The organism is Bradyrhizobium sp. Rc3b (assembly GCF_900114915.1).
Taxonomy (GTDB): Bacteria; Pseudomonadota; Alphaproteobacteria; order Rhizobiales; family Xanthobacteraceae; genus Bradyrhizobium.
The window spans coordinates 170,116-283,977 of the sequence record NZ_FOUS01000004.1; the positions used below are offsets into that span (position 1 = coordinate 170,116).

Genomic DNA, 113,862 nt, shown 5'->3' on the forward strand with positions numbered 1-113,862 from the left:
ACGACGGCCGACTCGTCTGGTCCGAGCCAGCAGGACGAAGACGAGCCGACGAAGCAGCGGTGATGATCGGGGCTCTGACGCCTCCACATCGTTATGGCCGGGCTTGACCCGGCCATCCACGTCTTACTTTGCCGAACAAAGAACGTGGATGCCCGGGACAAGCCCGGGCATGACGATCTTTCGTGGAATGCGCCGCTGCGGATGCGATGATGGGTTACAACGTCCCCGGGAACGCGCCGCCATCCAGGAGGATGTTCTGCCCCGTAATGAAGCCGGCCTTGGCGCCGCACAGGAAGGCGCAGGCATAGCCGAATTCGTCGGGCTGGCCGAAGCGGCCGGCGGGGTTGAGCTTGGCGCGCTCGGTCAGGATCTGCTCGGCCGAGACGCCGCGCTTGTCGGCCTCGGCCTTTGCGGTGCCGGTCAGGCGATCCGTCTCGAACGGGCCGGGCAGCAGGCCGTTGATGGTGACGTTGTTGATCACGGTCTTGCGCGACAGGCCGGCGATGAAGCCGGTGAGGCCGGCGCGCGCGCCGTTGGAGAGGCCGAGGATATCGATCGGCGCCTTCACCGCGGCCGAGGTGATGTTGACGATGCGGCCGAACTTGCGCGCCATCATGCCGTCCACGGTCGCCTTGATCAGCTCGATCGGCGTCAGCATGTTGGCGTCGATCGCCTTGATCCAGTCGTCGCGGGTCCAGTTGCGGAAATCGCCGGGCGGTGGACCGCCGGCATTGTTGATCAGGATGTCGGGCTCGGGGCAGGCCTTCAGCACGGCTTCGCGCCCGGCCGGCGTCGTGATGTCGCCGACGATCTCGGTGACCTTCACATCAGGATAGGCCTTCCGGATCTCGTCCGCCGTTTTCTTCAAAGCTTCCGCGCCGCGCGCGGTCAGCGTGACGTCAACGCCGGCATCAGCCAGCGAGATGGCGCAGGCGCGCCCGAGACCCTTGCTGGATGCGCAGACGATGGCGCGGCGACCTTTGATCCCAAGATCCACTGTTTCACTCCCGTAATGTCAGGCAGGTTTTGGATGCCGCTATTCTAGCCAACATCGGTGCCGCTGATAAGGCATGGGCTCGCATCAAAATGCATGGCGCGTCCGCGCGGCGATGCAAATGCGCAGGCATGATCCGGAAAAGTGCGTAGCGGTTTTCCGAAAAGTTCATGCCCAAACAACAAAGGCGCGATCTTCTCGCGCGTCAGATGCGCCGCTCCTGCTTGAGGCGGTCGATCGCGGAGCTCGCTTCCGGGGGCAGCGATTTGAAGCCCATCTGACCCGCCGTCGAGAACAGCGGCCGCAGATGCGAGCCGGCGAGAAACGGCGGCTGTTTGTTGGCCGGCACGATCTGGTCGAACACCAGGACCAGCGTGGTGGCGACGAGACCGACCCTGACGGCGCCGAGCGCGGCGCCGCCGAGCCGGTCGCCGATACCGGCGTCGCGGATGGTGTCGTTCAGCACCAGGCGGCCGATATAGCCGAACAGCATGCCGACCACCACGAAGATGCCGAACAGCCAGATCCAGTTCTGCAGCAGAGGCGCATTCGGATTGCCGGCGATTTGCGGCGCGATCAGCGGCATCAGCGCGACCGCGATCGGCGCAGCGAGGAGATAGGCGAGGATGGTCATGGCGCTGCGGAGCAGGCCGGTCCTGAAGCCGAAGCCGGCCGCGATGGCGAGCGCGGCATAGACGGCGAGATCGAAATTGTTCATGAGCAAGCCTGCCTCAATGGAACGAATGAACGCCGGACCGATCATTCCGGTTTCAGATCGCTAAAATCGTCTGTATTGATGGCTCCAAAAGCTCGAGGGTTACGCCAATGTCAGGCCTATTCGACGTCAGTAAAGAAACCATCCTCGTCACGGGCGCGAGCCAGGGGCTGGGGCGGCAATTTGCCCGGGTGCTCGCCGCCCACGGGGCGGCCGTCGCGCTCGCGGCGCGTCAGGCCGACAAGCTGAAGAGCCTGGAGGAGGAAATCCGCGGCAAAGGCGGCCGCGCCGCCGCGGTCGCGCTCGACGTCACCGACACGGCCTCGATCGCGCGGGCCGTCGATGCGGCAGAGGCTGCGCTCGGTCCCGTCACGGTGCTGATCAACAATGCCGGCATCGCCATCGAGAAGCTCGCCACCGAGCAGACCGAAGCGGATTGGGACGCGGTGATTGGCGCAAATCTCAAGGGCGCCTATTTCCTCGCGACGGAAGTCGCGCGGCGCATGATCGCGCGCAAGCAGTCAGGCAACATCGTCAACATCGCCTCCGTGCTCGGCACCGGCGTCCTGAAGGCGGTGTCGCCTTACGCGATCTCCAAGGCCGGCATCATCCAGGCCACCAAGGCGATGGCGCTGGAGCTCGCCGGTCAGAACATCCGCATCAACGCGCTCGCGCCCGGCTATATCGACACCGAGATGAACCACGCCTTCTGGTCGACCCCCGCAGGCGAGCGCCTGGCCAAGCGCATCCCGCAGCGCCGTGTCGGCGCCGAGTCCGATCTCGACGGCGCGATTCTGCTGCTGGCGTCACAGGCGTCGCGGTACATGACGGGGAGTGTGATTACCGTCGACGGTGGTTTCCTGTTGAACTAAGTCTCACTGGCGTCCCGGACAAGCGCGCCTCAAGCGCGCGCAGATCCGGGATACATAACCGCAGCGGCCGACTAACCCGCCCGGATCAGATCCGCCGCCTTCTCCCCGATCATGATGGTCGGCGCATTGGTGTTGCCGCCGATCAGCGTCGGCATGATCGAGGCGTCGACGACGCGCAAGGCCTCGACGCCGTGTACCTTCAGTGCCGGATCGACCACGGCCATCGCATCCGTCCCCATCTTGCAGGTGCCGACGGGGTGATAGACCGTGTCGACGCGATTGCGCAAAATGTTGCGGATGTCGTCGTCGGTTCTCACGTCGGACGTGAACATGTCCTTCTTCTGCAGCGCGCGCAGCGCCGGCGTCTCCATCAGCCGTCGCGTGGTCTTGAAGCCCGCGACCATCGTCTCGAGATCCTCCGCTTCGCCCAAAAAGTTCGGATCGATCATGGGCGCTGCGAGCGGATCGGCGCTCTTCAGCGACACGCTGCCGCGGCTCTTCGGCCGCAGCAGGCAGACGTGACACGAGAAGCCCGCCTCCTTGTGCTTCTTGCGGCCGTGGTCGTCGAGCATCGCGATGACGAAGTGGAGCTGGATGTCAGGTACGTCGAGGTCAGGCCGGGTTTTCAAAAAGCCGCCGCACTCGGCGAAATTGGTGGTCATCAGGCCGCGCCGTTCACGGCGATAGCGCTGGATGGCACGGAGCAGGGACGGCAACCGGCCGAGCGAGGCATGAACGAAGTGCGGATAGTCGGAGGCGTAGACGAACACGAAATCCGGGTGGTCCTGCAGATTGCGCCCGACGCCGGGCAGATGATGGAGCACGCCAATGCCGTGCGTTCGAAGCGCATCGCCATCGCCGATGCCCGACAGCATCAGCAATTGCGGTGACTGGAAGGCGCCGCCGGCAAGTATCACCTCGCGGCGCGCGCGCAGCTGCTTCGTCTGCTTGCCCTGCACATATTCGATGCCGACGGCGCGCGCCCCTTCGAACAGGATTTTCGTGGCGTGTGCCCCCGTCTCGACGCGCAGATTTGCGCGCTTGTCGATGTGGGGGTGCACATAGGCGCGCGCCGCGCTCCAGCGTTCGCCATTGTGCTGCGTCACCTGATAGCTGCCGAGCCCTTCGTGATCCTCACCATTGAAGTCCTCGCGAATGCGGAACTGCGCCTCGCGTGCGGCCTGATGGAAGACATCATGGATCGGATTGTCCGCGCGGAGCCGGTTGACATGCAGTGGGCCGCCCTTGCCGTGATACTCGCCGTCGAAATCGGAATTGTTCTCCGAGCGCTTGAAATAGGGCAGCACGTCCGCATACGACCAGCCGGCATTGCCGAGCGAAGCCCAGTGGTCGTAGTCCCATTTGTGGCCGCGAATGTAGACCATGGCGTTGATCGCCGAGGAGCCGCCAAGACCCTTGCCGCGCGGCTGATAGCCAATGCGGCCGTTCAATCCCTTCTGCGGCACCGTGTCGAAGGCCCAGTTGGCCGTTTTGTAGGGCAGGGCGAGCCCAAACGGTGTGGTGATGCGCCAATTGTCGTTCGTCCCGCCCGCATCGAGCAACGCCACGGACGTCGCCGCATCCTCCGACAGCCGCCCCGCAATTGTGCAGCCGCCGGAGCCCGCGCCCACGACGACGAAATCGAATGTGTCGGTCACTTGTTTCCCCCTATCGTCACTCCGGGTTCGCGCTTCGCGCCCCGGAACGACTGCCCCTACGACGTGAACCGCATCAACTTCTCCAACCGCGCGATCTTGCCGCCATAGGGCGGATAGAGATCGGCGAGGCGGTTGAACTTGGAGCGATAGAATACCGGCTTCAACTTGCTGAACGTGCGAAAGCCCCATTCGCCGTGATAGGCGCCGGTGCCGGATGCGCCGACGCCGCCCATCGGCTGGTTGATTTGCGTGAAGTGAAACAGGCAGTCGTTGATGGTGACGCCGCCGGAGATGGTGCGGGCCAGCACCTCGTCGCGCGCGGTGCCGTCCTTGCCGAACCAGTACAGCGCCAGCGGCCGGTCGCGATGGTTGATGAAGGCGATGGCGTCAGTGGGATCGCGATAGCCGAGAATCGGGAGCACCGGCCCAAAAATCTCCTCCTGCATCGCCGCCATCGCGTCGGTCGCCCCGACGATCAGCGTCGGCGGGAATTTGCGGTGCGCCTTCCAGTTCGGATCGTCCGCTTTCGCCGGCTGCAGGATTTTGGCGCCGCGCTCCGCCGCGTCCGCTACGAGGCCTTCGAGCCGGGTGTAATGCTGGTCCGAGATGATCGAGGTGTAGTCCTTGTTCGCCGGATCGGTGCCGAACATCCGCCGCATCTGGGCGCGCACGTTCTCGGCGAAGGCCTGCAACGAGCGCTCCGGCACCAGCACATAGTCCGGCGCGATGCAGGTCTGCCCTGCATTGAGCAACTTGCCGTAGGCGATGCGCTCGGCCGCTTCATCGAGGTCGGCCGAGGCGTCGATGATCGCAGGCGACTTGCCGCCGAGCTCGAGGGTAACCGGCGTCAGGTTACGCCCCGCGGCCTCCGCGACCAGCCGCCCGACCCGGGTCGAGCCGGTGAACACGAGGTGATCGAACGGCAGGCGCGCAAACGCCTCTGCGATCTCGCCCTCGATGCCGGTGACGAGCAGCTCGGTCGCATCGAATCGCGCGGCGACCGTCTCCTTCAGCAGGCCTGCGAAGTGCGGCGTGAGCTCGCTCGGCTTGATCAGGACGCGGTTGCCGGCGGCTAGCGCGCCGATCGCAGGCGCGAGCGTGAGCTGGAGCGGATAATTCCAGGGCGCGATGATGCCGACGACGCCGAGCGGCTGCGGCATCAGCCGGTTGCGCGCCGGCAGGAATTGCAGCGCGGTCGCGACGCGCTGCGGCGCCATCCAGCTCTTGAGGTACTTTGTGGCGTGCCGGATCTCGGAAAACAGCAACATCGTCTCGGCGATGGTGGTCTCGACAGCCGAGCGGTGGCCGAAATCGGCCGAGATCGCCTGCCGGAAGCGCTCCTCATTGTCGGCGATCACGGCGCGCAGCCGCGCCAGCCGGTCAAGCCGCTCGGCAAGGCCGGCCGGCGGCTCGTCCCGCGACGGCACGACCATGTTGTGGAAGGCCTCCTCCAGCGCTCCGACCGGGGCGCTCGTCAGGGATTTGTCCACGGCGATCCTCCCTCACCGGCGTTTCAGCCTTAATCTTGTTGCCGCAAGCTGGCCCTTTGTGGAACTTCTGGCAAGAGCACAGGGAACGCAGCCAAAATCGGTCGCTTCCCCTGTCATAAAGTCGAAAAAAACGTTCCCGCAGCCCTTTCCAAAGGCAGCTCGCCTTGATACATACGCCCCGCACCCGACGGGCTTTGCCCCGGGTTGCCTTCCAAGGAAGCCTTTGGGACGGACGAGAAAAGCCACGCGAACAGCGCAGGCCTCAACCGACCGTCCCCGGGATCCAACTGAAGGCAAAGCAAGTGTTTAACGCGGGGTGGAGCAGCCCGGTAGCTCGTCAGGCTCATAACCTGAAGGTCATAGGTTCAAATCCTATCCCCGCAACCAAATTCGGATTTCACCGGATCCGATACGAAAATGGCCCGCGAAAAGCGGGCCATTTTTGTTTTGGGCGACGGATCGTCGAACTGTCTCGGGCCGTCAGCGCAATGACGATTCATTCCAGGCTCATCGCGCTTTAGTCCCGGCTGCGCACTCCGCTCGGACTGTCGCCGAACCGAAGCCGGAACAGGCGGTTGAAATGCGACACGCTGGAGAATCCGACTTGCGCGGCGATCTCGGCGATGGGCCGGTTCGGAAACCGTGTGAGCAGCGCGAAGGCGCGCTTCAACCGCAGCTCGTTGACGCGCGCGACGAATGATGCGCCGGACTGCTCGAGCAATTCCTGCAGGTAGCGCGGCGAAATGTCCTGTTGGCGCGCGACGCTTGCGACCGAAAGCGCAGGATCGGCGAAGTGCTTGCCGATATGCTCGATGGCCGATGCAAGTCGCGCCGCGGCAACGGCGCCCTTGCCTTGCTCGAGCGTGCCGCGGTTCGCGCCGATGGCGAGCGCGGCAAGGTCGTGGATGTGATTGACGATCACCTGCTGCAAGGCAGGATCGGTCGGCTCCATATCGGCCTGGATCATCCGGAGGTAGCGCAGAAACAGCTGCAGCGCCTGCTGGCGGCCGGACACCGGCTTCATGAAAACGCTGCTCACATCATGCAGGCGCTCGGCGAGCGGCGTTCGCGGAAAGAGCAGCGCGAGGTGAGTTGTCCCGCACAGCCGGCCGGGCTCGTCCGGACGTACGAGTACCGCGTCGCCGAGGTTCAGCGTCACCTCGGTACCACGCTGAAACGCCAGTGCCGACGTACCGAGATTGACGATCATTCCGACGGAGTCGTCACTGGCCGCCGCCTGCGCGCGCGTCCGCTCGAGCGCCGCCGCTGTGCCGTCGCACAGCGCCATTCGCACGCCCGGCAATCTCTGCAACATGGCCTCGGCGCGGAACGGGACCTCCGGCGCCAACGGCGCAATATCGACACTGACGATGGTCCTGCCGAACTCCTCCCGCCAGCGGGTCAGCCTGTCACGTTCGGGAAGCTCGTCCGTCGTAAACCGCGTCGGCTTTGGGTCAATGTCATCGACATGCATGGCGATTGGCACCGGGAAATTTCGGCAACCGTAACCATTCGGCTTAAGTACGGCAACGTGCATAGCGACGGTGTTATGCTGCTTTTTTCGGCGCTGGCGCGGGGAAGTGTTCGCAAAAAGAAAAGAGCGAGTTCGCAATAGATCAACGACCAGCCATCGCGCCGAACGCCCGACTCCTCATGCGACGCGCGTGCACAAGCGTGGACATCCTCGTCTCATGCGTTGCAATGCTGTTGAAACGGCGCCGCCCGTCCCTCGCTGACTCGCAATTTGCAAAGCCTGCCGCGCCTTAGATCAAGCGTGCGGAAAGCGTTGTTGCGCCTCGACGACAGCCCACGCGCGCCAACCATGCCAGATTGTCCCGAGCGCTCGATTCAACGCCGAGCGCGCCGCTGGTTACGGGTTTGTCGGCAGCGCAGCACGCCGCGCTGACAGCAGGGAATGGGACGCCAATGCGTTTCCCTCGGAGGGGGTCATGAATTTCAGCACGTTGTTCGAGCGCAGGCGAAACGCATTGCTGGCCGGCGCGGCTCTCGGCTTGCTCCTGGCAAGCGGTCTCACGACGGCGGCCCATGCCGATGGCGGAACCGGCGGTGCGACCGGCCTGGCCGTAGGCGGCGCCGGCGGTATCGGTGATGCTGGCGCAGCGGGAGGTGATGGTACGGCCGCTATCGATTCCGCTACCGATGCGGGCAGTGGAGGAGGTGGTGGTGCGGGCGGAGGTGGAAGCGGAGGCACAGGCGGGGGTTTTAGTGCCGGCGCGGGTGGCGCGGGCGGAACGGCCGGCTCTCTAAACGGGGCAAATGGCGGCAACGGTAGCGGCAGCGGGGGCGGCGGAGGCGGCGGTGGGTTCAGCGGCGGCGTCATCGGCGGCAACGGCGGCAACGGAGGTAATCCTATAGATTCTGTACTCAACGCCCCTGCTGGAAACTTTGCTTCCCGCGGGTCGGGAGGTGGTGGTGGCGGCGGCGGCGGCTCTGGCCTCGGCACCGGCGGTTCGGGAGGTGCGGGCGGGGCGGGCGGCGCAGGAGAAGTAAATGCGTCGTCGAATGGCGCGGGGGATTCTGTCATTGCGCGCGCCGCTGGTGGCTACGGCGGAAACGGCGGCGATGGCGGGATCGGAAACCTGCAAGCCGGGTCCTTTACCTTCAATGCCAACAGCATCGGCGGAGCCGGCGGCGCGGGCGGGACCGGCGGCGACGGGATCGCTGTCGCGGCGGCCACCGGCGCGGGAGGACATGCGGCTGCGATCGGAACTGGCGGCAACGGCGGTAGCGGCGGCAGTGGTCGCGCCGCTTTTGAAGTGACCGGGTTCAATATCACCGTGGTCAATACGGCGATTGCCACAGGCGGCGCCGGTGGCGCAGGCGGAAACGGCGGATTCGGGTCGGGATTGGAAACGACCGATGGGACAACCGGCACATATCTTGTGTTCGGAACTGGTGGAAACGGCGGGAACGGAGGAACTGGCGGGGCCGGTGCGGTCTTTACCGGTTCCGCCGTCACCTTCATCAACTCAGGCTCGGTGATTGCCGGAGCCGGTGGTGCTGGAGGACTCTTGGGGGGAGCGGGTGGTGGGGGCAACGGCGGCCTCAGCGGGACAAGTGACATTCGAGTGGGACTCCCCGGTGCCGGCGGCACAGGCGGAACGGGCGTCCTGTTTCAAGGAGCAGATTCGATATTCAAAAATACTGGATCAGTGGCCGGCGGAACCGGCGGAGCGGGCGTCGCTGTCGGAATGAGCGGCGCAGGTGGTGCCGCTGTTCAGTTTGCCGCTTCGGGCGCAACCCTGATCAACGCCGGCCAGATCGTCGGTGGCAATAGTGGCGCTCCCGACCCTTCCGGCACTGCAGGCGCGGGCGGTGCCGGCGTCATTGGCTCCGGCCTCACGATCACCAACAGCGGCACGATCAGCGGCGGTCTCGACGGCGGCGGAACGGTCAGGCAATTTGCGATCGAGCTAACCGGTGGCTCCAATGCCATCAGTCCGGGCGGCGCCATCACCGGCGGAATCCAATTGCAGGCTGGTTCGCTGATGCCGGCGCTGCCCGGCTCGACGGTTGGCGCAACGCTGAACGTCAACGGTCCGATGTTCCTGGCGCCAGGTTCGGCCTACACCATCCGCCTCAGTGGCGCGGCCAACGATTCCATCACCGCAACCGGCGTAGCGACGGTGTCGGGCGCAACAGTGTCGGCGACGATCTCCGGCGGTTCGGGCAGTCCTCTCGGCCAGCACACCATCATCACGGCGAGCGCGATCAGCGGCACGTTTGCCTCGTTCTCCGCGTCATCGACGTCAGCCTTCTTGCAGGAATCGCTGTCGTACGATGCGACGCACGTCTACCTGAACATCACGGGCAATGGCGCTGGCGGTAATGTGGACTTCACGACGGTCACGCAGACGGTCAATCAGTTCAACGTCGCGTCCGCGCTGAACGCGGCGGGCAACGCCAATGGCTTCAGCGGACCGCTCTTCAACGCCCTTGTGGGCCTTTCCGCTGTGCAGGCGCGTGCCGCATTCACGTCCCTTGACGGCGAAGCGGCGACAGGGGCGCAGCGCGCCTCCTTCCGCTTCATGGACCAGTTTCTCAATTTAATGCTCAACCCCTTTGTCGACGGCCATTTCGGCGCCGCCACGGGCGGTGGTGTCACCGGCTTTGCGCCGGAGGAGCAGGCCAACCTGCCGCCGGACTTGGCGCAGGCCTACGCATCGGTGTTCAAGGCGCCGCCACCTGCAAGCTTCGCGCAGCGCTGGAGCCTGTGGAATGCTGCGTTCGGCGGCAGCGGCAAGACCAGCGGCGATCCCGTGATCGGTTCGACCGACACCAGGCTCAGCACCTATGGGGTCGCCGGCGGTATCGATTATCGCCTCTCGCCCTCGACGGTGATCGGCCTGGCTGCGGCCGGCGGCGGCACCAATTGGGGATTGTCGAACAGCCTCGGCAGCGGCCGCAGCGAGTCCGCGCAAATCGGCGCTTATGCGAGGACGGTGATCGGTCCGGCCTACATCGCCGAGTCGATCGCTTTTGCCAATCACTGGTTCACGACCGACCGAACCGCGCTCGGCGGCAATCTGCGCGCGACCTTCACCGGCCAGAGCATTGGCGCGCGCATCGAAGGAGGTTACCGTCTTGCCGTGACGCCCAACTTCGGGATCACGCCCTATGCGGCGGCGCAGGCGCAGGCATTTCGCTCCGGCGCCTACAGCGAGACCGACGTGAATAATCTGGGCTTCGGCCTGACCTACGCAGCCAAGCAAGCCACCGATGTCCGAACCGAGCTCGGTGCCCGTTTTGATCATCCGACACTGCTCGGTGGCACGCCGCTGATCGTGCGCGCGCGACTGGCCTGGGCACACGATTTCGTCGATACGCCTTGGCTCAATGCAGCGTTTCAGGCGTTGCCGCTCTCGAACTTCACCGTGTTCGGCGCACCGATTCCGCACGATTCCGGCCTCGCCTCGATTGGCGCCGATTGGTACCTGAACCAGAACTGGAAACTGCTTGCCAAATTCGATGGTGAATTTGCCAAGCGCTCGGACCTCTACGCCGGCACAGTGGCGCTGCGGTACTCTTGGTGATGGCCGCGCCCCGCGCAAGGGGGCGCCAGCGATCGAGGTCAATCCGCATCGAGCGATCGTGCACGGCCGAGGCCGCCGACTGCCATGAACAATTGCGACATGCCCGCGAAGCCGCGAGCACGCATGATCAATGACAACAGAAGCCTTCAGTAAGCGAGCTTTGGATACCAGTCGGTACCGCGCCCCTCTGGCGTGGTGTCTAAGATGGTCCAGAGCGGATCGAAGTCGGGCGCGCCGCGGGGATCCTGTTGGGGGTCAGCCATCGTGGCACCCATCTCGCCGGACCAGAAATGCCGGATCGTGCCGTTGCGCTGCGTGAACACGCTGTAGCCGGGCACGTCGGCGTCCTCGGCGCTGACGTAGTCGCGCGTGTAATCGCCGGAGAGGTCGGAGAAGATCTTGTGTCGTGTCCAGCCGCGCGCCTTCTTTGCCTCGATCAACCGCGCGATCGGCGATCGCGCGATGAAGACGAAGGCGATACGCTGCTCGATGTCGGGCAATTTATGTTCCCACGTGCTCATGAATGAGGTGCACATCGGGCAGGGCGTCTGCCGCTGCGGCCCGAACATGTAGCTGTAGATCGCGAGCGTCTGCTTGCCGTCAAACAAATCGGCGAAACTCGCTTTGCCGTTCTCGCCTTCGAACACGTAGTCCTTCTTCACCTCGCCCCCGGGCGGCAGGGACCGGCGCAGTTCAGCGACACGCTCGATATGACGACGCAGTTCGATCTCCTCGGCCAGGAGGCTTTGGCGGGTGCGGCGGTAGTCGGCGCTTTCGTTGGGAAAATGAGCTTTGTTCGTGCGAGCGAGCTCGGAAGCAGGCTTCAGTATGGAACTATTCATGGCGTGACCTCTGGTTGGGGCCTCTCCGTGAAGACGTCCGGCGGCCCCTCGTTCCGACACCTACGCTCACTTATTTGACATAGCCCGAACGACACGCCGTTACGGCCGGAACCCAATTTGGATCCGGGCGTCGATATGCAATTGCGGACTTGCTTGGTTCGCCGTCGCTCGGAAGGGCTGGTCCAATGAAGTTCGAGGATTTCGAGGCCGCCGATGTTCAGGCGGAGGAAGCGCGGATTTTCATCCGTCGGGCCGGTTCGGGACCGGCAATTCTCCTGCTGCACGGATTTCCCCAGACGCATCTGATGTGGCGAGACGTTGCGCCGTTGCTCGCGCAAGACTTCACCGTAATCTGCGCCGATCTTCGCGGATATGGTCGCAGCGCTTGTCCGCCCTCCAGCCCGGACCACGCGCCATATTCGAAACGGGCGATGGCAAAGGACATGGTGTCCGTCATGACGAAGCTTGGCTTCGATCGCTTCTCGGTTGCGGGCCATGATCGCGGTGGCCGTGTCGCTTACCGGCTCGCGCTCGACCATGGCGACCGCGTGGAGCGGCTCGCCGTCCTCGACGTCGTTCCGATCGCCGATGCCTGGGAGCGTGCCGACAAGGAACTGGCGGTCGGCTATTGGCCCTGGTCGTTGCTCGCGCAGCCTGAACCTCTCCCTGAGCGGCTATTGTCCGCGGCTCCCGATGCCGTCATCGACAATGCGCTCCATGGCTGGGGGTCGCGAGCAGACAGTTTCAGTCAGGCCGTCCGGACGTCCTATGTCGAGGCGTTGCGCGATGAGGCGCATGTTCACGCGATCTGCGAGGAATATCGAGCGGCGGCGACGATCGATCATGAGCACGATCTGGCGGATCGCAATTCCGGCCGCCGGATTGATTGCCCTGTCCTGATCCTCTGGAGCCGCCGCGGCCCGTTGAATTCCTGGTATGCGAGCGAGGGCGGCCCCTTAGGGCTATGGCGGACCTGGGCCGATGACGTGCAAGGAAAGCCGCTCGATGGAGGACATTTCTTTCCGGAGGATATTCCGCAGCAGACGGCCCTTGAGCTGAATCGGTTCTTCAGGAGCGATAGCTAGTTGCGCGTTCGCAACCTGCGAAGATGGCTCGCTCGCATCCGGCGCGATGCTCGCCACGATCTTGGTGCTGTCGGCATCCGACCGCCCCTCCGGCCAAAACTGGCCGACCACGATGGTGCCTTCGACCTCCAAGAGTCCAACGGGCATCGGCCGCTCCTCTCGAACCGGCGCGGTCGCTCCCTTGAGACGGCGACCCGCGCGCGGGACGGGCGCGACCCGCGCGCGGCCCCGGCAAACAAAACGCCCGCGCACCTCAAGTGCGCGGGCGACGATCGAAGCCGGTTGCGTCTGCAGATCAAGACCTGTGCGGACAGACCATCGTCAGATTCAGCAGCGTCGGCTTGTCCGAGCCCTTCTTGTATTCCCACTCCAACCGGATCTCGTGCCGATGGGCATAGGCATCGCTTGCCGCGTGGCTGATGATCTTCGTCTTCATCGGGATCGGCGGCTCCGAGTTGAAGCATTTCCGCACGCAGGCATCGAGCAGGTCACATCGTGTCAGCGGGATGACGCCGGGCTCGTCCTTGGAGAGCGGGACCGTGTTCGGCTGGGTGCTCAGGTCGACCCGAGCCCGGCCCTTCTCCTTGTGCCAGTACTTGGCGCTGCCCTGCGGCCATATCGACGGCGGGTTCAAGATCAAATGGTATTGGCCGTATTCCAGGGTCGGCAGGTCGATGTCATCGGATGCCTTGAGCTTGGCGACGCTCTTTTTCATGTTCGCGAGGGGATAGTAATTGGCGTTCATCAAGTCTCGAAATGCCTTGCCGCTATATACCAGTCCGGCCATCGCCTCTTTCCTCGATATGTCTGTTTGTCAAAAACCGTAGCGTCTGGCCGCAACTTCGCGTCACGCGGCGGCCGATCACACAATTTGTTGTGTGCAGGCACGCTACCATCCACGACTGCACTTCGTCCAGCGAGCTACCATCCGGTAAGGTCGCGTATCCCGCAAGCCTAATTGCCATGTAGTCCTCTATTGGTAATGTAAGCTGAAGGTCTCGCGGGCGCGGGTAGCGAAGACTGCTGAGGCAGTCGTTTGAAGGCGCTGGAATGCATTGCTTCGCGTGTCAGTCGGCGATCGGTCCGGGCGATAGCTGGTGCTCCAAATGCGGAGCGGCAGTCCGCGAGCGCGCTGAGCCCGACAGCGAACGGCGGTTCGTGACCATTTTGCGCGCCGACGTCGTCGATTCCACTGGACTTGTTGCCGAGCTGGAGCCGGAGGCGGCGGTGTCGCGCCTTGAGCCGGCTCTCGCGGCGATGAGAGGCGCGGTGCGCCAGTTTGGCGGCATCGTCAGCAAGGAGCTCGGGGACGGGCTGGCCGCGGTGTTCGGTGCCCCGATCGCCGACGACAACCACGCGCCGCTCGCCTGCCACGCAGCCATCGAGCTCGTTCGGCGTGTTGGCAGCCTGGGCGATCCCGGTCTTCAGGTCCGGGTCGGGCTCCACTCGGGGCATGTGGTCGCCTACATGGTCGCCAGCGAATTTTCCAAGGTTTATGAGATCGGCGGGGCCGCCCAGCATCTGGCCGCGCGGCTGGAAGCGGCGGCCGAGGCGAACCAGGTCTACGTCTCTGAGGCCTGTCAGAAGCTGGCGGACGGGCATGTCCGCTTCGAATTCCTGGGTCGCAAGACGCTCCGCGGTTTCGGCGAGCCGATGCCCGTGTACCGGGTCATGGGCGCGAGCGATCTTTCGAGCTGGCGGGTCCGGCGTGCGCGCAGTGTTTCCCGATTTGTCGACCGCACGACGGAGCGGGCCTTGCTGTGGCGTGCGGCCGAAAGGGTCAGCGCTAGCCGCCAGACCGTTCTGCTCATGGGTGACGCCGGCATCGGAAAGTCGCGGCTTGCGCACGAGTTCGCGCAGGATCTTCGCGCCAGCGGCTGGCGGCTGATCGATGCCGAGTGCAGCCCGAATCTCCAGGGCGCGCCGTACAGCGCCCTCAAGCGATTGTTGCTGTCGATCTTCGACTTGGCCGCAAGGGATCAGGTCAGGGCGGATGATCCCAGAGGGGCGTTGCCGGCCGTGCAGCAGCGAGCCATCGACGCGGTCCTGGACCTGCCGATCTCCGATCCGCAATGGGACGAACTGGAGCCGCACGCGCGCGGTCGCGCGATTTCAGATGCGAGCTGCGCGATCGTCGAGAGCATCGCCCGTCGTCAGCGCACGATCCTTCTGATCGAAGACCTGCATTGGATCGATCGGGCCAGCGATACGGTCATGGCCACTCTCTCCGCGCTGCAATGTCCCGATTTGCTCGTGCTGCTGACCACGCGGCCCAACGGGATGCCGGTGTGGATTGCGCGCTGTCACGCAGAGATCGTGGCCATGCGGCCCCTCGACGACGATTCGGGCCTGGCCATGCTCGCGGAAATGCTCGGCCCCGCCACCACCAACGCGGACCTGAAGAACCGGATCATCTCCCACACCGCAAACGTCCCGCTGTTCATCGAGGAAGTCTGCCGCAGTCTGAAGGATAGCGGCTTACTCCTCGGTCAGTGGGGCGACCTGTCTCTTGCGCGTCCCGTGGAAGAGCTCGGCATTCCCACCAGCATTCAAGGTGTGATCGCGGCGCGGCTCGATCGCGTGTCACGACAGGAACGGTCGCTCCTGCAGATCGCCGCGGCGTTTGGCCCCCGGACAAATCAGGCCCTGCTTCGGAAGATCGCGGCCTTGCCGGAAGGCGTGCTGCAGGATTGCCTCACCGCGCTCGACCGGGCCGAACTGCTCGTCAGGATCGATAGCGAGTTGGAGGACTCGCTCGAATTTCGGCACGAGATGGTCCGGCAGGTGACCTACGATTCCATGGTCGAAAAGGTGCGCGAAAGCATCCATGCCAGCATCCTCGCAGCGCTCGAGGACGACGAGGCATCGAACGACGGGCCGGACGCGCTCTGCTATCACGCGACGAGGGCGAAGGATTGGCAGAAGGCGTTTCACCATGGCAGAAGCGCCGCTCGAAAATGTCTGGTGCGCTCAGCCTATGCCGACGCGGTCGACTATTTCGAGATCGCGATGGGGTCTCTCGACAAGACCCCGGTGACGCAAGCGCGAGAAGCAGACGCTATCGATCTCCGGATGGAGGCGCGTTTGGCCTTTGCCGGATCGGGGCGCGTCGCCGAAGCCCTGGATCTGGGACGCGAAGCCGAACGGCGCGCCGATGCAATCGACGACATCGGGCGCAAGATCGCGGCCATGACCGTGAGAGCAGGCGCGCAGAACTTCTACGGAACGCCGGTCGAAGCTGTCGCGATCGGGGAAGAGGTCGTGCGTCTGGCGGAAAGCTCAGGCAATCCCGGCTGGCGTAATCTCGCACAATATGGTCTTGGGCAGGCCTATTTTCTCTGCGGCCGCTATCATAGCGCCGAGAAGATGCTGGCCGCGGCACGTGCCGGTCTCGTGGGCTCGGCATCGAGTGCCCCGATCGGCACGACTCCACGATCCTTGCTCCTCCTCTGCTGCATGATGAACGCCATCACTCACACCGTCATGGGCGAGCTCGACACCGCCGAGCAGCTTCAGCAACAAGCGGCTGCGATCGCGGAGGAGACCGGACGTCCCTACGACCGCGTCGCCGCCGCCTATAGCGGCGGCTGCCTGATGCTCGGCCGGGGCGACCCGGCGGCGGCCGCCGCCATTCTCGAAGACGGGTTTGTGCTGGCGCAGAAGCACGGCATCCGCCTGTTCGTGCCGGTGCTCGCCTGCCACCTCGGCATGGCCTATCTGGAGCAGGGGCTGTTCGACCGGGCGCGCGGCATGCTGACCGAGGCGCGCGAGGAGGCCAAGGCGGTCGGCTACACCTCGGCGGTGCTGCGCAGCTCGATCTACCTTGCGCTCGCGACCTGCCGCCTCGGCGATGTCAGGGCCGCGCAGAACATGCTGCGCGAGGCGCGCAACACCGCCCGCCAGCAGGGGTTTTCGGGCCTCGAGGCCGAGGCCCTGTTCGGCGAAGCCGTTGTGACGCCCGCCTCGAGTACCGAGAGCAGGGCGGCCATCCTTACCGCGCTGCGCGCCGCCATCGCGATCGCCTCCGAAAGCGGCGCGGGGCCGCTCCAGCGCAAGGCCGAGGCGATGCTGACCGAGGTGCTCGCCCAGGGCAGCGAGCTGATCTGACGCCGCGCCCGGCAAGGTCTGCGCCTCACCAAACCGCCGGCCCAAAATGCCGAACGAATCTCGTAGGCAGTACAAAGGGTTAGCTACTGTGCATGGGGTTGTTTTCGACATAATTGGTTGGGCGCCGCCTCCAGACGGCTGCGAGAGGCAGCCTCGCTCACCGCAGTGACGAACCCCTTGCACCGACGCCAAGGTGGGCTACCGTCGGTGACTAGCCGCAGGGCCAGGTGACTTTTGATCTCGATTTTTTAGCATCGCATTTTGCCGGCGCCGCCATGGCGCGACGCCTACCGGATGAGGCGGGGCCATGATCACACGGGACCAGTCAGCTTTGTTGGCGCCGGTCGAGCGCGACCTCAGGCTCGATCTCTTCCGCGGCATCGGCCTATGGATGATCTTCCTCGACCACATCCCGCACGACGTCGTGGCCTGGATGACGCTACGCAATTACGGCTTCAGCGATGCGGCCGAATTCTTCGTCTTCATCTCCGGCTATCTGGTCGGCTGGATCTACGGCCCGATCGTCGCCGGCGGCTGGTTTCTCGCCGCGATGAAGCGGCTGTGGCGGCGTGCGGCCGAGCTGTATGTCGCGCACATCATGCTGTTCCTTCTGTTCACCGCGCAGATCGCCCGCACCGCGCGCCGCTTCGACAATCCGATGTACCAGCATGAGTTCAACGTGTTCAACTTCCTGGCGCATCCGGACGAGCTGATCGGGCAGGCGATCGTGCTGAAATACAAGCCGGTCAATCTCGACGTGCTGCCGCTCTACATCACGCTGGTGCTTGCCTCACCTTTCATCGTCTGGTGCCTGGTGCGCCGGCCGAACCTGACGCTCGCCGCCTCGGTCGTGCTCTACGTGCTGGCGCGCTGGTTCAACTGGAACATCGCCTCCTACCCGCCCGGCACGACCTGGTACTTCAATCCGTTCTGCTGGCAGTTGATGTTCGTGTTCGCGGCCTGGTGCGGCGTCGGCCAGATCGACAAGGTCGCCAGATGGGTGTGGTCGAGGGCGGCGATGGGTCTGGCCGCGGCCTGGCTGGTGTTCGCACTGCTGATCGTGATGACCTGGCACGTTCCCGCGCTCGAGGCGCTGATCCCGAAATGGATGATCAAGGCGATCTACCCGATCGACAAGACCGACCTCGACATGCTGCGCTTCACGCATTTCCTGGCATTGGCAATCTGGGTCACCCACTTCCTCTCGCGCAAATGGCGCGCGCTGCATGGGGTCTGGCTGCGCCCCGTGATCCTCTGCGGCCAGCATTCGCTGCCGATCTTCTGTCTCGGTGTGTTCCTGTCGTTCTCGGCGCACTGGATCCTGACGCAATACACCAAGGGCGTCTGGGAGCAGTTCGCCGTCTCCATCGTCGGCATCGTCATCATGGTCGGCGCGGCCTGGCTGCTCAACCGCGCCGAGCGCGTGCCTAACCTGTTCGTGAAGGTGACGGAGGTCGAGGAGCCGGAGATGGTCGAGAGCGCGCAGGCCGCGACCGCCGGCGCGGCTCCCGCGAGCCGCTGAAGCATCGTCCGCATTTCCGGGAGAGCCCAATGTCCAAACGTTTGTTGACGATCGCCGGCACTCTCCTGTTTCTCGCCTGCGGTGCATCGGCACAGGCGCCGTCGCCGGAGGCGATGAGCGCGGCACGCAAGCTCGTCGTCACCTTGAAGATCGCCGATCAGTACCGCGCATTGCTGCCGCAGCTCCTGCTCAAGCTTCGGCCCGTGGTCGCGCAGGACAGGCCGGAGATCGAGCGCGACTACGATGCGGTGACGGCACCCGGCTCAGAGATCTATACTCCGTTCGTAGCGTCCATGATCGAGCAGATCGCGGCGTTCTATGCCCAGAGCTTCACGGTGGACGAGCTGCGCCAGATCGAGGCGTTCTATGCCCAGCCGGCCGGGAAGAAGTTTTTGGAGAAGTCGGATGCGCTGGCGCAGGCGAGTGCGCAAATCGGCCAGGACGTCAGCCAGAAGGCCGCCGACGAACTGAAGCAGCGCCTGATCGAGGCGCTGCGCCAGAAGGGGCACAAGCTGTAGAGTCGCGCGCTAAGCCAGGAATGCGCGGAACCGCCGCAGCGCGATCAGGAAGAAGATGCCGCCGATCACGGCGAGCGCGACCAGCTGCGGCCACACCGCCTCCAGGCCCGCGCCGCGGAACAGGATCGCCTGGGCGAGCATCACGAAATGCGTGTTGGGCGCGGCCAGCATGATGTCCTGGACGAATTGCGGCATGCTCTCCCGCGGCGTCATGCTGCCCGACAGGGTCTGCAGCGGCAGCAGGATCATGATCAGCAGCAGCCCGAACTGCGGCATCGAGCCGGCGACGGTGGCGAGGAAGATGCCCATGCTGGTGGTGGCAAACAGCTGCAGCGCGGCGCCGACGAGGAACAGCGCCAGCGAACCGTCGATCGTCACCTCCAGCCATCCCTTGACGACGAATGCGATCGACAGCCCAGAGGCGACCAGCACCACGGCCCCCATCGACCAGACCTTGCTCACCATGATCTCCAGCGGCGTGACCGGCATCACCAGGAGGTGCTCGATGGTGCCGTGCTCGCGCTCGCGGATCAGCGCCGCCCCCGTCAGGATGATCGAGAGCATCGTGATCGAGGTGATCACGTGGTCGATGGCGCCGAACCAGGATTTCTTCAGCTCCGGATTGAACCGCGCCCGCAGCGCCAGCTCGATCGGCGCGGCCTGGGCATCGCGCGTATGCGCCAAAAACTCTGCGACTTCCGCGCTGACGATCTGCTCGACATAGCCGCCGCCGTTGAACGCCTGCGAGATGCGTGTCGCATCGACGTTGAGCTGGATCGTGGGCGATTTGCGCGCCAGCAGGTCGCGTTGGAAGTCGGGCGGGATGTCGAGTGCGAAAGTGTCGAGGCCGGCGTCCATCCTCCGGTCCATCTCATATTGCGAGATCAGGCGCGGCGCGGAGAAATAGGGCGCGGTGAACGCCATCTCGATGCGCGTCGAGATCGGCGAATGGTCCTCGTCGACGACCGCGATCGCGGCGCGGTTCAACGTTTCCGGCAGCGCCTTTGCGCCGGCATAAACCGCCAGCGTGAAGGAATAGACGATGAGCACGAGCAGCGTGGGGTCACGCACCAGGCCGCGCAATTCCTTGATGCCGAGCTGGAATACGTTGTCGAAGCGCATGGTCAGCGGGCCTGTTTCTTCAGCAGCATCGCGCCGGCGATCACCAGGACGGGCACCATGACTGCGAGCGCCAGGAGATCGTTGTGGAGGGTGTCGAACGCCAGGCCCTTGGAGAAGGTGCCGCGCGAGATCGTGACGAAATAGGTGGCGGGATAGAGCCGTCCAATCAGCGCGCCGGCCCCCTGCAGCGACGACACCGGGTCGATCAGCCCGGAATACTGGATGGCCGGAATCAGCGTGATCAGCACCGTGCCGAACAGGGCCGCGATCTGGCTGTTCATGAAGGCCGAGATCACCAGCCCCATGCCGGTCGTCGCCGTGACGTAAAGCAGCGCGGCGAGCGCGTAGGTCGGAAAGCTCCCAGTGAAGGGCACGCGGAAGACGACGAGGGCAAAGCCGACCAGGAGGAGGAAGTTTCCGAACGCCAGCACGACATAGGGCAGCTGCGTGCCGAGCAGGAATTCCAGCCGCGTCACCGGCGTCACGTAGAAATTGACGATCGAGCCGAGCTCCTTCTCGCGCACGACGGCGAGCGCCGCGAGCACCGCCGGGATCATCACCAGCAGCAGCGGAATAATGCCCGGCGCCATGGCGACGACGCTGATGACATCGGGATTGTAGCGATAGCGCAGCTGGAGCTGATAGGAGCCGGCGATTGCCGCCTCGCCATAGAGCTCGCGGCCCTTCTGCGCGAGCCAGGTGGCGTGGATCGCCTGGGCATAGGAGCGCAGCGTTTCGGCCCTGGTCGGATTGGCGCCGTCGACCCAGGCGCCGATCTCGACATGGCGGCCGCGGCTGACGTCGCGGCCGAAGCCCGCCGGCAGCTCGATGGCGAGCCCGATCTCGCCGGCGCGCATGCGGCGGTCGAGATCGGCGTAATCGGTGATAGGGGATTTTTCGGTAAAATAGCGCGAGCCCGCGATCTGGAGGCTGTAGTCGCGGCTGATCGCGCTGTCGTCGCGGTCGAGCACGGCGAAGGTCAGGTTCTCGACGTCCATGCTGATGCCATAGCCCAGCACGAACAGCAGCAGCACGCTGCCGAGGATTGCGAGCGTGGCGCGGATCGGGTCGCGCCGCAGTTCGAGTGCCTCGCGCCGGGAATAGGCGAGCATGCGCGTCGGATTGAACGTCGCACCGCGCTTGCGCGGCGGCTCCGCTGTCGCGGCCGGTAGGGGCGATGCGATCGCAGGCTGGCCGGCCGGCTCCGCCGTATCCGCGATCGCCTCCTCCAGGCAGGCGATGAAGGCCTGCTCCAGCGTCGCGGTGCCGCGCGCGGCCACGATCGCGGCGGGGGTGTCCGACGTCAGCACCTTGCCCGCATGCATCAGCGAGACCCGGTCGCAGCGCTCGGCCTCGTTCATGAAATGGGTCGAGACGAAGATGGTGACGTTGTCCTTGCGGGAGAGCTCGGCGAGGATCTGCCAGAAGCGGTCGCGGGCGACCGGGTCCACGCCGGAGGTTGGCTCGTCGAGGATGAGGATGTCGGGCGCATGGATCATGGCCACCGCCAGCGACAATCGCTGCCGCAGTCCGAGCGGCAACGCATCGGGCAGGGCGTCGGCGACGTCGGCGAGGTCGAACCGGCCGATCATCTCTTTGATGCGCGCGGCGACGGTGTCCGCCGGCAGCCCGAACAGCCGCGCATGCAGGTCGAGATTTTGCGCGACCGTGAGCTCCGAATAGAGCGAAAAGCCCTGCGACATGTAGCCGATGCGCCGCCGCACCGACATGTCGCCGGCATCGATGGTCTTGCCGAACAGCCGCGCGGTGCCTTCGCTTACGGGCAGGAGGCCGGTGAGCATCTTCATGGTCGTGGTCTTGCCGCACCCGTTCGAGCCGAGGAAGCCGAAGATCTCGCCCTTCCTGATGCGGAAGCTGACGTCGTCGACGGCGACGAAGCCGTTGAACCGTCGGGTCAGGTGGTCGGCCTCGATCGCGATCTCGTCCTGGTCCTCGGCGCGCGGCGGGATGACGACATTGGTGTAGTTGCTGCGATCCGCCTCAGGCAAAAGACGAATGAAGGCGTCATCGAGCGTATCCGCTCCGGTCTGCCGCTTGAGCTCGGCAGGCGTTCCGGTCGCCAGCACGCGGCCGGCATTCATCGCGATCAGGACATCGAACTGCGCGGCCTCTTCCATGTAGGCGGTCGATACGATCACGCTCATGCCGGGCCGGCTGTCGCGGATCGAGCTGATTAATTCCCAGAACTGGCGGCGCGACAGCGGATCGACGCCGGTGGTCGGCTCGTCCAGGATCAAGAGCTCGGGATCGTGGATCAGCGCGCAGCACAGGCCGACCTTCTGCTTCATGCCGCCGGAGAGTTTTGCCGCCGGCCGGTCGGCGAAAGCCGTGAGCCCGGTGTCGCGCAGCAGGCCGGCGATCCGCCGGTGCCGCTCGGCCTTGTCATGTCCGAACAGGCGGCCGAAGAAGTCGATGTTCTCGAACACCGACAGCGTCGGATACAGATTCTTACCGAGGCCCTGCGGCATGTAGGCGATGTCGGGGCACACGTTGCGGCGATGGCGCGAACTCGCCATATCGCCGCCGAGGACGTTGATGCGCCCCTGCTGGATCGCGCGAGCGCTGGCGATCAGCGACAGCAGGCTCGATTTGCCGACGCCGTCGGGGCCGATCAGTCCGACCATGCAGCCGGACGGCAGGTCGAGCGTGATGGCATCGAGCGCCCGGGCCTTGCCATAGCTCAGGCCCACGCCTTCGAGATGCACCACGCTGCCGCGCCCGGCAGGCAGCTCGGCTGCGGCCGTCGTGCTCATCTCGTCAGCTTGATGTTGAGATTGCCGGGCCATTGCGCGGCCGGATCGAGCTGCACATAGGCCATGCCGGGCAGGCCGGTCTTCACATGCTCGATGTGCTGGCGCAGCAGCTCCGGCGCGATATGCGCCTTGATGCGGAACATCAGCTTCTGGCGTTCCTCCTCGGTCTCGACGGTCTTGGGCGTGAACTGTGCGACGTCGGCGACGAAGGTGGCCTTGGCGGGGATCACGTATTGCGGGATGGCGTCGAGCACGAGGCGAACCTCGGCGCCCATCGCGACGCGCCCGGCATCGGCCGTCGGCAGGAAGAACGTCATGTAGACGTCGCCGAGATCGACCATGTTGAGGACGCGGCCGCCGGCGGCGAGCACCTCGCCGGGCTGCGACACGCGATACTGCACGCGGCCGTCGCGCGGCGCCTTCAGCACGCTGTCGTTGAGGTCGGCATTGATGCTCTCGATCGCGGCCTTCGCGGCGTCGACCGAGGCGCCGGCGTCGATCACCATGGCGCGGGAGGAGCTGATCGCAGCCTCGGATGCGGCGACCTGAGCGTGGGACGCGGCGAGCGCCGCCTTGGCCGTGGCGTTGGCGGAGCGGTCGTCGTCCAGCACCTGCTGCGATACCGCACTGGTTCTGATCAGTTGCTCGGAACGATCGAGCTTGCGGCTCGTGGTGTCGAGCTGAGCGATGCGCTGGTCGACCACGGCCTCGGCGGCCTTGCGTTCGGCTTCGCGCTGGTTCACCAGGCTCTTCGCGGTCTCGACATTGATCGTCGCGCGCTTGAGCTGCGCCTCGGCCTGGCGGCGCTGGGCCTGCAATTGCTCGGTGTCCATGCGCGCCAGGACCTGGCCCGCGCGCACGAAGTCGCCTTCGTTGACCAGGATCTCGCGAATCCGGCCCGGCGTCTTGGTCGCGATGTCGATCTCGACCGCCTCGATGCGGCCGTTGCCGCGGGCGAAGCCTGCCGGCAGTGTGTTGGTATCGCGGTGCTGCCAATAGTAATAGCCGCCGCCAGCAACGAGCACGGCGATCGCGGCGATGACGCGACCCGGGGTGAAGTTCATCTGTTCAAAACGCCGTGAGGCGGCGCCCACTGTTGAGACACGAACGCCCGGCCGCCGAAGGTGCGGAAGGGCGAGCCCAACATTGCAGCGAATTTTGCATCGCAACTTGATGCAGATCAGACGGCGGCGCGCTGCACCCGTGCCTCATGTTTGGGCGGCGCGCCATCGTCGCCGCTCGTCCGCGCAGATTGCTCAGGCGGACGAGCGAGGCTTGCTGAACAGATGACCATCCGCGATCCGGGCCGCTTTACTTCACCAGCGGGCAACCGCCATCCTTCAGGGGCCGAAACGCCTGATCGGCGGGCACCTCGGCGAGCAGCTTGTAGTAATCCCACGGCCCCTTCGATTCCTCCGGCTTCTTCACCTGGAACAGATACATGCTGTGCACCATGCGGCCGTCCTCGCGCAGCACGCCGTTGTCGGTGAAGGCGTCCTTCACCGGCAGCTCGCGCATCTTCGCCATCACCGTCTTGGTGTCCCTGGTGCCGGCGGCCTGCACCGCCTTGAGGTAATGCAGCGTCGCGCTGTAGGTCGCCGCCTGGTTCATCGTCGGCATGCGCTTGACGCGCTCGAGGAAGCGCTTGCCGAAGGCACGGGTCTTGTCGTTGAGATCCCAGTAATAGGCCTCGGTGATGATCAGGCCTTGCGCGAGCTTCAAGCCCAGGCTGTGCACGTCGGAGATGAACATCACGATCGCGGCCAGGTTCTGGCCGCCGGCGACGATGCCGAACTCGCCGGCCTGCTTGATCGCGTTGATGGTGTCGCCGCCGCCGTTGGCGAGGCCGATAATCTTGGCCTTGGAAGCCTGGGCCTGGAGCAGGAACGAGGAGAAATCGGCGGTGTTGAGCGGATGCTTGACGCTGCCCAGCACCTTGCCGCCCGCGGCCTTCACGACATCGCCGGTGTCGCGCTCGACCGAATGGCCGAATACGTAGTCGGCGGTGAGGAAGAACCAGGTGTCGCCGCCGTTCTTGACGATGGCGCTGCCGACGGTGTGCGCGTTGGCATAGGTGTCGTAGGTCCAGTGCGCGGTGTAGGGCGAGCAGGATTTTCCCGTGATGTCGGAGCTGGCCGCATCCGTCACGATCATGATCTTCTCGTACTGCTTCGACAGCTCCATCACCGCGAGTGCGGTCGCCGAGGTCGGCAGGTCGATGATCATGTCGACGCCTTCGGTCTCCCACCATTTGCGGGCGATGGTGGAGGCGACGTCGGGCTTGTTGAGCACGTCGGCCGAGACCATGTCGATCGGCTTGCCGAACATCTGACCGCCGAAATCCTCGATCGCCATTTTGGTGGCCTCGACATTCCCCATGCCGCCGATGTCGGAATAGACGGAGGAGAAGTCGGAGAGCACGCCGATCTTGAGCGGCGGCTGCTGGGCCGAGGCAGGGGTGATCAGGGCAGCCGACAGTAAGCCGGCCGCAGACACGAGTGCTGCGATGGGTCTCATGGATACGTTTCCTCTTGAGCGGGACTATTCTGTCCCTTTGTCCGACAAAGCTAGAGCCGGGTTCCGGCGGAGTCAATTTCCTCCGCGGATGTTATGAATGATGTAGTTTGACGCACCTGACGTCAGTGCCTATAGTTTGTCGGACAATCGCCATTGGAGGCCGGTTTGCCCATCGCGCCGCTATTTCGACCGATCGATGTCGCGCCGGCCTATCAGAAGGTCGCCGACGCCATCGAACGCGAGATCGTCAATGGCCGCATCAAGCCCGGCGATCCCATCGGCACCGAGCACGACCTGGTCCGCCAGTTCGGCGTCAATCGCTCGACCATTCGCGAAGGCATTCGTGTGCTGGAGGAGGGCGGGCTGATCCGGCGCGATTCCTCGCGCCGCCTGCACGCCTGCCTGCCGCGCTACAGCAAGCTCGCAAGCCGTCTCAGCCGCGCGCTGGTGCTGCATGAGGTCACCTTCCGCGAGCTCTATGAAGCCTCGATGACGCTGGAGGTCGCCAGCATCGAGGGCGCCGTGGAGCGCGCGACGGACGAGAACCTCGCCGAGCTCGACGCCAATCTGCTGCGCAGCGAGGCCGTGGTCGGCGATCCCGCGATGCTGGCCGAATGCGATGCCGAATTCCACGTGCTGGTCGCAAAAGCCTCGCAGAACCGCGTGCTCCAGCTCGCGCGCGAGCCCGCGGCGCAATTGTTCTATCCGACCACCGAGATGATCGTGACCGGTGTCGCCGAAGGCGGTCCGCGTCTCGTCGCGGCGCACCGCCATCTCATCGACGCGATCCGCGACCGCGACCGCGAGGCCGGCGTGCTCTGGACGCGCCGGCATTTGCAGGACTGGCGCCGCGGCTTCGAGAAGATTGCTTCGCTCGATCGCTCGGTCGAGCACATGTACATGGAGCACGCGCAAGCGGCCCGACGAAGATAGCGCCGCATGATCCGGAAAAGTGTGAAGCGGTTTTCCGGCAAGATCATGCGCAAAAGAGAAGACGCAAGATCTCAAACAAGAAATCCAACAAACAAAGACATCACCCGGAGGGACACATGAGCGAGACCGCAGCCACCATCGCGAAGGCACGCGAACATTCCATCGGCGATCTCCTGCGCCGCTCGGCAGGTCGCGATCCGAACAAGCTCGCGGTGAGCTGCGGGGATGTGAGCTGGACCTTTGCCGAGATGGACGCGATCTGCAACCGGCTCGGCCGTGGTCTGCTCGGGCTCGGCGTGAAGAAGGGCGACCGCCTCGCGGTGCTGTCGCGCAATTCGCACGCGTTCGCCGCGCTGCGCTTCGCGGTGGCGCGGATTGGCGCGGTTCTGGTGCCGATCAACTTCATGCTCAATCCGGACGAGATCAATTTCATCCTGAAGAGCTCCGGGGCCAAATTGCTCGCGACCGGTCCCGATTTCGTCGAGCCGGCGAAGGCCGCCAGCGCGAAAGACTGTGCGGTCGAAAAAATGATCTGGCTGCCGGCCGAGGATCCCGCGTCGGCGCCGGCGGGCCTCACCACCTTCAACGATCTGCTAGATGCCGACGGCTCATTCCTGGAAGCCTCGGTCGATAGCCGCGATCTCGCGCAGATCGTCTACACCTCAGGCACCGAATCGCTGCCCAAGGGCGCGATGCTGACCCATGAAGCCGTGATGTGGCAGTATGTCAGCTGCATCATCGATGGCGGCATGAGCGTGGACGACAAGTTCCTGCACGCGCTGCCGCTCTATCACTGCGCCCAGTTGGACGTGTTCCTCGGGCCACAAGTCTATCTCGGTGCCTCCGGCGTCATCACGGGCAAGCCGACCGCCGACAACATCCTGGCGCTGATCCAGGCGCACAAGATCACGTCGTTCTTCGCGCCGCCGACGATCTGGATCGCGATGCTGCGCTCGCCGAATTTCGACAAGTCCGACCTGTCGTCCCTGCAAAAAGGCTATTACGGCGCCTCGATCATGCCTGTGGAAGTTTTGCTCGAGCTTCAGCGCCGCCTGCCCGCCGTAAAATTCTGGAATTTCTACGGCCAGACCGAGATCGCGCCGCTGGCGACCGTGCTGCGGCCGGAGGATCAGCTGCGCAAGGCAGGCTCGGCAGGCAAGCCGGTGCTCAATGTCGAGACGCGCGTCGTCAACACGTCAATGGAAGACGTTGAGGTCGGCGAGGTCGGCGAGATCGTGCATCGTTCGCCGCATCTGTTGTCCGGCTATTACAACGATCCCGTGAAGACTGCGGCAGCGTTTGCCGGCGGCTGGTTTCACTCCGGCGATCTCGCCACCGTCGACGAAGAGGGCCACATCACCGTGGTCGACCGGGTCAAGGATATGATCAAGACCGGCGGCGAGAATGTCGCCAGCCGCGAGGTCGAGGAGATGGTGTATCGTATCCCGGCGGTTTCCGAGGTCGCCGTGGTCGGCCTGCCCGATCCGCGCTGGATCGAGGCGGTCACCGCCATCGTCGTGGTCAAGAGCGGCGAAAAGCTGGACGAGGACGCCGTCATCAAGCACTGCGCCGGCCAGATGGCGCATTTCAAGGTGCCCAAGCGCGTCATCTTCGTGGATGCCTTGCCGAAGAATCCGAGCGGCAAGCTGCTCAAGCGCGAGCTGCGCCAGCGCTTCGTCGGCGGCGAGACGCTCGACAAGGCGATCCAGAAGAATTTTGGCGCGTAAGGCCGGGCGGCTACTGGCTGCGTCGTGATCGAGTTCGCTAGCCGGCGCCGCCGGCCAGCTTCCTGACGTCGTCCGGCGTCTGCCCGAACCGGCGGCGAAACGCGCGATGGAAGTAGGAGACGTCGTGGAAACCGGCGAGATGCGCGATCTCGATGATCTTGCGTGTGCGCAGGCTCGGATTTCGAAGGAGACGTTCGGCACGCAGCAGGCGCTGCTCCAGCACGAAGCCGCTATAGGTGATGCCGGCCTGCTCGAACAGCAGCTGGATCGTGCGCGGGCTGACCCGGTGCGCGGCTGAAAGGACGGTGAGCGACAGCGCGGGGCTGTCAAGCTGCGCCAGGATGTCGGACTTGAGGGTTTCGAGACGCGCTGCCGCCAGGCCGCGCATTCGAGCCTGCTCGGCGACATCGCCGCGCGCTCCGATCATCAGCACCGAAAGGTCGAACAGGTGCTGCGAGACCGCGTCAAGTTCCGCCGGGGCGAGTTTGTCGGCATAGGCATGCGCGAGATCGTAATATCGCAGGTACATCGACGTGATCGGATTGGCGCCGGGGATCGACCGCGCAATCAGGTCCTCGGCATTCGGGCAAACGCGTAGCAGCGCCTTGCGCGGCAGCAGCGCGGTCCGAAAATTGCCATTCCCGGTCTGAGTGATGTAGGCGCCTTTGATCGAGGGATCGCCAATTGTGACGTCCCCCGCCGCGATCTCCAGCGGGCGTTTTCCCATGGTCCCGCTCAATGCCGAATTGGGCGACGTCGTAATCACCAATTCGTCGTTCGTCCCCAACGACACGAAAGATATCGGCGAGCCGAACGAGGCCGAGAGCCTGATGCGGGGAAGAATGGCCGGCGCAATGGTCCGGTGGACTCGCCCTTCCCCGACCGGCACGAAATCGACGTTGGCCACCTGACGGCAAAACTGCTCGCGCCATCTTTCATAGGCCGGGCCATTCGGGTCGCCATCAAAGGAGAGTTGAGGCTGGATCATCGATCGGGAAGGGCAGGTCTGTTGGCGATTACGGCAGGTTGTATCCGCAACGGCAAAAGCGGGAAATTGCGTGATAAGCCACTTGCGATGACGCGCTGCGACCGCGACCAGGTGCCGCAGTCCGGTGTGCCCGGATCGCAACAGGCGCAGCCGCTGTCGCTGCGTTTCAGCTCAGTCCATTCGGTGGTTCGCGCCCTGCCACGAACGCGGATCGCTTCCCGCCTATCGTGGCCAGCGAGTGATCGACCGATTGGAAGGGAATGACCGGATGACACCTCGTGTGCGCGATCTGCTGCCGGCTCTGCTGGTGCTTGGCCTTGGCGCGGCTTGTGCCATTGATGCAACGGCTGCCGACATCGCGCTCAAGGCTCCGCCTGCGCCTCCGCCGGTCGGCTTCACCTGGACGGGGTTCTATGCGGGTGTTCACGCCGGCTATGGCACCGGCGATGGCAACGCCGCGAGGGTCGATCCCGGTGCGCTGCCGGCGCTGTTTCCCGGCGTGAACAATCTCACGTCGACGGCATCGGCGTCGTTCACGCTGGGGGTCGATCAGTCCGGCTGGCTGGGCGGACTGCAGGCAGGCTACAACTGGCAGAGCGGGCATCTGGTCGCCGGCGTCGAAGCCGATGTGAGCGCTGCCGGGTTCGGCGAGCGGGCATCGGGCTCATATGCGTTTCGTCCCGTTTTCCTGGTCGGCGATTTCGACAATTACACCGGCACCGTGAGGGTGACCCAGGACATCGATTATCTCGGTACGCTGCGCGGACGTATCGGCTATGCCAGCAACAACTGGCTGCTCTATGCCACGGGCGGTCTCGCCTGGGCCCACGTCAAGGCAAGCCTCGACAGTTCTCATGTCAGATTGACCAATAATTTCCCGATTCCCGGTTTTCCCGGCGCACTGGACGGTCATGCCTCCGCAAGCGGCTACAATATCGGCTATGCGGTCGGCGGCGGCGGCGAATGGGCGTTCGCGCCGCACTGGTCGTTCAAGGCGGAGTATCTGTATCTCAACCTTGGCCGCCAGCTCTCCTTGTCTATCCCTGCGAGCAGCATGCCCGCCGGCGACATCGAGCTTCACACCTTCAGGGTCGGCCTGAACCGGCAATTTACGCCGTGAGGTCGGCCACGGCGATGAAGCTCAATACTTCTTTACCGTCGACCCGAACGCGAACCACAGCGCCATCGATGCGAGGCCGAAGCCGCCGAGCAGCAGGAAGGTTGGCCCGTAGCCAATCCATTGCGCGATCCAGCCGCCGAGCGCGGGACTGAGGCTGGCGCCGATGCCCTGCACCGTAATCACGGCACCCTGGCCGAGATTGATGCGGCCGCTGCCGTTCAGCGCGCGCGCGACCATGCCGGGAACGGCGACCGTCTGCAGGCCGGTGCCGATACCGTCGAGCACCTGCATCGGTATGACGCCCCACCATCCCGTCACGAAGAAGGCCAGCACGCCGCGGATGGGCAGGAACATGAAGGACACCAGGATCACCGGCCAGTAGTTGCGCTTGCTCGCGGCCTTCATCGCGATCAGCGAGGTCACGATCATGACGCCTTGCGCGATCACCACGGTGGTCGCGACGAAGCTCGGGCCGTTGGCCTGTCCCTCGGCCACGGCCGCCAGCCCGTAGAGCGGTACAATGGCGGCATTGCCGAGGTGGAAGACCGCGAGCGCGAGTGCCAGCACGAGCAGAGCCTTGTGCTTGAGCAGCATCGTCATCGCATCCGGCGGAGCCTTGGAGTCGTCTTCCTTGCTGCCGCGTGCGGCACGGTCGTCGATCGCCTTGGCGGGGATCATCATCACACAGGCGATCGCGATGGCGCCGAACACGGCCGCCAGCACGAACACGGCGACATAGCCGAACCTGTAGCCGAGATAGCCAGACAATGCCGCGCCGACCATGTTGCCGGCGTGGTTGAACGCCTGGTTGCGGCCGTTCAGCGCGTTGAATCCCTTCTGCTTGGCGATGCCGAGCGTGATGCCCGTTACCGCCGGTACGATGGCGGCGCTCGCCAGCGATTGTGCCACTTGCGAGAACGTCACCGCCCAGAAGTTCTGCGAGATCAGGATGATCGCGGAGGCAAGAACGACGCAGATGCCGGGAATGACGACCCATAGCCGTTTGTTGCGGCTGGAATCGATGAAGCCGCCGATCGGAGTCGTGACCAGCATGCCCGCGACATTGCCGATCGTCATCGCGGTGCCGATCAACCCGGTCGCCCAGCCGCGCTCCTGGAGGAAGACCCCGACGAACGGCCCAATGCCCGACTGCATGTCGGCCATGAAGAAGTTGAGCGCGAACAGAGGCCAGATACGGGACGAGGAGGGAGGCCGCGATGTCATCGATACCCAAACATGCTCTTCGTGTGTCGCGATCCTCTTGACCAATCCTTCCGGCGTGGACCTGAACGTAACGGGCGCTCGCCGCGTTGGTTCCAGTCTGTCCTTGCGCTCATCGATCTTGCCGAAAGCGCGGTCGCAATGTCATCCTGCGATCTTCCCACGGAGCTCTGGTCATGCCTCTCTGGACCTGCGAAACCTGCGGTGCGCAATTCCCGAACGGCGGAAATCCGCCCGCCTCCTGCGTGATCTGCGAGGACGAGCGGCAGTTCGTGAACTGGAAAGGGCAGACCTTTCTCACGCGCGAGGAGCTCGCGCGGGGGCACCGACTGGTGGGACGCGACGATCTTGGCCTCACCGGGATCGCCCTGGAGCCGAGCTTCGCCATCGGACAGCGCGCGCTGCTGGTGCCTCAGGGCGACGGCTGCGTGATGTGGGATTGCATTCCGCTCGCAACCGATGAGGCCATCGAATACGTCGCAGCGCTCGGCGGGCTGAAGGCGATCGCGATCTCGCATCCGCATTACTACGGCGCGGTCGCCGACTGGAGCGATACCTTTGGCGGCGTGCCGGTCTATCTGCATGCCGACGATCGCGCTTTCGTCACGCGGCCGCATCCCTCGATCGTGCACTGGACCGGCGAGAGCCACCGTGTCTCAGACGACGTGCTGCTGCTACACACCGGCGGTCATTTCGCCGGCGCCACCATGCTGCATTGGCAACGCGGTGCCGATGGCAGGGGCGCGCTGCTCACCGGCGACATCGCCCAGGTGACGATGGACCGCCGCTTCGTCAGCTTCATGTATTCCTACCCCAACTACATGCCGCTCAACGCCGCCGCGGTGCGGCGGATCGCGGCCGCCGTCGAGCCGCTCGCCTTCGATCGCATCTATGGCGCCTGGTGGGGCCGCAACATCGCTAGCGGCGCCAAGGCCGCCTTCGCGGCGTCCGTGGAGCGCTACATCGCGGCCATCGGCTGAGCCGGCGAGCGGATCTGATTTATCTTGCCGGTCTCGAATAACTGTACTATACGTACAGTTATAAATCTGCTGCAATGACGCAGCTGCAGGCCGGGCATGATCGATGCATCGTGGAAGCCGCGGCGCTGTGCAGCCGCGTAAGCGGAGTTCGGCTCATGACGGCGTACTACGAGATCTTCGAGGCTGGCGACGTTGTCCTCCAGTCCGGGACCGTTTTTCCTTCGCTGAAGCTTGCCTACGAGACCTATGGCACGCTGAGCGCTGCAAAGGACAACGTCATCCTCTATCCGACCTCGTTCAGCGCGCAGCATTTTGACACCGAGTGGCTGATCGGGCCCGACGGCGTGCTCGATCCCACGCGCTACTTCATCATCATCCCGAACCTCCTGGGCAACGGCCTGTCGTCCTCGCCGTCGAATAGCGCAGCGCCGTTCCCCGCGGTGACCTATCACGATGCGATTGCGGTCCAGCATCGGCTGCTCGCCGAGCGCTTCGGCGTTTCAAAGCTGGCCCTCGTCTATGGGTGGTCGATGGGCGGCATGCAGGCCTATCACTGGGCGGCGCTGCAGCCTGATATGGTCGAGCGTGCAGCCGTCGTCTGCGGCAGTGCCCGCTGCGCGCCCTATAATTACGTTTTCCTGGAAAGCGTGAAGGCCGCGCTCACCGCAGATCCTGCCTTCCGTGACGGCCGCTTCGCCGAGAAACCCGTCGCCGGCTATCGCGCCATGGGGCGGGTCTATGCCGGCTGGGCGATGTCGCACGGCTTCTATCGCGACGAGCTCTGGCGCGAGGCCGGCTTCACCTCGCTGGAAGATTATCTTGTCCGCGTCTGGGACGCGACGTTCGCCCGGCGCGACGCCAATGATCTCTTGGCGCAGGTCGGCATCTGGCAGCGGGGCGACATCAGCCGCTGTGAGGCATTCGGCGGCGATCTCAATCGCGCTCTGGCGGCGATCAAGGCGCACATGCTGCTGATGCCGGGCGCGACCGACCGCTATTTCGACGTCCGCGACAACGAGGACGAGCTCGGCCGGCTGGTCAACGCGAAATCGGCCGTGCTGCATCCGATCCCGTCGCTGCATGGCCATCGCGCCGGCAATCCCGTTGGCAATCCGCGCGACCAGGCTTTTCTCAAGGCCGAGGTCGCGGCGCTTCTCGGCAAGTAAGGCAGGCATTTTGATCATGACCGACGCGACCGTTTCAGAGTCAAGCCATCGCCTGAAGCCGCTGACGCCGGCCATGCTGCGCGAATTGTCGGTCCGCTCCAATCTCAGAGGCGCGGCGCAGAGCCTTGGCCATTATGGCGTGATCGTGCTGGTGGAAGATCTCGTCGACGTGGCGCGTGCTCTGGGCGCTGCCGCTGATGGCGGTGCAGGGCTACGTTGTCGCCTTCCTGTTCATGGCGGTGCACGAGACCGCGCACAGGACCGCGTTCAAAAGCCGCAGCCTCAACCTCGTCGTCGGTTATCTCTCGGCCTTCCTCATCGGATTGCCTTACGAATATTACTGCCTGTTTCACTGGGACCATCACCGCTACACCCAGGATCCGGACAAGGATCCCGAGCTGATCGTCGGCGTGAAACCGACATCCGACACGCAGCTCGCGCTCGCCTATAGCGGCCTGCTCCAGGTCGCCGGTCGTCTCCGGCTGATGCTTTGCCATGCGGTCACCGGAAAGGTCACCGTGCCCTGGATCCCCGAAAACAAACGCGCCGTCATCGTGAGAGAGGCGCGTGCCTATGTCGCGGTCTATGTCCTGCTGCTCGCGCTCTCGCTGTGGTTCTCGTCAGCGCTGCTGCTCTGGGTCTGGCTCGTCCCGCTCGTCATCGGGCAGTTCTTCCTGCGGCCCTATCTCTATGCCGAGCATACCGGCTGCGAGCGGACCCGCAGCGCTTTTCAGAACACCCGCACCACCTATACCGCCACGGTGGTCAAATGGTTCGCGTGGAACATGCCCTACCATGTCGAGCACCACGCCTATCCCTCGATCCCGTTTCACGCGCTGCCGAAGCTGAATGAGATCGTCGACGGTGAGATCGTTCATCGCGGCCGCGGCTACATCAGAACGACGCGCGAGACCTGGGCCTGGTTTCGCCGGAATCTGAGGAGCCGTTAACCAAACGCAAAACTCCGGCCGCAGCGCGACCGGAGCTTTGTTTGGAAGGCGGGATATCAGTAGATCCCGTAGGCACAGACATTCACGACGCGGACGCGCATGCCGTGGCGGGTCTGAACGAGGCGCTCCTGGTAGCAGTTGCTGACGCCGGTGTTGACGTAGACGCCGCCGAAGCCCCAGCCCGGACCCCAGCCATGACCCCAATGGTGATGGTGGAAACCGCCAGCCGAGGCGGCGGTGGGCGCGAGAGCGGCAACGCCGAGCGAACCGGCGGCGATCAGACCGAGAGCAAGCTTACGAAACATCTTCATTCTCCAGTGTGGCGCTAAGGCCGTTGTTGTGTCCCTGCATCTCGGTCGGGCCGAGACGCGAATGCGTTCACCCGTGAGGAGGAGAATCGTGTTTCAGGAGTGTTTCGTGGGCTGCGGCGAAATACGCCGGCCTTGTGTTTTCCGCGCCGCGCGATAGCGCGCGGCCATCCCCTGCGTCAACTCCGCCATCTTGTCGCGGAGGTCGGCGGGCTCCAGCACCTCGGCCTCGGGGCCGAGCCGCAACAATTCGGCCGCGGCGTGCCAGGACGTCTTGCCGACAGGCACGCGCGCAATGCGCCAGCCGTCTGCATCGCTGGCCTCTTCAATCTCCGTACGCGCCTTGATGTAGGGCTGGCTCAGCGCATCGAGCAGCTTGACGCCGAACGGCGACAACCGGACGATCGCGACATTGGGATGCATCTCCGCCTCGAGACGCAGCGTCGCGGCCTGCCAATAGGCGGCAAGATCGAAATCGGCGGGACGATCGAAGCCGTCGTCGAGCGCCGTGCAGTCGAGCACGCGCGCGACGCGATAGGTGCGCACGCTGGCGTCGACCTGGCCGGCGAAATACCAGCTCCCGCCCTTCAGCACGAGACCTAGCGGCGCGAGGCGACGCCGCTTTTCCGCGCGCCAGCTCTGGTAGCGGATCTTGATCAGTGTCCCGCGCAGCACGGCGCCGGCAATCGTGCGCAGATGCTTCGGCTCTTCGGCCTCGCCGAACCAGCCCGGCGCGTCCAGATGAAAGCGTTCCTGCATCCGGCTGGCGTCCCGGCGCAGATGGACGGGCAGCGCCGCCATCAGCTTGTTCTGCGCGGCGATCATTGCCGCATCCAGCCCGAGCGCCGCCGCCGGGCCCGGTAAGCCCGCCAGGAACAGCGTCTCGGCCTCGCTCTGCGACAGGCCGTTCAGCCGCACGCGATAGCCGTCGAGCAGCCGATAGCCGCCCTCCGCGCCACGGTCGGCGTAAACCGGAACGCCTGATGCCGCGAGCGCGTCGATGTCGCGATAGATCGTGCGGACCGAGACCTCGCAGGCCTCCGCGAGCTCGGGCGCGGTGACTTGCCCCCTGGCCTGGAGGGTGGTGAGGATCGACAACATTCGGCTCGCGCGCATGATTGCTTAAACCATACCTGACACAGGATGTCAGGTATGGCCCGCTACAAGCTGCGCCACCGCCCGCTGGCCCGATGGAGACCTGCCATGACCGATCCGAACCGCATCACGCTGTATTACTCGCCGCAAAGCCGTGCCACCGGCACGCGGGTGCTGCTGGAGGAGCTGGGTGCCCCCTACGATCTGCACGTCCTCAACATGAAGGCCGGCGAGCAGCGTCAACCCGCCTACCTCGCCATCAACCCGCTCGGCAAGGTCCCGGCGATCCGCCACGGCGATGCCCTGGTGACCGAGCAGGTCGCGGTCACCATCTATCTCGCCGATCTCTTCCCGCAGGCCGGTTTGACGCCCGCGCTGAACGATCCGCTGCGCGGTCCTTATCTGCGCTGGATCGCCTATTACGGCTCATCCTTCGAGCCGGCGCTGATTGACAAGTTCATGCAGCGCGAGCCGGCGCCGATCACGCAGTCGCCCTATGCCGACTACGACACCATGTTAGGTGCGCTCGAAGCGCAACTGTCGAAGGGACCTTATCTGCTCGGCGAGCGGATGACGGCTGCCGACGTGTTGTGGGGCGTGGCGTTCAGCTGGACCATGATGTTCGGCATCGTGCCGAAGAAGGACGTCTTCGTTCGCTATGCCGAGCGCATGACCGCGCGGCCTGCGTTCCAGCGCATCAATGCGGCGGACGACGAGATGGCGGCGCTGCATGCGAAGGCGGCGGGAGTGTAGGTCAGCCCCACACTCGGTGTCGTCCCGGGACGACAGCGAGAGAAATTTCAAAACCTCGGCGCTCGCTTCTCCGCGAACGCCTTGATGCCTTCCTTGATCTCGTCGCCGCGCATGCTGTCGCGGTGGCGCTGGTCGGCGGCGCGGTCATCGAGCTCGCCGCGGGCGAATTCGTTGATCGCGCGCTTCATGCCGCGCATCGCCTGCGGCGCGTTGCCGGCGAGGGTTCCGGCGAGCTTGTCGACCTCCTCGTCGAGGAATTCCACCGGTACCATCGCAGTGAGATAGCCGATGCGCAGCATCTCCGGCGCGCTGATCTTCTGCGCCGTCAGGAACAGCTTCTTCGCGTTGTCGACGCCAAGCCGGGTGACGTAGCGTTTGATGCCGTTCCTGTAATAATGCAGCCCGAGCCGCGCCGCCGGCATGAACATCTCGGCGGTGTCGACGCCGATGCGGAAATCGCAGGCGAGCGCGAGGTCGGTCGAGCCGCCATAGACGCCGCCGTTGAGCCGGCAGATCGTCGGCACGCCCAGATCCTCCAGCCGGTTGACGACCACCTCAAATGCAGAGCCCGCGCTCTGCTGCTCGTTGGCGCTGACGGCGCGCTCGGCGACCGAATTGAGGTCATACCCGGCTGAGAAGGCGCGTCCGGTGCCGGTCAGCACCAGCACACGGATGGCTGGATCGGCTTCGACCAGATCGAACAGTCTGACGAGCTCGTCGAGGTCCTCGGCCTGGAGCCGGTTGAGATGCTTCGGCCGATTGAGGCGGATGGTGGCGCGGGCGCCGTCGCGTTCGAGCACGGGGCCGGTGGCTGCGTCGGTGATGTCCGACATCTTGTCTCCTTTTATCTGTTTTCGAGTGCGCGTCGTTTCGCCTCGGCGTCAATGGTCTCGGCGAGATCTGGATGTCGTGCCATCAACACGCGGAAGTCGACGAGGTCGAGCACCAGAAGCCGCGACACTTTCGTGGTCGAGACGTTGGCGCCGCGCATGTTGTTGCCGAGCAGCGCCATCTCGCCGAAGAAGGCGCCTTCGCCGAGCTGCACCTTCTTGCCGGGCAGCTCGACCTCGACCTCGCCGGCGGCGATGAAATACAGGCAGTCGCCCTGCGCGCCCTTGCGGATGATCATGGTGCGCGCCGGCAGCTCCATGGTCCGCAGCATGTGGGTGACGTCGGCAATCGCGGCGGGGCCGAGCGCCGCGAAGAACGGTACCTTGCTGACGGATTCCCAGGTCTTGAGGAAATTGTCGCGCCGCGTCTCGGCGGCAAATCCGGTCGCCAAAATACCGGTCCAGAGGCCGAACACGCCGAGGCCGGAGATCATCACCGCGGCCGCCACGATGCGGCCGAGCGGCGTAACCGGCACGACGTCGCCGTAGCCGGTGGTCGTGAGTGTGACGACGGCCCACCACAGCGCAGCGGGGACGCTGCCAAAAGTCTGCGGCTGCACGTCCCGCTCCAGGAAATATTCGGCGACGGAGGCGAGGAAGACCACCATCAGGAAGATCACGAGCACGCTGAGCAGCGGGCCCGATTCCAGCACCAGCACGCGGCGAAGCTGCCGAAGACCGGGGATGCCGGGGACCACCTTCAACACCCAGAGCACGCTGAGCAGCCAGGCCGTCTTCGGCTCGGCACCGAGGAGAAGCGCGACCGGCACCGCCAGCGCCCCTATCGCGTCGACCAGCCCGGCGGAGGAGGACATGTACAGCGAGAGCCGCCCCTGCTGCGTCATGTGGCGCAGCCGCACCAGCCATTCGAACACGAAATAGGCGAGGCAGGTCCAGAGCAGGGTGTTGATCCAGCCATGCGCCTCCTGGGCGCGCTTGTCCGACAGCAACACCATGCTGAGCACGCCGACGGTCACAGCCACATAGGCCGCCTTGGTCATGTTGCGGCCGGCCGTGGCGGCCGCGAACTGGGCCAGAGCGGAAATCAGCGGCTTGGACATGCGGGCAGGCGGCTCGGTGTTGAGACAAGTCTTCGGGTCCCGGCGGGACGCCGGCGCCAAAGTGCCCGCCTGGGCGAGGGCCGTCAACGACAGGCAGGCGGCGTGATCGGCGCTGCTGCGCCGGGCGGCCGGTCCGTGCCGCCATCGTTGGCGGAATGCCTTACCTGAAATGCGGCGGCTCGTCGTAGCCACGGCGGCTGCTGAAGAACAGCAGCACCATCAACCCGACGCCGACAATGACGGAAAACCCTGCGCCCAGTGCCAGCGCCACATAGCCTTCCGTCGGGATCGGCTCACCTTCGACCGCCATTGCGGAATAGGCGAAGTAGCCGGCCGCCGCCAGCATTCCCAGAAGGAGGATGATGAGGAGTGCACGCATGCTGCGGTCTCCGGTTGTAGTCGCGAACCAACGGTTGCAGGTGGGCTGGGTTCCAGACGGCCGGCCGTCACGATCTCCCTCTTGTGCCCCGGACGCAGCGCAGCACCGAGTGATGCGCTGCAGAGCCTGGGCCCATCCAGCAGCGCAAACTGCGGTTCCTGGGTCCCGGCTCGGCGCCGCAAACGCCTTCGGCATTGCGGCTTGTCCGGGACAAGAGATTGATGGGCGGCCCAATCGGGCGGCCGTCAGGCACTCTGGGCGGTCTTCACCACCACGACATTGCTGTCGTCGTGCTGGGCAGGGCCGCCGTCCTGCACCGTCTTCTCGGTTTCGCCGGCATGGCGTTTCAGATAGTCGCGACGCATGCCGATCTCGTCGCGGACGAATTCGTAGCCGAGCTTGAAGGTGTCGAGGCCGTCGGTGCTGATCGTGCCGTCTCTGAGCCCGATGACCGCCCCGCGTAAAATGCCCTCCAGTTCGTCCTGGAGACATTCGAGCTGATCCAGAGAGTGGGCGTGCTCGATCCGCTCGCCGATGTCGAGGATGGCGGTGGAGAGCTCGCTGGCCTTCTCCGGCGCGATCCGGGTGATCTTGGCGTAGATCGCCGCGAAGATCGAGCCGATGACGCTGAGCGCGGCGGCGCCCAGATACATCAAGTCGCTGTACTTATCCATGAACGACTTGGTGTCGTCATTGATGTAATCGGCCGCCCCCTGGTGCGCCATCACAAAGGCGTCCTTCTCGACGGAGGCCGGCTCGATCCTGCTGGCAAAGCCGTTGTCGAGGCCGAGCGCGGATTTGTTCTCGTAGATGGTGCGCGCCAGCTCGCCCGCCGTGGATGGCGACATCCTGGATTGCGCGACCAGCAGCCATTCGAGCCCGATCGTGTCGAGATCGTCATCGGGGATTTGCGGCGACGTCGACAGCGTGCCCGCCGTCAGCGTCTCGCTGGAAATGCCCGGGAGCTTGCGCGCCAGCGCCTTGGCCTCGTCGATCGTGTTGAGCGTGAAGCCGCCACGCTTGGCGACCTGCTCATAGGCTTTGTCGCGCACTGCCCTGGAGGCATGAACGATGGCGATCACCGCGCCAAAGCCGTTTGACGGCGCGAACAGCTTGTCGAGCGTCGTGCCCTGCGGCGCCATCTGGATCTTGGCCGCGTCCGGACCGTCGGGGATATCGAGGATGCTGCGGACGAAGGCGAGGGAGGATTCGTTCTCGGCGAGAACGGCGACCTTCTTTTTCTTCAGCTCGGCGATCGACTTGATCTTCTTGTTGCCGGGACCGAGCAGAAGCACGAGATCGTGCTCGAGGATCGCGAGCGTGCGCGCCCGCAGTGGCACCTTGGCGTCGGTGCGCAGCACGGCCAGATCGGCCTGCTTGCGGTCGAACTGGGCGAGCGCCTTGGCATTGTCTGCGTTGTTGACGATCTTGATCCGGAAGCGCGAGGCGTTGGTCTTAAGCACGGCAGCAAGCTTGGCCGCGAACAGCGCCTCGTCGCTGTTGGGAGCGCCGACGGCAAAGGTCAGCGTCTCCGAATTGTGCAGCATGGCACGGCCGCCCCAGACGGTGGCGAGCGACAGCAGCAGGGTCAGCACGACGTAGAGGAAGACCTGCTGCTGATTGGTCTTGATCACCTTCGGGCGCCGCGGCGGCGGCTCGATCGGGGATGTGGTGGGGCCTTCAGTACTCATGGCAGCACTCTGGCCTTATTCCCGGGTCACGGGCGGCTCGCGGACGTGATCGCGGCGGGCGCCCTGCAATTCCTAAACATCTGAAAAAAGAACGATATTCTGAACGGGCAATGATAACGCGCTGGGACCGGAAAGCAAATTTCGATCCGAGGGTAACCTTACTCGACGTGGCCGCGGCGAAAGGTCATCCTATCACCAGTTAGCCACACTTGGCGATTTTCCGGTTCCCCCCGGCTGCATTCCGCCGCGGGAGATGTCATAAATCGAAGGTCCCGGCGATTTGACCGGTCCAAGAAGAAGTTGCGCTGAACGCTCCAATTTTTCTTGTCACCTCAATGAGGGCGTCGGCTTTGTCGTTTCCACCCATGTCATCGGCGGTTCCGGTCGAAGCGCTCATTGGCTGGATGCTGCTGCTCACCTTCAAGCACATCATCGCCGATTTCGTTCTTCAGACCGCCTGGATGGCGCACGGCAAGGACCAGAAGCACGGCTGGGCCCTGCCGCTGCTGGTGCATTGCCTGATTCACCTTGCGGTTGCGCTACCGTTGATAATGATCGTCGCGCCGAAATTCTGGTTCGTCGCCTTCATCGACTTCGTGATCCACATCACCATCGACCGCGCCAAGGGGTTCGTCTCGGCCAATTTCGGCGTCGACCTTGCACATCCCTGGTTCTGGACCCTGATCGGCGTCGACCAGGCGCTGCACCATCTCACCGGCTTCGGTCTGTCCATCTTCATGGCGGCGAACTGAGGGCTGACGGCCCTCTGAGTGGGCAAGCCTTCATCGGCACTAAAGGTCGTCATGCCCGGGCTTGTCCCGGGCATCCACGTTCTTCCTGCGTCTTGGCCGTTCGTGGATGGCCGGGACAAGCCCGGCCATGACGCCGTGGAGGCGCTGCCGCCCGTTCTCCAGCCAGCGCGGTAATTCCCGGTCCCACCGCCACCTTCCGATTCGCCGCGAGCGCGCAAGCACCCCGGGTGACTACCGGGCAGCGTGGTTAACCTTTCATTAGAGAATTGCGCTGCATCTTCCGCACACGAGGGAGAACTGCAATGTTTTCAAGCCGCGATACTTTTGAAAGCGATTTCTGCCCGGTTCGCGACGAGCTCCTTGGCGAGATGTATCGCGCCAGCGAGAGTGGCCTGCCGCGGCTGGTTGAGAGTGTTTCCCCTGACGCGCGCGCCAGGCTGGCGCTGTTCTGCTATCGCCGCAGCCATCTGCACTCGCTGGCGGTCGCGATCGCAGCGAGCTGTAACGAGCGCGACCTGATCGAAAACGGCGGCCGCGTGGGCTCGACGCTCTATGCGCTGTCGCGCGAAGGCACGGCGAAATCCTCGCCGTCGCTGTCGGGCGGGCGCAAGCCGATCACGCTGTCGACCAAGCCGCTCTCGGTGCTCGCACCGCTGGACGACGAGATCGACGACGAAATCGGCGAAGCCGTTCCGGCCTAACTAGCTTCGATAGCCGGAAGCCCGAACTTCCGCCGCGCCATCGCGCATTCGGCGTCGCCCGGCATGCAGGTGCGACACACCTCCGGCCGTACCGCATAGATGCCGCACGCGGTCGCTCTTCCAATATCCCCCTGCAAGGCTGAGCAGCGGTCGCCCTCGCAACGCATGCCGGATTGGCGGTCGTTGACCAGCGCCTCCGGAATGGCGGCAAGCTCTTCGTCGCTCTCGACCGAGAAGCGCGGCCAGTTGGCCGAATAGCCGCAGCAGGCGCCGCAACTCTGGCAACAGCTCGACAGATCGACGGGGGAGCTCTCTTCCATCGTCCTCAAATGTCCTTGTCAGGTGTCTTTGGGCGGGCCCCAGACCAGGCTCTGCCGCCATCTCGCGCGCAGCACGTCGCGCCGCTCAGGATATCTCTCGTCGAGATAGTTGGCATCGACCACGCGGTCGGTGCGGAAGCTGCGGAAGTCGCCGCGTAGCTCGCACCAGGCTGCCAGCAGGCGCACGGCTTCGAGATAGCCGACCGAGATCGGCCAGATCATGCGCTCGCTGGCGCGGCCCTGCTCGTCGCGATAGCGCAGCATGATCTTCTTGCCTTCATGGATCTGGGTGCGCGTGCGCACCATGTCCAGGCGGTCCGGCTCCCTGTTCCAGCTCGGCCGTGCCCGGCTCGCGGGCTCCAGCACGAACGGACGCAGCCGCTCGGGCACGGTGTCCGCGATCTTGGCCATCAGATCCTCGGCCGCGCGCGCCAGTGCCGAATCGGCATGGCCGGCGACCCACTGTGCGCCCAGCACCGCCGCCTCGATCTCGTCGGGCGTCAGCATCAGCGGCGGAAGATCAAATCCCTTTTCCAGGATGTAGCCCATGCCGGCTTCACCGCGGATCGGCACGCGCTGGCCGATCAGCGTTGCGATGTCGCGATAGATCGTGCGCTTCGAGGTCTCGAGCTCGGCCGCGATGGCGTCCGCCGTCAGCGGCTTACGCGTGCGCCTCAGCACCTGGATGATTTGAAACAGCCGGTCGGCGCGTCTCATGACGGGTCTCTTGTTGTGGTCTTTTCAGAAAGCGGCGCGCGGCTGCTGACAGGATGTTGGCAGCAGGGGGGTTCTATACCGGGACAACACATCGACTGAAGAGGATTTGTCCATGATCATTCCGACCCATTTCGGCCCGGCTATTCCGATGTTGCGGGCGCAGGCGTGGTCCGCGTCGGCGTTCGGCCGCCTCGTTTCGCTCGATCTCATGGCCGTCGACCTCCGGTTTGCCCTCGCAAGCGTGGTGGCACGCCCGCTGATCCAGGCCGCGGACGCGCTGGTCCGCCATGTGATGGGCCGTGCCTGGCGGGGGGCCCGTTTCGCAGAAGATATCACGGCTGCTGCCACCATGGTGGCAGCAGCCCGGCACTAGGTTCCGTCAACTTTTTCGGTGGTTCAGGAGAAGCTTTCATGATCACGCTCTACGGATTTGGCACCGGCTTCGGCCTGCCGGAAATCAGCCCCTTCGTCACCAAGACGGAAGTGCAGCTCAAGATGGCGGGACTGCCCTACCGGAAGGAGCGGGCAATGCCGCCGGCCTCGCCCAAGGGCCAGCTGCCCTTCATTGACGATGGCGGCGAGGCGGTGGCCGATTCCACCTTCATTCGCGCCCATATCGAGCGCCGATACGGCTTTGATTTCGATGCCGGGCTGTCGCTGACCGACCGCGCGCAGGCCTGGGCGTTCGAACGGATGATCGAGCACCACATCTACTGGGGGCTGGTTGGCGCGCGCTGGGTCGATCCCGTCAATTTCGCCAAGGGGCCTGCGCATTTCTTCGACGGCGCGCCGGAGCACAACCGCGAGAAGCTGCGCGAGGACGCGCAATTCCGCGTCGCCGAGAACTATCTGCTCTCGGGCCTCGGCCGCCATGGTCCCGATGACGATGTCGAGCTCGCCGTGCGCTCGCTGTTCGCGCTCTCGGTGCAGCTCGGCGACAAGTCCTATCTGATGGGCAAAAAGCCCTGCGGCGTCGATGCCACCGCCTTCGGGATGCTCGCCGGCATTCTCTCGCCGTTCTTCGAATCGGCCCTGCGCGAGCGCGCCGAGGGCTTTCCGAACCTCACCGCCTATGTCGATCGCATGATGGACAATTACTATCCGGAGTTCGCCTGGACCCCGCTGCGGCAGGCGGCTTAGGGCCTGATGTGATGAATTTCCTCTCGTGCTCCGAAGGAGGTGCGTTCCCTCCCCCCTTGTGGGGGAGGGTTAGGGAGAGGGGTAGCCCAGCAAAAGGTGCTGCTTGGTGATGGTGCATGGAGGCCGGCGCACGACGGAAGGAATCCCCGTGTGGCACCCCCCTCCCTGCCCCTCCCCCACAAGGGGGGAGGGAACGGTGAGAGCGGTGTTGTTGGCCTGCGTACGATTTGATCTCCCGCTCGCGGCACTCGATCTCAAACGCCCAAACAAAAAGAGCCGGCCCATTGGGCCGGCTCTCGTCGTCTCTCAACTTTCGCCGCGCCTATTTCACCAGCGAGTACTTGCCGTTCTTCACCGTCAGCAGGATGCGCGAGCGGTCGTCGAGGCCGTAACGGTCCTTTTCGGTGAAGTTGTAGACGCCCTGGCTTGCCGCCAGTTCCTTCTCCGTCAGCAAGGCCTGGCGGATCGCTTCGCGGAATTCCGGCGTACCGGGTTTTGCGGTCTTCAGCGCGGTCGGGATGATGCGCTTGAGGATCTCAAAGGCGTCGTAGGAATGGCCAGCGAACTGGCTGCGGCTGTTCGGGCCGTACTTTGCCTCATACGCGGCGTTGAGCGCGAGACCCGGCTTCTTGGTGGCGGCTTCGTCCGGCTGGTCCTCGGGGTCCATCACCGGACCCGACGCCATCAGCACGCCCTCGGCCGCTTTGCCGGCGATGCGGATGAAGTCCATGCTGGCTGCGCCATGGGTCTGGTAGATCAGGCCCTGATAGCCGCGCTCGCGCAGCTCGGTCTGCGGCAGCGCGGCTGCGGTGCCGGACGCGCCGACCAGGACCGCGTCGGGATTGGCGGCAACGAGCTTCAGGACCTGTCCGGTCACCGACGTATCGGGACGGGCGAAGCGCTCCTCGTCGACGATGGTCATGCCCATCGGCACGGCCTGGGCTTTCAAATCGTTGAACCAGAGGTCGCCATAGGAGTCGGAATAGCCGATATAGCCGAGCGTCTTCACGCCCTTGCTCTTCATGTGCTCGTACAGCACCTTGCCCACGATCGGGATCGGCTGCGGCATCGCCACCGACCACTTCATGCGCTCGGGCGTGATCGGGAACGGTGCTAGGCCGAAATGCGGAATGCCGGCTTCATTGGCGACGTTGGAGACCGCGATCGTCGGCGGCGTCAGCGCCGAGCCCATGATGATGTCGGCCTTGGATTCGGTCACGAAGCGGCGGGCGTTGGTGGTTGCGGTGGTGGGATCGCCGCCGTCGTCGAGCACGATCACCTTCAGCGGCACGCCGCCGATTTCCTTCGGCACGAATTCCAGCGCGTTGCGCTCGGGAATGCCGAGCGCGGCGCCGGGGCCGGTCGTGGTGGTGGTGATGCCGATGGTGATTTCGCTGGTCTGGGCCAGCGCGGGCAGCGCCGGCAGGGCAAGCGTCGCCGCGGTGATGGCGGCGGTCAAGTAAAAGCGTTTCATCTATTCCTCCCTTTACGTGTTTCTTTGAAAGCAGAAATCGGGGGGTAATTCAGCCCCCTCTTTTGGCGATGCGGCGATTAGCTCCGGACTTAACTCCCCGTGAATTTGGCTACCATTTCCGCCGGGAACGGTGCCGATTTCAGCTTGTCGGGGTTAACGGGATCGCGACCGACGAGGACGCGGGTCTCAAAACCCTCGATCGCCAGCGCGTCACCCTTGTAGACGTTGTGCTTCACCTCGAAGCTCGAGCGCCTGATGCTCTCGATCTTCGTCTCGATGGTGATCCAGTCGCCATAGGTCGAGGGGATGTAGAACTTGGATCGCGTGTCGACCATGGGGATTCCCACCAGGCCGTATTTGCGGACCAGGTCCTGCTTGGAGAATCCGGCGACCTCGAACAGGGTCGAGGTCGAATCGTCGAACATCGCGAAATAGCGCGGGTAGTAGACGATGTTGGCGGGGTCGCAATCACCCCACTGGATCTGTACGTCGCGCCGGTTCACGAACATGTGTCGCGCGCCTTATTTCGGTGCCATGCGCAGCGAGCCGTCGAGGCGCACCACTTCGCCGTTCAGGTAGGAGTTCTCGACCATGTGCAGCGCGAGCGCGGCGAACTCGTCGGCGTGGCCGAGCCGGCGCGGGAAGGGGATGGCGGCGGCGAGCGAGTCCTGGGCTTCCTGCGGCAGGTTCGCGAGCAGCGGGGTCAGGAACAGGCCCGGCGCGATGGTCAGCACGCGGATGCCGAACTGCGCCAGTTCGCGCGCGATCGGCAGCGTCATGCCGACGATGCCGCCCTTGGAAGCCGAATAGGCTGATTGCCCGATCTGGCCATCATAAGCGGCAACGGAGGCCGTGTTGATGATGACGCCGCGCTCGCCGGTCGCCTGCGGCTCCAGCTTGGACATCTCGGTCGCGGCCAGGCGCAGCATGTTGAAGGTGCCGATCAGATTGACCTTGATCACCTTGTCGAAATCGGCGAGCGCCATCGGGCCGTCGCGGCCGACGACGCGCTTGGCCACGCCGATGCCGGCGCAATTGACCAGCACGCGCGGCGCGCCAAGAGCCTTGGTCGCCTGCGCGATCGCAGCTTCAGCGGAAGCGGCATCGGAGACGTCGCAGGTGATTGCCACGCCCTTGATCTCGGCGGCGACAGTCTCCGCGAGCTTGGCGTTGAGATCGCACACCGCGACCTTGGCGCCCTGCGCCGCCAGTTTTCGCGCGGTTGCAGCGCCCAGTCCCGATGCGCCGCCGGTGACGATGGCTGCCTGATCTTTCAACAACATGGCGTTCTCCTGTAGCTTATGTCCGGGTTAGCCGACCGATATCACACGGTCCGACGGATTGGCAGCGTAGAGCTCCTCGATCAATTCGGTGCGGTGCTCGAGCACGGCGCGCTGGTTGATCGAGCCCTTGTCGGTGACTTCGCCCTTGTCGATCGAGAGCGGCGCGTCCATCAGGATCGCGCGCGTGATCCGGGTCGAGGAACCCGTGGCTTGGCTGAGGAAACCGGCCAGGCGCTCGCGAAACGCCTCGCGCACCAGCCGGTCGCGTGTCGCGACGACGAGATCGTCGGTCGGCAGCGTCGGATTGATCAGCCGGCAACCGTCGAGGTCGAGCACAACCAGCGCCGAGACCTCGTCGCGATTGATGCCGGCAATAACGACGTCGCGCACCAGCGGGGCGCAGGCCGCCGTGAGGCGCGCGCGCAGCGGGCCGACGCTGACCCAGGTACCGCTGGCGAGCTTGAAGTCTTCACCGACACGGCCGTCGAAATCGAAGCCTGCGTTGAGATCATCGGGATCGGCGGGCTTGAGCGCATCCCCCATCTTGTAAAATCCCTCCTCGTCGAAGGATTTCGCGCTGATGTCGGGTTGGCGCCAGTAGCCGGGCATCACGTTCGGCCCCTTGGCGCGCACTTCCAGCTTGCCGTTGTTCGGCACCAGCTTGGCGTCGTTGCCTGACACGGGCAGACCGACATGGCCGGAGCGGCTGGTGCGCGGATTGACCGACATGAAGAACGGCGCGGTCTCGGTCGCACCGAGCCCGGTCAGCATCGGCACGCGGTAGCCCTTTTCCTTCACCGCGAGCTCGTCGAGGCTGTCCCAGATGAAGGGCGAGAGTGCCGCGCCGGAGAAGAACATCGCATGCAGCCGGTCGAAGAACTTTGCGCGCAGGCCCTGATCGTCACGCAAATAGGGCAGCAGCGATTCATAGCCCTTCGGCACGTTGAAATAGACCGTCGGAGAGATCTCCTGGAGATTGCGCACGGTCTCCTCGATGCCGCCGGGCATCGGCTTGCCGGCGTCCAGATACATCGAGCCGCCATTGTACAGCGTCAGGCCGATATTGTGGTTGCCGCCAAAGGTGTGATTCCAGGGCAGCCAGTCGATGATGACCGGCGGCTCGTCTTTCAGAAAGGCGAGCGTCTCGCGCAACATCACCTGGTTGGCGCAGATCATGCGCTGGGTGTTGATGACGGCCTTGGGATTGCCGGTCGAGCCCGACGTCAGCAGGAATTTCGCGATCGTGTCGGGGCCGATCTTGCCGTGGACCTCGTCGAGATCGCTGCGGATCGGCGTCGCCATGAGGTCGGCGAGCGTGGTGACGTCGCGGCCCGGCACCTGGCCGTAGGACGCGGCGATCTCGGTGCCGAGCGAGACGTTGGCGGCAAGCGCATCGGCGAACTTGTCGGCGTCCTCGGCGAAGACGAGGCCGGGCGTCAGCAGCTTCATCAGATAGGACAGCTTGCCGTAATCTTTCGACACCAGCGAATAGGCCGGCGACACCGGGCAGAACGGAATGCCGGCATAGAACGCGCCGAACGCGAGCAAGGCGTGGTCGATCGAATTGCCGGAGAGGATGACGACCGGCCGCTCCGCCGACAGGCCGCGCGCAATCAGGCCGGACGCAATGTGACGGCTGGCGACGAGCAACTCGGCGTAAGTGATCTTGCGCCAGCCGCGGCCGCCTTCGCGCTCGGCCATGAAGACGCGGTCCGGCGTCGTCGCCGCCCAATGATGCAGGCGATCGGTGATGCGGACCGGATAGTCGCCGAGCGGCTGCTTCGGCCTGAGGTAGATCGTGCCGTCGTCGCGGCGTTCGATGTCGACGACGGGATCGCCGAACGAAATGGGCCGCAGCGGGAAAGTGCTCGCGCCGCGCTCCATGCTGGAAGAGGACGGCTGCGCGCTCATGACTTGGGCTTTACCTTTGCGGTCTTGTGTTCGAGGAATTCGCGGATCCGGCGTTTTGCCTCTTTGTCGCTCTGCGCGACGGTCGCCATCAGCGATTCCATCAGCAGGCCGGTCTGCGGATTGGCCTCCGCGATCATCGGCAGCGCCTGGAGCACGGCGAAGTTCGTCAGCGGCGCGTTGGAGGCCACCTTGGTCGCGAGCTCCATCGCCTTGCCGAGCCCGTTGCCGGCCTCCGTGACATATTGCGCGAAGCCGTAGGAGGCGCCTTCGGTCGCGCTGTAGACGCGGCCCGTCAGCATCATGTCCATCATCCGGGCGACGCCGATCAACCGCGGCAGCCGGACCGAGCCGCCGCCGCCGACGAAGATGCCGCGCTGGCCCTCCGGAAGCGCGAAATAGGTCGAGGGCTCGGCGACGCGGATATGCGCCGAGCAGGCAAGCTCCAGCCCGCCGCCGATCACGGCGCCCTTCAGCGCCGCGATCACGGGGACGCGGCTGTATTGGATGCGGTCGAACACCCGGTGCCACATCTGGGAATGGAGCAGGCCGCCGGTCGCGTCATGCTCGGTCAGCTCGGAGAGGTCGAGGCCGCTGGAGAAATGATCGCCAATGCCGTGAATGACGACCGCGCCGATATCCGAGGGCAGGGACGCAAAACACTCGCCGATTTCCAGGATGATGCCATCGTTGAGCGCGTTGCGCTTGGCCGGCCGGTTCAGACCCACGGTCAGAACCCGGTCCGCCCTCTCGATCCGGAGTAGCCCGGAGGCACCCGCGTCAGCGGTCTCGGCGTTTCCCTGTGTCATTTGCGTCCTTGTCAGAATAGTTATGTTGTATAACGAATTTTGGGGGAGTCAAGCTTGGGCTGACGCGTGGAGTTAACCGGTTAGGGGCAAAATCCTTCCCCAAATTCGATGTCGTCCCTGCGAACGCAGGGACCCATAACCCCAGGGAGGAGTTTGGCGAAGACTTGCCGTTCGGTACTCCCACCGCCCGCAATCGATAGATTCCGCGGTATGGGTCCCTGCGTTCGCAGGGACGACAGCAGAGCGTATGGTCACATCACCTGATGCACGTCGATCACGACGCGGTCGGCGTGCCGCGCCGCTGAGCCGACGAAAATGTGCTCCATCAGCCAGCGATACTTGTCGTGCCCGGTCTCGAACCGCGGCACGGTGCGGAAATAGATCAGCTTGGGATCGACCGGTTCGCCGCGCTTGAGCTTCTGCAGCAGCTCGACCGGTCCGAAACGCATGCCCTTGTTCTCGACATAGACAATGGCGCCGTCGTCGGTCTCGAAGGCGTATTTCGCCTCCAGGTCGATCAGCTCGTTGGGTCGGATGGTCTGGAAGTCGGCGCCGAACGGCAGCACCTTGCCTGATATCGCACCCGTGACCTCACCGCCGATGATCGGGATGATGCGGCGGACACCGATGCCGGTCTCGCCGGCGGTGACGACGTCGCCGATGCGCGCGGTGATGGTGAAGACGTATTTCGTCTCGAGCGTCGGTGTCGTCATGCTTCACCCTGTCAATGCGCCATCATCCGCGTCGGCAGCCAGGTCGCGAGCAGCGGGAAGGCGATCAGGATCACGAGGCGGATCAGGTCGGTGACCACGAACGGAATCACGCCCTTGAAGATCGTGGAGAAGGAGACGTCCTTCACCACGCTCTTGATGACGAAGACGTTCATCCCGACCGGCGGGTGAATCAGGCCGAGCTCGACGGTCATGACAATGATGACGCCGAACCAGATCGGGTCGAAGCCGAGATGCGTGATCACGGGGAAGATGATCGGCACGGTGAGGATAATCATCGCCATGGCGTCCATCAGGCAGCCGAGCACGAGATACATCACCATGATCAGCGCCAGCACGCCATAGCTGCCGAGACCGAGGCCGGTGAGGAATTCGGTCACTTTCTGCGGCGTCTGCGTCACCGTGAGGAAATAGCCGAAGATCAGCGCGCCGATCAGCACCGTGAACACCGCCGCGGCGGTGCGCGTCGCCTGCAGCAGCGAGGCCAGCATCTTCTCGCGGTCGAGCCGGCCCGTCAGCACGCCGATGATGAACGCGCCGGCGGCGCCGACGCCGCCGGCTTCCGTCGGCGTGAAGCGCGGCAAATAGGGCAGGCCATAGAGGCCGCCGATCACGAACACGAACAGCAGCACCGGCGCCCAGATCTCCTTCAGGCCCGCAAAGCGCTCGCGCCACGGCGTCACCTTGCCCTTGGGCAGGAAGTCGGGGCGGAAATAACCGATCAGGAAGATCGTGATCATGTACATGCTCATCGCCAGCAGGCCCGGGATGATGCCGGCGATGAAGAGCTTTCCGATGTCCTGCTCGGTGATGATGCCGTAGACCGCGAGCACCGTGGAGGGCGGCAGCATCGCGCCCAGCGTGCCGCCGGCGGCGATCACGCCGGTGGCGAACGATTGCGGATAGCCGAAGCGGCGCATCTCCGGGTAAGCGACGGCGGAGAACGTCGCGGCGGTCGCGACAGAGGAGCCGCAGATCGCGGCAAAGCCGCCGCAGGCCCCGACGGTGGCGATGCCGAGGCCGCCGCGCAAATGTCCGACGAACCCGTTGGCGGCGCGGAACAGCTCGCGGCTCATGCCGGAATTGGACACGAACGAGCCCATCAGCAGGAACATCGGGATGACGCCGAAGGTGTAGTCGGTCACCGTGCGCATCGAGGTCTGGCCGACCAGCTTCAGGGCCGCCGTCCCGTTGACGAGATAGGCGAAGCCGGAGACGCCGACGAGGCCCATGGCCATGCCGACGGGCACGCGCAGCAGCATCAGGACAAACAGGGAGACGAAGCCGATTACGGCGACGGCATCGGTGCTCATGATTACTCCGTCGCCTTCAATTTGGGATCGTGCATGTCTTCGGGGTGGAAGATCAGGCGGTAGGTGCGGATCGCGATCAGCAGCACGGCGCAGACGTCACCGACCCAGGCGATCGCGAAGAACGGCCATGTCGGCATGTGCATGTCGAAGGTCAGGACATTGTCGTTGTAGGTGCCGCGTACCTTGTCGAACAGCGTCCAGGTCTGCACCGTCACGACGAACAGCAGCACCAGGGTTGCGAACACGTCGATCCAGCGCTGATGGCGCGGTCCGACATTGCCCCAGACGAGGTCCACGGTGATATGGGTGCCGCGATAGGAGGTCGCGGCGATGCCCCAGAAGATGAGGATGCCGAGCAACATGCGGCCGATGTCGAACGAATCGGGGATCGAATAATTCAGCGTGTTGCGCAGCAGCACCGACAGGAAGATGTCGAGCGCGACGATGCCGACGAAGCCGGCCGCGATCCATTCGATCGTGTCGATGATGCGGTCCATCCAGGAGCGCTTCATGGGGTGGTCCTGTTCAAGATGAGTGCGTTGCATCCACGACGGTGCTGGGCTCCCTCTCCCGCTTGCGGGGGAGGGGTGGGGGTGCCTCCACAGAGAGACTCCTCAAGGGGAGAGAGCCCTCACCTGGCGCGCGGGACGATGCTTCGCATCGCCCGGACGCGCCGACCTCTCCCGCAAGCGGGAGAGGCGGAGCGAGTGTGGGCCTCACTCCGCTAGCGCGTTGTACTTCTTCAGCGAGGCCTTGAGATCCGCGAGAGCGGCGTCCGGATCGGCTCCGGCCTTCTTGGCGCCCTCGGACCAGGTCTTCACCAGCGGCTCGGCGGCCTTCTTCCAGGCAGCGGTCTGCTCGGATGTCAGCTTGTAGACCTCGTGACCGGATTCCGCCTTCACCTTGTCGATGCCGGCATCCTCGAACTTGCCCCAGTGCTCGCCGACCATGCCCGCCATTTCGACCGAGCAGTTCTTGTCGATCGCGGCCTTCTGCTTGTCGGACATCGCGTTGTACTTGTCCTTGTTGATCACGAACACGAAGGTCGTGGTGTAGAGCGGCGCCTCCATGTCGTACTTGGTCACCTTGTCGATGCCGAACAGCACCAGCGACCCCCAGGGAAAGGTGACGCCGTCGGCGACGCCGCGCTCGATGATATCGCGGACCTCAGGCGCCGAGGACTGCACATTGGTGCCGCCGAGCGACGTCACGAAGTTCGCCATGGTGGCGTGCGCCGGGCGGATCTTCATGCCCTTCACATCTTCGGGCAGCACGATCTTCTTGGTCTTGGAATGGAAGGAGGAGGGTGAGTGGACGAAGGCGAGGCAGTATTTGACGTCCTTCATCTCCTTCTCGGCATATTTGCGATACCAGGCGTCCAGCCCCATCGAGCCGCCCTTGGCGTCCGAGATCAGGAACGGCAGTTCGCCGGCGCCGACGATCGGGAAGCGGCCGGGCTGGTAGCCGGGATTGACGTAGGTGACGTCGGCGATGCCGTCGCGCGCCATGTCGTAATGGTCGAACGCCTTGCCGAGTTGCTGGGCCGGAAACACTTTGCCTTTGATGGTGCCGCCGGAATCCTTCTCGACCGCGGCAGCCCAGTCTTCCAGCGACTTCTGCAGCGGATGCGAAGCCGGCACCCAGTGCGAGATCTTCAAATCGAAGGTCTTGTCCTGCGCGAAGGCAGGCGTCACGCTTGCGGCCAGCAGCAACGCCAGACAGGCTTTCCTCATCACACGTCTCTCCCTGTTTTCGACGGCGGGCTTCGATGGCCCGGTCTCGTTAATTAACATGTTATCTAATCGGCCAGCGCGTTCAAGCCGGAACTGGCGCGCACTTCGCCGCGCCGTCTGCGTCAGCCATGCTGCATGGATTTGTCGCTGCCCGGCGACGGCCCTCCCCTTTTGCCCAACCGTTATATGATATAATTATCGTGCGCGGAGCAACGCGACAAGCGAGCCACGAGCAAAGCCTACAGGATCGGAAGGAGCAAGTATTGCGGACAAAAGTCGCAATCATCGGGGCCGGACCGGCCGGATTGTTGCTTGGGCAACTGCTGCACGCATACGGCATCGACAATGTCATTCTGGAGCGGCAGAGCCCGGATTACGTGCTCGGTCGCATCCGCGCCGGTCTGCTCGAGGAGGGAACCGTCGCGCTGCTCGACCAGATCGGCGCCGGGGCGCGGGCGCATGCCGAAGGCCTGGTGCATGAAGGCATCGAGCTCGCCTTTTCCGGCCGCCGTCACCGCATTGACATGAAGGCGGCGACCGGCAAGACGGTCATGATCTACGGCCAGACCGAGGTCACGCTCGACCTGATGAATGCGCGGAAGGCCGCCGGTCTCGTCTCGGTCTATGAGGCCAGGGACGTGCAGCCGCATGATTTCGACGGCAGTCACCCGCGCGTAACCTGGGTCAAGGACGGCGTGACCCACACGCTCGATTGCGATTTCATCGCCGGCTGCGACGGCTTTCACGGCGTCAGCCGCGCCAGCGTCCCGGCCGGGGCGATTGAGGAGTTCGAGCGGGTCTATCCGTTCGGTTGGCTCGGCATCCTCTCGGAGACGCCGCCGGTCAGCCATGAGCTGATCTACTCCAACCACGCCCGCGGCTTTGCGCTTTGCACCATGCGCTCGACCAGACGCAGCCGCTACTATGTGCAGTGTTCGCTCGACGACCATGTCGACCAATGGCCGGACGAACGCTTCTGGGACGAATTGAAGCGCCGGCTCGACCAGGAGGCGGCCGACAGCCTCGTCACGGGCCCCTCGATCGAGAAGAGCATTGCGCCCCTGCGCAGCTTCGTCGCCGAGCCGATGCGCTTCGGCAAGCTGTTCCTGTGCGGTGACGCCGCCCACATCGTGCCGCCGACCGGCGCCAAGGGACTGAATCTCGCTGCCAGCGACGCACATTATCTGTCGGGCGCGCTGCGCGAATTCTACGACGAGAAATCCAGCGCCGGCATCGACGCCTATTCCACCACGGCCCTGGCGCGGGTCTGGAAGGCGGTGCGCTTCTCCTGGTGGATGACCTCGATGCTGCACAAATTCCCCGACACCGGCACCATCGGCGCGCGCATTCAGCTCGCCGAGCTCGACTACGTCACGCAGTCGCAGGCCGCGATGACGTCGCTGTCGGAGAATTATGTCGGGCTGCCGTTTTAAGACGGTGCCGTAGTGCGGGCAAAGGCGCTCTTGCGCCGTGCCCGCCACCTTCGCATAATTGCGAAAGCGCGTGGGCACGCTTCGCTTTGCCCACCCTACGGCTCGGTCATTGTGGCGCCACCCGTGTTTCAAACACGCGAGCAAATCCCGTTTAAAACTTTGTAATTGATGCAACCGTCATCGCCATCGCGTTCAATGCTGACGACACGGCAACGCGAGACAACCATGACCGCCACCGACATTCCCGCCGGCTTCGAGCCGCTCTTTCGCAAGAGCCCTCTCACCGAACCCTGGGAGCCGCTTTACTCCAAGAACACCGACAAGGCCGTCATCATCGGCCTCCGGCTGGCCAGACCCCACACCAACGGCCGCGGGCTGATCCATGGCGGCCTCATCGCGGCGCTCGCCGACAATGCCATGGGCTATAGTTGTGCGCTGGTGACCAACTGGACCACGTCGTTCGTGACGGTCTCGCTTTCGGTCGATTTTGCCGGCTCCGCCGAGATCGGCCAGTGGTGTTCGATCGAGAGCGACGTGATCAAGACCGGCAAGACGATCTGCTTTGCGCAGTGCCTTGTGAAGGCCGACGATGCCGTGATCGCGCGGGCGAGCGGCACGTTTCGGGTGGTGCCGAAGAAGGGGTGATCTCTCCGTGTCCCGGACGCGCTGCAGCGTGCAACGCTGCTGCGCAGAGCCGGGACCCATGTCTCGACATGGCACCCTGCCGCGTCCCGGCTCTGCGCCCGCTCCGCGGCGCGTCCGGGACACGTATCTACCCAAACCTCCACTCCGCAGTCTCCACCACGAGATCGACGAACGCGCGCACCTTGGCCGAGAGCAGTCGCGAGGTCGGGTAAATGACGTGGATCGGCAGCGCCGGCTGCTCGTACTTCGCCAGCACGATTTTCAGCCGTCCGCGTTTCAGCCCCTCGGCGGCCTGATAGGCCAGCACGCGCGTCACCCCGCCGCTGGCTTCCGCGTATTGCAGGGCGGCGTCGGCGCTGTTGCTGATGAAGCGGGGCGATGGCGTGACCTCGATGTCGCGGCCATCCTGCACGAAGTGCCAGCTGGCGGAGGGGCCGAACTGAATGGTCTGGTGTTCGAGCAACGCGTCCGGCGTCTTCGGCTCGCCGTGACGCTTCAGATAGCCCGGCGTCGCCACCACGATCCGCCGCATCTCGCCGACCTGGCGCGCCACCAGCGAGGAGTCGGAGAGATGACCGATCCGCACCGCGACATCGACGGCGTCCTCCACGAGATTGACGAGATGGTCGGACAAGCGCAATTCCCCGCCGACCTCGGGATAGCGCTTGAGATAGTCGGTCATCACCGGCCCGACATGCAGCCGGCCGAAGCCGACCGGCGCCGATACCACCAACCGTCCGCTCGGCCGGTTGCGCTCCTCCCGCGCGGAGCCGTCGGCCTCCTCGACATCGGCGAGGATGCGCCGCGCGCGCTCCAGATAGCGCGTGCCGACGTCGGTCAATCTCACCTGCCGGGTGGTCCGCTGCAACAGCCGGGCGCCGAGGTGCTGCTCCAGCGCCGCGATCAGCCGCGTTACCGCCGAGGGCGACAGGTGCAGCTTGCGCGCCGCCGGCGCGAAGCCGCTGAGATCGGCGACGGTGACGAAGGCGTGCATGGCTTCGAGGCGGTCCATGTCATTATTGCATATATCGCAATGATGAAGTGTCAAGCGCGTAGATTGTTTTAGCTGCCGTGAGGTCCACTTTAGTCGTCGAAAGACGCAGCAATGCGCGGGAATCTTCAGGAGATGTTCCGATGATTGCAGTTCACACCTATGCCAGCGATGTCGCGTTCTCGCCGGCGGTGAAGACGATCCAGGCCCGCAAGGGCTCGCGCGAGGGTTATGCCCACGCCGAGCAGCGTGGATGGCGCACTGAGGTCGACGAGAACCTCGCCGCATTCCTGGCTGACGCCACCAGCTTCTATTTTGCGACCGCCTCGGCCGATGGCCAGCCTTACATCCAACACCGCGGCGGCCCGAAGGGCTTCTTGAAGGTGCTGGACAAGCAGACGCTGGCTTTCACCGATTATGCCGGCAACCGGCAGTACATCACCCAGGGTAACCTGTCGGAGAATCCCAAGGCCTACATTTTCGTGATGGACTACGCCCATCGCCGCCGCGTGAAGATCTGGGGCGAGGCGCGCGTGGTCGAGGACGACGAGGCGTTGACGACGTCGCTGATGCCGAAGGGCTACCGCGCCCGGCCGGAGCAGGTGATCCTGTTCAAGATCGCAGCCTGGGACACCAACTGCCCACAGCACATTCCGCAGAAATTCGATGCGGGTGATGTAGCGGCCGCGCTGGCGGCGAGGGATGCGAGGATCGCGGAGCTGGAGGCGGAGGTCGCGATGCTGAAGGAGAAGGCGGGGTAGCTTCGTAAACGCGGCGCTTGCTTACCCTCCCCTGGAGGGGGAGGGTCGATCGCGTGGAGCGCGAGCGGGGTGGGGTGATCTCTCAACACGGGCAGTGTTCTACGCGGAGGGACCGTCATCCCACCCGCTTCGCACATCGCTACGCTCGTGGCGAAGCGACCCTCCCCCTCCAGGGGAGGGTAAGAGAAATCAGATCGCGCTCTCGCCTTCATGCTGGAAGCCAAGATAGCTCGCCGCAACCCGCTCGTTCGCGGCGATGTCGCTGGCCTTGCCGGAGAGCACGAACTCGCCGAGCTCCATCACATAGGCCTGGTCCGCGATCTTCAGCGCGGCCTGGGCGTTCTGCTCGACCAGCAGCACGGAGACGCCGCTGGCGCGGAGTTCGGTGACGATGCGGAAGATGTCGGCGACGATGATCGGCGCGAGGCCGAGGCTCGGCTCGTCCAGCATGAGGAGCTTCGGCTCGCCCATCAGCGCGCGGCCCATCGCGAGCATCTGCTGCTCGCCGCCGGAGAGCGTGCCGGCGAACTGCTTGCGCCGCTCCTTCAGCCGCGGGAACAGCGTGTAGACGCGCTCCATCGAGGCCTTCGCCTTGCTCCGCTCAATGCGGAACGCACCCAATTCGAGATTGTCCTCGACATTCATGGTCACGAACAATTCGCGGTGCTCCGGGACGAGGCCAAGCCCCATCGCGACACGGTCCTCGATGTCGAGCCGGGCGAGATCCTGGCCGGCAAAGGTGACGCGGCCTTTCAGCGGCAGGATGCCCATGATGGCGGACAGCAGCGTGGTCTTGCCGGCGCCGTTGGCGCCGACGATGGTGACGATCTCATTCGCGCCGACCTCGAGCGAGACCGAGCGCACCGCCTCGACCTTGCCATAGGCGACATGGGCGTCGGTGACGGACAACAGCGCGCTCATGCCGCCACTCCGAGATAGGCCTTGATCACTTCGGGATTGGTCTTGATCGTGGCGGGGGTGCCTTCGGCAATCTTGGTGCCGAAATCGAGCACCACGATGCGGTCGGCGAGGTTCATGACGAAGCCCATGTCGTGCTCGACCAGGAGGACGCTCATGCCGCCATCGCGCAAGTCACGCAGCAGCTTGGCGAGCTGCTGCTTCTCCATGTGGCGCAGGCCGGCGGCCGGTTCGTCGAGCAGCAGCAGCATCGGGTCGACGCAGAGCGCGCGGGCGATCTCGACGATGCGCTGCTGGCCGAGCGAAAGGCTGCCTGCGAGCTGATGCATCTGGTCGGCAAGGCCGACACGCTCGATCTGGCGGGCGGCCTCGGCGAGCAATTTGGCCTCGTCGGCGCGGTCGAGCCGCAGCATCGAGGCGATCGGGCCGGAATGGCCGCGCAGATGCGCGCCGATCGCGACGTTCTCCAGCACGGTCATGTCAGGGACCAGCTTCACATGCTGAAAGGTCCTGCTGATGCCGAGCTTGACGATCTCCTGCGGCGGCGCCTTGTCGACCTTCTTGCCGAGCACCGAGACCGAGCCTGACGTGGCCGACAGCACGCCGGTGATCAGGTTGAAGGTCGTGCTCTTGCCGGCGCCGTTCGGGCCGATCAGCGCGACGATCTCGCGAGCCTGGACGTCGAAGGAGACGTTGTTGACGGCGACCACGCCGCCGAACTGCTTTCGTGCCTTGTCGACCTGGAGCAGGATGCTGGAGTGGCCGGGCGCGCGGGGACGCTGTTCCAGCTTCAGCGAGGTGTCGGGCTTCTTGCCACCGGAGCGCTCGGGCAGGAAGGACATCAGCCAGGGCCAGAGGCCGCCGGGCGCGAGTTGCAGCAGCGCCACCAGCATGATGCCGAACACGATGGTCTCGACCTGTCCGGAGCCGGGCAGGATCAGCGGCAGATAGCTCTGCAGCACCTCTTTCAGCACCACGACGATCGCCGCGCCGAGCACGCCGCCCCAGACATAGCCGGCGCCGCCGACCACCGCGATGAAGAGATATTCGATGCCGGCCTGTGCGCCGAACGGCGTCGGGTTCACCGCGCGCTGGAGATGGGCGTAGAGCCAGCCCGAGAGGCCCGCGAGCACGGCGGCATGGATGAACACCAGCAGCTTGGCGCGCGGCGTGTGCACGCCGAACGCCTCGGCGGCGACATGGCCGCGCCGCAGCGCGCGGATGGCGCGGCCGGTGCGGGAATCCAGGAGGTTCATCGTGAGCAGGGCCGAGAGGATCACGGCGACCCAGATCGCGTAATAGATCGAGCCGGGCGAGAGCATCTTGAACGTGCCGATCGACAGCGGCGGGATCGCCGAGATGCCGTCGTTACGGCCGAGGAACTCCAGCTTGCTGAAGAGATAGAACAGCCCGAGCCCCCAGGCGAGCGTGCCCAGCGGCAGATAATGGCCGGAGAGGCGGACGGTGATCAGCCCGAGCAGCACTGCCAGCGATCCGCTGACCAATAGCGACAGCGGCAGCGTCAGCCAGGGCGACAGGCCGTAGGCCGTCGACAGCACCGCGGTGGTATAGGCGCCGAAGCCGACGAAGGCTGCCTGTCCGAACGAGGTCAGGCCGCCGACGCCGGTCAGCAGCACGAGGCCCATCGCGACGAGGGCGGCCAGGCCGATATTGTCGAGCAGCACGATCCAGAACGGAGGCATGCCGGGGACGAACGGGATCACGGCCATGACGGCTGCGAAGACGATGATGGGAAGGCGGCTCTGCATCTTAGCCTCAGTCCTTCTCTTCTTCGACGGCGGGCGCGGCGAGCGAGCGCAGCAGCAACACGGGGATCAGCAGCATGAAAACGATCACCTCCTTGTAGTTGGAGGCATAGAAGGACGAGAACGCCTCGACGAGGCCGACGACCAGCGCCGCGGCGGCGGTGAGGGGGTAGCTGACGAGGCCGCCGATGATCGCGGCGACGAAGCCCTTCAGGCCGATCAGGAAGCCGCTGTCATAGTAGAGCGTCGTGATCGGCACGATCATGATGCCCGACAGCGCGCCGATGACGGATGCCAGCAGGAAGGCGATCTGCCCCGACAGCGTGGTGCGGATGCCGACGAGCCGCGCCCCCAGCCGGTTCACGGCGGTCGCGCGCAGCGCCTTGCCGTAGAGGGTCAGGCCGAAGAACAGCCAGAGGGCGACGATGAAGGCGATGGTGATGCCGTAGACGGTGAGGCTCTGGCCGGTGAAGCGCAGCGAGCCCGCGGTGAACGCGCCGGACAGCACAGCAGGTCCGCGCTGGCCTTCGGCGCCGAAGAACAGCAGGCCGAGGCCCTGCAGTGCCAGATGGACGCCCACGGATGCGATCAGCAGCACCAGCACGGAGGTGTGTGCCAGCGGCTGGAATGCGACGCGGTAGAGATAGAGGCCGATCATCGCCACGATTACCAGCGACAGAGCGATCGAGACCGCGACCGGCGGCTTCTGCGCGGCGAAGTACACCGTCAGCGCCAGCACGATGGCCGGCAGCACGATATTGGTGAGGGCGCTGCGCACGATCAGGCGGCCGTGCAGCGCCTTGCGCGCGACGAACAGGTCGAAGGCGAAGGCGCCAATGCCGAGCGCCAGCGCGAGCTTGGCCGTGCCCGGCATCTGGCCCGCGGCCAGCGAGGCATAGGTCAACGCGCCGTAGGTGACGAATTCGCCCTGGGGAATGAGAATGACGCGGGTGACGGCGAACACCAGCACCAGCGCCAGGCCGAGCAGCGCATAGATCGCGCCATTGGTGATGCCGTCCTGCACCAGGAACAGCATGATGGTGGTATTCAAGACCGGACGCTCCCCCTTAAGATTACGGACCGGTCCCCTCGATCTCGGTGGACGGTCCGCTCACAGCCATTGAAAAACGCATGCGATATTTGATATGGTCCATAACAATTATCAAATATAACATCAAGGGCGGGAACGATCCCTCCCGAATTTAGCGGGATTACGAGCACGAGGCGATGACCGTTTCCAAAGCCGCTGAAAAGTCCGCCGAAAAGCCTGCCGACACGGCCAAGGGCCGCAAGGACGCGGCCGAGGTGCAAGGTCAGGGGGCTGGCGAAGCGCTCCAGCTCGGCGAGCTCTCGGAACAGCTCGGCTATGTGCTGAAGCGGGCGCAGCTCAAGGTGTTCGAGAACTTCCTGCGCTGCATGGCCTCGCTCCAGCTCACGCCGGCGCAGTTCTCCGTGCTGCTGCTGGTCGAGAAGAATCCGGGCCGTAACCAGACCGAGATCGCCTCCACCCTCGGCATCCTCAGGCCGAACTTCGTGGCCATGCTCGACAATCTCGAGAGCCGCGACCTTTGTGCGCGGATTCGCTCCACCAACGACCGCCGCTCGCACATCCTGGTGCTGACCGACAAGGGCAAGGCGGTGCTGGCCCGCGCCAAGAAGCTGGTCGCCACCAAGCACGAGGCCCGGCTGAACGAGCTGCTCGGGCAGGCCAATCGCGAAGCCCTGATCGCGATGCTCGCGAAGGTCGCGAGCGAGTTCTGAACTCGGCTGTCATCGCCCGGCTTGACCGGGCGATCCAGTATTCCAGAGACGGCACGGCTGGAATCGAGAAGCCGCGGCGTACTGGATTCCCCGCTATCGCGGGGAATGACACCGTTGCTGGGGGCAGGCGCCTCAATCCACCAAAATCACCCTGATGTCGTTCACGTTGGTCAGCGTCGGGCCCGGTAGCAGCAGGTCGCCGGTCGCCTCGAAGAACGTCGTGGCGTCGTTGTTGTCCAGGTACGCTTGCGGCTGAAGCCCCTGCGCCTTCATCTTTGCGAACGTCGTCGCGTCGATCAGCGCGCCGGCGGGGTCGGTGGGGTTGCCGGCGCCGCCGTCGGCGCCGTCGGTGTCGCCGGCCAGCGCCGAGATGTCAGGCGTGTCCTTGAGCAGGGCGGCAAGCGCCAGCGCGTATTCCTGGTTCGGCCCGCCGCGCCCATTGCCGCGCACGGTCACCGTGAGCTCGCCGCCGGAGAGAATCGCGAGGCGCTTGCCTTGCGCGCGCGCTTGCAGCGCCAGCCTGGCGTGAGCGGCCGCGACCTCGCGTGCCTCGCCTTCGAGATCGGCGCCGAGGTCGATGGTCTCGTAACCGGATTCGCGCGCGAGCTTCACCGCGGCGTCGAGCGACTGCTTGGGCCGCGCGATCAATTCGAAATGCGCGCGCGCGAAGGCGGCATCGCCGGGCTTGCAGCTTTCGTTGGCGGGATCGTCGAGCGCGCGGCGCACGGCATCGTCGATGTTGAGCTTGTATTTCGCGACGATGGCGCGCGCATCGGCCAGCGTGGTCGGATCAGGCACGGTCGGACCGGAGGCGATCGCGGAAGGATCGTCATGCGGTACGTCCGAGATCGCGAGCGTCACGATCTTGGCGGCATTCTTGCCGGCGCGTGCGAGACGGCCGCCCTTGATCCGCGACAGGTGTTTGCGCACGACGTTCATCTCGCCGATCGGCGCGCCCGAGCGCAGCAGCGCCTTGTTGACCGCCTGCTTCTGCGCAAAGCTGATACCGTTGCTGGGCGCGATCCAGTTCGCCGAGCCGCCGCCGGTGAGCAGCACCAGCAGCAGATCGTCCGGCCCGGCCTCGCCTGCGAGCGCGAGCGTGTCGGCCGCGCCCTTGAGGCCAGCCTCATCCGGCACGGGATGCCCGGCCTCGACCACGCGGATGCGGCGCGTCGGCACGCCGTAGCCGTGGCGCGTGGTGGCGATGCCGACGAGCCGCTCCGGCGCCAGCTTGAGCGTGTCGAGATAATGCCGTTCGGCCGCTGCGGCCATGGCGCCGGCGCCCTTGCCGGCGGCGAGGCAGATCACGCGTCCTTTCGGCGCGGGCCCCAGGTGCGGCGCCAGCATCACATTGGGATGGGCGGCGGCAACGGCGGCGTCGTAGAGCGCGCGGAGCAGGGGACGGCGGTCGGTCATGACGATGGCCTTCGGCAGACGGAACAAACTGGCGACACACGCCGCGGTTCCCCCTGCCTAGCGCATCGGCGGCCAAAGCGTAAGCCGGCTGTGTCATCATTCGAATATGCAATCGCGTGATCATAATCGCCGCGTAGCAAAAAGCCCTCCGCGATGATTTCGCGGAGGGCCCTTTTGAACATTGCGATCCGGCTGGAGGCTAGCCGCCGGCGTCAGCGCTGATGACGTCGCCGAACAGATCCCACTTCTCGCCCTTGAACTTCATGAGCTGAAGCGAGCTGATCGGTGCGAAGTCGTTCGCGCCGGTGTTGATCTTGATGCCGGGCAGCAGCACCTCGGTGCGGAAGTCCTTCAGGCTCGCCGCCTGCTTCATGACGTTCTCGCGCGTGAGATTGTCGCCGCACTTCTTCAGCGCTTCCACCAGCGTCTGCGCCACGCCGTAACCGACGATGGTGCCGCCGTCGAGCTTGTCACCTTCAGGGAAGTATTTCGTCATGAACTCCAGGAAAGCCTTCATGCCGGCGTCGTCCTTCCACTGAGGATCCGACACGTCCTTCAGGTAGGCGGCCGAAATGATGTCCTGCGAATTCTCGAAGCCGGCGGGCTTGATCACGCTGCCGACCGAGGCCGAGACGTTGTTGAGGAAGTGGGTCGGCTTCCAGCCGATTTCGGAGATCTTCTTGATCGCCTGTGCCGCGAACTTCGGTGTGGTGATGTTGATGAAGACGTCGGCGCCGGTCGCTTTCATCTTCACGATGTGATTGTCGATCGTCGGCTCGGAGGTCTCGTAGCTTTCCTCCAGCACGATCATGCTCGCGGCCTTGGCGCCGAGCCCGTCTTTCAGGCCCTTCAGGTAGTCCTTGCCGTAATCGTCGTTCTGGTAGAGCACGCCGATCTTGGCATTCGGCATCTCCTTCAGGATGTATTTCGCGTAGATCTGCGTCTCGCTCTGGTAATTTGGCTGCCAGCCCATGGTCCAGGGGAAGTTCTGCGGATCGTTCCATTTGGTGGCGCCGGTCGCGACGAACAGCTGGGGCACCTTCTTCGAGTTCATGTATTTCTGAATGGCCGAGTTCGGCGGCGTGCCGAGTGAATTGAAGATCAGCAGAACCTCGTCGCTCTCGACCAGCTTGCGTGCCTGCTCCACCGTCTTCGGCGGCGAATAGGCGTCGTCGTAGGAGACGAAATTGATCTTGCGGCCGTTGATGCCGCCCTCTTCGTTGATCTTCTTGAAATAGGCGGCTTCGGTCCGCCCGATGATACCGTAGGCGGAGGCCGGTCCGCTGTAGGGCATGATGTTGCCGATCTTGATCTCGGTGTCGGTCGCGCCGGTATCGTATTTCTTCTGGGCCGATGCAGTGGAGGCCGAGGCCGCAATGAGCGCAAGCGCCAGTGATGCGGCTGCAAGCTTGCCGGTGACAGCGGGCATTCCTATCTCCCTATTTTCTTGATGTGTGTGCGCCCCTTTTCTTGTCTCGATTTTTTTGGCGACGCTGCCGCAATTCAATACGATTTGGCTGGTGCCTTCAACAGAAAGCCCCAGCGACGGCGTCGCAGGGGCTGCGTCTTTAGTAGTCAGGGGCCGCCGGCGCCCGTGTGCGACTGCGAGAAGGTCCGGCTGTCTTGGGTTGTTTAACCAATCAGGGAACGATTTTGGGTTGCGCCGCTTCAGTGGCCCATCTCGCTGGAGATGATGTCGCCGAACAGCTCCCATTTCCGGCCCTTGAAGCGCATCATCTGCAGCTGCTCGATCGGCGCGAAATTGTCCGGCGCGGTGTTGATCCTGATGCCGGGCAGCAGCGTGTCGGGCTCGAAATCCTTCAAGGAGGCTGCCTGCCTCATCACGTTCTCGCGGGTGAGGTCGTCGCCGCACATCTGCAGCACCTTCACCATGGTCTGCGCGGCGGCATAGCCGAACACGACGCCGGCATCGAGCTTGTTGGCCTTGGGATCATATTGCGCGAGGAAGTTATAGAATTTCTTCATGCCGTCGTCGGCATTCCACTGCGGATCGGAGCCGTCCTTGGTGTAGCTCGCCGACAGGACGCCCTGCGAGACCTCGAGCCCTGCGGGCTCGATCACGCCGCCGACCGAAGCCGAGACGTTGGAGATGATGTGGACCGGATGCCAGTTGATCTCCGCCGCCTTCTTGATCGCCTGCGCGGCGAATTTCGGCGTGGTGATGCTGATGAACACGTCGGCGCCCGAGGCCTTCAGCTTCACGACGTGCTCGTCGATCGCGGGCTCCGACGTGTCGTAGGCCTCTTCCAGCACGATCATCGAGGCCTTGGGCCCGAGGCCATCTTTTAACCCCTTCAGATAGTCCTTGCCGAAATCGTCGTTCTGGTAGAGCACGCCGATCTTTCCGTCCGGCTTCTCTTTCATGATGTATTTGGCGTAGATGCGCGCCTCGCTCGCGTAGCTCGGCTGCCAGCCCATGGTCCAGGGATACTGCCTGGGATCGTTCCACTTCGAGGCGCCGCTCGCCACGAACAATTGCGGCACCTTCTTCTCGTTCATGTATTTGCGGATGGCGCCGTTGGTGGACGTGCCGAGCGATCCGAAGATCAGCAGCACCCCGTCGCTCTCGACCAGCTTGCGCGCCTGCTCCACCGTCTTCGGCGGTGAATAGGCGTCATCATAGGAGATGAACTTGATCTTGCGCCCGTTGATGCCGCCCTCGGCATTGACCTTGCGGAAATAGGCTTCTTCGGCCTTGCCGATCGCGGCGTAGGCCGAGGCCGGGCCGCTATAGGGCATGATGTTGCCTATTCTGATCTCGGTATCGGATGCGCCGCTGTCGTACTTCTTCTGCGCCAGTGCCGGGCTGCTCATCGCAGTGCACAAAGCGAGCGCGGTCCAGAGGGCCGCAACCTGAAAACGAACGGCGGACATTGTTCTCCTGCCCCGAGTTGGATCGGCGCCGCATTGAACAAGATTGGCGCCTGCCGTCAACAAAAAGCCCCCCGCGATCGCTCGCGGGGGCTTCTCGAGGGTCGGACTATTGCGTCAGCGTGTCACTCGGAGGCGACGTCGCCGCTGATGATCTCGCCGAACAGTTCCCACTTCTCACCCTTGAAGCGCTGCATCTGCAGCTGCGCAATGGGGGCGAAGTCGGTAGCGCTGGTGTTGATCTTGACGCCGGGCAGGAGCGTATCCGGCGCAAAATCCTTCAGCGAAGCCGCCTGCTTCATGAGATTGGCGCGGGTGAGATCGTCACCGCACATCTCCAGGACCTTGGCCAGGGTCGAGGCAGCGCCGTAGCCATAGACCATGCTGGTGTCGGACTTGTCGGCACCCGGCATGTACTTGTCGACGAACTCGTTCCACTTCTTCATGCCGGGGTCGTTGGCCCACTGCGGATCGGTGGAGTCCTTGGCATAGGCCGCCGACAGCACGCCCTGTGCATTCTCGAAGCCGGCGGGCTTCATCACGCTACCGACCGAGATCGAGACGTTGGTGAGGATCTGGAGCGGCTTCCAGCTGAGCTCGGCCGTCTTCTTGATGGTCTGGGCCGCGAATTTGGGCGTCGCATAAATCAGCAGCACGTCGGGATTGGCGGCCTTGATCTTGACGATATGGCCGTCGATCGACGGCTCGGACACCTCATAGCTCTCTTCCATGATGATCATGGACGCGCCCTTGGCGCCGAGACCGTCCTTGGTGCCCTTGAGGTAGTCTTTGCCGAAATCGTCGTTCTGATAGAGGATCGCGACCTTGGCGTCGGGCTTCTCCTTCATCAGCCATTTCGCGTAGATCTGGGCTTCGCTCTGGTAGGACGGCTGCCAACCGATGGTCCAGGGGAAGTTCTTGGGATCGTTCCACTTGGTGGCGCCGGTGGCGACGAACAGCTGCGGGATCTTCTTGGCGTTGAGGTACTTCTGGATCGCGCTGTTCGAGGGCGTACCGAGCGGATTGAACACGGCCAGCACCTCGTCGCTCTCGACCAGCTTGCGGACCTGCTCGACCGCCTTCGGCGGTGAATAGCCGTCGTCATAGGTGACGAAGTTGATCTTGCGGCCGTTGATGCCGCCCTTGTCGTTGATCATCTTGAAATAGGCTTCTTCGGTCTTGCCGATGATGCCATAGGCCGACGCCGGACCGCTGTACGGCATGATGTTGCCGATCTTGATCTCGGTATCGGACGCGCCGGTGTCGTATTTCTTTTGGGCCAGTGCGGCGCCGGAGGTGAGGGCAATGGCCGCCGTTGCCGTGACCAGCGCGGCGGCTCGCAGTGTTCTTCCAAAATACAATTCGATCTCCTTCTTTAGTCCAACAGTCTTCAGTTCTTCTTGAGTTTGCCGGCGAATTGCTGGCCCAGGATCGCGATCTGCCTGGCGCCGTGCGGCACGAGGTAGATGACGAGGAACAGCAGCACGCCGAACACGGCGCCGGAGAGGCCTTTTGAGATGCTCTCCGCCATGTTCGGCACGAAGATGATGAAGGCCGCGCCGACGAACGAGCCGGGCAGCCAGCCGACGCCGCCGACGACCATGCCGAGGAACAGCGAGATCGCGAGCGTGATGGTGTAGCTGTCGGGTGCGACGAACTGCACCGCGATGGCGCCGAGCGAGCCGGCAACGCCGGTGATGCCGGCGGACACGCCGAACGCCAGCGTCTTGTACAGTGCGACGTTGACACCCATCGAGGACGCCGCGATCTCGTTGTCGCGGATCGCCATGAAGGCGCGGCCGGAGCGGGAGCGCAACAGGTTCACCGAGAAGATGTAGATCGCGATAGTGACGATGAGCGTGAAGTAGTACAGCCACGTGTCCTGCGACATCGGCAGGCCGAACGGCGCGTCCGGCTTGGTGACGACGAGGCCCTGCACACCGCCGGTCCAGTGTTCCAGGAAGTTCAGCTTCAGCAGCTGTGGCATCGCGGTCGCGAGTGCGAAGGTCGCGAGCGCGAGATAGACGCCCGAGAGCCGCAGCGCCGGTTTGCCGAACAAGTACCCGAAGCCGAAGCAGACCACGGCGGAGATCGGAATGGTCAATGCGTAGTTGATGTTGGCGTGCTCCATCAGCACCGCCGACGTATAGGCGCCGACGGCGTAGAAGGCGCTCTGGCCGAGCGAGAACTGGCCGGAGCCGCCGGTCAGGATGTTCAGCGCCAGCACGGCGAGCCCGTAGATCAGGAGCATCGTCATCTGGAAGATGACGAAGTTCTTGACGAACATCGGCACGATCAAAAGCGCCGCGAGCACCACCAGCGAGGTGCCGGTGCCCAAGGTCATGGCCCGCTTCGGAACCGCCTCGACCGCCTGGTGGCCTTCTGCAACGACTTCTTCTGCAGCGCTCATGATCAAACTCGCTTGACGATGTGCCGGCCGAACAGGCCAGCGGGTTTGACGACCAGGACGGAGATGATCAGCGCAAGCGCGATCGGGAGTTTCAGCTCGTTGCCGACGCCGGGGATGTAGGTGCCGGCGAGGTTCTCGAAGACGCCGACCAGGAAGCCGCCGACCACGGCGCCGAACGGGCTGGAGAGGCCGCCGAGCACCGCCGCGGCAAAGCCGTAGATCAGCACGCCGCCCATCATGTTCGGCTCGAGGAACACGACCGGTGCGATCAGCATGCCGGCGATCGAGCCGATCGCGGTCGCCATGCCCCAGCCGAGCGCAATCATCCAGCTGGTGTTGATGCCGACGAGGCGGGCCGATTCAGGCACGGAGGCGGCCGCGCGCATGGCAAGACCGATCCGCGTGTACTGGAAGAAGAAATAGAGGCCGAGCAGCAGCAGCACCGTGACGCCGATCATGCCGGCCTGGTGGGTCGAGATCAGCTGGCTGCCGAGGAACGGCGCGGAGCCGAACGGGGTCGGGTATTGCTTGATGGTGAAGTCCCAGATCAGGCCCGCCGAGGAGTTGATGATCGCGAACAGCGCGATGAAGCCTGCGACGTTGGTCAGAACCGGTGCCTTTGTCAGCGGCTTGAACAGGATCCGCTCGATCGCGATGCCGGCGACGAAGGAGAAGGCCAGCGTGATCACGAAGGCGGCCCAATAAGGCACGCCCCACTGCATCAGCTGCCACGAGATGAAGGTCGAGAACATCGCCATCTCGCCCTGCGCGAAGTTGAGATGGTCGATGGCCTGGTAGATCATGACCACGGCGAGCGCCATGCAGGCGTAAATCGCGCCCGTGGCAATGCCGGCCAGGACCTGGTTGGTGAACAGCTCCATTGTCCCGGCTCCCTCAGTAACCCAGATAGGATTTGCGGATTTCTTCGTTGTTCGCGATGTCCTTGGCGTTGCCCGACATCACGATGCGGCCGGTCTCGATCACATAGGCCTGGTCGGCGAGCTCCAGCGCGAGCTGGGCGTTCTGCTCGACCACCAGGATCGACACCTTGTCCTCGCGGTTGATCTTGCCAAGGATGCCGAACAGGTCGCGGACCACCAGCGGCGCGAGGCCGAAGGAGGGCTCGTCCAGCAGCATCAGCCGCGGTCGCAGCATCAGGGCGCGGGCGACCGCGAGCATCTGCTGCTCGCCGCCGGAGAGTGTGCCGGCCTGCTGGGTGTGGCGCTGTTTCAGCACCGGGAAATGCGCATACATTCGCTCGATGTCGGAGACGATGCCGGCGCTGTCCTTGCGGGTGATGGCCCCGAGCTGGAGATTCTCCTCCACCGTCATGGTGGTGAAGGTGCCGCGGCCCTGCGGCACATGGGCGATGCCGAACCGCACGATGCTCTCGGTGGAGCGGTTGTTCAACGGCTTGCCGTCGAACTCGATGCCGCCGGTGGAGCGCACCATGTTGCAGATGGCGCGCAGCGTGGTGGTCTTGCCGGCGCCGTTGGCCCCGAGCAGCGTCACCAGCGAGCCCTCGTTGAGCGAGAAGGACAGGCCATGGAGCGCCTGGACCTGGCCGTAATAGGCGCGCAGGTCCTTGACGTTGAGCAATGTCGTCATTGGTCCTTGCTCCCGAGATAGGCCTTGATGACGTCGGGGTCCGCCTGCACCTGGGCCGGCGTGCCTTCCGCGAGCTTCTTGCCGAAATTCAGCGCGACGACGTGGTCGGCGATCGACATCACGAGTCCCATGTGATGCTCGACCAGCAGCACGGTCATGTGGCGCTCGTCGCGGATCTTGCGGATGAGATCGCCGAGCACGTAGACCTCTTCGTGGTTGAGGCCACCGGCGGGCTCGTCGAGCAGCAGGATCTTGGGATCGGCAGCCAGTGCCCGGGCCAGCTCGACACGCTTCTGCGTGCCGAAGGGCAGGCCGGAGACCACGGTGTGGGCGACGTCCTCGAGGTCGAGATAGGCGAGGATCTCGTGCACCTTCTTGTTGACGCTGGTCTCGCTGCGGCGAACCCATGCAAGCTTCAGCGAGTCGCTGATGATGTCGCTGGACGTCCTCGAATGCGCGCCGACGCGGACGTTGTCCATCACCGAGAGGTTCGGAAACAGCGCCACGTTCTGGAAGGTGCGGCCAATGCCGATCTCGGCGATCCGGTGCGGCGGCCGCGTCAGGATGCTCGCACCCTCCATCAGGATGTCGCCGGATGACGGCTGGTAGAGCCGGGACAGGCAGTTGAAGAGCGTGGTCTTGCCGGCACCGTTGGGGCCGATCAAGCCGAGGATCTGGCCCTTGTGCATGTCGAAGGACACGCCGTTGAGCGCGATGATGCCGCCGAACACGACGCTGACGTCGCGAACCGCGAGCAGGGGCGATGTCCCCTGCGCGAGCTGTGCCTGCGTCATCTCGTCTCGCTCACGGCATTCAGTGAGCGAAGGAGCGATGTGAACCGCTCCCGATGATGACAAAGGCTATCTGAATCCCTCGGCCACACGCGCAACTTTTCCTCCTGATTTCAGCTTTTTGCTGACGTCTTTTTTGGAATGCGGCATTAGACCCCCGAGCGCCGCTTCGATGTTCCTTACCATCGCTAAGAGACGCGGTCCAATGTCGTTGATCAAACGCTCTTCCGTGAAGCGGAATGCGGGCGCGCCGCAATTGAATGCGTAGGGACCGGTTCCGTCGTTGAGCCTGAGTGCGACGCCGGCGGCGCCGATGTCGTCGTGCCAGTCGCCGACGGAGATCGCAAAACCATATTTCGCGACGGTTTCGCCGGAACGTTCCAGCCCGTCGCGCATCTTGGGCCAGCGGCTGCCGTAATGTTCGCGCAAGAGGCGGGACAGGTCTGCGCGGTCCGCGTCGTCGAGCGCCCAGAAATAGGCGCGGCCCATCGCGCTGGTTGCAATCGGCACGCGAGAGCCGACGTCAAGTTGAACCCCGACAGTCTCGCTGCCGCGACTTTGCCCGAAATAGATCATGCTGTGACGGTCGCGTCCGCCGACGGCGACGGCACCGCCCGTCGCGCGCATCACTTCCTCGCGGAACGGCTCGGACAAATGCCGAACGCCGAGATTGGCGAGCGCGGCGTAGCCGAGCGACATCGCCGCGGGTGTGAGCTGATACTTCTCGAAGCGGGGAACCGGCGCAAGATAGCCCAGCTTGGTCAAGGTGTAGGTCAGCCGAGACACGGTCGGCTTCGGCAGGTTGGTGCGAGCCGCAATCTCCTGATTGCCGAGAAGGCCGTCATTGGGGTGGAATGCGCGCAATACGTCCAGTCCGCGGGAAAGCGCGACGACGAAATTCCGATCGGTCGCAGTCTTCTTTCCTGTACGCTTCATCCCTGATCTGCTTCTTGCGCGGAGTCGTTGACAAGCCACGTGCTTCAAAATAACCCTGCCGTCAAGATGCGGAATTAAATTCCGCACCGCGAAATCGAACAAAAGTAAATCCCCACCAAGGAGGGAACACCGTGAGCGAAGTGGTCAAGCTTGAGCGTCATGACGAAGTCGGGATCGTCACGGTCGACAGCCCTCCGGTCAACGCGCTGAGTGCCGCGGTCCGCGGTGGCATCCTGGAGTGCATCAAGGCTGCGATTGCCGATCCCGCCATCAAGGGCATCGTGCTGACCTGCGCCGGCCGCACCTTCATCGCCGGTGCCGACATCACCGAATTCGGCAAGCCGCCGAAGGCGCCCGCCCTCAACGACGTGCTGTCCGAGATCGAGAATTCGCCCAAGCCCGTGGTTGCCGCGATCCACGGTACCGCGCTCGGCGGCGGCCTCGAGGTCGCGCTCGCCTGTCATTTCCGCGTCGCGGTGAAAGAGGCCAGGCTCGGCCTGCCCGAGGTGAAGCTCGGTCTTCTGCCGGGCGCCGGCGGTACCCAGCGCCTGCCCCGCGCGGTCGGTCCCGAGCTCGCGGTCAAGATGATCGTCGGCGGTGATCCCATTGGTGCGGCCGAAGCGCTCAAGAACGGCCTGATCGAGGAAATCATCGAGGGGCCGGCATCGGGCGGCGAAGCCTTCGTGCGAAAGCTGCTGGCCGAGAAGCGTCCGCTGCGGCGCCTGCGCGACGACGATTCCAAGATCGCGGCGGCCAAGGCCGATCGCTCGATCTTCACCAATGCAGTCGCCGCCATGACCAAGAAATCGCGCGGCCTGGAGGCGCCGTTCGCCGCCGCCGACGCCGTCGGCTACGCCATTGACCTACCCTTCGACGAAGGCCTGAAGAAGGAGCGCGAGGGCTTCCTGAAGCTCGTCGCCAGCGATCAGTCCAAGGCGCAGCGTTATGCGTTCTTCGCCGAGCGCGAGGCTGCCAAGATCGCGGGCGTTCCTGACGGCACCAAATCGCGTCCCGTGAACCGGGTCGCCATCCTCGGCGCCGGCACCATGGGCGGCGGCATCGCGATGTCCTTTGCCAATGCCGGCGTTCCCGTCACCCTGATCGAGACCGGCGAGGAGCAGCTCAAGCGCGGCATGGGCATCATGCAGAAGAACTGGGAAGCGACCGCGGCGCGCGGCGGCATCCCGGCCGACGCGCCCGCCAAGCGCATGGCGCTGATCAACGGCGTCGTCGGTATCGAGAATGTCGGCGATGCCGATCTCGTCATCGAAGCCGTGTTCGAGACCATGGCGGTGAAGAAGGAAGTGTTCGGCAAGCTCGACCAATACGCCAAGCCCGGCGCCGTGCTCGCCTCCAACACCTCGTATCTCAACATCGACGAGATCGCGAAGTCGACCAAGCGTCCCCAGGACGTGCTCGGCATGCACTTCTTCTCGCCGGCCAATGTCATGAAGCTGTGCGAGATCGTGCGCGCCGACAAGACTGCGCCGGACGCGCTGGTGACGGCGGTGACTATCGCGCGAAAAATCGCGAAGGTGCCGGCCGTGGTCGGCGTCTGCGACGGCTTCGTCGGCAACCGCATGCTCGCCCAGCGCGGCAAGCAGTCCGAGAAGCTGCTGTTCGAAGGCGCGCTGCCGCAGCAGGTCGACGCCGTGGTGACGAAGTTCGGCATGCCGATGGGGCCGTTTGCGATGGGCGACCTCGCCGGCCTCGACATCGGCTGGCGCTCGCGGAAAGACCGCGGCATCAAGTCGGAGATCGCGGACGCGCTGTGCGAGGCCGGCCGCTTCGGCCAGAAGACCGGCAAGGGCTATTACAAGTACGAAGCCGGCAGCCGCTCGGCGCTGCCCGATCCGGAGGTCGAGAAGCTGATCGACGAGACGCTTGCGCGTCTCGGCCGCAAGAAGCGCGTCGTCAGCGACGACGAGATCCTCGAGCGCATGATGTATCCGATGATCAACGAGGGCGCGAAGATCCTCGAAGAGGGCATCGCGGCGCGTCCCTCCGACATCGACGTGGTCTGGCTCTATGGCTATGGCTGGCCGATCTATCGCGGCGGCCCGATGTTCTGGGCCGACAGCGTCGGTCTCAAGCACATCGCCGATCGCCTGGCCTTCTACGCCAAGGAGACCAACGACCCGAGCCTCGAGCCCGCACCGCTGCTGAAGAAGCTCGCGGCCGAAGGCAAGACGTTTGCGTCGCTGGCGGCGGCGTCGAAGGCGGCGTGATCGGATTGGGTGCTGCTGCGATGTCGCGCTCCGGGCAAAGCTCTCTCCGTTCCCTCCCCCCTTGTGGGGGAGGGGCAGGGAGGGGGGTGGCCCCGGGCGAGATCGGAATTTGTGGCTATCCCCTTCCCCAACCCTTCCCCACAAGGGGGAAGGGAGCCCGTCCGCCGGTGCCCACCTCACACGACCCGGCGACTACCGTTTTGCAGAGTATCGATCGCCAATGACCCATCCCGGCGAACAGTTCTATCCCGAGGGCGTGCGGTGGGACGACACAATCGTCCAGGGCACGCTGCCTGACCTGCTGTCGAAAGCTGCCGCCGATTACGGCCCGCGGCCCGCTCTGGAATTTCGAGATCGCCCGATCACATACACGGAGCTCGCAGCTCAGGCCGAGCGCGCGGCGGCGGCGTTTCTGCGCGCCGGCTGCGGCAAGGGAACGTCCATCGCGCTGTTTCTGGGCAACTCGCCGGACCATCCCGTCAACTTCTTCGGCGCGCTGAAGGCAGGCGCCCGCCTCGCGCATCTGTCGCCGCTCGACGGCGAGATCGCGCTGACGCACAAGATCTCGGACTCCGGCTCGCGCCTGCTGGTCACCTCGAACCTTGCGGCGCTGCTGCCGACCGCGCTGAAGTTTTTGGAGAAGGGGCTGATCGACCGTCTCGTCGTCTGCGAGGACGATCATTGGGGCAAGGTCGGCACGCCGCAGGCGGCGATCCCGGATGATCCCCGCATCGTCACCTTCAAGGCCTTCACCGAGGGCGCGACCGCGCCGGCGGCGTGGCCTGTCGTAACGGCCGACGACGTCGCGCTGCTGCAATATACCGGCGGCACCACCGGTCTGCCCAAGGGTGCGATGCTCACCCACGGCAATCTAACCTCGGCAGTGTCGATCTACGACGTCTGGGGCAAGCCGGCGCGCGCCGCGCGCGGCGAGACGATCGAGCGCGTCATCTGCGTGCTGCCGCTGTTCCACATCTACGCGCTGACCGTGGTGCTGCTGTCCTCGCTCAGCCGCGGCAATCTGGTCTCGCTGCATCAGCGCTTCGACGTCGAAGCCGTGATGCGCGACATCGAGGTCAAGCGCGCGACGTATTTTCCGGGCGTACCGACGATGTGGATCGCGATCGCCGCGCTGCCTGATCTGGACAAGCGCGACTTCTCCTCGCTCGCGACTATCGGCTCCGGCGGCGCGCCGCTGCCGGTGGAGGTCGCGAACTTCTTCGAGCGCAAGGTCGGCAAGAAGCTGCGCAGCGGCTGGGGCATGACCGAGACCTGTTCGCCCGGCACCGGCCATCCGCCGACGGGGCCGGACAAGCCCGGCTCGATCGGCCTGATGCTGCCCGGCATCGAGCTCGACGTCGTCGCGCTCGATGATCCCAAGCGCGTGCTTGCGCCGGGCGAAGTCGGGGAAATCCGCATCAAGGGCCCGAACGTCACCAGGGGCTACTGGAACAAGCCGGAGGGATCCACGGACGCCTTCGTCGACGGCCGCTTCCTCACCGGCGACATCGGCTATGTCGACACCGACGGCTATTTCTTCCTGGTCGATCGCAAGAAGGACATGATCATCTCCGGCGGCTTCAACGTTTATCCGCAGATGATCGAGCAGGCGATCTACACCATTGCTGGCGTGCACGAGGTGATCGTGCTCGGCATCCCAGACCAGTATCGCGGCGAGGCCGCCAAAGCTTTCATCAAGCTGAAGCCGGACACAAAGCCGTTCACGCTCGACGAGCTGCGCGCGCAGCTCGCCGGCAAGCTCGGCAAGCACGAATTGCCGGCCGAGGTCGAGTTTGTCGACGATCTGCCGCGTACGCCGGTCGGAAAATTGTCGCGCCACGAATTGCGCCAGCAGCAGAAACCGTCACAATCCACTAAAACCGCATCAGGAGCTCGTTCTTGACCGACGCCGTCATCGTTTCCACCGCCCGCACCCCGATCGGCAAGGCCTATCGCGGCGCGCTCAATGCCACCGAGGGCGCAACCCTGCTCGGCCACGCCATCGGCGAAGCCGTCGCGCGTGCCAAGGTCGATCCGAAGGAGATCGAGGACGTCGTGATGGGCGCGGCGCTGCAGCAGGGCGCGACCGGCGGCAACATCGCGCGCAAGGCGCTGCTGCGCGCCGGCCTTCCCGTCACCGTCGCCGGCACCACCATCGACCGGCAATGCGCCTCGGGTCTGCAGGCGATCGCGCTCGCCGCGCGCTCGGTGATCTTCGACGGCGTCGAGATCGCGGTCGGCGGCGGCGGCGAGTCCATCTCGCTCGTGCAGAACGACAAGATGAACGGCTTCCACGCCCAGGACCCGGCGCTGCTCAAGATCAAGGGCGAGGTCTACATGCCCATGATCGACACCGCGGAGATCGTCGCCAAGCGCTACGGCATCTCGCGCGAGAAGCAGGACGAGTATTCGCTGGAGAGCCAGCGCCGCACTGCGGCAGCCCAGCAGGGCGGCAAGTTCAAGGAGGAGATCGCGCCGATCACGACGCAGATGGCAGTCACCGATAAGGCGACCGGCGCCGTGTCGATGAAGGACGTCACGCTGTCGCAGGACGAAGGTCCGCGCCCCGAGACCACGATCGAAGGCCTCGCCGGCCTCAAGCCCGTGCGCGGTGAGGGCTTCTCGATCACCGCCGGCAATGCCAGTCAGCTCTCCGACGGCGCCAGCGCCTCCGTCATCATGAGCGACAAGGAAGCCTCGAAGCGCGGCCTCAAGCCGCTCGGCATCTTCCGCGGCTTCGTCTCCGCCGGCTGCGAGCCGGACGAGATGGGCATCGGCCCGGTCTTCGCCGTGCCGCGCCTGCTCAAGCGCCACGGCCTCACCGTCGACGACATCGGCCTGTGGGAGCTGAACGAAGCCTTCGCGGTGCAGGTGCTGTATTGCCGCGACAAGCTCGGCATCGACCCCGACAAGATCAACGTCGACGGCGGCGCGATCGCGGTCGGCCATCCCTACGGCATGTCCGGCGCGCGCCTCACCGGCCACGCTTTGATCGAAGGCCGCCGCCGCAAGGCGAAATATGCGGTGGTCACCATGTGCGTCGGCGGCGGCATGGGCGCGGCCGGCTTGTTCGAGATTTTGCAGTAATTCACAGGAGGATCCGATGGATCTCGCATTCACGAAAGAAGAACAGGCGTTTCGCGAGGAAGTGCGGCAGTTCTTCCGCGACAACGTGCCGCCGGATACGCGGCGCAAGATGGTCGAGGGGCGTCACCTCAGCAAGGACGAGATGGTGACGTGGTGGCGCATCCTCAACAAGAAGGGCTGGGGCGTCAGCCATTGGCCCAAGCAATATGGCGGCACCGGCTGGACCAGCGTGCAGCACTACATCTTCAACGAGGAGCTGCAGTCCTATCCGGCGCCGCAGCCGCTCGCCTTCGGCGTCAGCATGGTCGGCCCCGTCATCTACACCTTCGGCAACGAGGAGCAGAAGAAGCAATATCTGCCGCGCATCGCCAATGTCGATGATTGGTGGTGCCAGGGCTTCTCCGAGCCCGGCTCCGGCTCCGACCTTGCCTCGCTCAAGACCAAGGCTGAGCGCAAGGGCGACAAATGGATCATCAACGGCCAGAAGACCTGGACTACGCTCGCCCAGCACGCCGACATGATCTTCTGCCTGTGCCGCACCGATCCCGGCGCCAAGAAGCAGATGGGTATCTCCTTCATCGTGTTCTCGATGAAGTCGAAAGGCGTCACGGTGCGCCCGATCCAGACCATCGACGGCGGCGTCGAGGTCAACGAGGTGTTCTTCGACGACGTCGAAGTTCCCTACGAGAATTTGATCGGCGAGGAGAACAAGGGCTGGGACTACGCCAAATTCCTGCTCGGCAATGAGCGCACCGGCATCGCCCGCGTCGGCGTCTCCAAGGAGCGGCTGCGCCGCATCCGCGATCTCGCCGGCAAGGTGGAATCCGGCGGCAAGCCGATCATCCAGGACGCTGCGTTCCGCGAGAAGCTCGCCGCGTGCGAGATCGAGCTGAAGGCGCTCGAGCTGACTCAATTGCGCGTCGTCGCCGACGAAGGCAAGCACGGCAAGGGCAAGCCCAATCCGGCCTCCTCGGTGCTGAAGATCAAGGGCTCCGAGATCCAGCAGACCACTACCGAGCTGCTGATGGAAGTGATCGGCCCGTTCGCCGCGCCCTACGACGTGCATGGCGACGATGGCTCTAACGAAGCCATGGACTGGACCGCCCAGATCGCGCCGAGCTACTTCAACAACCGCAAGGTCTCGATCTACGGCGGCTCCAACGAGATCCAGCGCAACATCATCGCCAAGGCGGTGCTGGGGCTGTGAGTCAACAATGACGGTGTCGTCCTCCGCGAAGGCGGGGGACCCAGTACGCCGCGGCGGTCGTGAGTACGGCAGGCGGCTGCGTTTACTGGATCCCCGCCTTCGCGGGGATGACGTCTGAGGGTGAGGCGACGGCAGGGCAATTCCCGCCGATTTGGAGAGAAACATGGATTTTGATCTGAACGAGGAGCAGCGGCTTCTCAAGGAAAGCATCGACGGCCTGCTGACCGATTCCTACGATTTCGAGCAGCGCAAGAAGTACATGAAGGAGAAGGGCGGCTGGAGCAAAACCGTCTGGCTCAAGCTTGCCGAGCAGGGCCTGCTCGGCCTGCCCTTCAGCGAGGCCGATGGCGGCTTCGGCGGCGGCGGCGTCGAGACCATGATCGTGATGGAGGCGCTCGGCAAGGCGCTGGTGCTCGAGCCGTATCTGGCAACGGTCGTGATCGGCGGCGGCTTCCTGCGCCATGCCGGCACCGACGCGCAGAAGGCCGCGCACGTGCCCGGCATCATCGACGGCAGCAAGACGCTGGCGTTCGCCCAGCTCGAGAAGAACTCGCGCTACGATCTCTTCGACGTCTCGACCACGGCGAAGAAGAAGGGCGACGGCTGGGTCATCGACGGCGAAAAATTCGTCGTGCTCAACGGCGAGAATGCCGACACCTTGATCGTCACCGCGCGCACCAAGGGCGAGCGCCGCGACAGAAACGGCATCGGCGTGTTCCTGGTGCCGGCGAATGCCAAGGGCGTGACCAAGAAGTCCTACCCGACCCAGGACGGCCTGCACGCCGCCGACATCACGCTCACCGGTGTCGAGATCGGCCCCGATGCCGTGCTCGGCAATCCCGAGGATTCGCTGGCGCTGATCGAGCGTGTCGTCGATGAAGCCCGCGTCGCGCTCTGCGCCGAGGCGGTCGGCCTGATGGACGAATCGCTCAAGACCACGGTCGAGTACATCAAGACGCGCAAGCAGTTCGGCGTCGCGATCGGCTCGTTCCAGTCGCTGCAGCACCGGGCGTCCGACATGTTCGTGGCGGCCGAGCAGGCCCGCTCGATGTCGATGTTCGCGACCATGGCGAACGATTTCGAGAACGCCAAGGAGCGCTCCAACGCCATCGCCGCGGCCAAGGTGCAGATCGGCAAGTCGCTGAAATTCGTCGGACAGCAGGCCATCCAGCTGCACGGCGGCATCGGCATGACCATGGAGGCGAAGATCGGCCACTACTTCAAGCGCCTCACCATGATCGAGAACTCGTTCGGCGACACCGATTACCACCAGCGCCGCGTCGCCGATGGTGGCGGGTTGATCTGAGGCCAAGCAACGACTGTCATCCCCCGCGAAAGCGGGGGATCCAGTACGCCGCGGCTTCTCGATTCAAGCCGCGCCGCCTCTGGAATACTGGATCGCCCGGCCAAGCCGGACGATGACACCGAGCAAGTTCAATCAACGGAGGCAACAACAATGAAAAACACCCCGTTCGATCTCACCGGCAAGGTCGCCGTGGTCACCGGCTCCAGCCGCGGCATCGGCCGCTCTTCCGCCGAACTGCTGGCGAAACTCGGCGCCAAGGTCGTGGTCTCCTCGCGCAAGGCTGACGCCTGCAAGGAAGTCGTCGACGGCATCATTGCGGCTGGCGGCGATGCCACCGTCATCCCCTGCAACATCGCGCGCAAGGCCGAGGTCGAGGCGCTGATCGCGGGCGCCACCAGGCATTACGGCAAGATCGACATCCTCGTCTGCAACGCCGCGGTGAATCCCTATTACGGCCCGCTGCTCGACATCACCGACGAGGCCTTCGACAAGATCATGGGCTCGAACGTCAAGAGCAACATCTGGCTCTCCGCGCTCGCGATTCCGCAAATGGCCGAGCGTGGCAACGGCTCCGTCGTCATCATCTCCTCGATCGGGGGCTTGCGCGGTTCCACCGTGATCGGCGCCTACGGCATCTCGAAAGCGGCCGACTTCGCGCTGTGCCGCTCGCTCGCCGGCGAGTGGGGCCCGAAAGGCGTCCGCGTCAACTGCATCGCGCCCGGCCTCGTCAAGACCGATTTCGCCCGCGCGCTGTGGGAAGACGAGGCCATGCTGAAGCGCCGCACCGCCGCCACGCCGCTGCGCCGCATCGGCGAACCCGACGAAATCGCCGGCGCGGTCGCCTATCTCGCCTCCGACGCCTCGAGCTTCATGACCGGCCAGACCATCGTGATCGACGGCGGCGTGACGACGGCGGCGGTGTAGCCTTTCAACGACTTGCAATTGTAGTGAAGTGGCGCTCCACTTCACCCTCCCCTGGAGGGGGCCGGGACGAGCGTAGCTCGCCCGTGGGTCGCTCGCGCTCAGCGCGAGCGGGGTGGGGTGAGGCCACGGCAATGGTCTCAACATCAATCCGACGCGCCGCCGCGAAGAAGCTGAGGGCGAACACCACGCCGCACGAGCGAGCCTTGTGGCGCGCCCTGAAAGACCTCCCGATGGACGGATCGCACTTCCGCCGACAAGCGCCGATCGGCCCCTATGTCGTTGACTTCTTCTGTCCGGCCAAGCGGCATATCATCGAGCTCGACGGCGGGCATCACAATGAAGACGATACGGCTGCCCGCGATCTCGCGCGTCAAGGTTGGCTCGAGAACGAAGGCTATCGAGTCATCCGATTCTGGAATTCTGAGATCGGGAGCGACCTGACCGCTGTGCTCGAACGGATTTATGTCGAGCTGTACGGATCGCGCGAAGCGCAAGCCATGCACCTTGAGCGCCGGCGCAAGCGAAAAAGGTCAACCTGAATCGAGCTGCGCTCTTTCTTACCCTCCCCTGGAGGGGGAGGGTCGATCGCGCGTAGCGCGAGCGGGGTGGGGTGATCTCTCCCCACGGGCACTGTTCGCTGCGGAGAGACCTTCACCCCACCCCGGATCACATTTCGCTACGCTGCATGTGATCCGACCCTCCCCCTCCAGGGGAGGGTGAGCGAGACCAACCTTGACCTTCCCGCCCTAATCCGCTCCCTTTGGCGCGACACAATCACTCCCTCCAGGGAAACGCCAAGCTAAACGCCAGGGTAAGCCGCCATGTCTTTCGTCCTCGCCATCGACCAGGGCACCACCTCCTCGCGCGCCATCGTGTTTCGCGGCGACATATCCATCGCGGCGAAGGCGCAGCAGGAGTTTCCGCAGCATTTTCCGGCCTCGGGCTGGGTCGAGCACGAGCCCGAGGACATCTGGACCTCGACGGTGATGGTCTGCCGCGAGGCGATCGAGCAGGCCGGCATCACCGCGAAGGACATCGCGGCGATCGGCATCACCAATCAACGCGAGACCACCGTGGTGTGGGACCGCGCCACCGGGCAGGCCGTGCATCGCGCCATCGTCTGGCAGGACCGCCGCACCGCCGACATCTGCGCCAAACTCAAGGCCGACGGCCGCGAGCCCGTGATCTCGCAGAAGACCGGGCTGATCATCGATCCCTATTTCTCCGGCACCAAGGTCGCCTGGATCCTCGACCACGTCCCCGGCGCCCGGGCGCGCGCCGCGCGCGGCGAACTGATGTTCGGCACGGTCGACTGCTATCTGCTCTGGCGCCTCACCGGCGGCAAGGTGCACGCCACCGACGCCACCAACGCCTCACGCACGCTGCTGTTCAACATCCACACCGGCCAATGGGACGACGAACTGCTGGAGATCATCGGCGTGCCGCGCTCGATGCTGCCCGAGGTGAAGGATTCCTCCGCGCGCTTCGGCGAAAGCACGCCCGATCTGTTCGGCGGCGCGATTGCGATCTCAGGCATCGCCGGCGACCAGCAGGCCGCCACCATCGGTCAGGCCTGCTTCCGCCCGGGCATGATGAAGTCGACCTACGGCACGGGTTGCTTCGCGCTACTCAACACCGGCACCACGCCTGTTGTCTCGAAGAACAAGCTGCTCACCACCGTCGCCTACCAGCTCGATGGCAAACGCACTTACGCGCTCGAAGGCTCGATCTTCGTCGCCGGCTCAGCCGTGCAATGGCTGCGCGACGGCCTCGGCATCATCAAGCATGCCGCCGAGACCGGACCTCTCGCCGATCAGTCCGATTCCATGCAGAGCGTCTATCTGGTCCCGGCTTTCGTCGGCATGGGCGCGCCCTATTGGAATCCGCGCGTTCGCGGCGCCCTGTTCGGCCTCACCCGCAACACCGGCCCCGCGGAGCTTGCCCATGCCGCGCTCGAAAGCGTCTGCTACCAGACTTTTGACCTCTGGGCCGCGATGCGCGCCGACTGGCCAAGCTCGGAAACCGCCAGCGTCGTGCTCCGCGTCGACGGCGGCATGACCGCCTCCGACTGGACCATGCAGCGCCTCGCCGATTTGCTGGACGCGCCGGTCGATCGCCCCGTGATCCAGGAGACCACCGCGCTGGGCGCCGCCTACCTCGCCGGCCTCCAGGCCGGCGTCTATCCCGAGCCCACAAAGTTCGCCGACAACTGGCGCCTCGAGCACCGCTTCAAGCCGAACATGAGCCAGGCGACGCGTGAGCGGAAGCTCGCGGGCTGGGCGAGGGCGGTGAAGGGCGTGCTGGCGAGCGATGAGGGGGAGGGCTGATACGCCACCATCCAAATCGTCGTCCCTGCCTAGTGCGCAATTGCGCACGGGCGCAGGGACCCATACCGCGAGGTCTGTCGATGGCAGGCGGAGCCTATCCCGAACGATTGATCGTCGCCAAACCACTTCCTGTGGTTATCGCGACGAGCGCAAGCGCTCGCGGGGACGTCCCGGATCCGCGCTCGCTCCGCTCGCTTGTCCGGGACACGATAGAATGTGTAGCGCCGGCCGGAGCCACTCGCGGTGATGCGGAGCAAGCAAGGATGATCCTCCTCGACGGCTATTCCGATGTGCCTGCTGGCAAGATCGCCGCCGTCGTCACCCATCTGGAGATGACCGCGCCGCCCGCGCGCCGCGACGATCCCCCCGGCGTCTGGACCCTGCGCAAGGTCGATACCCCCACGCTTCCTTGGTACCGCGATCTCTTCCGCCGCGTCGGCGAGGACTGGCTGTGGTTCTCGCGCGCCCGCATGACCGACACCGAGCTCGCCGCAACCATCCTCGCGCCTGATATCGAGGTCTACGCACTGGTCGCGCACGGCCGCGATGAAGGCCTGCTCGAGCTCGACTTCCGCGAGTCCGGCCAATGCGAGCTGGTCTATTTCGGCGTCACCGCACCCCTGATCGGCACTGGCGCCGCGCGCTTCCTGATGAACCGCGCGCTGGAGCGCGCCTGGTCGCGGGACGTCCGCCGCGTCTGGGTGCACACCTGCACGCTCGATCATCCATCCGCCGTCGCGTTTTACCAGCGCTCCGGCTTCCGCCCCTTCCGCCGCCAGATCGAAATCGCCGACGATCCACGCCTCGACGGCACGGCGCCGCGGACGGCGGCGAAGCATGTGCCGATCATTGAGTAATGCGCGAGCGAGCGTAACCCAGATGAGCGGCTGGCCCGCTGCCGGTCGGAGGCGAACGCAATCAGGCGAGCGTCACCGCATCTCGCTTTGCTCATGTCGGCTAAGATCGTCCGCTGCCACACGCTTCGTCGTCATCCTGAGGTGCGCGCTCTTGCGCGCAAGGATGGGCCGCAAGCGCCCGTGGCCCATCCTTCGAGGCTCCCCTCGCGCTGCTCGCGCATCGCAAGGCTCGCGCCTCAGGATGACGGCTGAACTTGTGGCAGCACTTGTAGCCCGGATGGAGCGCAGCGCAATCCGGGACGGCGTCCCCGTATTCCGCTGCACTCCATGCAGCTACTCCTCAAAACAACCTCTGTTCTGCCCGCGCCAGCGAAAACCCCCGCTGCATCGCGTTGAAACATGTCAACCCCGTCTGCTCCGACCGGCACGTGAATCCTCCGCGCTGCCACACCTCGCCATAGGCCAGCACCGGCAGCGAGGCGTCCATCACGGTGTCACCGGCGCAGATGCGCCCCGCGGCTCCCTTCGCGCTCATCTCGAAGGCACGGCCCCAGTCGAGCTCGCAATCGGCCGGACGGCGCGGGCGGCTCTCCATGTTCATGATGTCGCAGCGGAGCACACCCTGTTCGTTATCGGTGAAGAACTGGCAGACGATGTTCTTCGACGGTGTCAGAAAGCCGATCGGGCGATCCTGGGCGTGGGCGGCCCCGATCATCGGCAGCAGGATCGATATCAGGATCAGTCCGCGTGGCGCCGTCATGTCACTCCCACTCAGCTATCGAAATTCACCGCATTGGTGTTGGCGCCGCAGACCAGAACCGCGACGCGTTCACCGGTCGCGGGACGATAGCGGCCGGAGAGCACCGCGGCAAAGGCGGCCGCGCCGCCGGGCTCGGCCACGAGGCACAAGCGCGACCACAGGGCGGCCTGGGCCTGCCGGATCGCAGCGTCGCTGACGAGGACGACGCGCTCCACATGAGCGCGCGCGATCGGAAACATCAATTCGCCGACGCGCCGCGGCGCAAGGCTGTCGGCGGCGAGACCGCCGGCAGGCGCATCGACCGGGGCGCCCGCTTCGAACGCCGTGTGCAGGGTCGGCGATTGCTCCGCCTCGACCGCGACGATGCGCGTCCTTCCCGCGAACCACGCCGCAATGCCGCCGATCAGCCCGCCGCCGCCGACCGCTACCAGCAGTGTGTCGATGTCGGGCGCGTCCTGCTCCAGCTCCAGTCCGACGCTGCCCTGGCCAAGCAGGGTTTCGGCCTGGTCGTAGGCATGGACGGCAAGCGCGCCGGTCTGCGCGACATGCGTCTCGCTCGCGGCGAGCGCATCGGCGTAGCGGTTGCCCGCGATCACGAGCTTGGCGCCATAACCCCTGATCCGCTCGGCCTTGGCAGGTGAGGTGATGTCAGGCACGAAGATCGTGGCGGGGATGCCGAGCCGCTGCGCCGCATAGGCGACGGCCGCGCCGTGGTTGCCGCCGGATGCGGCGACGACACCGGCCTGCGGCACCTGCCGCAGCAACAGATTGGCGAAGGCGCCGCGCGCCTTGAACGATCCCGAATGCTGCAGCATTTCGAGCTTGAACGTGAGGGGCGCCGCGGGCAGGCCGAAATCGGCGAGATCGGCCCGAAGAAGGGGCGTGCGCCTGATATGCGGACGGATGACCGCTTCGGTCGCCGCGATCCGCTCCCGTGTGATGTCCATTGTCGCTGTCATGATGCCGTCCAGAATAGCGCATCGGAGAGTTGACATCAATTAGGTAATTAGCAAAATAACTAAATGAAGTTTGCCGTCGCCCTGCGCGCGCTCGCCAACGAACGTCGCCTGCAGATCCTGGAATGGCTGCGGGATCCGCGGAAGCATTTTCGCGAGCAGGCCGATGGCGACCTGGTCGAGGACGGCGTCTGCGGATTGCTGATCGCCGAAAAGCTCGGCGTCAGCGCGCCGACGGTGAGCGAGCACATGCGGGTGCTGACCGCCGCCAAGCTGGTGCGCGCCAAGCGCATCAAGCAGTGGACGATGTACAAGCGCAACGAGACCGCGATTGCCGCCATCAAGCGCTCGATCCAGGACGGCCTCTGAGCGCGCAGCGCCATCGCCGGCGACGTTGCAGCCGGTGCAATGCTCCATTTCCGAGATATTTCTTGCGCCGCGCCGATCAGGTCGTGGAGACTGGACGGCCCCGCCGTGTCCAACCGCTTGGAAGAGCAAGAACCATGTTCCTGATCGGCCAATATGATTCCCCCTTCGTCCGCCGCGTCGCGATTGCGCTGCGGCTTTACGGGCTCGCCTTCGACCACAAGCCGTGGTCGACCTTCGGCGATGCCGACCAGATCGCGCCCTATAATCCGCTGCGGCGGGTGCCGACCCTGGTGCTCGACGACGGCGAGGCGCTGATCGAGAGCACGGTCATTTTGGATTATCTCGACGAACTTGTCGGGCCAGAGAAGGCGATGCTGCCGCGCAGTGGCACTGAGCGGCGGAAGCATTTGCGCATCTGCGCGCTCGCTTCCGGTCTCGGCGACAAGGCGGTGAGCCTGCTCTATGAGCGCGTGCTGCGGAAGGAGCAGCTCGCGCTGTGGGTCGAGCGTTGCCAGGCGCAGATTGGCGACGTGCTGAAAGTGCTGGAGGCCGAGCGCGCCAAGGTGACGACGCCGTACTGGCTGGGCGGCCGCATCGGCCACGCCGACATCGCGGTGGCCTGCGTCGTCCGCTTCACCCGTGAGGCGCATCCGCAGCTGTTCGACGCGTCGCGTTACCCGGCGCTGGCTGCGCATGCCGAGCGCTGCGAGGCACTGCCGCCGTTCAAGGAGATCGTGCAGCCGCTGTCCCCGCCGAAGGGGTGATGCGCTCTTACCCTCCCCTGGAGGGGGAGGGTCGATCGCATGAAGCGCGAGCGGGGTGGGGTGATCTCTCAACACGGGCGCTGTTGAATGCGGAGAGACCGTCACCCCACCTCGGTCCGAACCACCTCGGTCCGCATTCCGCTACGCTGCATGCGCACCGATCCTCCCCCTCCAGGGAAGGATGGGGATCGCGGGTGGGGCTTGGGTTTCCTAGACCATGAGCCGGAAAAGTGCGAAGCGGACTTTCGAAAAGATCACACTTAAGCAGCAAGCCAAAGTGAGATGACGATTCATCGCGCTTTAGTCCGTCATCCAGAGTTCGCGCCTTGGCCGGAATGACGGGGGCGACTACTTCCTCCGCGTCACGCCGTTCGTCCGCAGATACTCGTCCAGTTCAAACCCCAGATCCTCGGCACGATCGAAATACGCCTCCGCGGCATCCGGGTCCTTCGCCATCCCTTCGCCGCGTGTCGCCATCACGCCGAGCGCTGCGGCGGCGCGGCCGACGCCGAGATCGGCGGCGCGCTTGTACCAGCGGATGGACTCGCCGAGATCCTTCTCGATGCCGGGCAATTGCCCGGTGGCATGGAGCGCGCCGAGATTGGCGGAGGCGCGCGGCTGGTCGCGTTGTCCGGCCTGCTTTAGGTAGAACACTGCCTTGTCGCGGTCACCGATGCCTTGCATCGCATAGACGAACAGCTCGAAATAGGCATCGGCGTTGCCGCGCTTCGCCGCTTCGAGATGCAATGCAAGGCTCTTGGCCACGTCCTTCGGTTGGCCGCGACCGTTGTAGGCCATCAGCCCCAGCAGGTAGCGCACGGCGCCATCGGGGTCGTCGCCTGCAAGCGCTTTCTGCGCGTAAGCATAGGCGTCGTCATATTTCCTGAACGTCCAATAGAGATTATAGGCGGTGAGATAGGCGCCGTAATCCGAGCCGAGTTCGGCCGCGCGTTTGTAGGCAGCGATCGCCGCGTCGCGATCGCGCGGCACGCCCCAGCCGTTCCAGAGGCAGCGGCCATAGTCGACCCAGGCGTTGGCGTGCCCGCCGAGCGCGACCTCATGCAGCGCCCTTGCCAGCGTGTCGCGACTCTCGACCGGCGCCTTGCCTGCCTCGATCGCCTTGAACAGGGCTACCGCGGCCAAATAGAGCTGGTCATCGCGCGACGGCGAGCGCGGTTGGGCGAGGAGCTTTGTGACGGTTTGCATGGTTCCGCTGGCATCATTTGACTTGGACGGTTGCTGCGCAACCTCGGCCACCGCCGCATCGAGCGGGACGGCATGATGCAAGACGAAGATCCCGCCAATCATCACGAGGCAGGAGCCCAGGATTTTCAGATGATTACGAATGCCGCCCTCCCGCGCGCCGGCCGGATGTTTGTCGTATCCCATCCGGTACACGAGATCGGAGCATGTGGCATCTGACGGAGTGCTGACGCGGCGGGCGATGATGGAATATTACAGGTGTTTTGCCCGACGCTGCAAATGCGGCCTCGGGGGGCCGAAATCGCTCAATCTTTTCAACCCCATCGCTACTGTGCATGGGGTTGTTTTTCAGATTTTTGGTTTTGCAGCGAGAGCGGGGCCTATCCCGCGCCCGCGCGCTTCTTCTGCCAGACCAGATGCACCGCGCAGGTGCAACCCGGCGGATGCGAGGCGAGATCCTTCGACGTCTCGTCGTTCGCCGCCGTTGCGGCAAAGGCCTTGTCACTGTCCTCTCGCGACGGGATGTAGTTCAGCACCGGCGCGAGCCAGCGCTCGGCTTCCGCGACGCTCATGCCCTTGCGCGCGGCGTAGTCCTCGACCTGGTCGCGCTCGATCTTGCCGACGCCGAAATAATAGCTCTCGGGGCTGGCGAAATAGAGCCCGGACACGCTGGAGCCTGGCCACATCGCAAAGCTCTCGGTGAGCTTCACGCCGCAGGTCGCTTCCGCATCGAGCAGCTCGAACAGCGTCGCCTTCTCGGTGTGGTCGGGCTGCGCGGGATAGCCCGGCGCGGGGCGGATGCCCTGATACTTCTCGAGGATCAGCTCGTCGTTGGAGAGCGCCTCGTCGGGCGCGTAAGCCCAGAACTCGCGGCGCACGCGCGCATGCATGCGCTCGGCAAAGGCTTCCGCGAGCCGATCGGCCAGCGCCTTGCACAGGATCGAGGAGTAATCGTCGTTGGCCATCTTGAAGCGATCGGCGACCGCGTCCTCGCCGATGCCGGCCGTCACGACGAAGCCGCCGACATAGTCGGGCACGCCCGCAGGCGCGACGAAGTCGGCGAGCGCCGCGTTGAAGCGGCCTTCGCGCTTCTCGAGCTGCTGGCGCAGCGTGTGCAGCGTCGCGATCTTCTTCGTGCGGCTCTCGTCGGCAAAGAGCGCGATGTCGTCGCCTTCGGCATTCGCCGGCCAGAAGCCGATCGTCGCGCGCGCCCGGAACCATTTTTCCTTGACGATGGTGTCGAGCATCTTGCGCGCGTCGTCATGGAGCGAGCGCGCGACCTCGCCGACCTTGGCATCGTCGAGGATCGCGGGAAAGCGCCCCGCGAGCTCCCAGGTCTGGAAGAACGGCGTCCAGTCGATGCAATCGACCAGCTCGGCGAGGTCGTAGTCGTCAAAGCTACGGATGCCGAGGAAGGTCGGCTTCACCGGCTTGTTCTTGGCAAAGTCCACCGGCACGCGATTGGCGCGGGCGGCTTCCAGCTTCAGCCGCTTCTTGTCGGCCTGCGCGCGCAGATGAGCGTCCGAGATCTTGGCGTATTCGGCACGTACCTCGGCGGCATAGGCGTCGCGCTTCTCGGGCGAGAGCAGCGAGGACGCAACGCCGACGGCGCGGCTGGCGTCGTTGACATGCACGACGGGGCCGGCGCGATAGCTCGGGTCGATCTTGACGGCGGTATGCACGCGGCTCGTGGTGGCGCCGCCGATCAGCAGCGGCAGCTTGAGGCCCTCGCGCTGCAGTTCGCCGGCGAAGAACGCCATCTCGTCGAGCGAGGGCGTGATCAGGCCGGAGAGACCGACGATGTCGGCCTTCTCCGCCTTCACGGTCTCGACGATCTTGGCGGCGGGCACCATCACGCCGAGGTCGATGACCTCGAAATTGTTGCACTGGAGCACGATGCCGACGATGTTCTTGCCGATGTCGTGGACGTCGCCCTTGACGGTCGCGAGCACGATCTTGCCGGCGGAGGAGGAGCCTTCCGTGCCGACGCCGTTGGCGAGGTTGCGCGCCTTCTCTTCTTCCATGAACGGCATCAGCCAGGCCACCGCCTGCTTCATCACGCGGGCGGATTTCACCACCTGCGGCAGGAACATCTTGCCGTCGCCGAAGAGGTCGCCGACCACGTTCATGCCGGCCATCAGCGGGCCCTCGATCACGTCGAGCGGACGCGAGGACTGCTTGCGCGCCTCTTCGGTGTCCTGCTCGATGAACTCGGTGATTCCATGCACCAGCGAATGCGACAGCCGCTTTTCCACCGGCCATTCGCGCCAGGCGAGATCGGCCTCCTTGGCCTGGGTCTTGTTGCCGCGGAATTTCTCGGCCAGCGCCAGCAGGCGCTCGGACGCGCCCGGATCGCGGTTGAGGACGACGTCCTCGCACACCTGCCGCAGCTCCGGATCGATGTCGTCATAGACGATCATCTGGCCGGCATTGACGATGCCCATGTCCATGCCGGCCTTGATGGCGTGATACAGGAACACCGAGTGCATGGCCTCGCGCACCGGCTCGTTGCCGCGGAACGAGAACGACAGATTGGAGACGCCGCCCGAGATGTGCGCGCCAGGCAGGTTCCGGCGGATCCAGCGCGTCGCCTCGATGAAGTCGACGCCGTAATTGTTGTGCTCCTCGATGCCGGTCGCGATCGCGAAGACGTTGGGATCGAAGATGATGTCTTCAGGCGGGAAGCCGACCTTGTTCACCAGGATGTCGTAGGCGCGCTTGCAGATTTCGGTCTTGCGCGCGAACGTATCGGCCTGGCCGACCTCGTCGAACGCCATCACGACGACAGCCGCGCCATGACGGCGGGCGATCTTGGCCTCGTGAATGAACTTCTCCTCGCCTTCCTTCATCGAGATCGAGTTGACGACCGGCTTGCCCTGCACGCATTTCAGGCCGGCTTCGATCACGGAGAACTTGGAGGAGTCTACCATCACGGGGACGCGGGCGATGTCGGGCTCGGCGGCGACGAGGTTGAGGAACGTCACCATCGCAGCTTCGGAGTCGAGCAGGCCCTCGTCCATGTTGATGTCGATAACTACCGCGCCGTTCTCGACCTGGTCGCGCGCGACCTGCAGCGCCGCCGTGTAGTCGCCGGCGGTGATCAGCTTGCGGAAACGGGCGGAGCCCGTGACGTTGGTGCGCTCGCCGACGTTCACGAACGGGATTGCGTCGGTCAGGATGAAGGGCTCGAGGCCGGAGAGCCGCAGGCGCGATGCGATCTCCGGCACGATGCGCGGCTTGTGCGGGGCGACCGCAGCGGCGATCGCCGCGATATGGTCCGGCGTGGTGCCGCAGCAGCCGCCGACGATGTTGACGAGGCCATCGCGCGCGAACTCGCCGACTAGGCGCGCCATGTATTCCGGCGTCTCGTCATACTGGCCGAACTCGTTGGGCAGGCCGGCGTTGGGATAGGCACACACCAGCGTGTCGGCGACGCGGCCGATATCAGCAATGTGCGCGCGGAGGTCTTCGGCGCCGAGCGCGCAGTTGAAGCCGATGGTCACAGGCTTGGCGTGCCGCACCGAATGCCAGAACGCTTCCGGCATCTGGCCGGACAGCAGGCGGCCGGACTTGTCGGTGATGGTGCCCGACACCATCACGGGCATGTCGATGCCGCGTTCTTCGGTGATCTCGGCGATCGCATAGAGCGCCGCCTTGGCGTTCAGCGTGTCGAAGATGGTCTCGACCAGCAGCAGGTCGACGCCGCCGTCGAGCATGCCACGGATCTGCTCGCCATAGGATTTGCGCAAATCGTCGAAGGTGACGGCGCGGTAGCCGGGGTTGGACACGTCGGGGGAGATCGAGGCGGTGCGGTTGGTCGGACCGATGGCGCCCGCGACGAAACGCGGCTTGCCGTCCTCCGCCTCGACGCGCCGCGCGGCATTGCCGGCGAGGCGGGCGCCTTCGCGCGCCATCTCGTAGACGATGTCGGTGAGGTCGTAATCGGCCTGCGCGATCGAGGTCGTGGAGAAGGTATTGGTCGCGACGATGTCGGCTCCCGCGCGCAAATACGCCGCGTGGATGTCCTCGATTGCCTGCGGCTGGGTCAGGATCAACAAATCGTTGTTGCCGCGCAGGTCGCGATGAAAGTCCTTGAAGCGCTCGCCGCGGAAGGCGGTCTCGTCGAACTGCAGGTTCTGAATCATCGTGCCCATGGCGCCGTCGAGCACCAGGATGCGCTCGCGCGCGGCGTTGAGCAGGGCAGTTCGCTTGGCGGAAACGGGTACGGTCATTTTCTCTTACGCAGCCTTCTGAGCGCTCTTGGCACGGATGCCGAGCAAATGGCTGATCGCGAACACGAGATCGGCGCGGTTCATGGTGTAGAAATGGAAGGTGTCGACGCCGTGCTTGGCGAGCTTCTGCACCTGGCCGGCCGCGACGGTTGCGGCCACCAGCTTGCGGGTCTCGGCGTCGTCATCGAGGCCTTCGAATTTCGCGGCGAACCAGTCGGGCACGGTGGTGCCGGCGCGCGTCACGAAGGCTCTCGCCTGCTTGAAATTGTGCATGGGCATGATGCCCGGCACGATCGGGATGTCGATGCCGCGGGCGCGGACGCGGTCGAGATAGCGGAAGTAGAGGTCGTTGTCGAAGAACACCTGGGTGATCGCGCGCGTCGCGCCGGCATCGACCTTGGCCTTCAGCGTGTCGATGTCGTCATCGAAGTCGCGCGCTTCAGGATGCTTCTCGGGATAGGCCGACACCGACACTTCGATATCGCCGTGTCGCTTCTTGATCCCGGCGATGAGCTCGGGGGAGCTCTGATAGCCGTCGGGATGACTGGAATAGGGCGTGCCGATGCCGCCGGCGGGATCACCGCGCAAGGCGACGATGTGGCGGACACCGACCTCGTGATAGCGATCGACGATCTCGTCGATCTCGCCGCGCGAGGCGCCGACGCAGGTCAGATGCGCCGCCGGCAGCAGCGCGGTCTCCTTCAGGATGCGGGCGATGGTCGAATGGGTGCGCTCGCGGGTCGAGCCGCCGGCGCCATAGGTCACCGAGACGAATTTCGGGTCGAGCGGGGCGAGCCGGTTGATGGTCTCCCAGAGATTGCGCTCCATATCTTCCGTCTTGGGCGGAAAGAACTCGAAGGAGATCGCTGGCCGCTTCAGGTGCCCATCTTGCCCGTCGGCTCGGGCAGGAATCGTCAGATCGGTCATGGCACCACTCGCTCCAGATGTGCCGCCAGATCCTGGCGGCCAACGGTCAGGTCTAGCTTGGGAAAGCCTATGATAGGGCAAAGGCGGTTTGATCGACAGCCCATCAATGATGGGAAATGGCCCACTTCTGCCGGCAATGGCTGAATTATTGAATGTCTACCGGTTTGAGTGGGATGCCGGTATCCTCATAATAATTTGCCTATTTCAAAGAGTTATAGAGGTTTTGATGGTTGTCTGAGGCAGATAGCGTAGGTGGGCAGAATGGAATCAATTTTGCTAGGGTTGCCTTTAGCCCACCATCTCGGTTCGGTCCGGTGCGCGGGCTCGCGGCCTGCACACGTCAGATCTGCGCAGCCGCCCCATTGTCGCCGCGCGGCCCTCCACTAGGTTAGCGCGCCATGATCCCGCTCTCCGTCCTCGATCTCTCCGTCGTCACCACAGGCACCAAGCCCGCCGCGGCGCTGCGCAACAGCATCGACCTGGCGCGCCATGTCGATGGCCTCGGCTATGTCCGGTACTGGCTCGCCGAGCACCACAACCTCGCCTCGGTCGCGAGCCCAGCGCCCGACGTCATGATCGGCCAGATCGCGGCGGTGACGAAGCATATCCGCGTCGGCTCCGGCGGGGTGATGCTGCCCAATCACGCGCCGCTGGTGGTGGCCGAGCGCTTCAAGATGCTGGAGGCGCTGTTTCCCGGCCGCATCGACCTCGGCCTTGGCCGGGCGCCCGGCACCGACGGAGCGACCGCTTATGCGCTCCGCAGCCGACTTGATCGCCGCGAGGGCGACGATTTCCTGGAGCGGCTGCACGAACTGATTCTGTGGGAGACCCGCGAATTTCCCGCAGGGCATCCCTACAACAACGTCGTCGCCATGCCCGACGACACCAAACTGCCGCCGGTCTGGCTGCTCGGCTCCAGCGATTATTCCTCGGAGCTCGCCGCACAGGTCGGCATGGGCTTCGCCTTCGCGCATCATTTTGCGTCCCACGATGCGGTCGATGCGATGGTGCATTATCGCAACCGCTTCCAGCCCTCGGCCTGGCGTGCGACGCCCCACGCGATCCTCGCGATCGCCGTCATCGCCGCCGATACCGACGAGGAGGCCGAACGGCTCGCCAGCTCGTTCGACCTCAACCGGCTGCGCCGCGACCGCGGTCAATATCTGCCGCTGCCGAGCGTCGAGGAGGCGGTGGCCTATCCTTACTCCGACTCCGAGCGCACCTCGATCCTGCGCAACCGCTCGCGCCTGTTCGTCGGCAGCCCCGCGACGGTGCAGAAGAAACTGCAGCCACTGATCGACGCGAGCAAGCCGGATGAGCTGATGGTGATCACGGCGGTGTACGATCACGAGGCGCGGAAGAAGTCGTATTCGCTGCTCGCGGAGGCCTTCGGGTTGGTGAAGCCGGCGGCCGTATAGGAGCTGCCGTGCCCCGGACGCAGCGCAACGCCTTTCAGCGGTACGCTGCTGAGCCGGGGCCCATCGCAGCGCCGGTTCGCGTCGCCCCTGTGTCCCGGCTCGCGCTTCGCGCGTCCGGGACACGAGATCAATCCTGCTGCGTCTCGTTGAACGTGGCGCGGAAGGGGTGGCCGGGATACACACCGACGATGCGGAATTCGCGCGAGAAGAATTTCAGCTCCTCGATCGCGAAGGCGAGGCCCTTGTCTTCAGGGTGGCCGTCGACGTCGGCGTAGAACTGCGTGGCGAAGAAATTGCCGTCGACCATGTAGCTCTCGAGCTTGGTCATGTTGACGCCGTTGGTGGCAAAGCCGCCGAGCGCCTTGTAGAGCGCGGCCGGCAAATTGCGCACCCGGAACACAAAAGTCGTGACCAGCGGGCCGGAGCCTTGCGCGGCCCATTTCGGCGCGCGCGCCAGCACCACGAAACGCGTGGTGTTGTGCGCCTCGTCCTCGATGTCCTCGGCGAGGATGTCGAGGCCGTAGATCTTGGCAGCGAGACGGGAGGCGATCGCGGCCACCGTCTTGTCCTTGCGCTCGGAGATGTCACGAGCACTGCCGGCGGTGTCGGCATGCACGATGGGCTTGATGCCGAGCTTGCGGATGATGCGCCGGCACTGGCCAAGCGCATGCACATGGCTCTCGACGCTCTTGATGTCGTCGAGCTTGGTGCCCTTCACCGCCATCAACTGATGCCGGACGGGCAAAAACCATTCACCGACGATGAAGAGGCCGGAGGCCGGCAAGAGATGATGGATGTCGGCGACGCGGCCGGCGACCGAATTCTCGATCGGGATCATGCCGAGATCGGCCTCGCCGGAGGAGATCGCCGACAGCGCATCCTCGAAGGTGGCGCAGGGCATCGGCTCGGCGTCGGGATAGGCCTCGACGATGGCGATGTGGGAATTGGCCCCGGGCTCGCCCTGGAATGCGATCTTCATCTTGCTCATGTCTTAAAAATGCTCCTGGTCGGCCTTGTAACAGCGGCTCAGGATTTGGAAAGGATGCTGCGGGCGGTTTCCAGGTCCGCAGGCGTGTCGACCCCGCGGGGTACGGTGTCGACGATGGTGAAGTCGATGCGCATTCCCGCCTCGAGCGCCCGGAGCTGTTCGAGCTTCTCCTGCAATTCCAGCGGCGAGGGTGGCAGCGAAACGTAACGCTCCAGCGCCGCGCGGCGATAGGCGTAGAGGCCGATATGGTGGTAACGCGGTCCGTCGCCGGTCGGCGCGGTCGCGCGAGTGAAATAAAGTGCACGCATGCGCCTGCCGCCGAGCGAGGTTCCGATCGCCTTCACGACGCTCGGAGCGAGATCCTCCTCCTCGGTGTGGATCTGCGAGGCCAGCGTCGCGATGTCCACGGCCGGGTCTTGCAGCGGCGGCAGCACCTCGCGGATGTTGCCGATCGTGATCGTCGGGAAATCCCCCTGCAGATTGACCACGATCTCCGCCTTGCCGTCCGGATCGAGCTTCTGCATGGCCTCGTGGATGCGGTCGGAGCCGGAGGGGTGTGTCGGGCTGGTCATCACGGCCTCGCCGCCATGGGCCGTCACGACCGCAGCGATCTCGGGCGTATCGGTCGCGACTGCGACCCGGCCTATACCTGCGGCCTCGGCGCGGCGCAGCACATGCACGATCATCGGCAATCCCGCGATGTCAGCGAGTGGCTTGCCGGGCAGGCGGGTGGCGGCCATGCGGGCCGGGATCAGCACCAGGATGCGAGGATCGATCATTGGGTCTAGAGATCTGAGGTCAAGAGCCTGAAAACGGGGCGTTTTCCGCGCCGAGAAATGGAGCGGGGACGGCCGAAAGCCGGGTCGCTTATACGGGTTGCCAGACCCCGGGCAAACCGATATCTCAATGGCAAAACTCGGGGAAACGATAAGGAACGTTTTGATTCTCCCGAGGCTCGTCCTGGCGGCCGCCCGGCCGCTCGATCCTTCTTGCGGTGTGGGGCCTGGCCGGAAATGGACTCTTTCGAACTCAATAAAATCATGGGTGCCGTGCTTGGTACCTGTCTCTTTCTCTTGGTGACCAGCTTTACCGCCCAGGCTCTTTTCTCGCCCAAGATGCCGGAAAAGCCGGGCTTCGAGATCGCCGTGAAGGAAGATGCCGGCCACGGCAAGGAAGGCGGCGCTGCCGCTGCGGCCTCCGAGCCGATCGAAAAGCTGCTCCAGACCGCCTCCGTCGAAAAGGGCGCAGCGGCCGCCAAGAAGTGCGGAGCCTGCCACACTTTCGAGAAGGGGGGCCCGAATCGCGTCGGTCCGAACCTCTATGGCGTCGTCGGCGAGAAGAGGGGTGAGGGCCGCGGCGGCTTCAATTTCTCCGCTGCCATGAAGGGCAAGGGCGGGACCTGGACATTCGACGACCTCAACAAGTTCATTGCCAATCCGAAGGGCTTCATCCCGGGCACTGCGATGGGCTTCGCCGGTATTGCCAAGGATTCCGAGCGCGCCGATGTCATTGCCTATCTGAATTCGCTGTCAGAGCATCCTCAGCCGCTGCCGACCGCGTCGAAGTAAGCCTCAAGAACCCGATCTTGGAACATGCGGCCAGGCTGAAAAGCCTGGCCGTTTCCTTATCCGGGCCTCGCAGTGAGTTTATCGGGGCGTTTGGCCGCATCCGACGGGCCGTCCGGCCTTCCAAGATGAGGAAAAAGCAACATATTCGGTCGAAACCTCGCCTATATTGGGAACTTAAAGGAGTAGCCTCCTTCAAGACAGGAATGTTGATTTGGCCATCACTCGACGTGATCTCCTGCTCACCGGCACTGCGGCCGCAGCGCTCCCCGCCCTCGGTTCCGTAGCGGGCCTTTCCGTCGTCGGCAGTGCCGAGGCGCAATCGGCGAATGAGCTTCCCTGGCGCCATGCCTTGTCGCTGTTCGGAAAGGTCAAGTACCCCGCCGACTTCAAGCGCTTCGACTACGTCAATCCGGAAGCGCCCAAGGGCGGCGTCGCGCGCCAGATCGCCGTCGGCACCTTTGACAACCTCAACATCGTGGTATCGGGTGTGAAGGGCCAGGTCGCCGGTGCCGTCGCTTTCATCTATGAATCGCTCCTCACGCAGTCGCTCGACGAGGTCTCGACCGAGTACGGTGCGCTGGCCGAAGCCGTCAGCCACCCCGACGATTTCTCCTTCGTCACCTACCGCTTGCGGCCCCAGGCCAAATGGCACGACGGCAAGCCGGTCACCGCCGATGACGTGATCTTCTCGCTCGAGTCCTTCAAGAAGCACCATCCGATGTACTCGGCCTATTACAGCCATGTGGTGAAGGCCGAGAAGGTCAGCGAGCGCGAGGTGAAGTTCGTGTTCGACGCGCCGGGAAATCGCGAGCTGCCGCAGATCGTCGGGCAGCTCATCGTCCTGCCGAAGCATTGGTGGGAGGGGACTGACGCGCAGGGGCGCAAGCGGGACGTGTCCGCCACCACGCTCGAGGTGCCGCTCGGCTCCGGTCCCTACAAGATCAAGGATTTCGTCGCCGGACGGTCGATCGCTATGGAGCGCGTCAAGGATTATTGGGGCCGCGATTTGCCGGCCAATGTTGGCCGCAACAATTTCGACGAGCTTCGCTACGAATATTTCCGCGATGCCACCGTCGCGATCGAGGCCTTCAAGGCCGACCAGGTCGACTGGCGTACCGAGAACAGTGCGAAGAACTGGGCGACCGCCTACGACTTCCCGGCCGTGAGTGAGAAGCGCGTGATCCTCGAGGAATTCGCCAATCGCAGCTCAGGTGTCATGCAGGCTTTCGTGCCGAACCTGCGCCGCGGCAAGTTCAGCGATCCCCGCGTGCGGCGTGCACTTAACTACGCGTTCGACTTCGAGGAGATGAACAAGCAGATCTTCTACGGCCAGTACAAGCGCATCAGCAGCTATTTCGATGGCATCGACGAGCTCATGGCAACCGGCTTGCCGCAGGGCAAGGAGCTCGAGATCCTCGAGACCGTCCGCACCCAGGTGCCGCCCGAAGTCTTCACCACGGCCTACACCAATCCGGTCGGCGGCAGTCCGGAAGCCGTGCGCGACAATCTGCGCGAGGCGCTGCGCCTGTTCAAGGAGGCCGGCTACGAGGTGCGCGACCGCAAGCTGACCGACGTCAAGACCGGCGCGCAGTTCACGCTCGAACTGCTGAACTCGGATCCGAGCTTCGAGCGGATCACGCTGTTCTACAAGCCGTCCCTGGAGCGGCTCGGCATTGCCGTCAACGTGCGGACGGTCGACCCGACCCAGTACGAGAACAGGACGCGCGAGTGGGATTTCGACATCGTCACAAACTCGTGGGGCGAGTCGCAGTCGCCAGGCAACGAGCAGCGCGAGTTCTGGTCGACCAAGACGGCTGACATCGCCGGCTCGCGCAACATTGCGGGCATCAAGAATCCCGCAATCGACAAGCTGATCGAGCGGGTCATCTACGCTACCGATCGGGACGATCTCGTCGCGGCCACCAAGGCACTCGACCGCGTGCTGCTGTGGAATCACTACGTCGTGCCGCAATGGACTTATAACAAGGTGCGGACGGCACGCTGGGATCGCTTCGGCCGGCCGACGGAAATGCCGAAATACGGCCAATCCGGCTTCCCGTTCATCTGGTGGTACGACGCAGAGAAGGCGGCGCGGATCGCAAAGAAGTCGTGAAGGACATTCCCCGCATGACGCAGATGTCACGCCGCCACGTGCTGGCCCTCGGTGTCGGCGGCACCCTCGGGATGTCGCTGGGCGCGCAGCCGTGGCGCGGAGCGCATGCATCGGAAGCGGGGATCGAGGCTCACGGTATCTCGGCGTTCGGCGATCTCAAATATCCCGCCGACTTCCACCATTTCGACTACGTCAACGTCGATGCGCCGAAAGGCGGGACGTTCTCACTCATTCCGTCGGTGCGCGCCTACAACCAATCCTACCAGACCTTCAACTCGCTCAACGCCTTCATCCTGAAGGGCGACGGCGCTCAGGGCATGGACATGACGTTTGCGCCACTGATGGTGCGCGCAAGCGACGAGCCTGATGCGATGTACGGGCTTGCCGCCAAATCCGTGCAGATATCGCCGGACAAGCTGGTCTACCGCTTCACGATGCGGCCGGAGGCGAAATTCCACGACGGCACGAAGCTCACCGCGCATGATGCGGCGTTTTCGCTGATGACGCTGAAGACCAAGGGACATCCCCTGATCCTCGTGCAGCTGCGCGACATGGTCAGCGCAGAGGCGGTCGACGATGCAACGCTCGTCGTCACCTTTGCCAAGGGCCGGGCGCGCGACGTACCGCTCTATGCCGCCAGCCTGCCGATCTTCTCGAAGGCTTACTACGCGTCTCGCCCGTTCGATGAATCGTCGCTGGAGACCCCGCTGGGCTCCGGTCCGTACAAGGTCGGCAAGTTCGAGGTCAATCGCTATATCGAGTATGAGCGGGTGAAGGACTGGTGGGCTGCCGATCTGCCGCCCTGCCGCGGTACCTATAATTTCGATGTCGTGCGCTATGAGTTCTATCGCGACCGCGACGTCGCTTTCGAAGGGTTTACCGGCAAGAACTATCTCTACCGGGAAGAGTTCACCTCACGCATCTGGGCGACGCGATACGACTTCGCGGCCGTGAAGGATGGCCGCGTCAAGCTCGAGGTCGTGCCCGACGACACGCCGTCCGGCGCGCAGGGCTGGTTCATCAACACCCGGCGCGAGAAATTCAGAGATCCCCGCGTACGTGAGGCCCTGATCGACGCTTTCGACTTCGAATGGACCAACAAGACCATCATGTACGGCGCCTATGCCCGTACGGTGTCACCGTTCCAGAACTCCGATCTCATGGCTAGCAATGGCCCTCCGTCGCCGGAAGAGCTGAAGCTGCTCGAGCCATTCCGCGGGCAGGTTCCCGACGAGGTGTTCGCTGCGTCCTTCGCGCCGCCGGTTTCCGACGGATCGGGGCAGGATCGAGCTCTCTTGCGCAAGTCGCAGCAGCTGCTCAACGAAGCCGGCTTTCCGATCAAGGACGGCAAGCGAATGCTGCCGAGCGGAGAGGTGTTCAAGATTGAATTCCTGGCGGAGGAGCCCTCGCTCCAGCCGCATCACGCGCCGTATATCAAGAACTTGGGGACGCTCGGCATCGAGGCGAGTCTCCGCCTCGTCGATGCCGTGCAATATCGCTCGCGCGTGGAGGATTTCGACTTTGACATGACGATCCAGCGTTTCAGCATGTCGGCGACGCCGGGCGATGCCATGCGCGCGTTCTTCTCCTCGCAGGTCGCGAACACCAAGGGCTCGTACAATCTCGCGGGCGTCGCCAGTCCGGCCATCGACGCCATGATCGAAAAGATCATGGCGGCCGACAGCCGCGAGGAATTAACCATCGCCTGCCGCGCCTTCGACCGCCTGTTCCGCACTGGCCGCTATTGGGTGCCGCAATGGTACAACAAGACGCACCGGCTGGCTTATTGGGATCAGTTCGGTCACCCGCAAAAGCTGCCGCGTTATGCCAATGGCGTCGGCGCGCCCGACATCTGGTGGCATGAACCCGCCAAGGCGGCCAAGCTCGAGCAGGCGAAGTAACCATGAGCGCCTATATCGCCCGCCGCATCCTCCTGATGATTCCGACGCTGCTCGGAATCCTCTTCGTGTCCTTCGTTGTCGTGCAGTTCGCGCCGGGCGGCCCGGTCGAGCGCGTGATCGCGCAGCTCTCCGGGGCCGACACCGGCGGCACTTCGCGGATTTCGGGCGGCAGCGACTTTGCGCAGCGCGCGCCCGGGCAAGTCGGGGCCGGTGGCGACGCCATCAACTCGAAATATCGCGGCGCGCAGGGCCTTGATCCTGACTTCATCAAGAAGCTCGAGGTGCAGTTCGGCTTCGACAAGCCGGCACCGGAACGCTTCGCCCTGATGGTCTGGAATTTCGCCCGCTTCGATTTCGGCAAGAGCTATTTCCGCGACGTCAGCGTTCTGCAACTGATCAAGGAGAAGCTGCCGGTCTCGATCTCGCTCGGCCTGTGGCTGACGCTGATCACCTATCTGATCTCGATTCCACTCGGCATCCGCAAGGCGGTGAAGGACGGCACGCGCTTCGACACCTGGACATCGACCGTTCTCGTGCTGGGCTATGCCATTCCCGGCTTTCTGTTCGCAATCCTCCTCATCATCCTGTTTGCCGGCGGTTCCTTCTTCAATTGGTTTCCGCTGCGCGGACTGACCTCCGACGGCTGGTCGCAGTTTCCCTGGTACTGGAAGATTATCGATTATTTCTGGCATCTGACGCTGCCGTTGATCGCCATGGGGCTCGGTGCCTTCACCACCATGACGTTCCTGACGAAGAATTCGTTCCTGGACGAAATCCGCAAGCAATACGTCATGACTGCGCGCGCCAAGGGCTGCGGCGAGGGCCGGGTGCTTTACGGCCACGTCTTCCGCAATGCGATGCTGATCGTGATCGCGGGCTTCCCCGGGACCTTCATCCACGCGTTCTTTTCGGGCTCGCTTCTGATCGAGACCATCTTCTCGCTCGACGGGCTGGGGCTGCTCAGCTTCGAGAGCGTGCTCAATCGCGACTATCCCGTGGTGTTCGGCACGCTCTACATCTTTTCGCTGGTCGGCCTCGTGATCAATTTGATCTCCGACCTCACCTATATGTGGATCGACCCACGGATCGATTTCGAGGCGCGGGAGGTCTGATGACGGTTACCGCGCCGACGCCGATCGAGACCACGACCCAGTCCCCGCTGGGCGAGGTCGTCCCGATCACGCGCAAGCCCTTCGCGCCTTCACCGCTCAACAGGCGGCGGTGGCAGAACTTCAAGGCGAACCGCCGCGGCTACTGGTCCTTCTGGATATTCATCGCCCTGTTCGTGGTCTCGCTGTTCGCGGAGTTGATCGCCAACGATCGGCCTTTCCTGATCAAGTTCGACGGCCGGCTCTATTGGCCCGCGTTCGTGACCTATTCGGAAACCACCTTCGGCGGCGACTTCGAAACCGCGGCCGACTATCGCGATCCCTATTTGCAGAAGCTGATCAAGGACAAGGGCGGCAGCATCGTCTGGCCCCTGATCCGTTATTCTTACGACACCCACAATCTGGACCTGCCGACGCCTGCGCCGTCACCGCCGACATGGATGCTGACGGAAGCGCAATGCAAGCCGGTGGTGGAGAAGAAGGGGCTGAAGAGTTGCCGCGACCTCGAATATAACTGGCTCGGGACGGACGATCAGGGGCGCGACGTGGTCGCGCGGCTGATCTATGGCTTCCGCATCTCGGTGCTATTCGGCCTTTGCCTCACGATCGTCTCGTCCGTTATCGGCATCGCGGCGGGTGCGGTGCAGGGATATTTCGGCGGCCGGGTCGATCTCATCTTCCAGCGCTTTATCGAGATCTGGACGGCGATTCCCTCGCTCTATCTTCTGCTGATCCTGTCGTCGGTGCTCGTGCCCGGCTTCTTCGTGCTGCTTGGCATCCTCCTGCTATTCTCCTGGGTCTCGCTGGTGGGTCTGGTGCGGGCCGAGTTCCTGCGCGGGCGCAACTTCGAATACATCCAGGCGGCACGGGCGCTCGGCGTCTCCAATCCCGTCATCATGTTCCGCCACCTGTTGCCGAACGCGATGGTCGCGACCATGACGTTTCTGCCCTTCATCGTGTCGAGCTCGGTGATGACGCTGACGGCGCTGGACTTCCTTGGCTTCGGCCTGCCGCCAGGATCGCCTTCGCTCGGCGAATTGCTGTCGCAGGCCAAGGCCAATGTGCAGGCCCCCTGGCTCGGCTTCTCCGGCTTCTTCTCGGTCGCGAGCATGCTGTCGCTCCTGATCTTCATCGGCGAAGCGGTGCGCGACGCCTTCGATCCGCGCAAGACGTTCAGGTAAGGCCATGGATGCGATCAACCAGCCCCTGCTCAGCGTGCGCGACCTGTCGGTGGCTTTCCACCAGGGCGGCACCACCACGCTCGCGGTCGACAAGGTCTCGTTCCAGATCAAGCGCGGCGAATGCCTGGCTTTGGTCGGCGAATCCGGCTCCGGCAAATCCGTCAGCGCGCTCTCGATTCTCAAGCTTTTGCCCTATCCGAACGCCTCGCACCCCTCGGGCAGCATCCGCTTCAAGGGGCAGGAGCTGATCGACCGATCCGAGCAGGAGATGCGGGAGATTCGCGGCAGCGACATCTCCATCATTTTCCAGGAGCCGATGACCTCGCTCAATCCGCTGCACACGATCGAGGCGCAGATCGGCGAGATCATCCAGCTGCACAATCCGACCAGCAATGCGGAGGCGCGCCGGCGGACGCTGGAATTGCTGACGCAGGTCGGTATTCCCGAGCCGGAGACGCGACTGAAGAGCTATCCGCATCAGCTCTCCGGCGGTCAGCGCCAGCGTGTGATGATCGCGATGGCGCTCGCCAATGAGCCCGATCTGTTGATCGCGGACGAGCCCACCACGGCGCTCGACGTCACCGTGCAGGCGCAGATCCTGGCGCTGCTCGCCGAGATCCGCTCGCGGCTCGGCATGAGCCTGCTCTTCATCACCCACGATCTCGGCATCGTGCGCCGCATCGCCGACACCGTCTGTGTCATGAAGAGCGGCGAGATCGTCGAGCAGGGGCCGGTCGAGCAGGTCTTCAAGAGCCCGAAACATCCCTATACGCGCGACCTGCTCGCGGCGGAACCGAAGCCCGATCCGGCACCGCCGCAGCCGGGTGCCCCGGTGGTGATGTCCGCCAACGAGCTGAAGGTCTGGTTTCCGATCAAGCGCGGCCTGATGCGCAAGACCGTCGGCCACATCAAGGCGGTCGACGGCGTCAGCATCGCCGTGCGCAAGGGCGAGACGCTCGGTGTGGTCGGCGAGTCAGGCTCGGGCAAGACCACGCTGGGGCTGGCATTGCTGCGGCTGATCTCCTCGAACGGACGCATCGTGTTCCTGGGCAAGGACATCCAGGGCCTGCGCTTCAAGGAGATGCGGCCGTTCCGGCGCGACATGCAGATCGTGTTCCAGGACCCGTTCGGCTCGCTCAGCCCGCGCATGTCGGTCGCCGACATCATCGCCGAAGGTCTCTCCGTGCATCAGCCGGGGCTGTCGCGCGAGGAACGCGAGGCGCGCGTCGTCAAGGCGCTGGAAGACGTCGGGCTGAAGCCCGATACCCGCTACCGCTATCCCCACGAATTCTCCGGCGGCCAGCGCCAGCGCATCAGCATCGCGCGGGCCGTGGTGCTGGAGCCGGACTTCGTCGTGCTCGACGAGCCGACCAGCGCGCTCGACATGCTGTTCCAGGCGCAGATGGTCGATCTGTTGCGCGAACTCCAGCGCAAGCGCGAGCTCACCTACATGTTCATCTCGCACGATCTACGCGTCGTCGCCTCGCTTGCGAGCCACCTGATCGTGATGCGCGGCGGCAAGGTCGTCGAAGAGGGACAGGCCGCCGAGCTATTCAAGAATCCGAAGACCGATTACACACGCGCGCTGTTCGCGGCGGCGTTCCGGCTCGAGACAGCGGGCAACGGGTCGGTGGCGACGTAGCCCGTCATCCCAGGCGAGCGACATCGCGGCGCCCTGAGCGTTTCACCGGAACAGGCCCGCCTTGATGTTACGCGGCGCGTTCCTTGTCTGACGCTTCCTCGACCCTGGTCGCAGTGTCTTCCAGGTTCTTGTCGTAATTGGCCTCGAGCCTCTCGATACTATCGGCCCACATCCTCAGCATTGAGACCTGGAAGTGCATCATCGGCTTCAAGGCATTCATGCCAATTGCTGTCGCTGCGGCGATGCGCCGTTGAGGGTCGCGCACGAAACGGTTTGCATTGGTGTCGTCTGCCATGCTGCTCGCTCCTTCGCTCTGGTGTCATGACCTAAGCTATCTGTCCTGTTGTGAACTGCTTGCTTCCAAGCGTTCGGCCAGAAGTTGATCTGCCGCGCGGCGCGCGCATTGGTCGTCATGCAGTTCATCCAGCTTTTTCAAGTAGGCGACCGCGGCTATCTGCAAGAGATCGAAATCGTCCTCGCAGGTGTCGCGAAGATTGGAGATGTAGCTGTAGAGGGCGGAACGCCTGTCGTCGTTCTCGCTGATGCCGCTATGGAGCAGCAAGTAGTTTCGCCAAGCGAACGCACACGCGCCTTCTCTGGCCTGAGAACTCATGGGCACCTCCCAAAGCCAAAGAAAGACTGACGCCGCGTTTCGTTCCGCAAATCACCTCAGATGTAACGTTGTTCCGTAGCTGCGCCGCAAGGTAAACCATTCTGCCAGTGCTAATGCGCCCGTTCCGTCCGCAACCGCGTCCGAAACCTGTTCGGATGCCGAGAAAAAAGATCGAGTACGATCCTCTCGATCCACGGCCCTAGAGCCGCTTGATCGCAACGACCTCGCTGCCGGCCTGCCTGATCCGCGCAATTGCCGGCTGGATCGGTTCGATCACCGTCGCCATGTGATACGCGTTGGCGTGAACCATGGTGCTGCCATCGCGCACGATGGCAACGTGGCCCTTCCAGAAGATCAGATCGCCGCGTAGCAAGCTGCTTCGCTCATGCGGCTCCAGTGCGCGGCCGAGACCGGCCAGCTGCATGTCGCTGTCGCGTGGGCAGCCGATTCCCGCCGATGTCAGCGAGACCTGGACGAGGCCGGAGCAATCGATGCCGAAACTGCTCTTGCCGCCCCAGAGATAGGGCGTGCCGACGAAGCGGTCGGCGACCGCAACGAAGTCCGGCTCGCGATGATCGAGCGGGGCGAGATGCGCCTTCGGCAGGTAACTGCCCTCGCGCGTGACGGCGAAGCTGCCGTCCTCGCGCGCCACAGCCAGCCTGGATCCCATCACGAGCGTGTCGGCCGGCGGCAGCTTGATCGAGGGGCCGGGGAAGGCGAACGTCCGCAGCGCGCTGACCACATGGGTCGGCGTCGCCGAGGGTTTCATGAGCGCTGCATCCGGCAGCCAGCCGACATAGCCGTCGCCATTGAGCTGGCCCCACGCCCAGCCCTCGCTGTTGCGGTCGTAGACCGTGACGCGTTCACCGCGCAATGCCTCCGTCATCAGCATCGCGCCCGAAGACGGCTGCTCGCGTACCGGCGCGACCGGATCAACCACCTCGAATTCTTCGCCGGCGACGAAGCGATCCGCCTCGACCTTGCCTTCGAGGTATTTCGCGGCGAGGTCGCCCCGCGCCGGTGTTAGTCGCGGATCATGCATAGCGCTCGCTCAGCAAAGTATAGATCGCGCGCGCGGCCTGGCACTCGCCGCCTTCGGGACGGGCCGGCTTTGCCGACGGTGTCCAGCCGTAGATGTCGACATGCAGCCAGCTCTTCGCGTGCTCGACGAAGCGTTGCAGGAACAGCGCGCAGGTGATCGAGCCGGCAAAGCCGCCGGATGGTGCGTTGGTGATGGTGGCCGTCTTGGAGTCCAGCCACGCATCGTAAGCCGGCCACAGCGGCATGCGCCACAACGGATCGTTCTCCTGCACCGCACAGCGCGCGACATCGGCGGCAAGGCTCTCATCATTGGTGTAAAAGGGCGGTAAATCCGGTCCCAGCGCGACACGCGCGGCGCCGGTCAGCGTGCCCAGATCGATCAGCAGATCGGGCTTTTCCTCATCGGCCAATGCCAGCGCGTCGGCGAGCACCAGCCGGCCTTCGGCGTCGGTATTGCCGATCTCCACCGTGATGCCCTTGCGCGAGGTGAAGATGTCGAGCGGGCGGAAGGCGTTGCCGGCGACCGCGTTCTCCACCGCTGGAATCAGCACGCGCAGCCGCACCTTCAGCTTCGCATCCATCACCATGCGCGCCAGCGCCAGCACGTTGGCGGCGCCGCCCATGTCCTTCTTCATGATCAGCATGCCGCTCGACGGCTTCAGGTCGAGCCCGCCGGTGTCGAAGCAGACGCCCTTGCCGACAAGCGTCACCTTGGGATGATCTGGATCGCCCCAGCCGATGTCGATCAGCCGCGGCGCGCGGCTGGAGGCCATGCCGACGGCGTGGATCAGCGGGAAGTTCTTCTCCAGATCGTCGCCGACGGTGCAGGCGAAGCTTGCGCCGAACTCCGCGGCGAGGTCTTGCGCGGCGGCGGCCAGCTCCGCCGGCCCCATGTCGTTGGACGGCGTGTTGATGAGGTCGCGCGCGAGCATCGCCGCGTCAGCGATCCGCTCGATTTCGGCCGCATCGACGCCATCAGGCGGCACCAGCCGGACGTCGGGCCTGTCAGCCTTGCGGTAGCGCGCGAACCGGTAGCGCCCCATCGCAAAAGCGAGCGCCGCCAGCCGTGCATCGTGGGGTGCATTGGCAAAGCGATAGATACCCGGCGGCAGCAGGCCGGGCAGGGCGCCGGGCCGGAACAGGTCGCGCGATCTTGCCCCCTCGTCCTCGAGGCCGAACAGCACCTGCGCGATTGCGCCATCGGGCGCAGGCAGTGCCAGATAGGCGCCCGGCTTGGCGGCAAAGGCGCATGCCGCAGCGAACGCGCGTTGCGGCGGCGGCAACGCCTCGGCGACCTGATCCCAGCTCGATTTGGTGACGAAGGTGATCGGGATGGCGGCGGAAGACGTCTCGAAGACAGAGGGCATTGGCGGGTCCGGATCGTCAGATCGAACGGGTTATGCGAACGGATGAGACTTCGCAGAGTTTCGCCGCCGCTGCAATCGGCTTTGCTGTCGCCGTTCAGCGAGCCGCTACTCGCGGCGAAGGGGCCATGCTAGGTTCCGGCAACGGTCGCCAGAGTTGGAGATCAGGCGACCGACGACAAGGCGCGCCGGGAGGAAATGCAATGGAATTTGTGTGGAGCGTGGTCACGTTCATTGGCGAGGCCATCGAGGCGATTTTCGGCTATGTCGAGCACCACCATTGGATCTTCGCGTTCCTCGCCGGCGGCTACGTCTTCTATCTCCACGACCGCTCGGTCCACGCACGGTTCGATGCGCTCGACAGGCGCGTCGACGAAATCCGCAAACGGCTTGCCATCGAATATTGATCGGGCGAGACGAAAACCGTCGTCGCACGTATCTCGTGTTGAGAGCTGGCGTTCGCGCGAGCGGCCTTCGACCTGCTGCTGCTGGATTCCCAACGCGCAAGCCTGACGACGCTTGCGAGCGGGAATATCGACGAGAGCACGGCCCGGGAGCGGTGTTAACCGGCCGTTAGGGTTAACAGTCTATTGCTGGCGCGTTCGGCTCGATCAATCGGCTCGAGAGTCAAAGCGTCATGCGTCTACGGTTCAGTCTTCCTCGGCTTCTTGCGTCCACCTCGCTGGTCGCGGCGGTGGCCATGGGTCTCGGCGGCTGCACGGGCATGTCGAAGCTCTCCGACGTGACGGGCTCGATCGGCGGGCCACGGGCAGAGGCGGCTCCCACCGATCCGGCGCGCGCGGTCGAGGTCTATGGCGAGCGCTACCGCGCCAATCCCAAGGATGCCGATGCCGCGCTCGCCTACGGTCAGGCATTGCGCGCCAACGGTCAGCGCGCCCAGGCCGCCGCCGTGCTCGAGCAGGCGACCATCGCCAATCCCGGCAACAAGGCGCTGCTCGCCCAATACGGCCGCGCCCTCGCCGACAACGGTAATTTCCAGCAGGCCTACGACGTGCTGTCGAAAGCGCATTCGCCTGACAATCCGGATTGGCGCCTGCTTTCGGTGCAGGGCACCGCGCTGGACCAGATGGGTCGTCACGAGGAAGCGCGCTCCTACTACGCGAGCGCGCTCAAGATCGCACCGGGTGATCCCGGTGTGCTCTCTAATCTCGGCCTGTCCTACATGTTGTCGAGAGACCTTCCGAAGGCCGAAGAGGTGCTACGGCAGGCCTACGCCTCGCCGCGTGCGAGCATCCGGGTGCGGCAGAATCTCGGTCTTGTCGTCGGTCTGCAGGGTCGCTTCGCCGAAGCCGAGACCATCGTGAAGGCGGATCTGCCACCGGATCAGGCCGCGGCCAACGTCGCCTATCTCAAGGAGATGCTCAGCCGCAGCGACGCTCCCCGTGGCGCACCGAAGCGGACGCCGGTCGCCTCGCTCAGCCAGCCCGATTGATCCGAGCTGATCGTCTCTTCTATCGTCTCATGCTGAAAGCGGACCGCGAGCCGCGTGCGCGACCCGCGTCTTGCGTCATTGCATCTCGGAGATCTTGATGCCGGTCGGTCCGAGAATGACGACGAACAGCACGGGCAGGAAGAACAGGATCATCGGCACGGTCAGCTTCGGCGGCAGGGCGGCAGCCTTCTTTTCGGCCTCGTTCATGCGCATGTCGCGATTTTCCTGCGCCATGACGCGCAAGGAATGTCCGAGCGGGGTGCCGTAACGCTCCGCCTGCTGAAGCGCGAGACACACCGACTTGACGCCCTCGAGCCCGGTGCGTCGCGCCAAATTCTCGTAAGCGACCTTGCGATCCTGCAGATAGGATAATTCGGCCGTGGTCAGCGTGAACTCCTCCGACAGTGCGATCGACTGTCCCACGATCTCGGTGGCGACTTTCCGGAACGCCATCTCGACCGACATGCCGGATTCGATGCAGATCAGAAGCAGGTCGAGCGCATCGGGAAAGGCGCGCTTGATCGAGAGCTGGCGCTTGGAGATCGCATTCCTGAGGAACAGCATCGGCGCCTGGAGGCCCAGATAGGCGGCGCCGATGCAGATGCCGATCTTGATCGGCATGCCCTGCTGAAGATGCGCGATCAGGAAAACGTAGATGACCGAGCCGATAAAGAGCACCATCGGCGTGACCATGCGGGCAAACAGGAATGTGATGTAGGGCGCCTGACCGCGGTAACCCGCCATGATCAGCTTGTCGCGCGCGGCTTCCTGCGCGAGCCATTTGGTGAGGTTGAAGTCCTCGACGACCTTGGAGACGAGCTGCTTCGGCGTCTGGCGTAGCGTGACCTTTTCATTCTTGTGAAGGCGCTCACGCTCCCGCTGCCGGATGCGCTCGCGCTCGCTCGCCACCGCCTTCATGCGTTTGGAGAGGCCTTCGCCGGCGAACAGCGGCATCACCAGCGTATAGACGGTGGCGCTGGCGGCAATGGCCGCCAGCATCATGGTCATGAAATGGACGTCATGTAGTTTCGCGACGAGAAACTGGACCATACTGCACCGTCAGAAATCGAAATTGATCATCTTCTTCATCACCATGATGCCGACCGCCATCCAGACGACGCAGCCGACCAGCATGAGCTGGCCGGTGGGATGGGTCCACAGCACCGAGATGTAATGTGGCGTCGTGAGATAGACGAGGAACATCACGATCGGCGGCAGCGAGCCGATGATGCCGGCCGAGGCCTTGGCTTCCATCGACATCGCCTGGATCTTTTCCCTCATCTTCTTGCGGTCGCGCAGCACCTTGGAAAGGTTGCCGAGCGCTTCGGAGAGGTTGCCGCCGGATTTCTGCTGGATCGAGATGACGATGCCCAAGAAGTTGGCCTCCGGCAACGGCATGCGATCATAGAGCCGCGAGCAGGCCTCGCCGAGCGGCATGCCGATCGCCTGGGTCTCGATGATCGCCAGAAACTCGCTGCGCAGCGGCTCGGGCGCGTCGGCCGCGACGACCTTGATCGATTCGAACAAGGGCAGGCCCGCCTTGATGCCGCGGACGATGACGTCGACCGCGTCGGGCAGCGCCGCCAGGAACTTGGCCTCGCGCCGCTTTTTCAGGAAGCCCAGCGCCCAGCGCGGCAGGCCGAACCCGCCGGCAAAGGCGAGGCCGGCAGCACCGATCAGGCCGCCGCCGGCGAACAGAGCGGCTGCGAAGAACGCGCCCGCCACGACGGCGGAGACGATCCAGAATTTCTGCGGCGTCCAATCGAGCCCCGCCTGCGACAGGCGGACGGGGAGCGGAGCGCTCTTCTCCTGCAGGCGTCGCGCCTCGAGATCCTTCAGCGTGGTCTCGACCTGCTCGCGGCGCGAGCGCTGGGTCTTCTCGGCCTGGCGGGCCGTGGGCGCCTCGGCGCGCGAGATCGAAGCGCGGCGGCTTTCGGCCTTTCGTTCCCCGGACAGCAGCGGATAGAGGAAGACCCAGGCGATGCCGCCGACCGCCGCGGTGGCAAGGAATGCGAGGGCGAGGACCTGCATGTTCATGCTGAACGGCTCACGTCTTCGGCGCGACTTCCGCCGCGTCCAGCGCAGCGGCAAGGCGCTTCTCGTCGCCGTAATAGCGGGCGCGTTCCCAGAATTTCGGACGGCCGATGCCGGTCGAGCGGTGCCGGCCGATGATCTTGCCGTTGGCGTCCTCGCCGACCATGTCGTAGAGGAAGATGTCCTGAGTGATGATGGTGTCGCCTTCCATGCCCATCACCTCGGTGATGTGGGTAATGCGGCGCGAGCCGTCGCGCAGGCGCGCAGCCTGGACGATCACGTCGATGGAGGCGCAGATCATCTCGCGGATGGTGCGTGAGGGAAGCGAGAAGCCTCCCATCGTGATCATGGATTCGCAGCGCGACAGGGCTTCGCGCGGGTTGTTGGCGTGCAGCGTGCCCATCGATCCGTCATGGCCGGTGTTCATGGCCTGGAGCAGGTCGAACGCCTCGGGTCCGCGAACCTCGCCGACGATGATGCGTTCCGGGCGCATACGCAGGCAGTTACGCACCAGCTCGCGCATGGTGATCTGGCCCTCGCCCTCGATGTTGGGCGGTCGGGTTTCCAGCCGCACCACGTGAGGCTGCTGGAGCTGGAGCTCGGCGGCGTCCTCGCAGGTGATGATGCGCTCGTCATGCTCGATATAGTTGGTCAGGCAGTTGAGCAGCGTGGTCTTGCCGGAGCCGGTGCCGCCGGAGATCAGCACGTTGCAGCGGACGCGACCGATGATCTGGAGGATTTCGGCGCCTTCCGGCGAGATCGCGCCGAACTTGACCAGCTGATCGAGCGTCAGCTTGTCCTTCTTGAATTTGCGGATGGTGAGCGTGGGGCCGTCGATCGACAGGGGCGGCACGATGGCGTTGACTCGGGAGCCGTCGGCGAGGCGCGCGTCGCAGATCGGCGAGGATTCGTCGACGCGCCGGCCGACCTGGCTGACGATGCGCTGGCAGATGTTGAGGAGCTGCTGGTTGTCGCGGAAGCGAATTCCCGTGCGCTGGATCTTGCCGGCGACTTCGATGTAGACGGTGTTGGCGCCGTTGACCATGATGTCGGCGATGTCGTCGCGCGACAGCAGCGGCTCGAGCGGACCGTATCCGAGAACGTCGTTGCAGATGTCGTCGAGCAGTTCCTCCTGCTCGGCGATCGACATCACGATGTTCTTGATCGCGATGATCTCGTTGACGATGTCGCGGATTTCCTCGCGCGCGGACTCCGAATCGAGCTTGGCGAGCTGAGCGAGGTCGATCGCCTCGATCAGCGCGCCGAAGATGGTCGCCTTGACCTCGTAATAATTGTCCGACCGCCGGCTCTCCATGGCCGGAGGCGGCGGCGCCTTGGCAGGCGCAAGCGGTGGCGAGGCGACAGCCGGCGGCGGCGGGGCGCGCGACACCGTCGGCGCCGGAGCCTGGGCAGGCTCGGGCGACACGGCGCCCGGCTTGGGCGCCCGAAGGTCGGTGTCTGTTCCGCTACGCTTACCGAACACTTAACAACTCCATGCGGCGGCTTATTTTCCCCGCAACTTGTCAATCAGGGGTGAAAGCAGGGACGACTTTTGTTTCTTGGTTTCGCTGCGGCCGGTCAGGCGCTGGGCGATCTGAAGAAACATCTCGATCGACTTGTGGTTGGCGGAGATCTCCGCGATCATCTGGCCGTTGTTGGCGGCCGAGCCGAAGATCTGCGGCTCGAACGGGATCGAGACGATCGGCTGGCTCTCGATCGCCTTGGCGAACTCCGCGGCGGCGATTTCGGGGCGCTTCGGCACGCCGACCTGGTTCAGGCAGTAGAGCGGTGGCCGGTCGTTGGGGCGCGCGGCCTTCAACAGATCGAACAGGTTCTTGGTATTGCGCAAATTGGCGAGGTCGGGCGCGGCCACGATCAGGATGTCGTCCGCCCCGATCAGGGCGCGCTTGGTCCAGCCCGACCATTGGTGCGGAATGTCGAGCACGATGCAGGGCATGGTGGAGCGCAGGGTATCGAACACGGCGTCGAAGGCGTCGGTGCCGAAATCATAGACCCGGTCGAGCGTCGCCGGCGCCGCCAGCAGGCTGAGATGGTCGGTGCATTTCGACAGAAGGCGGTCGATGAAGGCGGTGTCGACGCGATCGGGCGAGAACACGGCGTCGGCAATGCCCTGCGGCGGGTCCTGGTTGTAGTCCAGCCCGGCGGTGCCGAAGGCGAGGTCGAGATCGGCGACGACGGCGTCCATGGCGAGGTCGCGCGCGATCGCCCAGGCGACATTATGGGAGATGGTGGAAGCCCCGACGCCGCCCTTGGCGCCGACCACGGCGATGATGCGGCCGACCGCCTTGGCTTCCGGGGCGGAGAACAGGTTGCAGATCGAGCGCACGACGTCGATCGCGCCGACCGGCGCGAGCACGTAGTCGCTGACACCGCGGCGCACCAGCTCACGGTAGAGTGTGACGTCGTTGATGCGGCCGATCACGACCACGCGGGTGCCGGCGTCGCAGACGGTGGCGAGCTGGTCGAGCCCGCCCAGCAGGTCGTTGCGTCCGTCGCTTTCGAGCACGATGACGTTCGGCGTCGGGGCC

Annotated in this window: 100 protein-coding genes, 1 tRNA gene and 1 pseudogene (2 of these 102 cut by a window edge); 44 read left to right on the forward strand and 58 right to left on the reverse strand. The window is 64.6% G+C overall.

Annotation, left to right across the window (positions count from 1 at the left end; translation table 11 throughout):
* Positions 1-63, forward strand: the 3' portion of a protein-coding gene (locus tag BM190_RS10810; protein ID WP_026202540.1) for a DUF3775 domain-containing protein. The gene continues 414 nt to the left of window position 1, outside the view; the window shows 63 of its 477 coding nt (coding positions 415-477); its start codon lies off the left edge, out of view; the stop codon is at positions 61-63.
* A 151-nt stretch (positions 64-214) separates the two neighbouring features.
* Here BM190_RS10810 and BM190_RS10815 read toward each other — a convergent pair whose 3' ends face one another.
* Both BM190_RS10815 and BM190_RS10820 read right to left on the reverse strand, forming a co-directional pair.
* On the reverse strand, positions 215-997 hold the full coding sequence (locus tag BM190_RS10815) for an SDR family oxidoreductase (RefSeq protein WP_018321389.1): 783 nt from the start codon (positions 995-997) through the stop codon (positions 215-217).
* Between the two features lie 202 nt (positions 998-1,199).
* Positions 1,200-1,712 (reverse strand): CvpA family protein, encoded by a 513-nt coding sequence (locus tag BM190_RS10820; protein ID WP_092254887.1) that lies wholly within the window; start codon positions 1,710-1,712, stop codon positions 1,200-1,202.
* 107 nt (positions 1,713-1,819) lie between these two features.
* Here BM190_RS10820 and BM190_RS10825 point away from each other — a divergent pair, with 107 nt between their 5' ends.
* Positions 1,820-2,581 carry an SDR family oxidoreductase gene (locus BM190_RS10825; protein WP_028140629.1) on the forward strand — a complete coding sequence of 254 codons (762 nt, stop codon included), beginning with the start codon at positions 1,820-1,822 and terminating at the stop codon, positions 2,579-2,581.
* Positions 2,582-2,652: 71 nt separating this feature from the next.
* Here BM190_RS10825 and BM190_RS10830 read toward each other — a convergent pair whose 3' ends face one another.
* Positions 2,653-4,239 (reverse strand): GMC family oxidoreductase, encoded by a 1,587-nt coding sequence (locus BM190_RS10830; RefSeq protein WP_092254247.1) that lies wholly within the window; start codon positions 4,237-4,239, stop codon positions 2,653-2,655.
* Positions 4,240-4,295: 56 nt separating this feature from the next.
* The gene (locus BM190_RS10835; protein ID WP_246785988.1) at positions 4,296-5,672 is read right to left on the reverse strand and encodes a coniferyl aldehyde dehydrogenase; all 1,377 of its coding nucleotides are present in this window, start codon (positions 5,670-5,672) and stop codon (positions 4,296-4,298) included.
* 367 nt (positions 5,673-6,039) lie between these two features.
* Between BM190_RS10835 and BM190_RS10840 the strand changes: the two genes are divergently transcribed.
* A tRNA-Met gene (locus BM190_RS10840) sits at positions 6,040-6,116 on the forward strand.
* A gap of 130 nt (positions 6,117-6,246) precedes the next feature.
* Here BM190_RS10840 and BM190_RS10845 read toward each other — a convergent pair.
* On the reverse strand, positions 6,247-7,203 hold the full coding sequence (locus BM190_RS10845) for an AraC family transcriptional regulator (protein ID WP_177237028.1): 957 nt from the start codon (positions 7,201-7,203) through the stop codon (positions 6,247-6,249).
* A gap of 475 nt (positions 7,204-7,678) precedes the next feature.
* On the opposite strand from BM190_RS10845, the gene BM190_RS41600 reads away from it, so the two are divergent.
* Positions 7,679-10,783, forward strand: coding sequence for an autotransporter family protein (locus BM190_RS41600; RefSeq protein WP_143109034.1), 3,105 nt, complete (start codon positions 7,679-7,681; stop codon positions 10,781-10,783).
* Positions 10,784-10,929: 146 nt separating this feature from the next.
* Here BM190_RS41600 and BM190_RS10860 read toward each other — a convergent pair whose 3' ends face one another.
* Positions 10,930-11,625, reverse strand: a complete 696-nt coding sequence (locus BM190_RS10860) for a DUF899 family protein (protein WP_092254257.1) — start codon at positions 11,623-11,625, stop codon at positions 10,930-10,932.
* Positions 11,626-11,810: 185 nt separating this feature from the next.
* Between BM190_RS10860 and BM190_RS10865 the strand changes: the two genes are divergently transcribed.
* Positions 11,811-12,710, forward strand: a complete 900-nt coding sequence (locus tag BM190_RS10865) for an alpha/beta fold hydrolase (RefSeq protein ID WP_092254259.1) — start codon at positions 11,811-11,813, stop codon at positions 12,708-12,710.
* Between the two features lie 295 nt (positions 12,711-13,005).
* Here BM190_RS10865 and BM190_RS10870 read toward each other — a convergent pair whose 3' ends face one another.
* Positions 13,006-13,497, reverse strand: a complete 492-nt coding sequence (locus BM190_RS10870; protein WP_018321397.1) for a hypothetical protein — start codon at positions 13,495-13,497, stop codon at positions 13,006-13,008.
* A gap of 263 nt (positions 13,498-13,760) precedes the next feature.
* Here BM190_RS10870 and BM190_RS10875 point away from each other — a divergent pair, with 263 nt between their 5' ends.
* The 3 genes from BM190_RS10875 (at position 13,761) to BM190_RS10885 (ending at position 18,857) form a co-directional block, all read left to right on the forward strand.
* Positions 13,761-16,817 (forward strand): ATP-binding protein, encoded by a 3,057-nt coding sequence (locus BM190_RS10875; RefSeq protein WP_092254261.1) that lies wholly within the window; start codon positions 13,761-13,763, stop codon positions 16,815-16,817.
* Between the two features lie 307 nt (positions 16,818-17,124).
* Entirely contained in the window at positions 17,125-18,339 is a 1,215-nt protein-coding gene (locus BM190_RS10880; protein WP_092254263.1) for an OpgC domain-containing protein, read from the forward strand.
* Positions 18,340-18,368: 29 nt separating this feature from the next.
* Positions 18,369-18,857, forward strand: a complete 489-nt coding sequence (locus BM190_RS10885; RefSeq protein WP_092254265.1) for a DUF2059 domain-containing protein — start codon at positions 18,369-18,371, stop codon at positions 18,855-18,857.
* 9 nt (positions 18,858-18,866) lie between these two features.
* Here the strand turns inward: BM190_RS10885 and BM190_RS10890 are convergent, their stop codons facing one another.
* The 4 genes from BM190_RS10890 to BM190_RS10905 form a co-directional block, all read right to left on the reverse strand.
* Positions 18,867-19,979: an ABC transporter permease gene (locus BM190_RS10890; RefSeq protein WP_018321401.1), complete on the reverse strand. Its 1,113-nt coding sequence runs from the start codon at positions 19,977-19,979 to the stop codon at positions 18,867-18,869.
* Positions 19,980-19,981: 2 nt separating this feature from the next.
* The gene (rbbA, locus tag BM190_RS10895; protein ID WP_177237029.1) at positions 19,982-22,753 is read right to left on the reverse strand and encodes a ribosome-associated ATPase/putative transporter RbbA; all 2,772 of its coding nucleotides are present in this window, start codon (positions 22,751-22,753) and stop codon (positions 19,982-19,984) included.
* A complete protein-coding gene (locus BM190_RS10900; protein ID WP_092254269.1) occupies positions 22,750-23,817 on the reverse strand; it encodes an HlyD family secretion protein in 1,068 nt (355 codons plus the stop codon). The genes rbbA and BM190_RS10900 overlap by 4 nt, the downstream gene beginning before the upstream one ends.
* 247 nt (positions 23,818-24,064) lie before the next feature.
* Positions 24,065-25,270 (reverse strand): ABC transporter substrate-binding protein, encoded by a 1,206-nt coding sequence (locus tag BM190_RS10905; RefSeq protein WP_092254271.1) that lies wholly within the window; start codon positions 25,268-25,270, stop codon positions 24,065-24,067.
* A 165-nt stretch (positions 25,271-25,435) separates the two neighbouring features.
* On the opposite strand from BM190_RS10905, the gene BM190_RS10910 reads away from it, so the two are divergent.
* Positions 25,436-26,203 carry a FadR/GntR family transcriptional regulator gene (locus BM190_RS10910; protein ID WP_049815037.1) on the forward strand — a complete coding sequence of 256 codons (768 nt, stop codon included), beginning with the start codon at positions 25,436-25,438 and terminating at the stop codon, positions 26,201-26,203.
* 116 nt (positions 26,204-26,319) lie between these two features.
* The gene (locus BM190_RS10915) at positions 26,320-27,930 is read left to right on the forward strand and encodes an acyl-CoA synthetase (RefSeq protein WP_092254273.1); all 1,611 of its coding nucleotides are present in this window, start codon (positions 26,320-26,322) and stop codon (positions 27,928-27,930) included.
* 37 nt (positions 27,931-27,967) lie between these two features.
* Here BM190_RS10915 and BM190_RS10920 read toward each other — a convergent pair whose 3' ends face one another.
* On the reverse strand, positions 27,968-28,657 hold the full coding sequence (locus BM190_RS10920) for an AraC family transcriptional regulator (RefSeq protein ID WP_244550635.1): 690 nt from the start codon (positions 28,655-28,657) through the stop codon (positions 27,968-27,970).
* Here BM190_RS10920 and BM190_RS41080 point away from each other — a divergent pair.
* Positions 28,656-28,841 carry a hypothetical protein gene (locus tag BM190_RS41080; RefSeq protein WP_244550636.1) on the forward strand — a complete coding sequence of 62 codons (186 nt, stop codon included), beginning with the start codon at positions 28,656-28,658 and terminating at the stop codon, positions 28,839-28,841. The genes BM190_RS10920 and BM190_RS41080 overlap by 2 nt on opposite strands.
* 345 nt (positions 28,842-29,186) lie before the next feature.
* Positions 29,187-30,038, forward strand: a complete 852-nt coding sequence (locus BM190_RS10925) for an outer membrane protein (protein ID WP_092254277.1) — start codon at positions 29,187-29,189, stop codon at positions 30,036-30,038.
* A gap of 21 nt (positions 30,039-30,059) precedes the next feature.
* Here BM190_RS10925 and BM190_RS10930 read toward each other — a convergent pair whose 3' ends face one another.
* Entirely contained in the window at positions 30,060-31,262 is a 1,203-nt protein-coding gene (locus BM190_RS10930; protein WP_092254279.1) for an MFS transporter, read from the reverse strand.
* Between the two features lie 173 nt (positions 31,263-31,435).
* Between BM190_RS10930 and BM190_RS10935 the strand changes: the two genes are divergently transcribed.
* From BM190_RS10935 to BM190_RS10945, 3 genes and pseudogenes are all read left to right on the forward strand, one after another.
* Entirely contained in the window at positions 31,436-32,239 is an 804-nt protein-coding gene (locus tag BM190_RS10935; protein WP_092254281.1) for an MBL fold metallo-hydrolase, read from the forward strand.
* A 155-nt stretch (positions 32,240-32,394) separates the two neighbouring features.
* Positions 32,395-33,405 carry an alpha/beta fold hydrolase gene (locus tag BM190_RS10940; RefSeq protein WP_092254891.1) on the forward strand — a complete coding sequence of 337 codons (1,011 nt, stop codon included), beginning with the start codon at positions 32,395-32,397 and terminating at the stop codon, positions 33,403-33,405.
* Between the two features lie 16 nt (positions 33,406-33,421).
* Positions 33,422-34,355 (forward strand): annotated as a pseudogene (locus BM190_RS10945) (fatty acid desaturase).
* A 56-nt stretch (positions 34,356-34,411) separates the two neighbouring features.
* Here the strand turns inward: BM190_RS10945 and BM190_RS10950 are convergent.
* Both BM190_RS10950 and BM190_RS10955 read right to left on the reverse strand, forming a co-directional pair.
* Positions 34,412-34,660: a hypothetical protein gene (locus tag BM190_RS10950; RefSeq protein ID WP_091956035.1), complete on the reverse strand. Its 249-nt coding sequence runs from the start codon at positions 34,658-34,660 to the stop codon at positions 34,412-34,414.
* A gap of 99 nt (positions 34,661-34,759) precedes the next feature.
* A complete protein-coding gene (locus tag BM190_RS10955; RefSeq protein ID WP_092254283.1) occupies positions 34,760-35,779 on the reverse strand; it encodes a helix-turn-helix transcriptional regulator in 1,020 nt (339 codons plus the stop codon).
* A gap of 87 nt (positions 35,780-35,866) precedes the next feature.
* On the opposite strand from BM190_RS10955, the gene BM190_RS10960 reads away from it, so the two are divergent.
* Complete coding sequence (locus BM190_RS10960; RefSeq protein ID WP_092254894.1) at positions 35,867-36,511, forward strand: glutathione S-transferase family protein; 645 nt, start codon at positions 35,867-35,869, stop codon at positions 36,509-36,511.
* A 47-nt stretch (positions 36,512-36,558) separates the two neighbouring features.
* Here the strand turns inward: BM190_RS10960 and BM190_RS10965 are convergent, their stop codons facing one another.
* The 4 genes from BM190_RS10965 to BM190_RS10980 all read right to left on the reverse strand — a co-directional run bounded on the left by BM190_RS10965 (position 36,559) and on the right by BM190_RS10980 (position 40,532).
* Positions 36,559-37,344, reverse strand: coding sequence for an enoyl-CoA hydratase/isomerase family protein (locus BM190_RS10965; RefSeq protein WP_092254285.1), 786 nt, complete (start codon positions 37,342-37,344; stop codon positions 36,559-36,561).
* A gap of 11 nt (positions 37,345-37,355) precedes the next feature.
* Positions 37,356-38,462 (reverse strand): cyclic nucleotide-gated ion channel, encoded by a 1,107-nt coding sequence (locus tag BM190_RS10970; protein ID WP_092254287.1) that lies wholly within the window; start codon positions 38,460-38,462, stop codon positions 37,356-37,358.
* Positions 38,463-38,622: 160 nt separating this feature from the next.
* On the reverse strand, positions 38,623-38,841 hold the full coding sequence (locus tag BM190_RS10975) for a hypothetical protein (protein ID WP_018321417.1): 219 nt from the start codon (positions 38,839-38,841) through the stop codon (positions 38,623-38,625).
* A 245-nt stretch (positions 38,842-39,086) separates the two neighbouring features.
* Positions 39,087-40,532, reverse strand: coding sequence for a TAXI family TRAP transporter solute-binding subunit (locus BM190_RS10980; protein ID WP_092254289.1), 1,446 nt, complete (start codon positions 40,530-40,532; stop codon positions 39,087-39,089).
* Between the two features lie 404 nt (positions 40,533-40,936).
* On the opposite strand from BM190_RS10980, the gene BM190_RS10985 reads away from it, so the two are divergent.
* Together BM190_RS10985 and BM190_RS10990 are read left to right on the forward strand one after the other, a co-directional pair.
* Entirely contained in the window at positions 40,937-41,284 is a 348-nt protein-coding gene (locus BM190_RS10985) for a DUF3307 domain-containing protein (protein WP_049815038.1), read from the forward strand.
* A 302-nt stretch (positions 41,285-41,586) separates the two neighbouring features.
* On the forward strand, positions 41,587-41,985 hold the full coding sequence (locus BM190_RS10990) for a hypothetical protein (RefSeq protein ID WP_026202549.1): 399 nt from the start codon (positions 41,587-41,589) through the stop codon (positions 41,983-41,985).
* On the opposite strand, the gene BM190_RS10995 is transcribed toward BM190_RS10990, so the two are convergent.
* On the reverse strand, positions 41,982-42,305 hold the full coding sequence (locus BM190_RS10995; protein ID WP_092254293.1) for a YkgJ family cysteine cluster protein: 324 nt from the start codon (positions 42,303-42,305) through the stop codon (positions 41,982-41,984). The two genes, BM190_RS10990 and BM190_RS10995, sit on opposite strands and share 4 nt — an antisense overlap.
* An 18-nt stretch (positions 42,306-42,323) precedes the next feature.
* Positions 42,324-43,022 (reverse strand): helix-turn-helix transcriptional regulator, encoded by a 699-nt coding sequence (locus tag BM190_RS11000; protein ID WP_026202551.1) that lies wholly within the window; start codon positions 43,020-43,022, stop codon positions 42,324-42,326.
* A gap of 112 nt (positions 43,023-43,134) precedes the next feature.
* Between BM190_RS11000 and BM190_RS11005 the strand changes: the two genes are divergently transcribed.
* Both BM190_RS11005 and BM190_RS11010 read left to right on the forward strand, forming a co-directional pair.
* Positions 43,135-43,395: a hypothetical protein gene (locus BM190_RS11005; RefSeq protein ID WP_018321420.1), complete on the forward strand. Its 261-nt coding sequence runs from the start codon at positions 43,135-43,137 to the stop codon at positions 43,393-43,395.
* Between the two features lie 38 nt (positions 43,396-43,433).
* Complete coding sequence (locus BM190_RS11010) at positions 43,434-44,162, forward strand: glutathione S-transferase family protein (protein ID WP_092254295.1); 729 nt, start codon at positions 43,434-43,436, stop codon at positions 44,160-44,162.
* 322 nt (positions 44,163-44,484) lie between these two features.
* On the opposite strand, the gene BM190_RS11015 is transcribed toward BM190_RS11010, so the two are convergent.
* The 9 genes from BM190_RS11015 to BM190_RS11055 form a co-directional block, all read right to left on the reverse strand.
* A complete protein-coding gene (locus BM190_RS11015; RefSeq protein WP_092254297.1) occupies positions 44,485-45,636 on the reverse strand; it encodes an ABC transporter substrate-binding protein in 1,152 nt (383 codons plus the stop codon).
* A gap of 89 nt (positions 45,637-45,725) precedes the next feature.
* On the reverse strand, positions 45,726-46,145 hold the full coding sequence (locus BM190_RS11020) for an acyl-CoA thioesterase (RefSeq protein WP_018321423.1): 420 nt from the start codon (positions 46,143-46,145) through the stop codon (positions 45,726-45,728).
* Positions 46,146-46,157: 12 nt separating this feature from the next.
* Positions 46,158-46,919: an SDR family NAD(P)-dependent oxidoreductase gene (locus BM190_RS11025; protein ID WP_018321424.1), complete on the reverse strand. Its 762-nt coding sequence runs from the start codon at positions 46,917-46,919 to the stop codon at positions 46,158-46,160.
* Positions 46,920-46,946: 27 nt separating this feature from the next.
* On the reverse strand, positions 46,947-48,830 hold the full coding sequence (locus BM190_RS11030; protein WP_092254299.1) for a feruloyl-CoA synthase: 1,884 nt from the start codon (positions 48,828-48,830) through the stop codon (positions 46,947-46,949).
* A complete protein-coding gene (locus BM190_RS11035) occupies positions 48,827-49,636 on the reverse strand; it encodes a crotonase/enoyl-CoA hydratase family protein (RefSeq protein WP_092254301.1) in 810 nt (269 codons plus the stop codon). The genes BM190_RS11030 and BM190_RS11035 overlap by 4 nt, the downstream gene beginning before the upstream one ends.
* Positions 49,637-49,887: 251 nt before the next feature.
* The gene (locus BM190_RS11040; RefSeq protein WP_092254303.1) at positions 49,888-50,349 is read right to left on the reverse strand and encodes a DUF3237 domain-containing protein; all 462 of its coding nucleotides are present in this window, start codon (positions 50,347-50,349) and stop codon (positions 49,888-49,890) included.
* Positions 50,350-50,360: 11 nt separating this feature from the next.
* Positions 50,361-51,680, reverse strand: a complete 1,320-nt coding sequence (locus BM190_RS11045) for a TRAP transporter large permease (protein ID WP_092254305.1) — start codon at positions 51,678-51,680, stop codon at positions 50,361-50,363.
* A gap of 2 nt (positions 51,681-51,682) precedes the next feature.
* Positions 51,683-52,192, reverse strand: a complete 510-nt coding sequence (locus tag BM190_RS11050) for a TRAP transporter small permease (protein WP_018321429.1) — start codon at positions 52,190-52,192, stop codon at positions 51,683-51,685.
* Positions 52,193-52,396: 204 nt separating this feature from the next.
* Entirely contained in the window at positions 52,397-53,413 is a 1,017-nt protein-coding gene (locus BM190_RS11055) for a TRAP transporter substrate-binding protein (RefSeq protein ID WP_092254307.1), read from the reverse strand.
* A gap of 263 nt (positions 53,414-53,676) precedes the next feature.
* Between BM190_RS11055 and pobA the strand changes: the two genes are divergently transcribed.
* Both pobA and BM190_RS11065 read left to right on the forward strand, forming a co-directional pair.
* On the forward strand, positions 53,677-54,846 hold the full coding sequence (gene pobA / locus BM190_RS11060) for a 4-hydroxybenzoate 3-monooxygenase (RefSeq protein ID WP_092254309.1): 1,170 nt from the start codon (positions 53,677-53,679) through the stop codon (positions 54,844-54,846).
* Positions 54,847-55,071: 225 nt separating this feature from the next.
* Positions 55,072-55,491 carry a PaaI family thioesterase gene (locus BM190_RS11065; RefSeq protein ID WP_091956036.1) on the forward strand — a complete coding sequence of 140 codons (420 nt, stop codon included), beginning with the start codon at positions 55,072-55,074 and terminating at the stop codon, positions 55,489-55,491.
* A 127-nt stretch (positions 55,492-55,618) separates the two neighbouring features.
* On the opposite strand, the gene BM190_RS11070 is transcribed toward BM190_RS11065, so the two are convergent.
* A complete protein-coding gene (locus BM190_RS11070; protein ID WP_092254311.1) occupies positions 55,619-56,503 on the reverse strand; it encodes a LysR family transcriptional regulator in 885 nt (294 codons plus the stop codon).
* A gap of 122 nt (positions 56,504-56,625) precedes the next feature.
* On the opposite strand from BM190_RS11070, the gene BM190_RS11075 reads away from it, so the two are divergent.
* On the forward strand, positions 56,626-57,243 hold the full coding sequence (locus BM190_RS11075) for a pyridoxamine 5'-phosphate oxidase family protein (protein ID WP_092254313.1): 618 nt from the start codon (positions 56,626-56,628) through the stop codon (positions 57,241-57,243).
* A gap of 189 nt (positions 57,244-57,432) precedes the next feature.
* Here the strand turns inward: BM190_RS11075 and BM190_RS11080 are convergent, their stop codons facing one another.
* The 3 genes from BM190_RS11080 to BM190_RS11090 are packed head-to-tail and all read right to left on the reverse strand — an operon-like array spanning position 57,433 to position 60,978.
* Entirely contained in the window at positions 57,433-58,164 is a 732-nt protein-coding gene (locus BM190_RS11080) for an ABC transporter ATP-binding protein (RefSeq protein ID WP_018318834.1), read from the reverse strand.
* Positions 58,161-59,930, reverse strand: a complete 1,770-nt coding sequence (locus BM190_RS11085) for a branched-chain amino acid ABC transporter ATP-binding protein/permease (RefSeq protein WP_092254315.1) — start codon at positions 59,928-59,930, stop codon at positions 58,161-58,163. The genes BM190_RS11080 and BM190_RS11085 overlap by 4 nt, the downstream gene beginning before the upstream one ends.
* A 7-nt stretch (positions 59,931-59,937) precedes the next feature.
* On the reverse strand, positions 59,938-60,978 hold the full coding sequence (locus tag BM190_RS11090; RefSeq protein WP_018318832.1) for a branched-chain amino acid ABC transporter permease: 1,041 nt from the start codon (positions 60,976-60,978) through the stop codon (positions 59,938-59,940).
* A 176-nt stretch (positions 60,979-61,154) separates the two neighbouring features.
* On the opposite strand from BM190_RS11090, the gene BM190_RS11095 reads away from it, so the two are divergent.
* Positions 61,155-61,688, forward strand: coding sequence for a MarR family winged helix-turn-helix transcriptional regulator (locus BM190_RS11095; protein WP_092254317.1), 534 nt, complete (start codon positions 61,155-61,157; stop codon positions 61,686-61,688).
* Positions 61,689-61,820: 132 nt separating this feature from the next.
* Here the strand turns inward: BM190_RS11095 and BM190_RS11100 are convergent, their stop codons facing one another.
* The 9 genes from BM190_RS11100 to BM190_RS11140 all read right to left on the reverse strand — a co-directional run bounded on the left by BM190_RS11100 (position 61,821) and on the right by BM190_RS11140 (position 71,741).
* Complete coding sequence (locus BM190_RS11100) at positions 61,821-63,104, reverse strand: glycerate kinase type-2 family protein (protein ID WP_092254897.1); 1,284 nt, start codon at positions 63,102-63,104, stop codon at positions 61,821-61,823.
* Positions 63,105-63,303: 199 nt separating this feature from the next.
* Positions 63,304-64,533: an ABC transporter substrate-binding protein gene (locus BM190_RS11105; protein ID WP_092254319.1), complete on the reverse strand. Its 1,230-nt coding sequence runs from the start codon at positions 64,531-64,533 to the stop codon at positions 63,304-63,306.
* Positions 64,534-64,772: 239 nt separating this feature from the next.
* Positions 64,773-65,999: an ABC transporter substrate-binding protein gene (locus BM190_RS11110; protein WP_092254321.1), complete on the reverse strand. Its 1,227-nt coding sequence runs from the start codon at positions 65,997-65,999 to the stop codon at positions 64,773-64,775.
* Positions 66,000-66,121: 122 nt separating this feature from the next.
* The gene (locus BM190_RS11115) at positions 66,122-67,357 is read right to left on the reverse strand and encodes an ABC transporter substrate-binding protein (protein WP_092254323.1); all 1,236 of its coding nucleotides are present in this window, start codon (positions 67,355-67,357) and stop codon (positions 66,122-66,124) included.
* A 29-nt stretch (positions 67,358-67,386) separates the two neighbouring features.
* Positions 67,387-68,406 (reverse strand): branched-chain amino acid ABC transporter permease, encoded by a 1,020-nt coding sequence (locus tag BM190_RS11120; RefSeq protein WP_026202077.1) that lies wholly within the window; start codon positions 68,404-68,406, stop codon positions 67,387-67,389.
* A gap of 2 nt (positions 68,407-68,408) precedes the next feature.
* Positions 68,409-69,287, reverse strand: coding sequence for a branched-chain amino acid ABC transporter permease (locus BM190_RS11125; protein ID WP_018318825.1), 879 nt, complete (start codon positions 69,285-69,287; stop codon positions 68,409-68,411).
* A 13-nt stretch (positions 69,288-69,300) separates the two neighbouring features.
* A complete protein-coding gene (locus tag BM190_RS11130; RefSeq protein WP_018318824.1) occupies positions 69,301-70,014 on the reverse strand; it encodes an ABC transporter ATP-binding protein in 714 nt (237 codons plus the stop codon).
* Positions 70,011-70,808, reverse strand: coding sequence for an ABC transporter ATP-binding protein (locus tag BM190_RS11135; RefSeq protein ID WP_018318823.1), 798 nt, complete (start codon positions 70,806-70,808; stop codon positions 70,011-70,013). The genes BM190_RS11130 and BM190_RS11135 overlap by 4 nt, the downstream gene beginning before the upstream one ends.
* Before the next feature lie 66 nt (positions 70,809-70,874).
* Positions 70,875-71,741 carry an IclR family transcriptional regulator gene (locus BM190_RS11140; protein WP_026202076.1) on the reverse strand — a complete coding sequence of 289 codons (867 nt, stop codon included), beginning with the start codon at positions 71,739-71,741 and terminating at the stop codon, positions 70,875-70,877.
* A 131-nt stretch (positions 71,742-71,872) separates the two neighbouring features.
* Between BM190_RS11140 and BM190_RS11145 the strand changes: the two genes are divergently transcribed.
* The 9 genes from BM190_RS11145 (at position 71,873) to BM190_RS11190 (ending at position 83,677) form a co-directional block, all read left to right on the forward strand.
* Positions 71,873-73,969 (forward strand): 3-hydroxyacyl-CoA dehydrogenase NAD-binding domain-containing protein, encoded by a 2,097-nt coding sequence (locus tag BM190_RS11145; protein ID WP_092254325.1) that lies wholly within the window; start codon positions 71,873-71,875, stop codon positions 73,967-73,969.
* Between the two features lie 220 nt (positions 73,970-74,189).
* Positions 74,190-75,872 (forward strand): dicarboxylate--CoA ligase PimA, encoded by a 1,683-nt coding sequence (pimA, locus tag BM190_RS11150; protein WP_092254327.1) that lies wholly within the window; start codon positions 74,190-74,192, stop codon positions 75,870-75,872.
* The gene (locus BM190_RS11155; protein ID WP_092254329.1) at positions 75,869-77,056 is read left to right on the forward strand and encodes an acetyl-CoA C-acyltransferase; all 1,188 of its coding nucleotides are present in this window, start codon (positions 75,869-75,871) and stop codon (positions 77,054-77,056) included. Before pimA ends, BM190_RS11155 begins: the two co-directional genes overlap by 4 nt.
* Before the next feature lie 16 nt (positions 77,057-77,072).
* Entirely contained in the window at positions 77,073-78,263 is a 1,191-nt protein-coding gene (gene pimC, locus BM190_RS11160; RefSeq protein ID WP_018318818.1) for a pimeloyl-CoA dehydrogenase large subunit, read from the forward strand.
* A gap of 163 nt (positions 78,264-78,426) precedes the next feature.
* The gene (gene pimD, locus BM190_RS11165) at positions 78,427-79,569 is read left to right on the forward strand and encodes a pimeloyl-CoA dehydrogenase small subunit (RefSeq protein ID WP_092254331.1); all 1,143 of its coding nucleotides are present in this window, start codon (positions 78,427-78,429) and stop codon (positions 79,567-79,569) included.
* A 150-nt stretch (positions 79,570-79,719) separates the two neighbouring features.
* Positions 79,720-80,493 (forward strand): SDR family NAD(P)-dependent oxidoreductase, encoded by a 774-nt coding sequence (locus BM190_RS11170; protein ID WP_092254333.1) that lies wholly within the window; start codon positions 79,720-79,722, stop codon positions 80,491-80,493.
* Between the two features lie 131 nt (positions 80,494-80,624).
* Entirely contained in the window at positions 80,625-81,032 is a 408-nt protein-coding gene (locus BM190_RS11175; protein WP_092254335.1) for an endonuclease domain-containing protein, read from the forward strand.
* 282 nt (positions 81,033-81,314) lie between these two features.
* Positions 81,315-82,820: a glycerol kinase GlpK gene (gene glpK, locus BM190_RS11185; protein ID WP_092254339.1), complete on the forward strand. Its 1,506-nt coding sequence runs from the start codon at positions 81,315-81,317 to the stop codon at positions 82,818-82,820.
* Between the two features lie 263 nt (positions 82,821-83,083).
* Positions 83,084-83,677 carry a GNAT family N-acetyltransferase gene (locus BM190_RS11190; RefSeq protein ID WP_092254341.1) on the forward strand — a complete coding sequence of 198 codons (594 nt, stop codon included), beginning with the start codon at positions 83,084-83,086 and terminating at the stop codon, positions 83,675-83,677.
* 340 nt (positions 83,678-84,017) lie between these two features.
* Here BM190_RS11190 and BM190_RS11195 read toward each other — a convergent pair whose 3' ends face one another.
* Complete coding sequence (locus BM190_RS11195) at positions 84,018-84,437, reverse strand: DUF6636 domain-containing protein (protein ID WP_092254343.1); 420 nt, start codon at positions 84,435-84,437, stop codon at positions 84,018-84,020.
* An 11-nt stretch (positions 84,438-84,448) separates the two neighbouring features.
* Positions 84,449-85,432, reverse strand: coding sequence for a threonine/serine dehydratase (locus BM190_RS11200; protein ID WP_092254345.1), 984 nt, complete (start codon positions 85,430-85,432; stop codon positions 84,449-84,451).
* A 27-nt stretch (positions 85,433-85,459) separates the two neighbouring features.
* On the opposite strand from BM190_RS11200, the gene BM190_RS11205 reads away from it, so the two are divergent.
* Both BM190_RS11205 and BM190_RS11210 read left to right on the forward strand, forming a co-directional pair.
* A complete protein-coding gene (locus tag BM190_RS11205) occupies positions 85,460-85,762 on the forward strand; it encodes an ArsR/SmtB family transcription factor (RefSeq protein WP_018318809.1) in 303 nt (100 codons plus the stop codon).
* Positions 85,763-85,896: 134 nt separating this feature from the next.
* Positions 85,897-86,526 carry a glutathione S-transferase family protein gene (locus BM190_RS11210; RefSeq protein ID WP_092254347.1) on the forward strand — a complete coding sequence of 210 codons (630 nt, stop codon included), beginning with the start codon at positions 85,897-85,899 and terminating at the stop codon, positions 86,524-86,526.
* A 348-nt stretch (positions 86,527-86,874) separates the two neighbouring features.
* Here the strand turns inward: BM190_RS11210 and BM190_RS11220 are convergent, their stop codons facing one another.
* The 3 genes from BM190_RS11220 to metF form a co-directional block, all read right to left on the reverse strand.
* A complete protein-coding gene (locus tag BM190_RS11220) occupies positions 86,875-87,915 on the reverse strand; it encodes a tetratricopeptide repeat protein (RefSeq protein ID WP_092254348.1) in 1,041 nt (346 codons plus the stop codon).
* 194 nt (positions 87,916-88,109) lie between these two features.
* On the reverse strand, positions 88,110-91,961 hold the full coding sequence (metH, locus tag BM190_RS11225) for a methionine synthase (protein WP_092254350.1): 3,852 nt from the start codon (positions 91,959-91,961) through the stop codon (positions 88,110-88,112).
* 6 nt (positions 91,962-91,967) lie between these two features.
* A complete protein-coding gene (metF, locus tag BM190_RS11230; protein WP_092254352.1) occupies positions 91,968-92,888 on the reverse strand; it encodes a methylenetetrahydrofolate reductase [NAD(P)H] in 921 nt (306 codons plus the stop codon).
* Between the two features lie 398 nt (positions 92,889-93,286).
* Here metF and BM190_RS11235 point away from each other — a divergent pair, with 398 nt between their 5' ends.
* The gene (locus BM190_RS11235) at positions 93,287-94,306 is read left to right on the forward strand and encodes an LLM class flavin-dependent oxidoreductase (protein WP_018318804.1); all 1,020 of its coding nucleotides are present in this window, start codon (positions 93,287-93,289) and stop codon (positions 94,304-94,306) included.
* A 127-nt stretch (positions 94,307-94,433) separates the two neighbouring features.
* Here BM190_RS11235 and BM190_RS11240 read toward each other — a convergent pair whose 3' ends face one another.
* Together BM190_RS11240 and BM190_RS11245 are read right to left on the reverse strand one after the other, a co-directional pair.
* Positions 94,434-95,294: a prephenate dehydratase gene (locus BM190_RS11240; protein ID WP_092254353.1), complete on the reverse strand. Its 861-nt coding sequence runs from the start codon at positions 95,292-95,294 to the stop codon at positions 94,434-94,436.
* A gap of 38 nt (positions 95,295-95,332) precedes the next feature.
* The gene (locus tag BM190_RS11245; protein WP_018318802.1) at positions 95,333-96,073 is read right to left on the reverse strand and encodes a 3-deoxy-manno-octulosonate cytidylyltransferase; all 741 of its coding nucleotides are present in this window, start codon (positions 96,071-96,073) and stop codon (positions 95,333-95,335) included.
* 234 nt (positions 96,074-96,307) lie between these two features.
* Between BM190_RS11245 and BM190_RS11250 the strand changes: the two genes are divergently transcribed.
* From BM190_RS11250 to BM190_RS11275, 6 genes are all read left to right on the forward strand, one after another.
* Entirely contained in the window at positions 96,308-96,862 is a 555-nt protein-coding gene (locus tag BM190_RS11250; protein WP_092254355.1) for a c-type cytochrome, read from the forward strand.
* Between the two features lie 211 nt (positions 96,863-97,073).
* Positions 97,074-98,975, forward strand: coding sequence for an extracellular solute-binding protein (locus BM190_RS11255; protein WP_092254357.1), 1,902 nt, complete (start codon positions 97,074-97,076; stop codon positions 98,973-98,975).
* Between the two features lie 14 nt (positions 98,976-98,989).
* Entirely contained in the window at positions 98,990-100,876 is a 1,887-nt protein-coding gene (locus BM190_RS11260; protein WP_092254359.1) for an extracellular solute-binding protein, read from the forward strand.
* Positions 100,877-100,878: 2 nt separating this feature from the next.
* Positions 100,879-101,988, forward strand: coding sequence for a microcin C ABC transporter permease YejB (locus BM190_RS11265; RefSeq protein ID WP_092254361.1), 1,110 nt, complete (start codon positions 100,879-100,881; stop codon positions 101,986-101,988).
* Positions 101,988-103,166 carry an ABC transporter permease gene (locus tag BM190_RS11270; protein WP_026202073.1) on the forward strand — a complete coding sequence of 393 codons (1,179 nt, stop codon included), beginning with the start codon at positions 101,988-101,990 and terminating at the stop codon, positions 103,164-103,166. Before BM190_RS11265 ends, BM190_RS11270 begins: the two co-directional genes overlap by 1 nt.
* Positions 103,167-103,170: 4 nt before the next feature.
* Complete coding sequence (locus tag BM190_RS11275; protein WP_018318797.1) at positions 103,171-104,808, forward strand: ABC transporter ATP-binding protein; 1,638 nt, start codon at positions 103,171-103,173, stop codon at positions 104,806-104,808.
* 67 nt (positions 104,809-104,875) lie between these two features.
* Here the strand turns inward: BM190_RS11275 and BM190_RS11280 are convergent, their stop codons facing one another.
* The 4 genes from BM190_RS11280 to BM190_RS11295 all read right to left on the reverse strand — a co-directional run bounded on the left by BM190_RS11280 (position 104,876) and on the right by BM190_RS11295 (position 107,829).
* Entirely contained in the window at positions 104,876-105,103 is a 228-nt protein-coding gene (locus BM190_RS11280; protein WP_092254363.1) for a hypothetical protein, read from the reverse strand.
* A gap of 36 nt (positions 105,104-105,139) precedes the next feature.
* Entirely contained in the window at positions 105,140-105,421 is a 282-nt protein-coding gene (locus BM190_RS11285) for a hypothetical protein (protein WP_092254365.1), read from the reverse strand.
* 199 nt (positions 105,422-105,620) lie between these two features.
* Complete coding sequence (locus BM190_RS11290; protein WP_092254366.1) at positions 105,621-106,463, reverse strand: C40 family peptidase; 843 nt, start codon at positions 106,461-106,463, stop codon at positions 105,621-105,623.
* A complete protein-coding gene (locus BM190_RS11295) occupies positions 106,456-107,829 on the reverse strand; it encodes a leucyl aminopeptidase family protein (RefSeq protein WP_092254368.1) in 1,374 nt (457 codons plus the stop codon). Before BM190_RS11295 ends, BM190_RS11290 begins: the two co-directional genes overlap by 8 nt.
* Before the next feature lie 200 nt (positions 107,830-108,029).
* Here BM190_RS11295 and BM190_RS11300 point away from each other — a divergent pair, with 200 nt between their 5' ends.
* Positions 108,030-108,233, forward strand: a complete 204-nt coding sequence (locus BM190_RS11300) for a hypothetical protein (RefSeq protein WP_018318792.1) — start codon at positions 108,030-108,032, stop codon at positions 108,231-108,233.
* 230 nt (positions 108,234-108,463) lie between these two features.
* The gene (locus BM190_RS11305; RefSeq protein ID WP_092254370.1) at positions 108,464-109,279 is read left to right on the forward strand and encodes a tetratricopeptide repeat protein; all 816 of its coding nucleotides are present in this window, start codon (positions 108,464-108,466) and stop codon (positions 109,277-109,279) included.
* A gap of 75 nt (positions 109,280-109,354) precedes the next feature.
* On the opposite strand, the gene BM190_RS11310 is transcribed toward BM190_RS11305, so the two are convergent.
* The 4 genes in view from BM190_RS11310 to BM190_RS11325 are tightly spaced (at most 21 nt apart) and all read right to left on the reverse strand, a layout consistent with a single transcriptional unit that may run on beyond the window.
* Positions 109,355-110,329, reverse strand: coding sequence for a type II secretion system F family protein (locus BM190_RS11310; RefSeq protein ID WP_018318790.1), 975 nt, complete (start codon positions 110,327-110,329; stop codon positions 109,355-109,357).
* A 9-nt stretch (positions 110,330-110,338) separates the two neighbouring features.
* A complete protein-coding gene (locus tag BM190_RS11315; protein ID WP_092254372.1) occupies positions 110,339-111,316 on the reverse strand; it encodes a type II secretion system F family protein in 978 nt (325 codons plus the stop codon).
* A 10-nt stretch (positions 111,317-111,326) separates the two neighbouring features.
* Complete coding sequence (locus BM190_RS11320) at positions 111,327-112,796, reverse strand: TadA family conjugal transfer-associated ATPase (protein WP_018318788.1); 1,470 nt, start codon at positions 112,794-112,796, stop codon at positions 111,327-111,329.
* Positions 112,797-112,817: 21 nt separating this feature from the next.
* On the reverse strand, positions 112,818-113,862 hold the 3' portion of the coding sequence (locus tag BM190_RS11325; RefSeq protein ID WP_018318787.1) for a CpaE/TadZ family protein. Its footprint extends 224 nt past the window's final position; the window shows 1,045 of its 1,269 coding nt (coding positions 225-1,269); the start codon falls outside the window, past its right edge; its stop codon occupies positions 112,818-112,820.

What these genes read in the sequence shown, in the direction of transcription:
- BM190_RS10820 (WP_092254887.1), bottom strand. Translation starts at nt 1,712, where the DNA reads ATGAACAATTTCGATCTCGCCGTCTATGCCGCGCTCGCCATCGCGGCC.
- BM190_RS10825 (WP_028140629.1), top strand. Translation starts at nt 1,820, where the DNA reads ATGTCAGGCCTATTCGACGTCAGTAAAGAAACCATCCTCGTCACGGGC.
- BM190_RS10835 (WP_246785988.1), bottom strand. Translation starts at nt 5,672, where the DNA reads ATGGTCGTGCCGTCGCGGGACGAGCCGCCGGCCGGCCTTGCCGAGCGG.
- BM190_RS10845 (WP_177237028.1), bottom strand. Translation starts at nt 7,203, where the DNA reads ATGCATGTCGATGACATTGACCCAAAGCCGACGCGGTTTACGACGGAC.
- BM190_RS41600 (WP_143109034.1), top strand. Translation starts at nt 7,679, where the DNA reads ATGAATTTCAGCACGTTGTTCGAGCGCAGGCGAAACGCATTGCTGGCC.
- BM190_RS10860 (WP_092254257.1), bottom strand. Translation starts at nt 11,625, where the DNA reads ATGAATAGTTCCATACTGAAGCCTGCTTCCGAGCTCGCTCGCACGAAC.
- BM190_RS10865 (WP_092254259.1), top strand. Translation starts at nt 11,811, where the DNA reads ATGAAGTTCGAGGATTTCGAGGCCGCCGATGTTCAGGCGGAGGAAGCG.
- BM190_RS10870 (WP_018321397.1), bottom strand. Translation starts at nt 13,497, where the DNA reads ATGGCCGGACTGGTATATAGCGGCAAGGCATTTCGAGACTTGATGAAC.
- BM190_RS10875 (WP_092254261.1), top strand. Translation starts at nt 13,761, where the DNA reads ATGCATTGCTTCGCGTGTCAGTCGGCGATCGGTCCGGGCGATAGCTGG.
- BM190_RS10880 (WP_092254263.1), top strand. Translation starts at nt 17,125, where the DNA reads ATGATCACACGGGACCAGTCAGCTTTGTTGGCGCCGGTCGAGCGCGAC.
- BM190_RS10885 (WP_092254265.1), top strand. Translation starts at nt 18,369, where the DNA reads ATGTCCAAACGTTTGTTGACGATCGCCGGCACTCTCCTGTTTCTCGCC.
- BM190_RS10890 (WP_018321401.1), bottom strand. Translation starts at nt 19,979, where the DNA reads ATGCGCTTCGACAACGTATTCCAGCTCGGCATCAAGGAATTGCGCGGC.
- rbbA (WP_177237029.1), bottom strand. Translation starts at nt 22,753, where the DNA reads ATGAGCACGACGGCCGCAGCCGAGCTGCCTGCCGGGCGCGGCAGCGTG.
- BM190_RS10900 (WP_092254269.1), bottom strand. Translation starts at nt 23,817, where the DNA reads ATGAACTTCACCCCGGGTCGCGTCATCGCCGCGATCGCCGTGCTCGTT.
- BM190_RS10905 (WP_092254271.1), bottom strand. Translation starts at nt 25,270, where the DNA reads ATGAGACCCATCGCAGCACTCGTGTCTGCGGCCGGCTTACTGTCGGCT.
- BM190_RS10915 (WP_092254273.1), top strand. Translation starts at nt 26,320, where the DNA reads ATGAGCGAGACCGCAGCCACCATCGCGAAGGCACGCGAACATTCCATC.
- BM190_RS41080 (WP_244550636.1), top strand. Translation starts at nt 28,656, where the DNA reads ATGGTCCCGCTCAATGCCGAATTGGGCGACGTCGTAATCACCAATTCG.
- BM190_RS10920 (WP_244550635.1), bottom strand. Translation starts at nt 28,657, where the DNA reads ATGGGAAAACGCCCGCTGGAGATCGCGGCGGGGGACGTCACAATTGGC.
- BM190_RS10925 (WP_092254277.1), top strand. Translation starts at nt 29,187, where the DNA reads ATGACACCTCGTGTGCGCGATCTGCTGCCGGCTCTGCTGGTGCTTGGC.
- BM190_RS10930 (WP_092254279.1), bottom strand. Translation starts at nt 31,262, where the DNA reads ATGACATCGCGGCCTCCCTCCTCGTCCCGTATCTGGCCTCTGTTCGCG.
- BM190_RS10935 (WP_092254281.1), top strand. Translation starts at nt 31,436, where the DNA reads ATGCCTCTCTGGACCTGCGAAACCTGCGGTGCGCAATTCCCGAACGGC.
- BM190_RS10940 (WP_092254891.1), top strand. Translation starts at nt 32,395, where the DNA reads ATGACGGCGTACTACGAGATCTTCGAGGCTGGCGACGTTGTCCTCCAG.
- BM190_RS10950 (WP_091956035.1), bottom strand. Translation starts at nt 34,660, where the DNA reads ATGTTTCGTAAGCTTGCTCTCGGTCTGATCGCCGCCGGTTCGCTCGGC.
- BM190_RS10955 (WP_092254283.1), bottom strand. Translation starts at nt 35,779, where the DNA reads ATGCGCGCGAGCCGAATGTTGTCGATCCTCACCACCCTCCAGGCCAGG.
- BM190_RS10960 (WP_092254894.1), top strand. Translation starts at nt 35,867, where the DNA reads ATGACCGATCCGAACCGCATCACGCTGTATTACTCGCCGCAAAGCCGT.
- BM190_RS10965 (WP_092254285.1), bottom strand. Translation starts at nt 37,344, where the DNA reads ATGTCGGACATCACCGACGCAGCCACCGGCCCCGTGCTCGAACGCGAC.
- BM190_RS10970 (WP_092254287.1), bottom strand. Translation starts at nt 38,462, where the DNA reads ATGTCCAAGCCGCTGATTTCCGCTCTGGCCCAGTTCGCGGCCGCCACG.
- BM190_RS10975 (WP_018321417.1), bottom strand. Translation starts at nt 38,841, where the DNA reads ATGCGTGCACTCCTCATCATCCTCCTTCTGGGAATGCTGGCGGCGGCC.
- BM190_RS10980 (WP_092254289.1), bottom strand. Translation starts at nt 40,532, where the DNA reads ATGAGTACTGAAGGCCCCACCACATCCCCGATCGAGCCGCCGCCGCGG.
- BM190_RS10985 (WP_049815038.1), top strand. Translation starts at nt 40,937, where the DNA reads ATGCTGCTGCTCACCTTCAAGCACATCATCGCCGATTTCGTTCTTCAG.
- BM190_RS10990 (WP_026202549.1), top strand. Translation starts at nt 41,587, where the DNA reads ATGTTTTCAAGCCGCGATACTTTTGAAAGCGATTTCTGCCCGGTTCGC.
- BM190_RS10995 (WP_092254293.1), bottom strand. Translation starts at nt 42,305, where the DNA reads ATGGAAGAGAGCTCCCCCGTCGATCTGTCGAGCTGTTGCCAGAGTTGC.
- BM190_RS11000 (WP_026202551.1), bottom strand. Translation starts at nt 43,022, where the DNA reads ATGAGACGCGCCGACCGGCTGTTTCAAATCATCCAGGTGCTGAGGCGC.
- BM190_RS11005 (WP_018321420.1), top strand. Translation starts at nt 43,135, where the DNA reads ATGATCATTCCGACCCATTTCGGCCCGGCTATTCCGATGTTGCGGGCG.
- BM190_RS11010 (WP_092254295.1), top strand. Translation starts at nt 43,434, where the DNA reads ATGATCACGCTCTACGGATTTGGCACCGGCTTCGGCCTGCCGGAAATC.
- BM190_RS11015 (WP_092254297.1), bottom strand. Translation starts at nt 45,636, where the DNA reads ATGAAACGCTTTTACTTGACCGCCGCCATCACCGCGGCGACGCTTGCC.
- BM190_RS11020 (WP_018321423.1), bottom strand. Translation starts at nt 46,145, where the DNA reads ATGTTCGTGAACCGGCGCGACGTACAGATCCAGTGGGGTGATTGCGAC.
- BM190_RS11025 (WP_018321424.1), bottom strand. Translation starts at nt 46,919, where the DNA reads ATGTTGTTGAAAGATCAGGCAGCCATCGTCACCGGCGGCGCATCGGGA.
- BM190_RS11030 (WP_092254299.1), bottom strand. Translation starts at nt 48,830, where the DNA reads ATGAGCGCGCAGCCGTCCTCTTCCAGCATGGAGCGCGGCGCGAGCACT.
- BM190_RS11035 (WP_092254301.1), bottom strand. Translation starts at nt 49,636, where the DNA reads ATGACACAGGGAAACGCCGAGACCGCTGACGCGGGTGCCTCCGGGCTA.
- BM190_RS11040 (WP_092254303.1), bottom strand. Translation starts at nt 50,349, where the DNA reads ATGACGACACCGACGCTCGAGACGAAATACGTCTTCACCATCACCGCG.
- BM190_RS11045 (WP_092254305.1), bottom strand. Translation starts at nt 51,680, where the DNA reads ATGAGCACCGATGCCGTCGCCGTAATCGGCTTCGTCTCCCTGTTTGTC.
- BM190_RS11050 (WP_018321429.1), bottom strand. Translation starts at nt 52,192, where the DNA reads ATGAAGCGCTCCTGGATGGACCGCATCATCGACACGATCGAATGGATC.
- BM190_RS11055 (WP_092254307.1), bottom strand. Translation starts at nt 53,413, where the DNA reads ATGAGGAAAGCCTGTCTGGCGTTGCTGCTGGCCGCAAGCGTGACGCCT.
- BM190_RS11065 (WP_091956036.1), top strand. Translation starts at nt 55,072, where the DNA reads ATGACCGCCACCGACATTCCCGCCGGCTTCGAGCCGCTCTTTCGCAAG.
- BM190_RS11070 (WP_092254311.1), bottom strand. Translation starts at nt 56,503, where the DNA reads ATGGACCGCCTCGAAGCCATGCACGCCTTCGTCACCGTCGCCGATCTC.
- BM190_RS11075 (WP_092254313.1), top strand. Translation starts at nt 56,626, where the DNA reads ATGATTGCAGTTCACACCTATGCCAGCGATGTCGCGTTCTCGCCGGCG.
- BM190_RS11080 (WP_018318834.1), bottom strand. Translation starts at nt 58,164, where the DNA reads ATGAGCGCGCTGTTGTCCGTCACCGACGCCCATGTCGCCTATGGCAAG.
- BM190_RS11085 (WP_092254315.1), bottom strand. Translation starts at nt 59,930, where the DNA reads ATGCAGAGCCGCCTTCCCATCATCGTCTTCGCAGCCGTCATGGCCGTG.
- BM190_RS11095 (WP_092254317.1), top strand. Translation starts at nt 61,155, where the DNA reads ATGACCGTTTCCAAAGCCGCTGAAAAGTCCGCCGAAAAGCCTGCCGAC.
- BM190_RS11100 (WP_092254897.1), bottom strand. Translation starts at nt 63,104, where the DNA reads ATGACCGACCGCCGTCCCCTGCTCCGCGCGCTCTACGACGCCGCCGTT.
- BM190_RS11105 (WP_092254319.1), bottom strand. Translation starts at nt 64,533, where the DNA reads ATGCCCGCTGTCACCGGCAAGCTTGCAGCCGCATCACTGGCGCTTGCG.
- BM190_RS11110 (WP_092254321.1), bottom strand. Translation starts at nt 65,999, where the DNA reads ATGTCCGCCGTTCGTTTTCAGGTTGCGGCCCTCTGGACCGCGCTCGCT.
- BM190_RS11120 (WP_026202077.1), bottom strand. Translation starts at nt 68,406, where the DNA reads ATGAGCGCTGCAGAAGAAGTCGTTGCAGAAGGCCACCAGGCGGTCGAG.
- BM190_RS11125 (WP_018318825.1), bottom strand. Translation starts at nt 69,287, where the DNA reads ATGGAGCTGTTCACCAACCAGGTCCTGGCCGGCATTGCCACGGGCGCG.
- BM190_RS11130 (WP_018318824.1), bottom strand. Translation starts at nt 70,014, where the DNA reads ATGACGACATTGCTCAACGTCAAGGACCTGCGCGCCTATTACGGCCAG.
- BM190_RS11135 (WP_018318823.1), bottom strand. Translation starts at nt 70,808, where the DNA reads ATGACGCAGGCACAGCTCGCGCAGGGGACATCGCCCCTGCTCGCGGTT.
- BM190_RS11140 (WP_026202076.1), bottom strand. Translation starts at nt 71,741, where the DNA reads ATGAAGCGTACAGGAAAGAAGACTGCGACCGATCGGAATTTCGTCGTC.
- pimA (WP_092254327.1), top strand. Translation starts at nt 74,190, where the DNA reads ATGACCCATCCCGGCGAACAGTTCTATCCCGAGGGCGTGCGGTGGGAC.
- pimC (WP_018318818.1), top strand. Translation starts at nt 77,073, where the DNA reads ATGGATCTCGCATTCACGAAAGAAGAACAGGCGTTTCGCGAGGAAGTG.
- pimD (WP_092254331.1), top strand. Translation starts at nt 78,427, where the DNA reads ATGGATTTTGATCTGAACGAGGAGCAGCGGCTTCTCAAGGAAAGCATC.
- BM190_RS11170 (WP_092254333.1), top strand. Translation starts at nt 79,720, where the DNA reads ATGAAAAACACCCCGTTCGATCTCACCGGCAAGGTCGCCGTGGTCACC.
- BM190_RS11175 (WP_092254335.1), top strand. Translation starts at nt 80,625, where the DNA reads ATGGTCTCAACATCAATCCGACGCGCCGCCGCGAAGAAGCTGAGGGCG.
- glpK (WP_092254339.1), top strand. Translation starts at nt 81,315, where the DNA reads ATGTCTTTCGTCCTCGCCATCGACCAGGGCACCACCTCCTCGCGCGCC.
- BM190_RS11190 (WP_092254341.1), top strand. Translation starts at nt 83,084, where the DNA reads ATGATCCTCCTCGACGGCTATTCCGATGTGCCTGCTGGCAAGATCGCC.
- BM190_RS11195 (WP_092254343.1), bottom strand. Translation starts at nt 84,437, where the DNA reads ATGACGGCGCCACGCGGACTGATCCTGATATCGATCCTGCTGCCGATG.
- BM190_RS11200 (WP_092254345.1), bottom strand. Translation starts at nt 85,432, where the DNA reads ATGTCAACTCTCCGATGCGCTATTCTGGACGGCATCATGACAGCGACA.
- BM190_RS11205 (WP_018318809.1), top strand. Translation starts at nt 85,460, where the DNA reads ATGAAGTTTGCCGTCGCCCTGCGCGCGCTCGCCAACGAACGTCGCCTG.
- BM190_RS11210 (WP_092254347.1), top strand. Translation starts at nt 85,897, where the DNA reads ATGTTCCTGATCGGCCAATATGATTCCCCCTTCGTCCGCCGCGTCGCG.
- BM190_RS11220 (WP_092254348.1), bottom strand. Translation starts at nt 87,915, where the DNA reads ATGGGATACGACAAACATCCGGCCGGCGCGCGGGAGGGCGGCATTCGT.
- metH (WP_092254350.1), bottom strand. Translation starts at nt 91,961, where the DNA reads ATGACCGTACCCGTTTCCGCCAAGCGAACTGCCCTGCTCAACGCCGCG.
- metF (WP_092254352.1), bottom strand. Translation starts at nt 92,888, where the DNA reads ATGACCGATCTGACGATTCCTGCCCGAGCCGACGGGCAAGATGGGCAC.
- BM190_RS11235 (WP_018318804.1), top strand. Translation starts at nt 93,287, where the DNA reads ATGATCCCGCTCTCCGTCCTCGATCTCTCCGTCGTCACCACAGGCACC.
- BM190_RS11240 (WP_092254353.1), bottom strand. Translation starts at nt 95,294, where the DNA reads ATGAGCAAGATGAAGATCGCATTCCAGGGCGAGCCCGGGGCCAATTCC.
- BM190_RS11245 (WP_018318802.1), bottom strand. Translation starts at nt 96,073, where the DNA reads ATGATCGATCCTCGCATCCTGGTGCTGATCCCGGCCCGCATGGCCGCC.
- BM190_RS11250 (WP_092254355.1), top strand. Translation starts at nt 96,308, where the DNA reads ATGGACTCTTTCGAACTCAATAAAATCATGGGTGCCGTGCTTGGTACC.
- BM190_RS11260 (WP_092254359.1), top strand. Translation starts at nt 98,990, where the DNA reads ATGACGCAGATGTCACGCCGCCACGTGCTGGCCCTCGGTGTCGGCGGC.
- BM190_RS11265 (WP_092254361.1), top strand. Translation starts at nt 100,879, where the DNA reads ATGAGCGCCTATATCGCCCGCCGCATCCTCCTGATGATTCCGACGCTG.
- BM190_RS11270 (WP_026202073.1), top strand. Translation starts at nt 101,988, where the DNA reads ATGACGGTTACCGCGCCGACGCCGATCGAGACCACGACCCAGTCCCCG.
- BM190_RS11275 (WP_018318797.1), top strand. Translation starts at nt 103,171, where the DNA reads ATGGATGCGATCAACCAGCCCCTGCTCAGCGTGCGCGACCTGTCGGTG.
- BM190_RS11280 (WP_092254363.1), bottom strand. Translation starts at nt 105,103, where the DNA reads ATGGCAGACGACACCAATGCAAACCGTTTCGTGCGCGACCCTCAACGG.
- BM190_RS11285 (WP_092254365.1), bottom strand. Translation starts at nt 105,421, where the DNA reads ATGAGTTCTCAGGCCAGAGAAGGCGCGTGTGCGTTCGCTTGGCGAAAC.
- BM190_RS11290 (WP_092254366.1), bottom strand. Translation starts at nt 106,463, where the DNA reads ATGCATGATCCGCGACTAACACCGGCGCGGGGCGACCTCGCCGCGAAA.
- BM190_RS11295 (WP_092254368.1), bottom strand. Translation starts at nt 107,829, where the DNA reads ATGCCCTCTGTCTTCGAGACGTCTTCCGCCGCCATCCCGATCACCTTC.
- BM190_RS11300 (WP_018318792.1), top strand. Translation starts at nt 108,030, where the DNA reads ATGGAATTTGTGTGGAGCGTGGTCACGTTCATTGGCGAGGCCATCGAG.
- BM190_RS11305 (WP_092254370.1), top strand. Translation starts at nt 108,464, where the DNA reads ATGCGTCTACGGTTCAGTCTTCCTCGGCTTCTTGCGTCCACCTCGCTG.
- BM190_RS11310 (WP_018318790.1), bottom strand. Translation starts at nt 110,329, where the DNA reads ATGGTCCAGTTTCTCGTCGCGAAACTACATGACGTCCATTTCATGACC.
- BM190_RS11315 (WP_092254372.1), bottom strand. Translation starts at nt 111,316, where the DNA reads ATGAACATGCAGGTCCTCGCCCTCGCATTCCTTGCCACCGCGGCGGTC.